The organism is Actinoplanes regularis (assembly GCF_900188005.1).
GTDB lineage: Bacteria > Actinomycetota > Actinomycetes > Mycobacteriales > Micromonosporaceae > Actinoplanes > Actinoplanes regularis.
In genome coordinates this window covers 1-115343 of record NZ_FZNR01000001.1, presented here as the reverse complement: position 1 = coordinate 115343, position 115343 = coordinate 1, and the positions used below count along the sequence as shown (strand labels likewise).

99 protein-coding genes and 2 riboswitches (1 of these 101 running past the window's edge) are annotated in these 115343 nt (G+C 70.9%); of the genes, 56 read left to right on the top strand and 43 right to left on the bottom strand.

All coding sequences use genetic code 11. From position 1 onward, the window contains the following. Both CHC09_RS00500 and CHC09_RS00495 read right to left on the bottom strand, forming a co-directional pair. On the bottom strand, nt 1-557 hold the 5' portion of the coding sequence (locus CHC09_RS00500; RefSeq protein WP_089290943.1) for a precorrin-8X methylmutase. It extends 61 nt beyond the left edge of the window; only the first 557 of its 618 coding nucleotides appear in the window; the start codon lies at nt 555-557; its stop codon lies beyond the left edge, outside the window. Next, nucleotides 557-1780, bottom strand: coding sequence for a precorrin-3B synthase (locus CHC09_RS00495; protein ID WP_089290942.1), 1224 nt, complete (start codon nt 1778-1780; stop codon nt 557-559). Before CHC09_RS00495 ends, CHC09_RS00500 begins: the two co-directional genes overlap by 1 nt. 96 nt (nt 1781-1876) lie before the next feature. Beyond that, nucleotides 1877-1999: riboswitch (cobalamin riboswitch) on the top strand. Nucleotides 2000-2032: 33 nt separating this feature from the next. Between CHC09_RS00495 and cobN the strand changes: the two genes are divergently transcribed. After that, complete coding sequence (gene cobN, locus CHC09_RS00490; protein WP_089290941.1) at nt 2033-5566, top strand: cobaltochelatase subunit CobN; 3534 nt, start codon at nt 2033-2035, stop codon at nt 5564-5566. Here the strand turns inward: cobN and CHC09_RS00485 are convergent. Further along, nucleotides 5560-6015: a carboxymuconolactone decarboxylase family protein gene (locus CHC09_RS00485; RefSeq protein WP_089290940.1), complete on the bottom strand. Its 456-nt coding sequence runs from the start codon at nt 6013-6015 to the stop codon at nt 5560-5562. The two genes, cobN and CHC09_RS00485, sit on opposite strands and share 7 nt — an antisense overlap. 102 nt (nt 6016-6117) lie before the next feature. Here CHC09_RS00485 and CHC09_RS00480 point away from each other — a divergent pair, with 102 nt between their 5' ends. After that, the gene (locus CHC09_RS00480) at nt 6118-6954 is read left to right on the top strand and encodes a sigma-70 family RNA polymerase sigma factor (RefSeq protein WP_089290939.1); all 837 of its coding nucleotides are present in this window, start codon (nt 6118-6120) and stop codon (nt 6952-6954) included. Here the strand turns inward: CHC09_RS00480 and cobF are convergent. The 8 genes from cobF to CHC09_RS00440 form a co-directional block, all read right to left on the bottom strand. Further along, nucleotides 6951-7706: a precorrin-6A synthase (deacetylating) gene (gene cobF / locus CHC09_RS00475; RefSeq protein WP_179276900.1), complete on the bottom strand. Its 756-nt coding sequence runs from the start codon at nt 7704-7706 to the stop codon at nt 6951-6953. The genes CHC09_RS00480 and cobF overlap by 4 nt on opposite strands. Before the next feature lie 79 nt (nt 7707-7785). Continuing rightward, a complete protein-coding gene (locus CHC09_RS00470) occupies nt 7786-9081 on the bottom strand; it encodes a sialidase family protein (protein WP_089290937.1) in 1296 nt (431 codons plus the stop codon). Then, nucleotides 9074-9622, bottom strand: a complete 549-nt coding sequence (locus CHC09_RS00465) for an RNA polymerase sigma factor (RefSeq protein WP_089290936.1) — start codon at nt 9620-9622, stop codon at nt 9074-9076. The genes CHC09_RS00470 and CHC09_RS00465 overlap by 8 nt, the downstream gene beginning before the upstream one ends. A 31-nt stretch (nt 9623-9653) precedes the next feature. Beyond that, the gene (gene dinB, locus CHC09_RS00460) at nt 9654-10829 is read right to left on the bottom strand and encodes a DNA polymerase IV (RefSeq protein ID WP_089290935.1); all 1176 of its coding nucleotides are present in this window, start codon (nt 10827-10829) and stop codon (nt 9654-9656) included. A 111-nt stretch (nt 10830-10940) separates the two neighbouring features. Further along, complete coding sequence (locus CHC09_RS00455) at nt 10941-12242, bottom strand: sialidase family protein (protein WP_089290934.1); 1302 nt, start codon at nt 12240-12242, stop codon at nt 10941-10943. Continuing rightward, nucleotides 12235-12738 (bottom strand): RNA polymerase sigma factor, encoded by a 504-nt coding sequence (locus CHC09_RS00450; protein ID WP_089290933.1) that lies wholly within the window; start codon nt 12736-12738, stop codon nt 12235-12237. The genes CHC09_RS00455 and CHC09_RS00450 overlap by 8 nt, the downstream gene beginning before the upstream one ends. A 134-nt stretch (nt 12739-12872) precedes the next feature. Further along, complete coding sequence (locus CHC09_RS00445) at nt 12873-13499, bottom strand: carbohydrate-binding protein (protein WP_089290932.1); 627 nt, start codon at nt 13497-13499, stop codon at nt 12873-12875. A gap of 50 nt (nt 13500-13549) precedes the next feature. Beyond that, nucleotides 13550-14452 carry a TIGR03619 family F420-dependent LLM class oxidoreductase gene (locus CHC09_RS00440; RefSeq protein ID WP_089290931.1) on the bottom strand — a complete coding sequence of 301 codons (903 nt, stop codon included), beginning with the start codon at nt 14450-14452 and terminating at the stop codon, nt 13550-13552. A 114-nt stretch (nt 14453-14566) separates the two neighbouring features. Between CHC09_RS00440 and CHC09_RS00435 the strand changes: the two genes are divergently transcribed. From CHC09_RS00435 to CHC09_RS00425, 3 genes are read left to right on the top strand one after another with little or no spacing between them, the layout of a single operon-like run. Then, complete coding sequence (locus tag CHC09_RS00435) at nt 14567-14914, top strand: hypothetical protein (RefSeq protein WP_244911585.1); 348 nt, start codon at nt 14567-14569, stop codon at nt 14912-14914. 9 nt (nt 14915-14923) lie between these two features. Continuing rightward, nucleotides 14924-15334, top strand: a complete 411-nt coding sequence (locus tag CHC09_RS00430; protein ID WP_143232164.1) for a hypothetical protein — start codon at nt 14924-14926, stop codon at nt 15332-15334. A gap of 8 nt (nt 15335-15342) precedes the next feature. After that, entirely contained in the window at nt 15343-16308 is a 966-nt protein-coding gene (locus CHC09_RS00425) for a DNA polymerase domain-containing protein (RefSeq protein WP_089291770.1), read from the top strand. Here CHC09_RS00425 and CHC09_RS00420 read toward each other — a convergent pair. Next, a complete protein-coding gene (locus CHC09_RS00420; protein ID WP_089290928.1) occupies nt 16297-16818 on the bottom strand; it encodes a hypothetical protein in 522 nt (173 codons plus the stop codon). The two genes, CHC09_RS00425 and CHC09_RS00420, sit on opposite strands and share 12 nt — an antisense overlap. 246 nt (nt 16819-17064) lie before the next feature. On the opposite strand from CHC09_RS00420, the gene CHC09_RS00415 reads away from it, so the two are divergent. Continuing rightward, nucleotides 17065-19800, top strand: coding sequence for a putative bifunctional diguanylate cyclase/phosphodiesterase (locus CHC09_RS00415; protein WP_089290927.1), 2736 nt, complete (start codon nt 17065-17067; stop codon nt 19798-19800). A 317-nt stretch (nt 19801-20117) separates the two neighbouring features. Here the strand turns inward: CHC09_RS00415 and CHC09_RS00405 are convergent, their stop codons facing one another. Next, nucleotides 20118-21365, bottom strand: a complete 1248-nt coding sequence (locus CHC09_RS00405; RefSeq protein ID WP_089290926.1) for an ABC transporter substrate-binding protein — start codon at nt 21363-21365, stop codon at nt 20118-20120. A 196-nt stretch (nt 21366-21561) separates the two neighbouring features. On the opposite strand from CHC09_RS00405, the gene CHC09_RS00400 reads away from it, so the two are divergent. Continuing rightward, entirely contained in the window at nt 21562-22578 is a 1017-nt protein-coding gene (locus CHC09_RS00400; RefSeq protein ID WP_239138120.1) for an intradiol ring-cleavage dioxygenase, read from the top strand. An 89-nt stretch (nt 22579-22667) separates the two neighbouring features. Here the strand turns inward: CHC09_RS00400 and CHC09_RS00395 are convergent, their stop codons facing one another. After that, complete coding sequence (locus CHC09_RS00395) at nt 22668-22916, bottom strand: SCO4226 family nickel-binding protein (RefSeq protein WP_089290925.1); 249 nt, start codon at nt 22914-22916, stop codon at nt 22668-22670. A gap of 233 nt (nt 22917-23149) precedes the next feature. On the opposite strand from CHC09_RS00395, the gene CHC09_RS00390 reads away from it, so the two are divergent. Both CHC09_RS00390 and CHC09_RS00385 read left to right on the top strand, forming a co-directional pair. Then, nucleotides 23150-23818 (top strand): hypothetical protein, encoded by a 669-nt coding sequence (locus tag CHC09_RS00390; protein ID WP_143232163.1) that lies wholly within the window; start codon nt 23150-23152, stop codon nt 23816-23818. A gap of 36 nt (nt 23819-23854) precedes the next feature. Beyond that, nucleotides 23855-24202, top strand: a complete 348-nt coding sequence (locus CHC09_RS00385) for an MmcQ/YjbR family DNA-binding protein (protein ID WP_089290923.1) — start codon at nt 23855-23857, stop codon at nt 24200-24202. Nucleotides 24203-24206: 4 nt separating this feature from the next. Here CHC09_RS00385 and CHC09_RS00380 read toward each other — a convergent pair whose 3' ends face one another. Next, the gene (locus CHC09_RS00380) at nt 24207-24794 is read right to left on the bottom strand and encodes a TIGR03086 family metal-binding protein (protein ID WP_089290922.1); all 588 of its coding nucleotides are present in this window, start codon (nt 24792-24794) and stop codon (nt 24207-24209) included. A 95-nt stretch (nt 24795-24889) separates the two neighbouring features. Between CHC09_RS00380 and CHC09_RS00375 the strand changes: the two genes are divergently transcribed. Next, entirely contained in the window at nt 24890-25306 is a 417-nt protein-coding gene (locus CHC09_RS00375; RefSeq protein ID WP_089290921.1) for a MarR family winged helix-turn-helix transcriptional regulator, read from the top strand. Between the two features lie 62 nt (nt 25307-25368). Here CHC09_RS00375 and rnhA read toward each other — a convergent pair whose 3' ends face one another. Continuing rightward, nucleotides 25369-25836, bottom strand: coding sequence for a ribonuclease HI (rnhA, locus tag CHC09_RS00370; RefSeq protein WP_089290920.1), 468 nt, complete (start codon nt 25834-25836; stop codon nt 25369-25371). 470 nt (nt 25837-26306) lie between these two features. Here rnhA and CHC09_RS00365 point away from each other — a divergent pair, with 470 nt between their 5' ends. From CHC09_RS00365 to CHC09_RS00340, 6 genes are all read left to right on the top strand, one after another. After that, entirely contained in the window at nt 26307-27227 is a 921-nt protein-coding gene (locus CHC09_RS00365) for an ABC transporter ATP-binding protein (RefSeq protein ID WP_239138121.1), read from the top strand. Continuing rightward, nucleotides 27224-27985: an ABC transporter permease gene (locus tag CHC09_RS00360; RefSeq protein ID WP_244911584.1), complete on the top strand. Its 762-nt coding sequence runs from the start codon at nt 27224-27226 to the stop codon at nt 27983-27985. Before CHC09_RS00365 ends, CHC09_RS00360 begins: the two co-directional genes overlap by 4 nt. A 246-nt stretch (nt 27986-28231) precedes the next feature. Beyond that, nucleotides 28232-29068, top strand: a complete 837-nt coding sequence (locus CHC09_RS00355; RefSeq protein ID WP_179276899.1) for an ABC transporter ATP-binding protein — start codon at nt 28232-28234, stop codon at nt 29066-29068. Next, complete coding sequence (locus CHC09_RS00350; RefSeq protein WP_089290917.1) at nt 29065-29850, top strand: ABC transporter permease; 786 nt, start codon at nt 29065-29067, stop codon at nt 29848-29850. Before CHC09_RS00355 ends, CHC09_RS00350 begins: the two co-directional genes overlap by 4 nt. Continuing rightward, nucleotides 29847-30986 (top strand): sensor histidine kinase, encoded by a 1140-nt coding sequence (locus CHC09_RS00345; RefSeq protein WP_089290916.1) that lies wholly within the window; start codon nt 29847-29849, stop codon nt 30984-30986. Before CHC09_RS00350 ends, CHC09_RS00345 begins: the two co-directional genes overlap by 4 nt. After that, complete coding sequence (locus CHC09_RS00340) at nt 30983-31600, top strand: response regulator (protein ID WP_089290915.1); 618 nt, start codon at nt 30983-30985, stop codon at nt 31598-31600. The genes CHC09_RS00345 and CHC09_RS00340 overlap by 4 nt, the downstream gene beginning before the upstream one ends. A gap of 113 nt (nt 31601-31713) precedes the next feature. On the opposite strand, the gene phoA is transcribed toward CHC09_RS00340, so the two are convergent. Then, nucleotides 31714-33060, bottom strand: a complete 1347-nt coding sequence (gene phoA / locus CHC09_RS00335) for an alkaline phosphatase (protein WP_089290914.1) — start codon at nt 33058-33060, stop codon at nt 31714-31716. Nucleotides 33061-33407: 347 nt separating this feature from the next. Beyond that, a riboswitch (cyclic di-GMP riboswitch) is annotated at nt 33408-33485 on the top strand. Nucleotides 33486-33499: 14 nt separating this feature from the next. On the opposite strand from phoA, the gene CHC09_RS00330 reads away from it, so the two are divergent. Beyond that, complete coding sequence (locus CHC09_RS00330; RefSeq protein ID WP_089290913.1) at nt 33500-36022, top strand: Calx-beta domain-containing protein; 2523 nt, start codon at nt 33500-33502, stop codon at nt 36020-36022. 53 nt (nt 36023-36075) lie between these two features. On the opposite strand, the gene CHC09_RS00325 is transcribed toward CHC09_RS00330, so the two are convergent. From CHC09_RS00325 to CHC09_RS00315, 3 genes are read right to left on the bottom strand one after another with little or no spacing between them, the layout of a single operon-like run. Continuing rightward, complete coding sequence (locus CHC09_RS00325; RefSeq protein WP_089290912.1) at nt 36076-38043, bottom strand: ABC transporter ATP-binding protein; 1968 nt, start codon at nt 38041-38043, stop codon at nt 36076-36078. Further along, nucleotides 38040-39776 carry an ABC transporter ATP-binding protein gene (locus CHC09_RS00320; protein WP_089290911.1) on the bottom strand — a complete coding sequence of 579 codons (1737 nt, stop codon included), beginning with the start codon at nt 39774-39776 and terminating at the stop codon, nt 38040-38042. Before CHC09_RS00320 ends, CHC09_RS00325 begins: the two co-directional genes overlap by 4 nt. Next, complete coding sequence (locus CHC09_RS00315) at nt 39770-40390, bottom strand: TetR/AcrR family transcriptional regulator (protein WP_089291767.1); 621 nt, start codon at nt 40388-40390, stop codon at nt 39770-39772. Before CHC09_RS00315 ends, CHC09_RS00320 begins: the two co-directional genes overlap by 7 nt. Before the next feature lie 97 nt (nt 40391-40487). Between CHC09_RS00315 and CHC09_RS00310 the strand changes: the two genes are divergently transcribed. After that, the gene (locus CHC09_RS00310) at nt 40488-42143 is read left to right on the top strand and encodes a sulfatase-like hydrolase/transferase (RefSeq protein ID WP_089290910.1); all 1656 of its coding nucleotides are present in this window, start codon (nt 40488-40490) and stop codon (nt 42141-42143) included. Between the two features lie 178 nt (nt 42144-42321). On the opposite strand, the gene CHC09_RS00305 is transcribed toward CHC09_RS00310, so the two are convergent. Beyond that, complete coding sequence (locus tag CHC09_RS00305; protein ID WP_089290909.1) at nt 42322-43287, bottom strand: Acg family FMN-binding oxidoreductase; 966 nt, start codon at nt 43285-43287, stop codon at nt 42322-42324. A gap of 77 nt (nt 43288-43364) precedes the next feature. Here CHC09_RS00305 and CHC09_RS00300 point away from each other — a divergent pair, with 77 nt between their 5' ends. After that, nucleotides 43365-44066, top strand: coding sequence for an adenosylcobinamide amidohydrolase (locus CHC09_RS00300; RefSeq protein ID WP_089290908.1), 702 nt, complete (start codon nt 43365-43367; stop codon nt 44064-44066). On the opposite strand, the gene CHC09_RS00295 is transcribed toward CHC09_RS00300, so the two are convergent. Next, a complete protein-coding gene (locus CHC09_RS00295) occupies nt 43990-44610 on the bottom strand; it encodes a DUF1684 domain-containing protein (protein ID WP_089290907.1) in 621 nt (206 codons plus the stop codon). The genes CHC09_RS00300 and CHC09_RS00295 overlap by 77 nt on opposite strands. A 207-nt stretch (nt 44611-44817) precedes the next feature. Between CHC09_RS00295 and CHC09_RS00290 the strand changes: the two genes are divergently transcribed. Then, the gene (locus tag CHC09_RS00290; RefSeq protein WP_239138127.1) at nt 44818-45801 is read left to right on the top strand and encodes a class I SAM-dependent methyltransferase; all 984 of its coding nucleotides are present in this window, start codon (nt 44818-44820) and stop codon (nt 45799-45801) included. A gap of 81 nt (nt 45802-45882) precedes the next feature. Here CHC09_RS00290 and CHC09_RS00285 read toward each other — a convergent pair whose 3' ends face one another. Further along, nucleotides 45883-46686: an HAD family hydrolase gene (locus tag CHC09_RS00285; RefSeq protein WP_179276898.1), complete on the bottom strand. Its 804-nt coding sequence runs from the start codon at nt 46684-46686 to the stop codon at nt 45883-45885. Between the two features lie 131 nt (nt 46687-46817). On the opposite strand from CHC09_RS00285, the gene CHC09_RS00280 reads away from it, so the two are divergent. From CHC09_RS00280 to CHC09_RS00260, 5 genes are all read left to right on the top strand, one after another. Next, nucleotides 46818-47972: an NAD(+)/NADH kinase gene (locus CHC09_RS00280; RefSeq protein ID WP_089290905.1), complete on the top strand. Its 1155-nt coding sequence runs from the start codon at nt 46818-46820 to the stop codon at nt 47970-47972. A 6-nt stretch (nt 47973-47978) separates the two neighbouring features. Next, nucleotides 47979-49637 carry an NAD(P)/FAD-dependent oxidoreductase gene (locus tag CHC09_RS00275; RefSeq protein ID WP_089290904.1) on the top strand — a complete coding sequence of 553 codons (1659 nt, stop codon included), beginning with the start codon at nt 47979-47981 and terminating at the stop codon, nt 49635-49637. Between the two features lie 2 nt (nt 49638-49639). Next, complete coding sequence (locus tag CHC09_RS00270) at nt 49640-51109, top strand: ATP-binding protein (RefSeq protein WP_089290903.1); 1470 nt, start codon at nt 49640-49642, stop codon at nt 51107-51109. Nucleotides 51110-51251: 142 nt separating this feature from the next. After that, nucleotides 51252-54029: an MXAN_6230/SCO0854 family RING domain-containing protein gene (locus tag CHC09_RS00265; protein ID WP_089290902.1), complete on the top strand. Its 2778-nt coding sequence runs from the start codon at nt 51252-51254 to the stop codon at nt 54027-54029. A gap of 12 nt (nt 54030-54041) precedes the next feature. After that, nucleotides 54042-54452 carry an SRPBCC family protein gene (locus tag CHC09_RS00260; RefSeq protein WP_239138123.1) on the top strand — a complete coding sequence of 137 codons (411 nt, stop codon included), beginning with the start codon at nt 54042-54044 and terminating at the stop codon, nt 54450-54452. Here CHC09_RS00260 and CHC09_RS00255 read toward each other — a convergent pair. The 4 genes from CHC09_RS00255 to CHC09_RS00240 form a co-directional block, all read right to left on the bottom strand. Continuing rightward, the gene (locus CHC09_RS00255; protein ID WP_089290900.1) at nt 54449-55321 is read right to left on the bottom strand and encodes a class I SAM-dependent methyltransferase; all 873 of its coding nucleotides are present in this window, start codon (nt 55319-55321) and stop codon (nt 54449-54451) included. The genes CHC09_RS00260 and CHC09_RS00255 overlap by 4 nt on opposite strands. A 100-nt stretch (nt 55322-55421) precedes the next feature. After that, complete coding sequence (locus CHC09_RS00250; protein ID WP_089290899.1) at nt 55422-55928, bottom strand: mycothiol transferase; 507 nt, start codon at nt 55926-55928, stop codon at nt 55422-55424. A 14-nt stretch (nt 55929-55942) separates the two neighbouring features. Further along, nucleotides 55943-56626, bottom strand: a complete 684-nt coding sequence (locus tag CHC09_RS00245; RefSeq protein ID WP_089290898.1) for a hypothetical protein — start codon at nt 56624-56626, stop codon at nt 55943-55945. Nucleotides 56627-56793: 167 nt separating this feature from the next. Further along, a complete protein-coding gene (locus CHC09_RS00240; RefSeq protein WP_089290897.1) occupies nt 56794-58119 on the bottom strand; it encodes an MFS transporter in 1326 nt (441 codons plus the stop codon). A 160-nt stretch (nt 58120-58279) separates the two neighbouring features. On the opposite strand from CHC09_RS00240, the gene CHC09_RS00235 reads away from it, so the two are divergent. Continuing rightward, entirely contained in the window at nt 58280-59116 is an 837-nt protein-coding gene (locus tag CHC09_RS00235; protein ID WP_089290896.1) for a Clp protease N-terminal domain-containing protein, read from the top strand. A gap of 97 nt (nt 59117-59213) precedes the next feature. Here CHC09_RS00235 and CHC09_RS00230 read toward each other — a convergent pair whose 3' ends face one another. From CHC09_RS00230 to CHC09_RS00220, 3 genes are read right to left on the bottom strand one after another with little or no spacing between them, the layout of a single operon-like run. After that, nucleotides 59214-61007, bottom strand: coding sequence for a S9 family peptidase (locus CHC09_RS00230; RefSeq protein ID WP_089290895.1), 1794 nt, complete (start codon nt 61005-61007; stop codon nt 59214-59216). Nucleotides 61008-61017: 10 nt separating this feature from the next. Next, entirely contained in the window at nt 61018-62787 is a 1770-nt protein-coding gene (locus CHC09_RS00225; RefSeq protein WP_089290894.1) for an N-acetylglutaminylglutamine amidotransferase, read from the bottom strand. Further along, nucleotides 62787-65375, bottom strand: a complete 2589-nt coding sequence (locus CHC09_RS00220; protein WP_089291765.1) for a carboxylate--amine ligase/circularly permuted type 2 ATP-grasp protein — start codon at nt 65373-65375, stop codon at nt 62787-62789. Before CHC09_RS00220 ends, CHC09_RS00225 begins: the two co-directional genes overlap by 1 nt. Before the next feature lie 195 nt (nt 65376-65570). Here CHC09_RS00220 and CHC09_RS00215 point away from each other — a divergent pair, with 195 nt between their 5' ends. From CHC09_RS00215 to CHC09_RS00150, 14 genes are all read left to right on the top strand, one after another. Further along, nucleotides 65571-66641, top strand: coding sequence for an NAD-dependent epimerase/dehydratase family protein (locus CHC09_RS00215; protein ID WP_089290893.1), 1071 nt, complete (start codon nt 65571-65573; stop codon nt 66639-66641). Nucleotides 66642-66824: 183 nt separating this feature from the next. Continuing rightward, nucleotides 66825-68996, top strand: coding sequence for a bifunctional SulP family inorganic anion transporter/carbonic anhydrase (locus CHC09_RS00210; protein ID WP_089290892.1), 2172 nt, complete (start codon nt 66825-66827; stop codon nt 68994-68996). 674 nt (nt 68997-69670) lie between these two features. After that, nucleotides 69671-70666, top strand: coding sequence for a LacI family DNA-binding transcriptional regulator (locus tag CHC09_RS00205; RefSeq protein WP_089290891.1), 996 nt, complete (start codon nt 69671-69673; stop codon nt 70664-70666). Nucleotides 70667-71035: 369 nt separating this feature from the next. Continuing rightward, nucleotides 71036-72415: an ABC transporter substrate-binding protein gene (locus CHC09_RS00200; protein ID WP_089290890.1), complete on the top strand. Its 1380-nt coding sequence runs from the start codon at nt 71036-71038 to the stop codon at nt 72413-72415. Between the two features lie 72 nt (nt 72416-72487). Next, entirely contained in the window at nt 72488-73435 is a 948-nt protein-coding gene (locus CHC09_RS00195) for a carbohydrate ABC transporter permease (protein WP_089290889.1), read from the top strand. A gap of 12 nt (nt 73436-73447) precedes the next feature. Next, the gene (locus tag CHC09_RS00190) at nt 73448-74335 is read left to right on the top strand and encodes a carbohydrate ABC transporter permease (RefSeq protein ID WP_089290888.1); all 888 of its coding nucleotides are present in this window, start codon (nt 73448-73450) and stop codon (nt 74333-74335) included. A gap of 75 nt (nt 74336-74410) precedes the next feature. Then, nucleotides 74411-75979, top strand: a complete 1569-nt coding sequence (locus CHC09_RS00185; RefSeq protein WP_089290887.1) for a glycoside hydrolase family 13 protein — start codon at nt 74411-74413, stop codon at nt 75977-75979. 82 nt (nt 75980-76061) lie between these two features. Then, nucleotides 76062-78344, top strand: coding sequence for a discoidin domain-containing protein (locus CHC09_RS00180; RefSeq protein WP_089290886.1), 2283 nt, complete (start codon nt 76062-76064; stop codon nt 78342-78344). Between the two features lie 82 nt (nt 78345-78426). Continuing rightward, nucleotides 78427-82245: a discoidin domain-containing protein gene (locus tag CHC09_RS00175; protein WP_239138124.1), complete on the top strand. Its 3819-nt coding sequence runs from the start codon at nt 78427-78429 to the stop codon at nt 82243-82245. Nucleotides 82246-82402: 157 nt separating this feature from the next. After that, nucleotides 82403-82909 (top strand): methyl-accepting chemotaxis protein, encoded by a 507-nt coding sequence (locus CHC09_RS48280; protein ID WP_089290885.1) that lies wholly within the window; start codon nt 82403-82405, stop codon nt 82907-82909. A gap of 90 nt (nt 82910-82999) precedes the next feature. Further along, a complete protein-coding gene (locus CHC09_RS00165; protein WP_425320677.1) occupies nt 83000-83314 on the top strand; it encodes a YchJ family protein in 315 nt (104 codons plus the stop codon). 30 nt (nt 83315-83344) lie between these two features. Beyond that, a complete protein-coding gene (gene kynA / locus CHC09_RS00160; protein ID WP_089290883.1) occupies nt 83345-84196 on the top strand; it encodes a tryptophan 2,3-dioxygenase in 852 nt (283 codons plus the stop codon). Beyond that, nucleotides 84193-85413 (top strand): kynureninase, encoded by a 1221-nt coding sequence (gene kynU, locus CHC09_RS00155; RefSeq protein WP_089290882.1) that lies wholly within the window; start codon nt 84193-84195, stop codon nt 85411-85413. Before kynA ends, kynU begins: the two co-directional genes overlap by 4 nt. Further along, a complete protein-coding gene (locus tag CHC09_RS00150) occupies nt 85410-86618 on the top strand; it encodes an amidohydrolase family protein (RefSeq protein ID WP_239138125.1) in 1209 nt (402 codons plus the stop codon). The genes kynU and CHC09_RS00150 overlap by 4 nt, the downstream gene beginning before the upstream one ends. A 206-nt stretch (nt 86619-86824) precedes the next feature. Here the strand turns inward: CHC09_RS00150 and CHC09_RS00145 are convergent, their stop codons facing one another. From CHC09_RS00145 to CHC09_RS00130, 4 genes are all read right to left on the bottom strand, one after another. Further along, nucleotides 86825-87805 carry a hypothetical protein gene (locus CHC09_RS00145; RefSeq protein WP_089290881.1) on the bottom strand — a complete coding sequence of 327 codons (981 nt, stop codon included), beginning with the start codon at nt 87803-87805 and terminating at the stop codon, nt 86825-86827. Next, nucleotides 87802-88158, bottom strand: a complete 357-nt coding sequence (locus tag CHC09_RS00140) for a GntR family transcriptional regulator (protein ID WP_089290880.1) — start codon at nt 88156-88158, stop codon at nt 87802-87804. The genes CHC09_RS00145 and CHC09_RS00140 overlap by 4 nt, the downstream gene beginning before the upstream one ends. A gap of 314 nt (nt 88159-88472) precedes the next feature. Then, nucleotides 88473-89495: a Gfo/Idh/MocA family protein gene (locus CHC09_RS00135; protein WP_089290879.1), complete on the bottom strand. Its 1023-nt coding sequence runs from the start codon at nt 89493-89495 to the stop codon at nt 88473-88475. Nucleotides 89496-89592: 97 nt separating this feature from the next. Then, nucleotides 89593-90696, bottom strand: a complete 1104-nt coding sequence (locus CHC09_RS00130; protein ID WP_143232161.1) for a hypothetical protein — start codon at nt 90694-90696, stop codon at nt 89593-89595. A 125-nt stretch (nt 90697-90821) separates the two neighbouring features. Between CHC09_RS00130 and CHC09_RS00125 the strand changes: the two genes are divergently transcribed. After that, the gene (locus CHC09_RS00125) at nt 90822-91643 is read left to right on the top strand and encodes a methyltransferase domain-containing protein (protein WP_089291762.1); all 822 of its coding nucleotides are present in this window, start codon (nt 90822-90824) and stop codon (nt 91641-91643) included. On the opposite strand, the gene CHC09_RS00120 is transcribed toward CHC09_RS00125, so the two are convergent. From CHC09_RS00120 to CHC09_RS00100, 5 genes are all read right to left on the bottom strand, one after another. Continuing rightward, nucleotides 91640-93124, bottom strand: coding sequence for a glycoside hydrolase family 130 protein (locus tag CHC09_RS00120; RefSeq protein WP_089290877.1), 1485 nt, complete (start codon nt 93122-93124; stop codon nt 91640-91642). The genes CHC09_RS00125 and CHC09_RS00120 overlap by 4 nt on opposite strands. Beyond that, nucleotides 93121-94203: a glycosyltransferase gene (locus CHC09_RS00115; RefSeq protein ID WP_089290876.1), complete on the bottom strand. Its 1083-nt coding sequence runs from the start codon at nt 94201-94203 to the stop codon at nt 93121-93123. Before CHC09_RS00115 ends, CHC09_RS00120 begins: the two co-directional genes overlap by 4 nt. Before the next feature lie 76 nt (nt 94204-94279). Then, nucleotides 94280-95440, bottom strand: coding sequence for a glycosyltransferase (locus tag CHC09_RS00110; protein ID WP_089290875.1), 1161 nt, complete (start codon nt 95438-95440; stop codon nt 94280-94282). A 157-nt stretch (nt 95441-95597) separates the two neighbouring features. Continuing rightward, nucleotides 95598-96599, bottom strand: a complete 1002-nt coding sequence (locus CHC09_RS00105) for a glycosyltransferase family 4 protein (protein WP_089290874.1) — start codon at nt 96597-96599, stop codon at nt 95598-95600. 94 nt (nt 96600-96693) lie between these two features. Further along, nucleotides 96694-98301: a CocE/NonD family hydrolase gene (locus tag CHC09_RS00100; RefSeq protein WP_203833038.1), complete on the bottom strand. Its 1608-nt coding sequence runs from the start codon at nt 98299-98301 to the stop codon at nt 96694-96696. A gap of 55 nt (nt 98302-98356) precedes the next feature. Here CHC09_RS00100 and CHC09_RS00095 point away from each other — a divergent pair, with 55 nt between their 5' ends. Together CHC09_RS00095 and CHC09_RS00090 are read left to right on the top strand one after the other, a co-directional pair. Continuing rightward, nucleotides 98357-98977 (top strand): TetR/AcrR family transcriptional regulator, encoded by a 621-nt coding sequence (locus CHC09_RS00095; protein ID WP_089290873.1) that lies wholly within the window; start codon nt 98357-98359, stop codon nt 98975-98977. A gap of 114 nt (nt 98978-99091) precedes the next feature. After that, complete coding sequence (locus CHC09_RS00090) at nt 99092-101137, top strand: N-acetylmuramoyl-L-alanine amidase (protein ID WP_089290872.1); 2046 nt, start codon at nt 99092-99094, stop codon at nt 101135-101137. Here the strand turns inward: CHC09_RS00090 and CHC09_RS00085 are convergent. Beyond that, complete coding sequence (locus CHC09_RS00085) at nt 101125-102330, bottom strand: FAD-dependent monooxygenase (protein ID WP_089290871.1); 1206 nt, start codon at nt 102328-102330, stop codon at nt 101125-101127. The two genes, CHC09_RS00090 and CHC09_RS00085, sit on opposite strands and share 13 nt — an antisense overlap. Nucleotides 102331-102434: 104 nt before the next feature. Between CHC09_RS00085 and CHC09_RS00080 the strand changes: the two genes are divergently transcribed. The 5 genes from CHC09_RS00080 to CHC09_RS00060 all read left to right on the top strand — a co-directional run bounded on the left by CHC09_RS00080 (nt 102435) and on the right by CHC09_RS00060 (nt 106121). Further along, nucleotides 102435-103325 carry a TetR/AcrR family transcriptional regulator C-terminal domain-containing protein gene (locus CHC09_RS00080; RefSeq protein WP_089290870.1) on the top strand — a complete coding sequence of 297 codons (891 nt, stop codon included), beginning with the start codon at nt 102435-102437 and terminating at the stop codon, nt 103323-103325. Between the two features lie 54 nt (nt 103326-103379). Next, nucleotides 103380-103958 (top strand): hypothetical protein, encoded by a 579-nt coding sequence (locus CHC09_RS00075; RefSeq protein WP_089290869.1) that lies wholly within the window; start codon nt 103380-103382, stop codon nt 103956-103958. Between the two features lie 87 nt (nt 103959-104045). After that, nucleotides 104046-104687 (top strand): bifunctional 4-hydroxy-2-oxoglutarate aldolase/2-dehydro-3-deoxy-phosphogluconate aldolase, encoded by a 642-nt coding sequence (locus CHC09_RS00070; RefSeq protein ID WP_089290868.1) that lies wholly within the window; start codon nt 104046-104048, stop codon nt 104685-104687. Continuing rightward, a complete protein-coding gene (locus tag CHC09_RS00065) occupies nt 104684-105613 on the top strand; it encodes a sugar kinase (protein ID WP_089290867.1) in 930 nt (309 codons plus the stop codon). The genes CHC09_RS00070 and CHC09_RS00065 overlap by 4 nt, the downstream gene beginning before the upstream one ends. Nucleotides 105614-105704: 91 nt before the next feature. Continuing rightward, entirely contained in the window at nt 105705-106121 is a 417-nt protein-coding gene (locus CHC09_RS00060; protein WP_089290866.1) for a PRC-barrel domain-containing protein, read from the top strand. Between the two features lie 54 nt (nt 106122-106175). On the opposite strand, the gene CHC09_RS00055 is transcribed toward CHC09_RS00060, so the two are convergent. Beyond that, nucleotides 106176-106904 (bottom strand): MerR family transcriptional regulator, encoded by a 729-nt coding sequence (locus CHC09_RS00055; protein ID WP_089290865.1) that lies wholly within the window; start codon nt 106902-106904, stop codon nt 106176-106178. A 61-nt stretch (nt 106905-106965) separates the two neighbouring features. Between CHC09_RS00055 and CHC09_RS00050 the strand changes: the two genes are divergently transcribed. The 4 genes from CHC09_RS00050 (at nt 106966) to CHC09_RS00035 (ending at nt 109744) form a co-directional block, all read left to right on the top strand. Continuing rightward, entirely contained in the window at nt 106966-107445 is a 480-nt protein-coding gene (locus tag CHC09_RS00050) for a DUF6194 family protein (protein ID WP_089290864.1), read from the top strand. A 142-nt stretch (nt 107446-107587) separates the two neighbouring features. After that, a complete protein-coding gene (locus tag CHC09_RS00045; RefSeq protein WP_089290863.1) occupies nt 107588-108172 on the top strand; it encodes an isochorismatase family protein in 585 nt (194 codons plus the stop codon). 7 nt (nt 108173-108179) lie between these two features. Beyond that, nucleotides 108180-109076 (top strand): GlxA family transcriptional regulator, encoded by an 897-nt coding sequence (locus tag CHC09_RS00040; RefSeq protein WP_089290862.1) that lies wholly within the window; start codon nt 108180-108182, stop codon nt 109074-109076. After that, nucleotides 109073-109744 carry an HAD family hydrolase gene (locus CHC09_RS00035; RefSeq protein WP_089290861.1) on the top strand — a complete coding sequence of 224 codons (672 nt, stop codon included), beginning with the start codon at nt 109073-109075 and terminating at the stop codon, nt 109742-109744. The genes CHC09_RS00040 and CHC09_RS00035 overlap by 4 nt, the downstream gene beginning before the upstream one ends. Nucleotides 109745-109781: 37 nt before the next feature. Here CHC09_RS00035 and CHC09_RS00030 read toward each other — a convergent pair whose 3' ends face one another. Together CHC09_RS00030 and CHC09_RS00025 are read right to left on the bottom strand one after the other, a co-directional pair. Continuing rightward, complete coding sequence (locus CHC09_RS00030; RefSeq protein ID WP_307833926.1) at nt 109782-110789, bottom strand: XdhC family protein; 1008 nt, start codon at nt 110787-110789, stop codon at nt 109782-109784. Continuing rightward, nucleotides 110737-111303, bottom strand: coding sequence for a nucleotidyltransferase family protein (locus CHC09_RS00025; protein ID WP_089290860.1), 567 nt, complete (start codon nt 111301-111303; stop codon nt 110737-110739). The genes CHC09_RS00030 and CHC09_RS00025 overlap by 53 nt, the downstream gene beginning before the upstream one ends. A gap of 154 nt (nt 111304-111457) precedes the next feature. Between CHC09_RS00025 and CHC09_RS00020 the strand changes: the two genes are divergently transcribed. Genes CHC09_RS00020 through CHC09_RS00005 form a run of 4 tightly spaced genes read left to right on the top strand, consistent with a single transcriptional unit; the run spans nt 111458 to nt 114805 of the window. Then, on the top strand, nt 111458-112381 hold the full coding sequence (locus tag CHC09_RS00020; protein WP_089290859.1) for a hypothetical protein: 924 nt from the start codon (nt 111458-111460) through the stop codon (nt 112379-112381). Then, nucleotides 112378-112803 carry an ABA4-like family protein gene (locus CHC09_RS00015; protein ID WP_089290858.1) on the top strand — a complete coding sequence of 142 codons (426 nt, stop codon included), beginning with the start codon at nt 112378-112380 and terminating at the stop codon, nt 112801-112803. Before CHC09_RS00020 ends, CHC09_RS00015 begins: the two co-directional genes overlap by 4 nt. Before the next feature lie 5 nt (nt 112804-112808). Then, a complete protein-coding gene (locus CHC09_RS00010) occupies nt 112809-114182 on the top strand; it encodes a sensor histidine kinase (RefSeq protein ID WP_239138126.1) in 1374 nt (457 codons plus the stop codon). Beyond that, nucleotides 114179-114805, top strand: a complete 627-nt coding sequence (locus CHC09_RS00005) for a response regulator transcription factor (RefSeq protein WP_089290857.1) — start codon at nt 114179-114181, stop codon at nt 114803-114805. The genes CHC09_RS00010 and CHC09_RS00005 overlap by 4 nt, the downstream gene beginning before the upstream one ends. Nucleotides 114806-115343 lie beyond the last annotated feature (538 nt).

Below are 115343 nucleotides of genomic sequence, written 5' to 3'. Positions count from 1 at the left end.
CGCCCGCGCACGATCAGATATTCCAGCCCGGATTCGGCCAGCGCCTCCTTGGACTCGGCCGCCCCGATGAATCCGACCGGGATGCCGAGCACCGCGGCGGGTCGCGGCGCACCCGCGGCGACCAGTTCCAGGAGGCGGAAGAGGGCGGTCGGCGCGTTGCCGATCGCGACGACCGCGCCATCGAGGCGATCACCCCACAACTGGATCGCCGCCGCGCTGCGGGTGTTCCCGAGCCGGGCGGCGAGCTCCGGTACGCCCGGGTCCCGCAGCGTGCAGACCACCTCGTTGCCGGCGGGCAGCCGCGAGCGGGTCACCCCGGAGGCCACCATCTGCGCGTCGCAGAGGATCGGGGCGCCGCCGAGCAGCGCCTTGCGAGCCGCGGTCGCCACTCCCGGGCTGAACCGCACGTCCCGCACCAGATCGACCATGCCGCAGGCGTGGATCATCCGCACCACCACGCGCGCGACGTCCTCGGGCAGCCCGTCCAGCTCGGCCTCGGCCCGGATGGTGGCGAACGACTGCCGGTAGATCTCCGCGCCGTCGCGTTCGTACTCCATCAGGTTCTCCTCGCCCCCACCACTACGTCACCCAGCGCCGGCACCGGAACCGGCTGTGCATTTTCGGTCACTGCCCCATCGCCCCGGCGAGTGACGGTGTAGCCCGACCCGGTCGCCTCGACCCGGATGTGCGTGCCGGCCGGACTCCCGCACGCCCGCTCGCAGCCCACCCAGTGCACCGGCAGGCCGTCGCTGAAGCGCGTCGCCGCGTCCGCGTCCGCGCGGACGTCGGCCAGCGACTTCGCGCAGCCCGGACGTCCCGCGCACGCGCTGACCCCGGTCCAGCGTGAGCCCGCGGCCACCACCAGGCCCACCGCGGCCATCCGGTCGGTCCAGGTCGCTGCGGCGGCCGCGGTGAGGCCGGCCACCAGGACGCCACGCCAGGGCGTGACGACCAGACGCTCCGCGTCCTCCAGAACTCTCGCCGGTACGCCCTCGAGCCGCCCCAACGGCACGAGCGCCCCCGCCGCGAACTGACCGTTTCCGGTCACCACGCCGATCAGGTCGGCCGGGTCCACGACCTCGACCGGCGTCGCCGCCGGTACCGCCGCCGGCGTGACGCCGAGCGCCCGCGCGACCCGGGCCGAGACGCGCGCCGGCCCGTCCGTCAACTCGCGCAGCCGCCACGCGGCCGCCCCGCCGGTCCGCTGCGCCTCCCGCTCGGCGAGGAAGGCGTGCGCGCTCGCCAGCAACGCGCCGATCACCGCCGTGGCGCCGACCCGCAGCCCCGTGTCCTGACCGCCGAACCGGAGCGCGAACGACCCGTCCCGGTCCTGGGGCAGCGCGGCGACATCCGCGGCGAGGGGCACGGGGCCGATCGCGAAAAGGAACTTTCCCGGCAACGCGGCCAGCCCGGGATCGGCGCAGATCGCGGTGTCCAGGGCGCCGACCAATCGACGTACCTCATCGTCGGCGAGCGGCGGGGCGGCGATGTTCCGTACCGGATCATGGGTCTCCGACGGCAGCAGCCCGGCGGCGCGCAAGCCGGCCGCCAAGGCCGCCGCGTGCTCCGCCTGGACCGCCCTCAGCTGCAGATTCGCTCGCGAGGTCAGCTCCAGGCGACCGTCCCCGAAGGACTCGGCGAGCTCGCGCAGCGACCGCAGCCCGGCACCGGTCAGCAGCCCGCCGGGCAGCCGGACCCGCGCCAGCAACCCGTCGGCGGCGGCGTGCAGCCGCAGCGCTCCAGGGCAGGCGTCGGTGTCGGACCGGCGGAGGGGGGTCACGGCCCGGATACTACGGGCGACCGACGACGGAACCGCATCCTCGGGTCAGCAGCGTCACAATCGGGAGCCCTCGACACGTCCAGTAGCGTGTGGCGCAACAAGTGAATTTTCGGCGGCGACGCCGTGGAGGAAGCCGGTGCGAATCCGGCGCGGTCCCGCCACTGTCACCGGGCAGCAAGCCCGGGAGCCAGGAACTCCGGTCGCCGTTCATCTCTACTACCCGGGGCGCGGACCCCGAGGGGGAGCGCGCGCGTGTTTCTGCTGCTGTCGACGTCCGACACGGACCTGCTCAGCGCCCGAGCCAGCGGCTCGGCGTGGCGGCTGGGCAACCCCGCCCGCACCGGGGTCGCCGACCTGCCGGCCCTGCTCGACGGGGTCGAGCTGGTCGTGGTCCGCATCCTCGGCGGCCGTCGGGCCTTCCAGGAGGGGCTGGACACGCTGCTCGCCGGGGACGTCCCGGTGGTGGTCCTGGGCGGCGAGATGGCGCCCGACGCCGACCTGATGAAGCTCTCCACGGTCCCGGCCGGCATCGCCGCGGACGCGCACACCTACCTCGCACAGGGCGGCGCGGAGAATCTCAGCGCGCTGCACGACTTCCTCTCCGACACCGTGCTGCTGACCGGCAACGGCTTCGCGCCGGCGGTCGAGAGCCCGCAGTGGGGCATCCTCCCGCGCCCGGCGGGCCCCGGGGGCGAGGCGACCGTCGCGGTTCTCTACTACCGCGCCCACCACATGGCCGGGAACACCGCGTTCGTCGAGGCGCTCTGCCGAGCGATCGAGGCCAAGGGCGCCCGCCCGCTGCCGATCTTCACGGCGTCGCTGCGGACCGCGCCGCCGGAGTTGCTCGCCGAGCTCCGCAAGGCGGACGCGCTGGTGGTGACCGTGCTCGCGGCCGGCGGCACCCGTCCGGCCACGGCGGGCGCGGGCGGCGACGACGAGGCCTGGGACGTCGGCGTGCTGGCCGACCTGGACGTGCCGATCCTGCAGGGCCTCTGCCTGACCAGCTCGCGGGCGGCCTGGGAGGCCAGCGACGACGGGCTGACGCCGCTGGACGCGGCGACGCAGGTGGCGATCCCGGAGTTCGACGGGCGGATCATCACGGTGCCGTTCTCGTTCAAGGAGATCGACCCCGATGGTCTCTCGGTGTACGTGGCGGACCCGGAGCGGGCCTCCCGGGTGGCCGGGATCGCGGTCGCGCACGCCCGGCTGCGGCACGTCCCGCCCGCGGATCGCCGGATCGCGCTGATGCTCTCCGCCTATCCGACCAAGCACTCCCGGATCGGCAACGCGGTCGGCCTGGACACGCCGGCCTCGACCGTCGCCCTGCTCGCGGCGCTCGCCGAGCGCGGCTACCGGATCGGGGACTTCGGCTCCTACGACGGGGACGGGCTGATCCACACGCTCATCGCGGCCGGCGGGCAGGACCCGGACTGGCTGACCGAGGAGCAGCTGGCCGGGAACCCGGTCCGGATCCCGGGCGCCCGCTACCGGCAGTGGTTCGCCACGCTTCCCGAGGACTTCCGGGAGAGCGTGGAGCGGCACTGGGGACCGCCGCCCGGCGAGCTCTACACCCACGACGGTGACATCGTGCTGGCCGCGCTCCGGGACGAGAACATCGTGGTGATGGTGCAGCCGCCGCGCGGTTTCGGGGCGAACCCGGTCGCCATCTACCACGACCCGGACCTGCCGCCGAGCCATCACTACCTGGCCGCGTACCGGTGGCTGGCCGACGAGTTCGGCGCGCACGCCGTGGTGCACGTGGGCAAGCACGGCAACCTGGAGTGGCTGCCCGGCAAGAACGTGGGCATGTCCGCGTCCGACGGGACCGACGCGGCGCTCGGTGACCTGCCGCTGATCTATCCGTTCCTGGTCAACGACCCGGGGGAGGGGACCCAGGCCAAGCGGCGGGCGCACGCCACCCTCGTCGACCACCTGATCCCGCCGATGGCGCGGGCCGAGTCCTATGGGGACATCGCCCGCCTGGAGCAGTTGCTCGACGAGCACGCCAACATCGCGGCCCTGGACCCGGCGAAGCTGCCGGCCATCCGGGCGCAGATCTGGACGCTGATCCAGGCCGCGAGGATGGACCACGATCTGGGGCAGGCCCACCGGCCGGACGACGAGCAGTTCGACGACTTCATCATGCACATCGACGGCTGGCTGTGCGAGGTCAAGGATGTGCAGATCCGGGACGGGCTGCACGTGCTCGGTTCGGCGCCGACCGGCGAGGCCCGGATCAATCTGGTCCTGGCGATGCTCCGGGCCCGGCAGATGTGGGCGGGCGAGGTGGCCGCGCTCCCGGGACTCAGGGAGGCGCTCGGACTCGAGGAGGACGCGCCGGCCGCCCGGGTCGATGAGATCGAGGCCGAGGCGCGCGCCCTGGTCACCGCGATGGAGGAAGCCGGCTGGCCGGCTTCCGTCCCGGAAGCCTTGTCAACCGATTCGGCGGTACGGCGGGTGCTCTCGTTCGCCGCGACCGAGGTGGTCCCGCGGCTGAGCCGGACCACCGACGAGCTGACGAACGTGCTGCACGCGCTCGACGGCGGCTACGTCCCGGCCGGGCCCAGCGGCTCCCCGCTGCGCGGCCTGATCAACGTGCTCCCCACCGGCCGTAACTTCTACTCGGTCGACCCGAAGGCGATCCCCAGCTCGCTGGCGTGGGAGACCGGCCAGGCGATGGCCGACTCGCTGCTGGCGCGCTACCGCCAGGACTACGGCGACTGGCCCAGGTCGGTCGGCCTCTCCGCCTGGGGGACCAGCGCGATGCGGACCGCCGGTGACGACATCGCCGAGGTGCTGGCGCTGATCGGGGTCCGCCCGATCTGGGACCCGGCGTCGCGCCGGGTCACCGGCCTGGAGCCGATCTCCCGCGCGGAGCTGGGCCGGCCCCGGATCGACGTGACGGTCCGCATCTCCGGCTTCTTCCGGGACGCTTTCCCGCACGTGGTCGCGATGCTCGACGACGCGTTCCGGATGATCGCCGAGCTGGACGAGCCGGACAACTACGTCCGCGAGCACGCGCGGCGGGACGCGGGCGGGCACGGCGACTGGCGGCGGGCCACGATGCGGATCTTCGGTTCCCGGCCGGGGGCGTACGGCGCCGGCATCCTGCCGCTGATCGACAGCCGGAACTGGCGGGACGACGCCGACCTGGCCGAGGTGTACGCGGTGTGGGGCGGCTTCGCCTACGGGCGCGACCTCGACGGGGTGCCGGCGCGCGGGGACATGGAGAACGCGTACCGGCGGATCGACGTCGCCGCCAAGAACATCGACACCCGCGAGCACGACATCGCGGACTCGGACGACTACTTCCAGTACCACGGCGGCATGATCGCCACGGTTCGCGCGCTCACCGGGAAGGCGCCCGCCGCGTACATCGGCGATTCCACCAACCCGGACGCGACGCGGACCCGCAGCCTGACCGAGGAGACCGCGCGGATCTTCCGTGCCCGGGTGGTCAACCCCCGCTGGATCGCCGCGATGCGGCGGCACGGCTACAAGGGCGCCTTCGAACTGGCCGCCACGGTCGACTACCTCTTCGGGTACGACGCGACCGCCGGCGTGGTCACCGACTGGATGTACGAGCAGCTCGCCGCGGTCTACGCGCTGGACGCGGAGAATCAGGAGTTCATGAAGCGCTCCAACCCCTGGGCGCTGCACGGCATCACCGAACGTCTGCTGGAGGCGGCCGAGCGCAAGCTCTGGGACTCCCCGGAGCCGGACACCCTGGCCGCCCTCCAACAGCTCTACCTGGAGACCGAGGGCGACCTCGAGGACGGTCAGTAGTTCGCGGGAGCCTGCTGCCGGGTGGTCACGTTGAGCCGGTTGAAGAAGTTGGTGGTGGCGATCCAGAGCACGATCGCCGCCAGCTCCTTCTCCGAGAAGTGCTTCGCGGCCTCGTCCCAGATCGCGTCCGGCACCGCGTCCGGCCGGTCGGCCAGCCGGGTCGCGTACTCGGCGAGCGCGAGGGCGGCCCGCTCCGGCTCGGTGAAGTACGGGGTCTCCCGCCAGACCGCAACGGCGAACAGCCGGTCGTCGGTCTCGCCGGCCTTGCGCATCGCACGGGCGCCGTGGTCGACGCACGGGCCACAGCCGTTGATCTGGCTGGCCCGCAGGTGGACGAGCTCCAGAACGCTGCCCGGGACGCCGGCCGTGTGGGCGGACTTGTAGAGGATGTTGACCGCCTGGCCGACGTCCGGCAGCAGCCCGGCGGGGTTGGTGAGGCGAGGTTCCATGATCTTCTCCTGTCACATCCGTTCGACTTGCTCCGTCGAAGGGGTGACGGGCCGCGCACGGCGAATGTGACAGAAGTGGCTTAGCTCACAATAGGGGCGAAAATGGGTGACGAACTGCTGGCCGCCGAGTTCGAGGCGAACCGGGGACGGCTGCGCGGGGTGGCCTACCGGATGCTCGGCTCCGCGGCGGAGGCGGACGACGCGGTGCAGGAGACCTGGCTGCGGCTGAACCGGACCGGGGGCGACACGGTCGACAACCTGCCCGCCTGGCTGACCACCGTGATCGGCCGGGTCTGCCTGGACATGCTGCGCTCCCGGGCCGCCCGCCGGGAGGAGCCGCCACCGGACTCGGATCTCCAGGCGCTCGACGATCCCGAGCGGGACGCGCTGCTGGCCGACTCGCTGGGCGCCGCGCTGCTGGTCGTACTGGAGACCCTGACGCCGGCCGAACGCCTCGCGTTCGTGCTGCACGACCTGTTCGCAGTGTCGTTCGAAGAGATCTCGGTGGTCGTCGGGCGCAGCCCGGCGGCCGCCCGGCAGCTCGCCAGCCGGGCCCGTCGCCGCGTCCAGGGCGGTTCGCCGCACGGCGCGGCCGACGCCGCCCGGCAGCGGGAGATCGTCGACGCCTTCCTCGGCGCGTCCCGCGGCGGCGACTTCGAGGGCCTGCTCACGCTCCTCGACCCGGACGTCGTCGTGCGGATGGACGACGTCGAGCCCCGCCCGAGAAGCGGTGGCGGGGCGGAATGGGTGGCGCGGTTCTTCACCGGGAAGGCCCAGGCCGCGATGCCGGCGACCATCGACGGCGTGGCCGGCGCCCTGGTCCAGAAGCCGCACGGGCAGCGGCTCGCGCTCTGCTTCACGGTGGCGGGCGACCGGATCATCGCGATCGACGTCATCCGGAACCCGGACGAGTCGATCGTCATCGAGCTGCTGAACTAATCCGCGGTACGGCGGCGCAGCAGGTAGGTGTCCATGATCCAGCCGTGCCGCTCGCGGGCCTCGGCACGGGTCGCGACGATGTCCTCGGCGACCTCCGCGACCCGGCCCGAGGCGAGCAACTCGTCCTCGGTGCCGACGTAGGCGCCCCAGTAGATCTCCGCGTCCGGGTGCCCGGTGAACGCCTGCTGGGCGTCGAGCATCACCACGACGTCGTCGACGCCCTCCGGCCAGCCCTCGGCCAGCCGCCGGCCGGTGGTCACCTGGAACGGCTGCCCGACCCGGTTCAGGCCGATCCGGTGCTTCGCGGCCAGGGCGGAGACGCTGCTGATGCCGGGGATCACCTCGTACTCGAAGGCGGTCGCGCCCCGCTCGAGGATCTCCTCGAGGATGGCGATCGTCGAGTCGTACAGCGACGGGTCGCCCCAGACCAGGATCGACCCGGTCTCCTCGTCCCTGAGATGCTCGGTGATCAGGTCCTCGATCACCTGCGAGCGCCGGGTCCGCCAGTCGGCGATCGTCCCGGTGTAGTCGTCCGGCGTGCGGTCCCGGTCCGGGTCGCGGCCCTCGACGATCCGCTTGTGCGGGTGCGAGTAAGCCCGGATGATCCGCTCCCGCAGGTCGATCAGGCTCTGCTTGGCCTCGCCCTTGTCCAGCAGGAAGAACACGTTGGTCCGGCCGATCGCCTTGGCCGCCTGCAGGGTCAGATGGTCCGGGTCGCCGGCGCCGATCCCGATCACATAGATCTTCCGCACGCCCTGAGTCTGCCGCACCCGGCCGGGGCCGCTGTGAGCGGCTCGCCCTCCCCGTGAAGGGCGAGCCGCTCCGCGGGGATCAGGGGACCCGCGGACGTTTGACGTACGTCCACTCGGCGCCGTCGGGGGAGACCCAGGCGCTGTACTCGTTGTTGTTGGTCGGAATGGTGAAGCCGCCGGGGATGGCGTGGCCCCGGCCGCCGAGCGACGGCCCGACCCGGGTGAACGTCCGGGCCTGGTCGGTGCTTCGGTAGGTGCCGTGCAGGCCCTCGACGAGCACGGTCTGGTCGTCGATCGGCAGCAGGGACAGCAACGGGCCGTCGAGGGCGAGATCCGGGCGGGGCTGCCAGGTCAGGCCGGCGTCGGCGCTGACGTGCAGGTGCAGAACGCCCTTGTCCATCTTCGTCACGTAGAACGTCCGGCCGTCCGAGGTGAGCAGCGTTTTCCGGTCCATTCCCACGCTCCCGTCCGGGTTGACCAGACCGGGCAGCGGCCGGGTCGCCCAGGTCCGGCCGCCGTCCTGGCTGACCTGGGCGGCGACGCCGTCGGCCGCGTAGGTCAGCTTCCAGATCCCGGCGCCGGTCGGGGTCCGGACCGTCATGGTGGAGATGTCACCGGTGCGCTTCAGCCGCGCGACGTCTCCGGTGGCCGGGTCGACGGCGGCCAGCCCGTTGCTCTCCTCGGTGACCAGCCAGCCGGTCGGCAGCGCGTCGACCGTCTTGGTCTCGGGCCGGCGCCAGGTGGTTCCGGCATCGAGGCTGACCCAATAGACCGGGTCGGGAAACCTTTCCAGGATGCTGTTCTTTCCCGGCACCCGCTTTTTCATCACTGCCGCCAGCACCAGCGTGTGGTCGACCGTTCGCAGACCGGTTTGACCCAGTTCAGGGTCGACCGGCAGCGGCAGCTTGTTCCAGGTCCGCCCGCGGTCGGCGGTGACGGCCAGCATCCGCCGGCAGGGTTTGACCGCGCAGTTCTGGTATTCCAGGTAGAGGTGGTCGATGTCGCCGGCCATCATCTCGGGGTACAACCCGGTCAGCGTCTTGTCCCGCTCGGCCACGTCGTAGGAGCCGGGCTGGACCTCGATGTAGCTCGGCTGTGGCTTCGGGCCCGCGCCGTCCAGCGGGGGTGTGGTGTGCCAGGCGCCCACGGTCGGGGTGGGTGTCGGGGTCGGCTTCGCGGAGTGGTCGGCGGTCAGCGCGACCGCTGTCCCGCTGCCCAGCGCCACGACGATAGCCACGAACATGAGGCCGAACCGGTTCCGGCGGCGCCGGTAGCGGGTGGAGCGGGTGAGCACGTCGGTGAAGTCCGGTTTGGCGGCGGCCGCGGCGGCGGTGGCGAAGCCACGGAAGTCGATCGTGCGGTCCGGGTCAGACATGGCTGTTCTCCATATCCGCGTCGCGGAGGAACTCGGCGAGCGCGCGGCGCCCCCGGTGCAGGCGGACTTTCACGTTTTCGACGCTGCAGCCGAGGACCGTGGCGACCTCGGCGACCGGCAGGTCGGCTATGTGGTGCAGCACCACGGTCTCCCGGACGGCACGCGACAGGCGCTGCAGCGCGGCGACCAGGGCGACGTGGTCGGGCGAGAGCGGGGGTGTGGTGTCGGTGCTGTCCAGCCGGCCGGAGCGGGCGATCCGGCTGAAGAGCGTCCGCCGGCGGTGCCGGGACCGGGCGATGTTCGACGCGACCTTGAACAGCCAGGCCTCCGGGTTGGTCGCGTTGCGCACGCCGTCGGGTTTGGCGACCACGCGGGCGAAGGCCTCCTGCACGGCGTCCTGTGCCTCGGCGAAGTCGCCGGTCATGCCGTACAGCTGCGCGACGAGCCGGCCCGCCGTGGCGGCGTACAGATCGCGAAGATCGATGTCGGGATCCACTGGTACTACTTCCTGCCAGGGGGTGTCGTCTTCGGTACGACGCATGACGGGCGGGTCAGGTTACAGACAAGATTTTCTAGTCAGGAAGAATCGGGACGGACGGGTGCATCTCGCGCCCCAGCATGTCGGCTCGGCGCAGCGACAGGGCGCCGAACCGGTCGCGGACCCGGTCGACGGCGGCGTCCAGGCCCTCCTGGCGGGGCGGCTCGAACGGAAGCTCCGGTTGGACGGCGCCCTCGCCGTCCAGATTGCTGACCGCGACACCGACCAGGGTCAGGCCGCGCCGGTCGATCAGCGGGCGGGCCTCACGCAGCAGGTCGACCGCGGTGCGCAGCACCATCCCGGTCTGCATGGTCGCCTTCAGCAGGCTGCGGGACCGGGTCACCCGCTGGAAGTCGTCGAACCGCAGCCGCAGCGTGATCGTCCGCCCGGCCCGGTGCGCCCCGCGCATCCGGTGCGTGACCCGGTCGACCAGGGCCGCCAGGACCGCCTCCACCTCGTCCGGCGACCGCTGCCCCCGCCCCAGCGCGCACTGCGCCCCGATCGAGCCGCGCCGCCCGCCGGTGGTCACCCGGCGCGGGTCACGGTTGTGCGCGAGGGCGTGCAGATGCCGCCCGGCGTGCGCGCCGAGCATCGCGATCAGCGCGGCCTCGCCGATCCGCGCGACGTGTCCGACCGTGTGGACCTGCCGCTCCCGCAGCCGGGCCGCGGTCTTCGGTCCGACGCCCCACAGCTTCTCCACCGGCAGCGGGTGCAGGAAGTCCAGCTCCGCGCCGGGTGGCACCACCAGCAGCCCGTCCGGCTTGCCGACCCCGCTGGCGACCTTGGCCAGGAACTTCGTCCGGGCCACACCGACCGTGATGGGCAGCCCGACCCGCGACCTCACCTCGGCTCGCAGCCGGCGGGCGATCTCCTCGGCTGTCCCGCTGATCCGCCGCAGCCCGGCCACCGCCAGGAACGCCTCGTCGATGGAGATCGCCTCGACGACCGGCGTGATGTCCCGGAAGACCTCGAACACCGCTTTGCTGGCCGCGGAGTAGGCCGCCATCCGGGGTGGGACCACCACGGCCCGTGGGCAGAGCATCCGGGCCTGGGACAGGCTCATCGGCGTCCGCACTCCGAAGGCCTTCGCCTCGTACGAAGCGGCCAGCACGACGCCGCCGCCGACGAGGACCGGGCGGTCGCGCAGCGCGGGGTCGTCGCGCTGCTCGACCGACGCGTAGAACGAGTCCAGATCAGCGTGCAGGATCACGCTGGCATATTAGTACGCATGTTCGAAACATGTCACCCGGCCCGCCCGGCCGGGGTTCGCACGCTCCGGAGGCTCGCCCTCCCCCGTTGAAGGGCGAGCCTCCCGGCGAGATCAGGGGACCTGTGGGCGTTTGACGTAGGTCCACTCGGCGCCATCGGGGGACACCCACGCGCTGAACTCGTTGTTGTTGGTGGGGATGGTGAAACCGCCGGGAATGGCGTGGCCGCCCTGTCCGAGCAGGGGCCCGACCCGGGTGAAGGTCCGGCCCTGGTCGGTGCTGCGGTAGGTGCCCTTCCCGCCCTCGATGATCAGGGTGTGGTCGTCGATCGGCAGGACGGTCAGCAGCGGGCCGTCGAGGTCGAAATCCGGGCGCGCGACCCAGGTCCGGCCATCGTCGACGCTGACGTGGAGCCGCAGCTCGCCCCGGTACTCCCTCGCCAGGTAGATCGTCTTGCCGTCGGCTGTGATCAGGTGCTCCTTCGGGCGGTCGACGAACGTGTCGGAATCGGGCCTCGGGGGCAGGTTGCGGGTCGCCCACGTCTGACCGCCGTCCCGGCTGACCTGGGCGTAAGCGAAGGTGCCGTCGATGATCACCCAGATGCCGGCGCTGGCTGGAATGTTGGGCTGGATCCGGCGGGGATCGATGGTGTGCGGCGGAGTCCTCTTCACCCGCACCACGTCCCCGGTGCCCGGGTCGATGGCCTCGAGAGTGGTGGCCTGCTGTTGGATCAGCCAGCCGGCCGGCACCGCGTCGACCTCTCGGATCTTCGGACGACGCCAGGTCATACCGGCGTCCATGCTGATCCAGTACACGGGATTCGGGAGATCCCAGAAAGCCGGTTGCGTCCCGAGGTCGTCGCCCAGCGCCGCGACCGCCACCAGGGAACCGTGGACCAGCGTCAACTTCGGCTGCCCCACCACCGGGTCCTTCGGGGGGAGCGGCAGCTTGCGCCAGGTGCGCCCGCGGTCGCTGGTGACGGCCAGCATCCACGTGCAGCCTTGGGCTGCCTTGCACTTCCGGTACTGCAGATAGAGGTGGTCGAGGTCGCCGGCCAGCATCGGGGTGGATTGCCCGGTGAGTTCCCCGTCCCGATGCAGGGGCACGTACCAGTCGATTTTGCCCTCGGTGTAGCTCTGCTGTTTCGGCTCCGCTCCGGCCCGTGGAGGCGTGGTGTGCCAGGGCTGCGTGGTAGGAGCCGGCGCGGGCTTCGACGGCGGGGGACTGGCGGTGAGCGCGACCGCCGTTCCGCCGCTCAGCGCCACAGTCAGGGCGACGAACGCGGAACCGAACCACCTCCGGCGGCGCCGGTGGCGGACCGAGCGGGTGAGCACGTCGGTGAAGTCGGGTTTGGTGGCCTCCGCGACCGCGGTGGCGAAGCCCCGGAAGTCGATCGTGCGGTCCGGGTCAGACATGGCTGTTCTCCATCTCCGCGTCACGGAGGAACTCGGCGAGCGCGCGGCGCCCCCGGTGAAGACGGACTTTCACGTTCTCGACGCTGCAGCCGAGGATCGAGGCGACCTCGGCGACCGGCAGGTCGGCGATGTGGTGCAGCACCACGGTCTCCCGGACGGCACGCGACAGGCGTTGCAGTGCGGTGACCAGGGCGACGTGGTCGGGGGAGAGTGGTGGTGCGGTGTCGGCGGCGTGCAGCCGGCCGGAGCGGGCGAGCCGGTTGAAGAGTGTCCAGCGGCGATGCCGGGACCGGGCGATGTTCGACGCGACCTTGAACAGCCAGGCCTCGGGGTTGGTCGCGTTGCGCACGCCGCCGGGCCGGGCCACCGCGCGGGCGAAGGCCTCCTGCACGGCGTCCTGCGCCTCGGCGAAGTCGCCGGTCATGCCGTACAGCTGCGCGACCAGTCGGCCGGCTGAGGCGGCGTACACCTCGCGGAGATCGATGTCGGGATCCACTGGGCACTCCCTGCCAGTTGTCGTCTCCCGTACGACTTACGAGGGCCGCGCAAGGTTACAGACAAGATTTCCGGCCAGGAACAATGTGGACATTCCCGGGCGGCGACCCCGCGAGATCGAGTCGCCGTCGCCGGTCAGTGGTCGAACTGGATCCAGTTCACGTTCACGAACTCACTGTCGTCCGGGGCGGTGAACGTGATGTAGACGGTGTGCGTGCCGGTCACCGGGGTCAGCGCCGCACCATCGGTGCGCCACTTCTGCCACCCACCGGTGTTGCTCACCGACAGCTCGCCGACGGGCTCGCTCTCCAGCGTGTCCAGGCGAACCTGCACCCGGCCGGAGACGCCGGCCTCGGAGGCGACGCGGAACTTCGCCTTCTTCGCCGGCACCTCGCCGAACACGAAGTCGTCGAACCGCAGATAGTCGCCGCGCTTGATCCACCCGACGTTCTGCCCGCCGCCCTGGTCCTGGGTGCCCTGCGTCTGGATGCCGGCCAGTTCGTTCGCCGACTCGGCCTGCAGCACGCCGTACTTCACCGGGGTCGGGGCCGGCGTGGTCGGCTCCGGTGACGGCGGCCCGGTGGTCGCGGCCGCGGACTCCAGGGCGGCCGGTGTCGCCGCCACGGCCGGTGCCGGTGTGTCCTGCCAGCGGCCGATCCCGTAACCGAGCAGCAGCAGGCCGAGGCCGCCCAGGCCGATCAAGGCCCGGTTACGGTTGGTCCAGGAACGGGTCCGGTAGACGGACGGGGTGCGCTGATCCACTCGGCAAGGGTAGACAAGGATCGCGGCGAGCGGCCGGGCCCCTTTCCGTCTTACTCCGGGGCCAGCGCCTCCAGCATCTCCAGGCCCAGGCCAGCCGCCTTGGCCGGGTCCGCGTCCGGGCCGCCGATCCGTGGATCCCAGTTCGGCTCGTAGAACAGCTCGGTCGCGCCGGCTTCCGCGTACCGCCGCGCCCCGGCCCGGATGTCGGCCCACGAGCCGGACAGGGGGACCGCCTCGTCGCGCTCACCCGGCTGTACCACGGCGCGGACCACCACCCGTACCGCCGCTGGGTCCTTCCCGGCCTCGGCCGCCGCCTCCCGGACCACCCGCGCCCCGGCCTCGATCTCCGCCAGGCTCGCGCGGCTGCTGCTCACCCACCCGGCGGCGAGCCGCCCGGCCCGCCGCAAGGCGACCTCGGCGGAACCGCCGAGCAGGATCGGCGGCCCACCGGCCTGCACCGGGCGGGGCAACATCCGGCTCGGCGGCACCCGGTAGAACTTTCCGGCGAACTCCGGCGCCTCGTCCACGAAGAGGGTGCGCAGCGCGGCGAGGTACTCCTCGGTGCGGCGGCCGCGCGGGTTCGGGTCGGCGTTGGTCGCCACGAACTCCGGCCCCGACCAGCCGGTGCCCAGCCCCAGGTCGAAGCGCCCGCCGGTGAGCCGGTCCAGCGTGCTCACCTGCTTCGCCAGCAGGGCCGGCGCCAGGTAGGGCAGGTTGATCACCGAGACCCCCAGCCGGATCCGGGAGGTCGCGGCTCCGGCCCAGGTCAGGGCGACGATCGGGTCCAGCACGCTCTGATAGATCGGCGCCAGGTCCTGCTCCCGGCCGACAAGCAGCCGCTGGAACGCCCAGAGCCCGTGGTAACCGAGCTCCTCGGCCCGCCGGGCGATCGACGTCAGTGTCTCCGGCTCCGCCCACGCGCCGGATACCGGACAACCGAAACTGATCAGCATGCAAGCAGGCTAATCCCCGCCGTGCGTCCGATCGGATTTCTCATCCCATCAGGGACGGACAGCGGCGCTGAACGGGGCACCGGTGTACCTATGGGCCGTGCGAAACTACAGATCGTGGGCGATGCCTGGGATCCGCATGTACATGTGGAGGTGAACCTCACGCGGGCGGGAGCCGACGTCCGCAACCTGCTGGCGTCCACGTTCGGGCTGGTGGCGGATCTGCCGGCGGAGGTGGAGACGGGCTGCGGGCGGCGGGTGGCGTACGCGAGGACCTCGCCGCACCCGGAGCGGGTGACCTGTCTGACCTGCCGGCGACACGCGAGCGAGCAGCACCGGCAGTTCGCGGAGGATCTGGCGAGCATGTTCCGGATGCCGGGAGTGCTGGACGTCCACGGCGCGGACGCCGCGAAGGCCGTCGCCCGGCATCGCGACCTCGCGCGGAGATTCGCGTCCGCCGATTAGGGTGTCGGCGTGACGACGACCAGAAGTGCGGGGAGGGTGCCGGCGCTGCTGGTGCTCTGGGGAGTCGGGTCGCCGCTGCTGCTCCTGCTCGGCCTGCGGGACCTGATCTCGTTCGGCGACGTCGAGCCGTCGAATCGGGTGCGCGGCGGCTGCTTCCTGCTGGCCTGCGCGTTCCTGCTGATCGTGGCGCCGCTGACGGCGGCCGTCCTCGCCGCCCGCGCCGGCCGGAACATTCACGCCGTGGTGTCCGCGGTGCTGGCCCTGGGCGGCCTGGTCGTCGGCGGAATCATCGGGGTCGTCGGGCTGCAGGAGGTCGGGCTGCTGCGCAGCAGTCCCGCCCCGGCGCCGCCCGTGAACCCGTCGCAACCCACCCAATGTGTGGAGCTCAGCGGCGGCGACACCCGCTGTCCCGGGGGATGATGGACGGCATGGCCCAGGCGAAGGACGAGCGCGACGGTGTGCCGCTGACCAATCTGGATCAGGAGCTGTTCCCGGGCGCGGGCGCCACCAAGCGGGACCTGGTCGACTATCTCGACGCGATGGCCGGCCGGCTGATCCCGGTGCTGCGGGACCGGCCGCTCTCGGTGATCCGGGTGCTCCGCGGTCAGGACCAGTTCATGCAGAAGAACCTGCCGAAGTACACGCCGGACTGGGTCGCGCGGACGGCGGTCTGGGCCGAGGCGTCGCACCGCGACGTGACGTACGCGCTCGGCAACGACCGGCGCACGCTGCTGTGGTTCGGCAACCAGCGGGCCGTCGAGTACCACCCGGCGCTGGCCCTCGCGGCGACTCCGCACCGGCAGACGCACCTGATCATGGATCTGGATCCGCCGGAGGGCGGCGGGTTCCGGTCCGCCGTGGCCGCCGCCCGGCTGGTCCGGCAGGCGCTCGCCGAGGCCGGGATGAGCGGGGCGGTGAAGACCAGCGGCTCCAAGGGCGTGCACGTCTTCGTCCCGCTCGACGGCGACCCGGAGCCTGCGGACGTGGCCGCCGCGCAGCGGGCCGTCGCGGCCCGCGCCGAGCGGATCGATCCGGAGCTGGCGACGACCGCCTTCATCCGGGAGGACCGGCACGGCCGGGTGTTCCTGGACGCGACCCGGGCGGGTGGGGCGACCGTGGCGGCCGCCTACAGCCCGCGGATCCGGCCGGGCGTGCCGGTGTCGTTCCCGGTCGCCTGGGACGATCTGGACGACGTGAGCCCGGGGGACTTCACCATCCACAGCGCACCGGGGATCGTCGGCGACGGCGATCCCTGGGCCGCGGCGATGCCGGCGCCGCAGCGGCTCGACGCCGGGCTGATCGAGGAGGGGCGGGGCATACCGGTGGCCCGCGTGCAGGCCATGCACGAGGGGAAGCGCCGGGCCAGGGCGCGGCGCGAGAGCTCAGGAGACTAGAGCGCTCCAGAACGGGACGGTCGGGCGCACGTGTCGGTTCGCCGGCTCGCCGAGGCCGAACTCGCGGTTCAGCCAGTCGCTGAGGTCCGCGCCGTAACACAGCACGTCGGTCTGGTAGATGGAGAGCACCGGGTGGCCGGGGATGGCCGCCGGCAGGTAGCGGTGCGCGTAGAGCGGGATCATCCGGGGCGCGATCAGCAGGCCGGCGCGGGCCGTGGCGACCCGGTTGCCGAAGGGGGCGCCCCACCCTTCGTACCAGAAATCGTTCTCGGCCACGTCGAAGAGAACGCCCTCGACCGGCGCGGTCAGCGCCGCCCGCAGCGCGGAGCGGTCGCGGCCGCGCCAGTCCGGCCATCCGATGCCGGTGGGCAGGCCACCCGCGAGGAACTCGCGATGGTCGGGTGCGAACGAGAAGCCGAATTCGGCCTCCAGGTCGGTGAGTTCACGATCGGTCAGGCCGGGGGCGATCTGGAAGCGGCCAGAAGCGGCGAGCAGTTCCGCGGCGGTCACCCGATTACCTTAACCAGCGCCGACCGTGTGCATCGAATGATGTAGCTCGTACGCGGGAGGTACCCGGTCCGGCCCCGACGTCCTGACCTCGAACTTCATCGATATTCGAGGATTGTGATGGTCGTCATATCGATGATGCCGCCGATGATCTCCGGTAACCGGTTTGCACCCTGACGCCTCCTAAGGTGGGCGGGCGAGAGCCCGATTGCGTCCACTGATCACCGAACCGAGGGCGGAGGCGTCGAGATGACTCTCAACAACGCGGCAGGGCCACCAGGCCTGCGCCGGTGGCTCCGGCTCTGTATCGCCGTCGCGTCGGTCCTCGCTGTGCTGACCGTGCTCATCGGCGCGGAGGTGGGCGGGGCGGCCAGCGCCGAGAACCTCTCCAGCTGGGCCCAGGCCGTCTTCTCGGCCGCGGCCGGCGGCGCCTGCCTGTGGCGGAGCCGGTTCTACACCGGCCGGGCCCGCTGGGGCTGGGTGGTCATCGGCGCCGGCGTGCTGAGCTGGAGCGCCGGGCAGGTCTACGCCCTGGTCGAGTACTTCCCGCACGCCGGTGACCTGCCGGTTCCGTCCTGGGCCGACGCCGGGTACGTGAGCATGCTGCCGCTGGTCGCGCTCGGCCTGCTGATGCTGCCCAGCGCGGCCCAGCCGCTGGCCGGCCGGGTCCGCAGCGTTCTCGACGGGCTGCTGGTCGCCGCGTCGGCGGTGCTGGTCGGCTGGGTGGTGGTGGTCGCCCCGCGGATCCAGCCGTCGGACCAGGGGGCGGGCCTCTACCTGACCCTGCTCTACCCGCTCGGCGACATCGTGATCGCCACCATGATCGGGTACATGCTGCCGCAGCGGCGGGCGCTGTACCGCTGCTCGGCGGACCTGATGTTCTTCGGGCTCGGGGTGGCCGGCTTCGCGGTGTCCGACATCGGGTACGCCTATCTCGGCATGATCCACGAATACCAGGCCGGATCGGCGATCGATCTGGGCTGGATCATCGGCTTCGGGCTGATCATCATCGGTGCCGCCCGGCCGCGGGACGCCAGGCCGCTGAAGAGCGAGATCAGCCCTCGGATGCGGGCCAGCGGTGTGCTGCTGCCATACGTGGCGGTCGTCGGTGCCCTGGCCACCAGCGTCATGTTCCACATCACGCACGGGCACGTCACCTCGTTCGTGATCTGGTCCCGCTCGGTGATGATCCTGCTGCTGATCGGGCGGCAGGTGCTCACCCTGCTGGAGAACCGGGAACTGACCCGCAACCTGGAGGCTCGGGTCGAGGATCGCACCGCCAAGCTGCACGCCCGCGAGCAGCGGTTCGACGCGCTGATCCGGCACAGCTCGGACGTGGTCACGGTGATCGACGCCGACGGCCGGGTGACGTTCCAGAGCGAGTCGATGCAGCGGGTGTTCGGTTACCCGGCCGAGGTGTTCGTCGGCCGGCGCTACACCGACCTGGTCGCCACCGAAGTGGCGATGCGGCTGGCCCAGGCGATGCGGCAGGTGGCGGTCCAGCCGTACGCCACGGCCACCCTCGAGGTCGTGCATACCCACCAGGACGGGCGGAAGTGCCCGTCCGAGGTGATCATCACGAACCTGGTGGACGACCCGCACGTGGCCGGCTTCGTGCTGAACACCCGGGACATCAGCGAGCGCAAGGAGCTGCAGGAGCAGCTGGTCCACGAGGCGTACCACGACCCGCTGACCCAGCTCGCCAACCGGCCCCTATTCCTCGACCGGACGGCCACCGCGCTGAAGCGGACCACCGACCTGACCGTGTTGCACCTCGACCTGGACGGCTTCAAGCGGGTCAACGACAGCCTCGGCCACCTGGCCGGCGACCAGCTGCTGGTCCAGATCGCGGACCGGATCAAGGGCTGCGTGCGGGCCGACGACATGGTGGCCCGGTTCGGCGCCGACGAGTTCGCGGTGCTGATCGAGGCGGCCTCCAACGACGAGGCGGAGACCGTCGCCCGCCGCATCCTGGACGACCTGGACAAGCCGGTCGAGCTGGGTGCCCGTCACATCCACGTCCGGGCCAGCATCGGTCTGGCCGTGGCGACCCTGCTCGACGAGTCCGAGCTCGCCGACGGCGCGGAGCAGCTGCTGCGCCACGCCGACCTGGCCATGCACCACGCCAAGGCGGCCGGCGGCGGGGTCTTCACGAGCTACCGCGGACAGATGCGCGAGGGCCTGGTCGAGCGCCTCGAGCTGGAGAACGATCTGCGTGCCGCGCTGGAGAACCGCGAACTGCGCCTGCACTACCAGCCCACCGTTGATCTGGACACCAACCAGGTCGTCGGCTTCGAGGCGCTGGTCCGCTGGCCGCACCCGACCCGCGGCATGATCAACCCGATGGACTTCATCCCGATCGCCGAGGCCACCGGCCTGATCGTGCCGCTCGGCCGCTGGGTGCTGGAGGAGGCGTGCCGCCAGTCGGTCGAGTGGACGGCGGCGGCCGGCGGCCGCCCGCTGAAGATGTCGGTCAACGTCTCGGTCCGCCAGTTCGACCAGCCCGACTTCGCCGAGACGGTCGCGGCCGTGCTGGTCGAGACCGGCATGCCGGCCGACCGTCTCTGCCTGGAGATGACCGAGTCGGTGCTGATGACCGACACCGAGGCCAACCTGGAGCAGTTGGTCCGGCTCAAGGCGCTCGGCCTGACGCTGGCGATCGACGACTTCGGCACCGGGTACTCGTCGCTCGCGTACCTGCGCCGCTTCCCGGTCGACACTCTCAAGATCGACCGGTCGTTCGTCGAGCGGCTCGGCGTCCTGGCCGGCGACACCGCCCTGACCGACACGATCGTCCGCCTCGGCAAGAGCCTGGGGATGGCGACCGTTGCCGAGGGTATCGAGGAGTTCGGGCAGCTCGCGGCGCTGCGGGAGATGGGCTGTGGGTTCGCCCAGGGCTACTACTTCTCCCGTCCGGTCCCGCCGGACGAGGCCGGACGCCTCTTCATCGAGGGCGCCGACACCCCGGTGCGGACGCCCGCCTGAGGCAGGCTTCGCCCCTAGACGGACCTTCGCCTAGGGGCGGACTTCGGGCTGGGGGCGGACTTCCGCCTTGGGGCGGACTTCGGGCTGGGGGCGGACTTCCGCCTTGGGGCGGACTTCGGGCTGGGGGCGGACTTCCGCCTTGGGGCGGACTTCGGGCTGGGGGCGGACTTCCGCCTTGGGGCGGACTTCGGGCTGGGGGCGGACTTCCGCCTTGGGGCGGACTTCGGGCTGGGGGCGGACTTCCGCCTTGGGGCGGACTTCGGGCTGGGGGCGGACTTCCGCCTTGGGGCGGACTTCGGGCTGGGGCGGACTTTCGCCTAGGGGCGAACGAATAGGTCGGCGGCTTGGGCCAGGTCGGACTGGAGGATCTTGCCGTCCTTGCCGGAGGAGTACGAGGTCAGGGCCGCGTTGACCGCGGTCTGCCAGGCCTGTGGACAGGCCGAACCGTGGGCGCAGGACGGGACCGGGATGCCGGACTTCCAGTCGGCCATGGCGGACTGCTGGTAGGGGGAGAAGCCGGTGGACGGGACGTCGGTGCGGGCCGGGATCGAGCCCTTGGCGGCGTTGAAGACCTGCTGACCGGTGGCCGATCCGACCGTCTTCAGCCAGCACTCGGTGCCGGTGACGTTGGCGGCGCCGGTGGAGAGGGTGAACGAGTCGGCGCTCCACTGGAACGCCTTGCCGTTGCCGGGGAACGTGAACCAGCCGTACCCCGGAAAGCCCTTGGCCGCGAGATCGGCGGCGGCCCAGTCGCCCATCAGCTGGTAACCGGCCTTGCCGTCGATCAGCAGGCGCTCCGCCTGCGGCCAGTCGAGGGCGTCGCGGTCCAGGTTGCCGTAGCTGAGCAGAGCGGTGAAGTGGGTGATCGCCTTCGCCACCAGGGCGCCGCGCCAATCCGTGTCGCCGGTGAACAGGCCGGAGAAACCGGTCGGGCCCAGGTCACTGATCAGCACCGCCTCCAGGAGCATCAGCTGGGTCCAGTCGCGGCCGAGGGCGAGCGGCGCTTCCACCCCGGCGGCCTTCAGCTTGGCCAGGTCGGCGATGAACGCGGTGAGATCCTTCGGCGGGACGGTGATCCCGGCGCGGGCCAGCACCGCCGGGTTGGTCCAGACCACATTGGCGCGGTGGATGTTCGCCGGCACCGAGTAGATCTTGCCGCGTACGGTCAGGTCCGCGACCAGGTCGGCGGGGAGGACGCCGCGCAGGCCCCAGGAGTCGTAGTAGGCGGTCAGATCCTCGATCTGGCCCGCGTCGATGTAGTCGATCAGCTCGGCGCCGGCGTGCGCCTGGAACGTGTCCGGCGGGTCGTGCCGAGCCATCCGCTGGGTCAGCTCCCGCTTGGCGTTGACCCCGGCACCGCCGGCCACCGCGCCGTTCTCGAAGCGCTGGCCGGGGCAGTCCGCGGTGAACTGCCGGACCAGCGCGTCCAGACCGGCCTTCTCCCCGCCCTCGACCCACCAGGTGAACACCTCGACGGTGCTGGGCGGGGGCGTGTCGTCGTCGCCGGAACCGCAGGCCGAGACGCCCAGCAGCGCGGCCACTGCCAGAACGGCCACCATGCGCATGCCGCCCAGACTATTACCGAACGGTGGATAGCGCCGTGCCGGATACAGGTGCTGAACGATCCCGGCGACCCGAATTGTCGACGATATTGTCCACGCGGGGCTTATCCGGGACATAGGGCGGTGACAGTACGCCCACAAACCTCGATGTTTCGCTCTGCCGGTCAGCAAGCTACTCACTTGGCGAAAGGCGGCAACCTTGACCGAGCAAGAGCTGGACAACGTGGCGTACGTCCGTGAGGTCCACGACAAGGGCCTCGCGTTCGACCTCGGCACCATGAGCCGGCGGCGGATGCTCACCCTGATCGGCGGCGCCGGCGCGGCCGTCATGGTCACCGGCACGCTGATCGGCACGGCGGGGCCGGCGGCCGCGGCGCTGGAGGAGATCGAGTCGGAGACGGCCGGGCCGTACCCGGCGGACGGCTCCAACGGCATCGACGTGCGCACCGAGTCCGGCATCGTCCGCAGCGACATCCGGTCGTCGTTCGGCACGTCGACGACCACCGCCGAGGGCATCCCCCTCACCTTCTCGATCACCGTCGTGGACCTGGCGGACGCGCCGATCGTCGGGGCGGCGGTCTACGCCTGGCACTGCGACCGGGACGGAAACTACTCGCTCTACTCGACCGGGATCACCGGCGAGAACTACCTCCGGGGCATCCAGGAGACCGACTCGACCGGCACGGTCACCTTCACCAGCATCTTCCCGGCCTGTTACTCGGGGCGGTGGCCGCACATCCACTTCGAGGTGTACTCGTCGCTGGCGAACGCGACCAGTGGCGCCGGGCCGATCGTCAAGACGTCGCAGATCGCCATCCCGGAGGAGGTGGCGGATCTGGTGTACGCCACGGACGGGTACAGCCGGAGCGTCACGAACCTCAGCCAGGTCTCGCTGGCCACGGACAACGTGTTCGGGGACGACTCGGCGGCCCGGGAACTGGCGACCGTCACCGGCAGCGTGGAGGCGGGCTTCGTGGCGAGACTCACCGCGGCCGTCGATCCGAGCGGGACCGAGGAGAGCGGCGGAACGCCCCCCTCCGGCGCTCCGCCGTCCGGTGCGCCCAGCGCGCCGCCGTCGGCCTCGGCGTCCACCTCCACGGCGGCGTCGACGTCACCGTCCGCCACCGCGAGCACGACGGCGGCCGCCCCCGGACCGCAGCCGCGTCAGCGGCCGAGGAAGAAGGAGCGGCACTGGTGGAACCCGTTCACCTGGTGACCGCTGACTCCGGGACGGCTCGATCCTGATCTCCAGATCGAGCCGGGACGCGGGCCGGCCCCCCAAGGAGCCCGCGTCCCGGCTCCCACTCAGACCTCGGCGGTCAGCTCGAAGACCTGGGTGGTGGGGTGGCCGGCGCGCTCGTGCACACGCATCACGGCCTCCTTGCTCGGCCCGGTGCTCAGGCAGAAGACCTTTCCGGCCTCGGGATCCAGCCAGGCGCGCTCGAAGTGCACGCCCTCCTCGCCCTCGATCTTGAGGTCGGCGTCGTGTGCCGCGTTCAGCTCCTCCGCGGTGACACCGACGAACCCGTCGTGTACATCCATGAACTTCGCCATCGAACGTCTCCTCGCTGTACGGCGGAAGCCTGACCAGTACAGCCTGCTTCGGTCGCCGCCGCCGGACATCGGTCATAACACCTACAAAGCCCGGGAGCGCGGTGAAGCCGGGATGACCCGGTGTGCGTGGCACACCGGGTGGCTCGCAACGGTTGAGCCTTTGAGCTAATTCCATCGTGGTCCGTCGAACGGGCCATAGCTCGCGATCTATCCGCGTCGGCAGAATCTCCGGCATGAGCGCACCGGGGAACTCTGTCATCCTGCTCGTCCTGTTGAGCGTGTTCGTGGGCTGTGCGGGATATGCGGTGGGGCGCTGGCACGAGCGGCGGGAAGGCGGGGCGGAGCGGGAAGAGGCTTACCGCGACGGGTACGACCACGCGGCCCGCAGCGTGTTCAGCCTCGCCGCGCGGGTGGCCGGACCGCGGCGGCGGGGAGCCGTGCGGGCCTCGGCGGCCGTTCGCAAGGAGGAGCGGGCGACTCGATCGGGTGACGCCGGAGTGGTGGAATCCCGCACTGGTGATCCGGCTCCGGTCGCGGCAACACCCACCGCTCCGGAGTCCCCGGACGTCGTGCCGCCCGTCGCGGACGCGGTTTCACCGGCTCCTCCGGCGGCCGGCTCCTCGTTCGGCTTTCCGGCGCCGGAGCCGCACACCGGGCCCGGTCTTCCCGCCCCGGCCGCGGCGGGCGGGGTCAACTATTCGTCGCTGCCGGATCCGCACTGGCCCGCGGAGCCGGAGAGTTCGGGGCGGCACACCGTGCCGGACGAGTTGGTGCGGGCGGCCACCTACAAACTCGCCGCCGACCGGGTGGCCCGGGCCAAGGTCCGGTCGGCGGAGGAGCCCACCGTGCCGTCGCTGGATCCCGGCAAGCGTCCGCCCGTGCCGCGTCCCCGGGGCCACTGAACGGTTTCTGTCGTACCCCGCGGTTAGGTTCTGGACATGGTCACCGTCGATGACGTACGGCGGGTCGCCCGGGATCTGCCGCGCAGCGAGGAACACCTGATCCGGGACAGAGTGAAGTTTCGCGTTGGCAAGATTGTCTACGTCGCCTTCTCCCGTGACGAGACCGTCATGGGGTTCGGCTATCCGAAGGAGGAGCGGGGCGCCCTGGTCGCCGCGAACCCGGGGACCTTCCATCTGCCACGCGAGTCCGACCTGCGTTTCAACTGGGTGCAGGCGTGTCTGGCCCGGCTGGACGAGGAGGAGATGACCGAGCTCGTGCTGGACGCCTGGCGCATGGTCGTCCCGAAGAAGGTCTGGTCCGCCTACCTTCCTCGACTGGCCTGACCGGTCAGGGGCGACGGCCCAGGAGCAGGAGGATCTCGGCGAGCGGGTCGGTGTCCGGCGGGACGGGGAGGGCCGGGGCGAAGGCGGCGTCCGGGGCCAGGCGGGCCGCGCCGCCGGGGACGGCCCGGGCGATCGGGAGGGTCGCGGCCAGGACTTCCGGGGCGGGGGTGAACTCCAGGGACAGGGTCTTCGCCACGTCCCAGCCGTGGACCACGTAATCGACCAGGTGGAAGCTCAGGGCCAGCCGGCCGGGAACGGTGCGGCCGAACTCCGGTAGCTCGAAGGGGCGATCGAGGGCGTCCGGCTCGGCGAAGGCTTCCAGGACGGCGGTGGCCGCTTCGGCGTACCGATCGGAGAAATCGGGGCCGACCGGCGCTGAGGTCCAGAAGGCGAGGTCGCCACCGTGACCCCGCGCGGCGGCGGCGAAACCGTGATGCTGCGCGGTCATGTGTCGGAGCAGGACGGCGAGGTCCCAGCCCGCGCACGGGCTCGGGCGGGTCAGGTCGGCCGGGGTGGCCCGTGCGACCAGGTCGACGGTGGCGTGGACGGCGACGGAGTGGATCTGCCGGAGGTCTTCGGAGATCGTATGCATTCGCCTACGATCTACTTGTGAGTATGATTAGTCAACCCTGAATTCGCCGGCGGGCGAGCCGGGACCGGTCGGGAGGGACGTGAAAAGCTGCGCGGATGGAGAGGGACGATCTCGGCGCGATGGCCGGCCGGCTGGTGCGGCGGCTGATCGCCATGGAGCAGCCGATCCTGGCGCGGCACGGAGTGTCGATGTGGGCCTACGTCGTGCTGGACGCGCTGGCCGGCGGAGCGGTGCGGACCCAGGCGGCACTGGCCGGGAGCATCGGTGCGGACAAGACCCGGCTGATCCCGGTTCTCGACGACCTCCAGGGCCGGGCGCTCATCGAACGCGAGCCCGACCCGGCCGACCGGCGGGTCCGCCTCCTCGGGCTGACCGACGCCGGTCGTGCCCTGCATCGCGCGGTGCAGGGCGAGATCCGCGCGGCCGAGGAGGACCTGCTCGGCGCATTTTCGCCGGGGGACCGGGAGGCCTTTCTGCGTACGTTGATCGCCCTCTCGCCCCGCGCGAACTGACTGAGGCCGGGCTGCGGTCTTCAGGCTCGCGCCCTTGACCCTCTCGCCCCGCGCGAACCGACTCAGACCCGCACGGCGGCCAGAGCCTCCTGGAGGCCGCGGGCGGCGAGCCGGTCGGCTCGTTCGTTCTCGGGGTGGCCGGCGTGTCCCTTCACCCAGTGCCAGCGCACCTCGTGCTTGCGGACGGCGGCGTCCAGGAGCTGCCAGAGATCGACATTCTTGACGGGCTGGCGGGCAGCGGTCTGCCAGCCGTTGGCGCGCCAGCGCGGCAGCCACTTGGTGATGCCGTCACGGACGTAGACGCTGTCGGTGTAGATGTCGACGACCAGCGGGGCGCGGTTCAGGATCTCCAAGGCACGGATCGGGGCCATCAGCTCCATCCGGTTGTTGGTGGTCGCAGTGGCCTCGCCGCCGCACAGGTCCTTCTCCGCCCGGCCCCAGCGCAGCACGGCACCCCAGCCGCCGGGTCCGGGGTTCGGCACGCACGCCCCGTCGGTGTAGATCTCCACGACGCGACTCTGCCCACTCATGCCGAGAACACTATCGAACCCGCACGCCGACCCCGGCCAAGGAAATCCCATCGGCAACGTCCGGGGCAATGCTGCCAGGGAGGGTGCCCGGGTGGGCGTGGGGCGAGAGAGTGAACGGGGGAAGAGCTGCTGGGGAGGAGACGACCCGGCCGAGGGAAGGGGGCGAACCGGCCTCTGGGAGGGTGCCCGGGCGGGCGCGGGGCGAGAGAGTGAACGGGGAAGAGCTGCTGGGGAGGAGACGACCCGGCCGAAGGAAGGGGGCGAACCGGCCTCTGGGAGGGTGCCCGGGCGGGCGCGGGACGAAAGAGTGAACAGGCGAAGAGAACGTCGACCGGGTGTGGGGGTGACCGAGGATGCTGGAGCGCAGTGAGCGAAACCATCCCCGGGCCGCCCCGGGCAGAGCCCGGCCCGGCCCGCCGTATGGTGGCCGGAGGCGGATCGGATGGGCGGAACTCATGGTGGGTGGCGACGTGGCCGCGGTCGAGGTGCGAGACGTCGTGGTGCGTTACGGCGACACGACGGCCGTCAAAGGGGTGTCGCTCAGCGCGCAGCGCGGGCGCGTGCTCGCCCTGCTGGGGCACAACGGCGCCGGCAAGACGAGCCTGCTCCAGGTCTGCGAGGGTTTCCGCAGGCCGGACGCCGGCACCGCCCGCATCCTCGGCCTGGACCCGGTCGCCGAGCACGACGCGCTGATGCCGCGCCTGGGCATCATGCTGCAGTCCGGAGGCGTCTACCCCTGGGCCGCGGCCGGTGAGATCCTCCGGCTGTTCGCGTCGTTCGCCGCCAACCCGTTGAGCGTCGACATGCTGCTCGACCGGCTCGGCCTCCGCAAGGTGGAGAAGACCCGGTTCCGCCGCCTCTCCGGCGGTGAGCAGCAGCGGCTGAGCCTCGCGGTGGCCCTGGTCGGCCGGCCCGAGCTGGTCTTCCTGGACGAGCCGACGGCCGGCATGGACACCGAGGCCCGGCACACCACCTGGCAGCTGATCGAGGAGCTCCGCGCCGACGGCGTCTCCGTCCTGCTCACCACGCACTTGCTCGACGAGGCCGAGCGCCTGGCCGACGACGTGGTGATCATGCGGTCCGGTGAGGTCGCCGCCACCGGCACCCCGGCCGAGCTGACCGCCGCGGCCGGCATCGACCTGCTGGAGGTCCGTGCCGACCCGGGCCTCGACCTGGTCGGTCTGCGGGCCCGCCACGAGGTGACCGAGAAGTCGCCCGGCGAGTATTCGATCACCGGCGCCCTGGACACCCGCGCCCTCGCCGACGTCCTGGCCTGGTTCGCCACCGCCGACGCCCACGTCACCGCGGTGAGCAGCCGTCGCCGCACCCTCGAGGACGTCTACCTCTCCCTGACCAGCCAGCACAGCAACACGGTAGGAGTAGCGATTTGAGCGCCGGAACCTTCGCCCCGGCGCCCGGCCGGGCCTCGATGCGCACCATCATCGGCAAGCAGATCCGCATGGAGCTGCTCCTCACGGCGCGGCGTGGCGAGGCCGTGGTGCTGGCCATGGGCGTGCCGCTGCTGGTTCTCCTCGGTGCCGGCCTGACCCATGCCACCAACCTCCCCACCGACGACCGCCTGGGCTTCGTCGTCCCCGGGGTCCTGGCGCTGACCGTGATGTCCACCGCCTTCACCGGCCAGGCGATCACCACCGGCTACGAGCGGAGCTACGGCGTGCTCAAGCGCCTGGGCGCCTCCCCGCTGACCCGTCCCGGCCTGCTGCTCGCCAAGACCGCCGCGGTGCTGGTCCAGATCGTCCTGCAGGTGCTCTTCCTCGGCCTGGTCGGTTTCCTGGTCGGCTGGCGCCCGCAGTTCGGCGAGCTGCTCCCCGCCGCCGGGGTGACCGTGCTGGCCGCGGCCGGCTACAGCGGCCTCGCGCTGCTGCTGGCCAGCGTGCTGAAGCCGGAGACGACGACCGGCGCGGCCACGCTGATCTACGTGCTGATGCTCTCGGCCGGCGGGATCATGTTCGCCGCTCCGGACCTGGGGACGGCCGGCTGGTTCCTGCTGCCGCTCGCCGCGCACGCCCAGGCGATGCGGGACACGCTGATGAACGGCGCGAGTGTTCCACTGCCGATCTGGCTCGCCCTGGCCACCTGGGCGGTGGTCTGGCTGACCGCGGCCGCCCGCAAGTTCCGCTGGGAGTAGCGCGGAGCGCTGGTCGCCCGTAGGTTCCGCTGGGAGTAGCGCGGAGCGCTGGTCGCCCGTAGGTTCCGCTGGGAGTAGCGCGGAGCGCTGGTCGTCCGCAGGTTCCGCTGGGAGTAGCGCGGAGCGCCGGTCGTCCGCAGGTTCCGCTGGGGAACAGCACCGAGCGCTGTCCATCGATCGGTGGACAGCCGGTGACGACCACGCGGTCGTCCCGCCGGGAGGGTCCGGAGCGGCACGATCCTTGGCATGGAAGCCATTGAGGTAACCGGACTTCGCAAGACCTACAAGGACAAGGAAGCCGTTCGCGGGATCGACCTGGTCGTGGCCCGCGGTGAGATCTTCGCCCTGCTCGGCCCGAACGGGGCCGGCAAGACCACGTCGGTCGAGATCCTGGAGGGACACCGGCGCCGGGACGGCGGTGACGTGCGGGTGCTCGGCGAGGACCCGGGCACGGCCGGGCCCTCGTGGCGCAGCCGGATCGGCATCGTGCTGCAGGACGCCTCCGACGCCGCCGACCTCACGGTGACCGAGATGGTGCGGCACGTCGCCGGCTTCTACCCCGAGCCGCGCGAGGCCGCCGAGGTGATCGAGCTGGTCGGCCTGACGCCGAAGCGGAACAGCAAGATCCGTAAGCTCTCCGGCGGCCAGCGCCGCCGCGTCGACGTGGCGCTCGGCATCATCGGCCGCCCCGAGCTGCTCTTCCTGGACGAGCCGACCACCGGCTTCGACCCGCAGGCGCGCCGCCAGTTCTGGGACCTGATCAGGACGCTGGCCGGGGACGGCACCACGATCCTGCTCACCACCCACTACCTGGACGAGGCCGAGGCGCTCGCGGACCGGCTCGCGGTGCTGGCCGACGGCGCGATCGTGGCCGAGGGCACCCCGGCGACGCTGGGCGGACGGGCCGCGGGCGGCGCCAAGGTCTCCTGGCAGGAGAACGGCCGCACGCGCACCGAGCAGCTCGCCGACCCGAGCGACCTGATCCGCAAGCTGGCCGCCGACGGCACCGACCTGCGGACGCTGACGATCACCCGGCCCACCCTCGAAGACACCTACCTCGACCTGATCGGAGCACGGCGATGACCTCGATGAGCCTGAGCCGGGGCCACGTGGAGATCTTGCAGTTTCTCCGGGACCGCACCTCGGTGATCTTCACCTTCCTCTTCCCGGCGCTGCTCCTGCTGCTGTTCGGGACCATCTTCGGCGACTCCTACGATCAGCCCGGGGTCAGTGCCAGCCAGGTCTACGCGGCCAGCATGCTCGCCTACGGCATCCTCACCACCGGGTTCGTGACCATGGGCGCGGGGCTGGCGCTGGACCGGGAGGACGGGACGCTCAAGCGCCTGCGCGGTACGCCGCTGCCGATCATGTCGTACCTCATCGGGAAGTTGCTCCTGGTCCTGGTCCTCGCGGTGGCCGAGGCGGCCCTGCTGATCCTGGTCGGGGTGCTGGTCTACGACATGCCGCTGCCGGACGCGAGCCACTGGCTCACCTTCTCCTGGCTCTTCGTGCTCTCGGTGGTCGCCTGCACGCTGCTCGGCATCGCGGTCAGCGGCATCGTCAAGCATGCCCGCAACGCCGGCGCGATCCTGAACGTGCCGGTGGTGGTGCTCCAGTTCATCTCGGGCGTCTTCATTCACCCGATCACCCAGCTGCCCAGCTGGCTGATCACGGTCGCCTCGTTCTTCCCGATCAAGTGGATGGCCCAGGGCTTCCGCTACGTCTTCCTCCCGGACGGCATGAAGTCCCTGGAAGCGGCCGGTTCCTGGGAGCTGGGCCGGACGGCGTTGGTGCTCGGCGCGTGGTGTGTGATCGGATTGGTGCTGTGCCTGACGACCTTCCGGTGGAGCGAAAGGGACCGATGAACGAGTCGGAGGCCGTCCACAGCGGTTACCCGCACTGGTGGGACGCCTTCTACGCGGTGATCGCGGCCGTCGTCGCGGTCGCGATCACCGTCGCGGACGGCCCGCCGGCCCGCCGGGTGGTCGCGCTCGCCGCGCTGGCCGGGATGACCGTCCTGCACGTCGCGGCCGGGCGACGGCTGATCCGGCGGCCCGGTGACAGCGTCGCGGCGGTCGTCGTCCTGTTCGTCCAGATCGTCATCTTCGCGGTGGCGATCGCCGCGATGCCGGTGGCGACCTGGCTGATGTTCGCGGTCACCCCGATGATCTTCCAGATGGCGCCGACCGGCCTCGCGGTCGGCGCCGTGTTGCTGGTCAATACGGTGCCGTTGGCGATCGACCTGGCCACGGACTCCGGCGACCTGCGGGCCGATCTGGTGATCGCCGCGGTGTCCGCGTCTTCCGGGATCTGGCTCGGCCTGTGGATCATCCGGGTGCTCGAGCAGAGCACCGAGCGCGCCAACCTGATCGCGCAGCTCGAGGCGAGCCGGGCCGAGGTGGCCCGGCTCTCCCACGAGGCCGGCGTGACCGCCGAGCGGACCCGGCTGGCCGGCGAGATCCACGACACCCTGGCACAGGGCTTCACCAGCATCATCACGCTGATCCAGGCGGCCGATCCGGAGCTCCGCGACGAGCGCCTCGCGCTCGCGGTCCGTACCGCGAAAGAGAATCTGGCGGAGTCCCGGGCCATCGTCGCCGCCCTCGCACCGTCCGCTCTGGACTCCGGACTGCTTGACTCGGTACGCCGTCAAGCGTCCCGCTTCACCGAGGAGACCGGTGTCCCGGCCGGGTTCCGGAGCACCGGTGAGCCCCGTGACCTGCCCACTGCCACCGAGGTGGTGCTGCTGCGGGCGACCCAGGAGGCGTTGACCAACGTGCGCCGGCATGCCGGGGCGAACGAGGTCGCGGTGCTGCTCGCCTACGCGCCGGAGTCGGTGCGGGTGGTGGTCCGCGACGACGGGTGTGGCTTCGACGCGGCGGTGACCGGCGGGTTCGGCCTGCCCGGGATGCGTAAGCGGGCCGAGCAGGTGGGCGGCACCCTGACGGTGCACAGCGACCCGGACACGGGTACGACGATCGAGCTGGAGGTCCCCGCGTGATCCGCATTCTTCTCGTCGACGATCACCCGGTCGTACGGATGGGTCTGCGCGGCATGCTCGACGCCGAACCGGACCTGACCGTCATCGGCGAGGCCTCGGACGGCGCCGAGGGGGCCGAGATCGCCCTCCGCGAGCGTCCCGACCTGGTGCTGATGGATCTGCGGATGCCCGGCGCCGACGGGGTGGAGGCGACCGGCCGGATCCTCGCCGGGAACCGGGACATCAAGGTGATGGTGCTGACCACTTATGAGTCGGACCGCGACATCCTGCGCGCGATCGAGGCCGGGGCCAGCGGATACCTGCTCAAGGACGCGTCACCGGCCGAGTTGGCGGACGCGGTACGCGCGGCCGCCCGGGGCGAGACGGTGCTCGCGCCGAGCGTCGCGTCCACCCTGGTCCGGCAGGTGCGCAGTCCTGCCCCACCCGCGTTGTCCGCGCGCGAGACCGAGGTGCTGAAGCTGGTCGCGGCCGGTCTGACGAACGCGGAGATCGGCAAGCGCCTGTTCATCTCCGAGGCGACTGTGAAGACGCATCTGCTGCGTGTCTTCAACAAGCTGGACGTCGCCGACCGGACCGCCGCGGTCACCACCGCGATGCGCCACGGCCTGCTGTAGACCGCGGGATCGGCACGGTACTCGGCTCGTAGCCCGCAAGCGGGACTCCATCGGTCGTAACAAGGAATGGGCCGGAGCCGATGAATCGGCCCCGGCCCGCGCGTGGTTCTCGATCAGCGGATGCCGAGGGCCCGCTTCATCGTGTGGAAGAGATCGGTCTGGTTGGTCACGCCGAGCACGTTGGCGGCCTGCGGGCCGCCGGCGGCGATCCGCACCTGGGTGCCGGTGTGCTGCTGCGAGCCGGTGATCTCGGCGGTCGCGTAGCTGATCGTCATGTTCGCGTTGTCGTGCGTGATCAGCGTGGCGGTGTAACCGAGCGTGGCCTCCTCGACGATCTGGCTGGTGTGGCCGTGGTCGGCGGTGACGACGACCAGAGTGTCGCGATGCGACTTCTGGTAGTCGAGCGCTTTCTTGATCGCGGCGTCGAAGGCGACCGTCTCACCGATCTGGCCGCACGGGTTCGCGGCGTGGTCCTGCTTGTCGATCGAGGCGCCCTCGATCTGCAGGAAGAAGCCCTTCCAGCTGTGCCGGGTCTGCCTGTCCAGCACGTCCAGCGCCTTGGTGGTCATGTCGGCCAGGTGCGGCTGGGTCGCGGTACGGGCGGTGTTGGTGGCGCACTTCGTCGGGGCGGTGCCGGTCCGGGTCGGGGTCGGGCCGACCCACTCGACGTCCAGGTTGTTCTTCGCGAAGGCGCCCAGGATCGGCGCGCCGGAGGACGCCTTGGCCAGCCCGTCGGCGTCGGTGACGACCTGGTAGCCGGCCGCCTTCGCCTGGTCGGTCACGGTCTTGCCCTTGTCCGGGCCGGCCTGCACGACCTGGTCGAAGTACTGCTTGCCGCCGCCCAGCAGAACGTCCGGCCGGGTCTGCACGAGCTGCTCGGCGATCGAGCCGGCGCCACCGTTGACCTTGTCGTTGACGGCGCACGCGGTCATCGACTGCGGGCCCTTGCAGCCGCGGTCCACCACGTGCGAGCCGAGCACGGCCGGGGTGGCGTCCTGCAGCTCCGCGGTGGTCACGTCACCGGTCCGGTAACCGGCCTTCTTCGCCAGCTCCAGAATGCTCGGGACCGGCTTGCCGTCGGGCAGCACCGAGATCGCGCCGTTGTAGGTCTTGTAGCCGGTCGCCCAGCCGGTCCCGGAAGCGGCCGAGTCGGTCACGTACTCCGGCAGCGACGGGTTCTCCTTCTGCACCGCGTAGGTGGTGTACGCACCGGTCAGCGGGAACGTGTCCATCGCCAGCCGGCCGTTCGCGCCGACCTGGTAGTTGCGGGCGATGGTGATCTCGCTGTCGCCCATACCGTCACCGATGAGCAGGATGACGTTGCGGGCGGTGCCGCCCTGGATGGCCCGCTCGGCGGCCCAGGTCCTGTCCTGGTGCGAATCGCCGGCCATCGCCATCGACGGGATGGCGACGACCGCGACGGCGGCGGCCGCGAAGGTCGCGCGTCCTCTGATATTCATCTTTGCGCACTCCCTGAAATGTGGTGATCGGACTCAGGGCATCAGTCGATGGCGACGGGGAGGTGTCCGGCCGGTGCAGTTTCGGCCAACAGGGAACTACGGATGCTCGATGTAGGAGTTTCGCGTTTTTCCTGTTCAACCCATTTATAGCCGGTACGATCACGCGCCTCCTGTGCGCCGGATGCCATCGGAATGTGAAGTTTCTTCGTCGGGAAAAGGCGTTCCGCCGAGATGGGTCCGATATGCCGGTTAGATTACGGATGGCTCCGCCTCACGCGGCTTGTCAGTCCGCGTTTGCGCTGCTGAGGGCCGGTTTCAACCGATGCCCCGACCGCCTCAAGGTGCGGTACCCGAACAGGCAACCTCGTCGAGTGGCGAGGACGCAAAGCCAGGGGCCTCCCGTCGGAGGTTGCCCAGCCGCCGAAGGAGAAAGAAACACATGCGCTATCGACAAGCCCATGCAGCCAAGAGCGGCTCGGTTCCGTTCATGCTGCGTGGCCCGAAGCCCTTGCGAACGGCCGTCTCAGCGGCCCTCGCCGGCGTCATCGGCCTGGTTCCGGTGACCTTTATCGCGTCGCCCGCCGCAGCGGTCACCGCCGCGTCGTACACACTGGCCGCAACGCCGAACCCGGTGGTGGAGAAGGCCGGTGCGAAGGTCACGATTACGGCCACCCTGAGCGAGACCTCCGCCACACCGACGACCATTGATCTCACCACTGGCGGCGGCACCGCGACCCCGGACGTCGACTACGTGTCGACGACTACCACCCCCGTCGCCATCACCATCCCGGCCAATACCCTCACGGGCAGCGCCGAGATCGGGATCATGAACGATGGCGTGAAGGACCAGTTGGACTCCGAGTCCTTCAACGTCACCGGCGCCCTGACCGGCGCCGCACCCGTGCTCACTGTCGTCAACATCGAGGATGCGCAGAAGACGCCCAAACTGACGCTCTCCGGCCCCGGCTCCACCGAGGAGGGCGACGACGCCACGTTCACGATCACCCCGGACGTCCTCTCGGAACTGCCGATCACCGTGCAGTGGAATTCCGTGGATCCGACCGTGGTGTCAGGCCACGGTACGGCCACGGCCGGCAAGGACTTCACCTACCCGGGCAGCCGGACAGTCACCATCCTGGCAGGGGGCCCCTCGGGGACGATCACCATCCCGACTGCCGACGATTCGACCTTCGAGGGCTTCGAGGACTACGCGATTGAGCTCGCCAGCCCGACGAACGCGGTGCTTGGGACGCCCAGCAAGGTGACCAGCACGATCGCTGATCCCGCGAGCCAAGTCGCTCCGACCGTGACGTTCGCCCCGACTGCCGTGGCAGAAGGCAATTCAGGCCAGAAGGCGCAGGAGTTCACCGCCTCACTGGACGTGGCCGCCGGTCTCCCTCTCAAGGTGGACTGGAGAACGGCGCCAGCGGGTGTCGGCCCCGGGTTCGCGATCGAGGGTAGGGACTATCTGGCGGCCCACGGCAGTCTGACCTTCCCGGCGGACAGCACGAAGCAGACTTTCACCGTCGACATCATCGGCGACACCATCGACGAGGGGCCGGACCCGCGGGTCGGACCCGCCGACGGTGAGGTCTTCAACATCGTGCCGTCGGGTGTCGTCGGCGCGATCACTCCGACGCTGGGCAGCCCGGAAACGGCGATCACGATCACCGACGACGACGCAGCGCCGACCGCGAGCTTCGGTGACCTGGCGGTGAAGGAGGGCGACGACGCGAACCCGGTCCTTCTGCCGATCAAACTCCAGGGCTCCAGCGACCAGCCCATCACGTTCGACATCGTCGACGCGGGCACCGGAACCGCTGCGTCGACCTCGGCCACGATCGCGGACCCGCTTCTTGTCATCGGCGGCTACGACTACAGCCTGCTCAACGCGACGGCCACAATCCTGCCGGAGCAGAGCAGCGGTTATGTCGCGGTCCTCGTCAACGGCGACACGATGTTCGAGACCAACGAGACCGTCAACCTGACCGCGACGCCGGCCAGCGGAGATGCCGGCTGGCTGACCGCGCCGGGTACCGACGCGGCCGTTCTGACGCTCGACAACGATGACAAGGCGCCGAATCTGCAGATCGACAGCGCCACCGGCAAGGAAGGCGACACGGTCGCCGTCACCGGCACCGTCACCGGCACCGCGCAGGCGGAGACGAGGCTGACCATCAGTTTCGCGGGCAAGGCCGCTGGTGGCAACCGCGCAGCCGACACCGGCGACTTCACCAACCCTGGCTCCAAAGAGGTCATCATCGCGCCGGGAACCCCGTCCGGAACGGTCATTCCGGTAGCGAGCATCAAGCTGACGGAGGACAGCGAGGCCGAGCCGTCCGAGTCGATCGTCGTGTCGGGCACCGGTTTCGGCAACACCGGCACGGTCACCGAGGGTGTCGTGACGATCGAGGGCACCGCCGTGCCGATCAAGCCCACTCTCACGGCGGTTCCCACCACGACGGTGGGTGTTGCCACGGTTAAGTTCGCCGGTAAGGCCACCGCGAGCTCCGCGGTCACGCTGTGGGGCAAGGCGATGGGCAGCACCAGCTTCAGCAAGCTCAGGGAGACCACGAGCGACGCCAACGGCAACTACTCGTTCTCCTTGGCCCTGAGCCGCGGCTTCGTCCTGCACACCTCGGTCGGCGAGACCTACTCGAAGGACGTGACGGTCAAGGTTCAGCAGAAGCCGACCCTGACGGCCACTTCGCCGAGCAAGGACAAGGTCTCGATCACGGTCACGGGTGACCCGAAGGCCGCCGGCTCCACGGTGGCGGTGCAGAGCCTCGTCGGCGGCGCCTGGAAGACCCTGTACACGGGGAAGCTGGGCACCAACGGCAGCTACGCGAAGTCCATCACGACCACGGCCAGCACGCTGACTCTGCGGGCCTCGGTCTACGGCAACAGCGCGAGGGGCATCCTGTTCGGCACCTCGGCCACGAAGAAGATCACCGTGAAGTAAGCAAGTTGCACCAATGAGACGGGGGCGGCCATCCGGCCGCCCCCGTTCCATGTTCAGTCCACTTCGGCGACGGCTTGGGCGAACTGGGCCGAGTACAAGCGGGCGTACGCCCCCTCGGCCGCGATCAGCTCGTCGTGCGTGCCCTGCTCCACGATCGTCCCGTTCTCCATCACCAGGATCAGGTCCGCGTCGCGGATGGTGGAGAGCCGGTGTGCGATCACGAAGCTGGTCCGGCCGGTCCGTAGCATGCTCATCGCCCGCTGGATCAGCACCTCGGTGCGGGTGTCGACCGAGCTGGTCGCCTCGTCCAGGATCAGGATGCTCGGCTCGGCCAGGAACGCCCGCGCGATCGTGATCAGCTGCTTCTGACCGGCGCTGACGTTCGAGCCCTCCTCGTCGATCGTCGTCTCGTAGCCCTCGGGGAGCATCCGGACGAACCCGTCGACGTGCGCGGCCTCGGAGGCCCGGGTGATCGCCGCGTGGTCGTGATGGTCGGCCCCGTACGCGAGGTTCTCCGCGATCGTCCCGCCGAACAGCCAGGTGTCCTGCAGGACCATCCCGATCTGCTCGCGCAACTGTTCGCGCGGCATCGTGGCGATGTCCACCCCGTCCAGGGTGATCCGCCCACCGGTCACGTCGTAGAACCGCATCAGCAGGTTGACCAGCGTGGTCTTGCCGGCACCGGTCGGCCCGACGATCGCCACGGTCTGTCCCGGCTCGACCGCGAGCGACAGGTTCTCGATCAACGGCTTGTCCGGGGTGTAGCGGAACGACACGTTTTCGAACGCGATCCGTCCCTGCACCGACGGCATCTCCAGCGGCGCCGGGTCCGGGGTCTGCTCCTCCGCGTCGAGCAGGGCGAACACCCGCTCGGCCGAGGCCACGCCGGACTGCACCAGGTTGGCCATGCTGGCGACCTGGGTGAGCGGCTGGCTGAACTGGCGGCTGTACTGGATGAACGCCTGCACGTCGCCGAGCGAGAGCGAGCCGGATGTCACCCGGAGGGCGCCGACGACCGCGACCAGCACGTAGTTGACGTTGCTGATGAACATCATGGCCGGCTGGATCAGTCCGGAGATGAACTGGGCGCGGAAGCTGGACGCGTACAGCTTGTCGTTGTGTTCGCGGAACGTCTCCCCGGCCTCGTGCTGCCGGCCGAAGACCTTGACCAGCGAGTGCCCGGTGAACATCTCCTCGATGTGGCCGTTGAGCTGGCCGGTGGTCTTCCACTGGGCGACGAACTGCGGCTGGGCCCGCTTGCCGATCGTCTTGGTCAGGTAGAACGAGACCGGGATGGTGACCAGCGCGATCAGCGCCAGCAGCGGCGAGATCCAGAACATCATCCCGAGTACGCCGACGACCATCAGCAGTGCCGTGACCAGCTGCGCGAACGTCTGCTGGAGGGTCTGCGCGATGTTGTCGGTGTCGTTGGTGGCACGGCTGAGCACCTCACCGCGCGGCTGCTTGTCGAAGTACGACAGCGGCAGCCGGGACAGCTTCGCCTCGACCTCGTTGCGCAGGTCGTAGACGGCGGTCTGCACCACCCGCGCGGTGATCCGGCCCTGGAACACGCCGAACACCCAGGCGAACAGGTAGACGATGACCACCCAGGCCAGCACCCGCATCAGCTTGTCGAAGTCGATGCCCTGACCGGGGATCACGTTGTTCATCCCGGCCAGCAGGTCGGCGAACTTGTTGTCGCCGTGCTGGCGCAGTGCCTCGACGGCCTGCTCCTTGGTCGTGCCGGGCGGGAATGATCCGCCCAGCTTCTTGCCGACCACACCGTTGAAGATCACGTCGGTGGCGTGGCCGAGCAGACGCGGGCCGAGCACCGACAGGAACACCGAGGCGACGCCGAAGAGCAGGACCAGGCCGACCAGCGTCCGCTGCGGCTTGAGCAGGCCGAGGAGGCGTTTGGTGGAGCCCTTGAAATCTTGGAGCTTCTCCGGCGGTCCGCCGGCTCCCATCATCATCCGGGCGGCCGGCGGGCCGCCCGCCGGTGGCCTGTTGGGCGCGGTCATGCGGCGGCCTCCTGCTCGGTGAGCTGCGAAAGAACGATTTCCCGGTACGTCGGATTGCCGTCCATGAGTTCGTTGTGCGTACCGGTGCCGACGACCTTGCCGTCGTCCAGCACGATGATCCGGTCGGCGTCCCGGATGGTGCTGACCCGCTGCGCCACGATCACCACGGTCGCGTCCGCGATGTGGTCGGTGAGCGCCGCCCGCAGCGCCGCGTCGGTGGCGTAGTCGAGCGCCGAGAACGAGTCGTCGAACAGGTAGATCTCCGGCCGGTGCACCAGGGCCCGGGCGATCGCCAGCCGCTGTCGCTGACCGCCGGAGACGTTGGTGCCGCCCTGTGCGATCGGGGCGTCCAGTTGCTTCTCCATCGCCTCGACGAAGTCCTTGGCCTGGGCGATCTCCAACGCCTCCCAGAGCTCCTCGTCGGTGGCGTCCGGGTTGCCGTACCGCAGGTTCGTCGCGATCGTGCCGGTGAACAGGTACGGCCGCTGCGGCACGATGCCGACCAGCCGGGCCAGCAGATCCGGGTCGAGCTCGCGGACGTCCACACCGTCCACCAGCACGGTGCCCTCGGTGACGTCGAACAGCCGGGGGATCAGGTTGAGCAGGGTGGTCTTGCCGCTGCCGGTGGACCCGATGATCGCGGTGACCTCCCGCGGGTGGGCGACCAGGCGTACCTCGGAGAGCACCGCGGCCTCGGCCCCCGGATAGCGGAAGCTGACCTCGCGCAGCTCCAGCTCGCCGTGCCGGGTCACCTCGGTGACCGGCGCCGTGGGCGGCGTCACCGAGGTCTCGGTCGAGATGACCTCCTGGATGCGTTCGGCGCAGACCTCAGCGCGCGGAATCATGATGAACATGAAGGTGGCCATCATGATCGACATCAGGATCTGCATCAGGTAGCTGAGGAACGCGGTGAGCGCGCCGACCTGCATCGCACCGTCGTCGATCCGGTGCCCGCCGAACCAGAGCACCGCGATGCTGGAGAGGTTCACGATCAGCATCACGGTCGGGAACATCAGCGCCATGATCTTGCCGGCCTTCAGCGAGACCTGGGTCAGGTCGTCGTTGGCCACGTCGTAACGAGCCTGCTCACGCTCGTCCCGGACGAACGCCCGGATCACCCGGATGCCGGTGATCTGCTCGCGCATCACCTGGTTCACCCGGTCGAGCTTGACCTGCAGGCTGCGGAAGAGCGGCCGCATCCGGACGATGATCAGGCCGACCACGCCGACCAGGATCGGGATGATCACCAGGAGCAGGGCGGAGAGCGGGACGTCCTGGCGCAGCGCCAGCACGATGCCGCCGACGCACATGATCGGTGCGGAGACCATCAGCGTGAACGTGAGCAGCACCAGCATCTGGATCTGCTGCACGTCGTTGGTGGTCCGGGTGATCAGCGACGGGGCGCCGAACTGGCCGACCTCGCGCGCCGAGAACGTCTGGACCTGGGCGAAGAGCGATTCCCGCAGGTCCCGGCCGACCGCCATGGCGACTTTCGCGCCGAAGTAGACCGCGACACCCTGCGCGAGGATCTGCAGGACGGTGATGCCGAGCATCCCGCCGCCGACCAGCATCACGTAGCCGGTGTCGCCCTTGATCACGCCGTTGTCGATGATGTCGGCGTTCAGAGTCGGTAGGTAGAGCGTCGCGAGCGTCTGCAGGAACTGGAAGAGCACGATCAGGCCGATCGTGTTCCGGTACGGTCGCAGATGCCCGCGAAGCAGTTTGATCAGCACTTCGCTGGCTCCCCATGGTTGGAAAGAAAAATGCCGTCGAGCAGCAGCGACGCCAGGTCGGCGCCGCTGAACCTGGTCTCGTTGTCGCCGAACGGGCCGAAGATGTCGCCGCCGCAGTAGAGCAGGAGCAGGCGGGCCGCCCGGGCCGGCGAGATGCGAAGTGAGTCCGCGTCCGGCTCGATCACGGCGGTCACCGCGTTGTGCAGCACGGTCCGGGAAGCGGCCATCTTCTCGCGGGCCTCCGGGTTCTCCTCGTTCATGAAGATCAGCCGGCGGGCGGTGTGGAAAAGCTGTGCGTGCTCGGACATTCGGGCATGTACGATCTCGGCTGCCTCGGCGAGCCTGGTCCGCAGGTCGGCGGAGCGGTCGATCGCGGCCAGCGCGTCCAGGCTGGGCTGCGGGTCGAGCGCTTTGATGATCGAGCAGACGACGAGCTGGGTCTTGTTGTCGAAGACACCGAAGATGGTGCCCTCGGCGCAGCCCGCGGCATCGGCGATCTGCCGGGTGCTGACCTCGGGGCCGTGGGTGTGCAACAGCGGGATGGTCGCCGCGATCAGCGCGGCCCGCCGATCGTCCGGCGCCAGGGCCGGTTGTCGCCTGCGTCGGGATTCCACGGCGTTCACCCTAATGAGCGAGCACTCACTCATCCACTGACTTTTGTCATAGGCCTGTCGTCGAACCCGGAGCGGCATACTGGCGTATCAAGGGAACGTGAGCCAACCAAGCAAGCCGTACCGCCGGGTCATCCGCCATGTGACCACGGGTTTCGCCGCAGTCCTCGTCTTCCTCGCGCTGATCCTGCCGGACCAGATCACCCGGCTCCCGCCCGGCAACCACTGGTACACCGCGCTGGTGCGGATCCCGATCGAGGGGCTGATTGCCGGGGTCGTGCTGCTTCTCACGCCGGTCCGATGGCGCCGGTGGCTGGCGGCCGGGCTGGGCCTGCTGCTCGGCGCGCTGACCGTGGTCAAGCTGGTGGACATCGGCTTCTTCGCGGTGCTGGCCCGCCGGTTCGACCCGGTCCTGGACTGGACGCTCTTCGACGACGGCTTCAACTTCCTGATCGACTCGATCGGCAAGGCGTCCGCGACCGGCGTGGCGGTCGGTGCGGTCCTGCTCACCGTCGCGCTGATCGCCGGGATGACCTGGGCGATGATGCGGCTGACCACGGTCGCCGCCGGGAACCGGAAGCTCGCCTGGCCGGGCCTCGGCGTGGCCTCGGTGGCCTGGGTCGCCCTGTTCACGATGAGCGTCCAGCTGATCGGCGGCATCCCCGTCGCCTCGAGCGCCGCCGCCAACCTGGCCCAGGACACCGCGCTGGCGCTGCCCAGGGACCTCGCGGACAAGCGGAAGTTCGTGGCGGAGACCCTGGACGACAAGTACCGGGACGTCCCGGGCGATCAGTTGCTCACCGCGCTGCGCGGCAAGGACGTGGTCATCTCGTTCATCGAGAGCTACGGCCGGGACGCGGTGGAGAACCCGGCGTTCAACAGCACGGTGCTGACCACGCTCGGTGACGGCGACAAGAAGCTGGCCGCCGCCGGGTTCGCCGCCCGCAGCGGATGGCTCACCTCACCCACGGCCGGTGGCGGCAGCTGGCTGGCCCACTCCACCTTCCTGTCCGGGATGTGGGTCAACAACGAGTCGCGGTACCGCAGCCTGATGGCGACCGACCGGCTCACCCTGACCAGGTCGTTCAAGACCGCCGGGTACCGCACGGTCGGTATCGAGCCGGGCGTGATCTTCGCCTGGCCCGAGGGCCAGTTCTACGGCTACGACCAGGTCTACGACAAGGCGGCGCTGAACTATCACGGCCCGCAGTTCAGCTGGTCACCGATGCCCGACCAGTACGCGCTGTCGCAGTTCCAGAAGATGGAGTACGGCAAGGCGAACCGCGGCCCGCTGCTCGCCGAGATCACCCTGACCTCCAGCCACACCCCGTGGGCGCCGGTGCCGAGCATGCTCGACTGGGACCAGTTGGGCGACGGCAGCGTCTTCGGCCCGATGGCGAAGAGCACCACACCGAAGGAGGTGTGGAAGGACGACGCCAAGATCCGCACCGAGTACGGCCGCGCGGCCGCCTACTCGGTCGAGAGCCTGGTCGACTGGGCCGCCAAGTACGGCGACGACAACCTGGTGATGGTCTTCCTCGGCGATCACCAGCCGGCCTCGGTCGTGGTCGGCCAGACCGCCGGCCACGACGTGCCGATCACGGTGATCGCGAAGGACCCCAAGGTCCTCGACCGGATCGCCTCCTGGGGCTGGACCAGCAGCATCAAACCGGCCGCGGACGCCCCGATCTGGACCATGAACACGTTCCGCAACCGCTTCCTCGCCGCCTACGGCCCGGAGGGCGACCCGCACTGAGTTTATGGCCTCGCTTCGCTCGGCGGGCATTTCGCCCCTTGGGGGTCGATGCCGAGAGCACCAAAAACGACCACGCTGCGCTAGCCGTTTTTGGTGCTCTCGGCATCGACGGGCGAAATGCGTGGTGGGTGTGGTCAAACCTTGAGTCTGGGTGCGGTCAGCTTGAGTTTGGGTGTGGTCAGTCCTTGAGTTCGATGACCTGGGGGGCGGGGAGGCGCGGGGTGTGTGGGGGAGCGGTGTGCGCCGGGTCCTGGAGGCCGAGCCGGAGGGCGAGGTAGGGCACGCCGGTGCCGCCCAGCATCCAGCGCAGCGACTCCCGGGTGAACGGGACCTCGATCGGCGCACTGAGCGGAAGCACGCTCACCGCGTGCTCGGTCGCCGACAGCCACAACGCGCTGAGCGCCTCGCCGGCCCGCAACCAGTCCGCCTCGGTGTCACCCGGGCCGTACAGAACGGCGTACGTCGCGAAACGATCGTGTCCCTCACCGGCCTGGACCGTCCCGGGGGTCTGGAAGTCACGCTCCGCGACCGTGGTCAACGGCAACTCGGCGGGCAGCGCCGAGGACGGGATGCCGGTGCCCTCCGGCCGCTCGCCACCCACCCAGGTGGCCAGCTCCGCGCTGAGCCGGTCACGCTCGTCGGAGGGCCCGGTCGCCTCCGCCCGCTCGACCGCGACCGCCAGCTGGAGAACCTGGTCCCGGCCCAGCACATGCAGCCGCGCGCCGGCCTGCTCGGCCGTCTTGACCAGCTCGGTCAGCACCGTCTCGGACACCGCCTCGTCGCGGACCGTGCGCCGGTCGGTGCGGCGCACCCGGAGCATCTGCAGGTGCCGGGTCGCCTCCGGCTCGACGGGCCGCCGGTCGGCGGGCGTGATCACCGCGAGCGGCTCGGTCCCGGGCCGGTCCACCCGGTAGGTCCAACCCTCCGCGTTCAGCGCCACCTGCGCGTGGTGCAGCGCCGTACCGCAGCTGAGCAGCAGCATCCGAGCCTGCGGGTCGTGCTCGGTCAGCTGCCGCTCGGTGACCGCGAACAGCTCCAGCCGATCGGCCCGGACCACCCACCGCCACGGCTGGGTGTTGTGGATCGAGGGGGCGAATCGAGCCGCGTCCGCTGCCTGGGCCAGTGCCTGCTTGACTTCGCTCATAGCTTGATTGTGCCGGTGCCGGGGACCTCCGATAAGGCCGAAAGCCCCGGAGCCGGCAGATCAAATAGGCTCGGGGCATGTTCGCTGAGCCGTCGCTGACCCACCGGAAGGAAGACGGGTACGAGGTGCCGCTGCTGTTGTGGCGGTTCCCGGAGCCCGTGCTCGCGGCCTCCAGCGCGGTTCTCGGCGGCGGCGTCGGGCCGCGCGAGTGGCTGATCAACGCGAGCGTCCCGATGTCCTATGCCCGCCCGGACCCGGAGGCGCACCTGGCCGAGCTGGCCGGGCAGCTGCACCTCACCGGGCCGGGGATCGGTCTGCTCACCGGCGTGGACGTGCACGATGTGGTGTCCGTGTGGGAGGACGGTGTGCAGGTCTACGCCACCGTCGGCCTGGGTGCACCGATCCAGGCCGCGGAGTCCGGGGTGACCGGTTTCGCCCACCGGCCCGGCACGATCAACATCGTCGTCTGGGTGCCGCAGCGGCTCGGAGACGGAGCGTTGGTCAACGCGGTCGCCACCGCGACCGAGGCGAAGGCGCAGGCGCTGGCCGAGCTGGGCCTCGCCGCCACCGGGACCGCGACCGACGCGATCTGCGTCCTCTGCCCGGTGGACGGCCCGCCCGCGGCCTACGGCGGCCCCAGGTCCCTGTGGGGTGCGCCGATGGCACGCGCGGTCTTCGAGGCCGTCCGCGACGGTGGCGCCGTCAACCTGTCCACCGGTCGCTCCTGGTCCGACCGGGCTGGTGATATGCCCGCTCACCCGCTTCGAGAGGATGCGTGATCCGGTTCTCCGGCGGGGCCAGGGGACAGGCCCAGCGTGGGTCGTACGCGCAGCTCGGGTTGTACAGGTAGTTGAAGTCGAGGCGGACCCGGTCGGCGCCGAGCCACCGCACGCCCCGGCCGTGCGTACCTTTGACGGTGTCGGTCAGGTAGCGGCCGCCGCCGTAGGTCTGGTCGCCGCAGGTCCCGTCGCGAACCGGGAGGAACAGTCCGCCGCCGTAGGCGGCGATCCACCAGAGCGTGAGTTCGCCGAACGGCGTCCGCAGAATCCCGGCCCGGGTGTAGCGGACCACCCCGTCCGGCCCGCCGGTGTCGATCGCCAGCTCGCCGTCGGCGCTCTCGATCGGGACGTCCACGATCGCGGCGTCGTTCGCCGGGTAGTACGGCAGGCCGGCGAACGACCCGCGCTCCTCGACCGGGATCGGCGACTGCGGATGGGTCGCGAACAGTTCGTCGCGCCGTTTGCGGAAATCCGACAGGTCGGTCGCATCGAGATAGTGGCGCGCGACCGCAGCCCGGAAATCGGCCAGCTCCAGTGACTCCATGCCGAAAAGCTAGCCGCTGTCCGTAGCCGGTTCGACACGGTCACACACGCATTTCGCCCGTCGATGTCGAGAGCGTCAAAAACGGCTAGCGCAGCGTGGTCGTTTTTGACGCTCTCGACATCGACCCCGAGGGGCGAAATGCCCGCCGAGCGGAGCGAGGCCATGAGCAGAGCGGCGTTGCACAGGTCACTCGGGGACTGCATTCTGATGGGCGTGCCGCAACGGATTACCGAAGTCACCGCCCTGCTTGCCGCAATGCTGGCGCCACGGGCTCCGCTGACGGTGATCGTCGATGGCGGGGATCCCGGCGCGGCGGCCGTCTTCGCCGCCAAGCTCGCCGCTGCCTTTCCGGCCAGTTCCCGCGCGTGGAACATCGACGCCGTGCTCGGGCTGACCGGGCCGGGTGCGGATGGGTTCGACTCGGCGCTCAACGTGCTCGAACCGGCCACCGATCAGATCCTGGTCTACCTGCGCGGCGGCCCGCGGAACAGGTTCGCGGCCGGGGACGGCGAGAACCGGGCCCAGGTGGTGATCGACCACCGCGACCCGGAGTGGCCGGTGATCCGGCACGTGCACCCGTCCCTGGCCGACCCGGACCGGTGGTACCTCTCGGAGAGCCGGGCGTTCTTCGCGGCCCGCGCGGCGAACTGGGACGTCAAGTTCGGGGACGACCTGCCGGCGTACGCGAAGGCGGTCCAGGACTCCGGGGTGCGCCCCGGCGACGTCGTCCTCGACGTCGGTTGCGGCACCGGCCGGGCGCTTCCGGCGCTGGCCGGCGCGGTCGGCCCGGCCGGGCGGGTGCTCGGGCTGGACTTCACCCCGGACATGCTGATCGAGGCCGGCCGGGTCGGCCGGGACAGCGCGGCCGCCCTGATCGTCGCGGACGCCCGCCGCCTCCCGGTGGCGGACGGCGTCGCCGACGTGATCTTCGCGGCCGGCCTGGTCAACCACCTGCCCGATCCGGCGGCCGGCCTGGCCGAGCTGGCCCGGGCCACCCGCGGCGGCGGGCGCCTCGCGCTCTTCCATCCGATCGGGCGCGCGGCGCTGGCCACCCGGCACGGCCGCATGCTGCGCCCGGACGAGCCGCTCGGCGAGGCGCGGCTGGGCCCGCTGCTGGCCGGCGCCGGCTGGGTGCTGACGTCGTACGAGGACGGCGACAATCGCTTCCTCGCGCTGGCTACCCGTCTCTGACGAGGACGCTGGCTACCCGTCTCTGACGAGGGGCCTGGCTACCGTCTCTGACGAGCGCCTGGCCGCCCGCCCCTGACTGGGTCACAAGGTGATCAGGCCGAGCGCGGCGAGGTGATGGGCGAACCCGTCGTCGGCGACGCCCGGAGCCCGCACGGTGGCGGCCGCCCGTACCGCCGGATGCGCCTCCCCGATCGCGACCGAGTGACCGACCAGCGCGAACATGCTCAAATCGTTCGGCATGTCACCGAAGGCGACGGTGTGCGCCGGTGCCACCCCGAGCCAGTCCAGCGCCCGCGACACCCCGGCCGCCTTGTCCACGCCGGGCGGAACGATCTCGACCATCCTCGGCGCCGAGTAGGTGAGGGTGGCCCGCTCGGCGAAACCGGCCTCGGCCAGGCGCGCGATCAGCTCGTCCGAGGTGAGCACGGCGTGTCGGATCGCCGCCCCGTAGGCCGGCTGGTCGGCGATGTCGTCGAGGCCGACCGGCCGCCACGGCTCGGCCGGTGTGCGGCCGCGCAGCTCCAGGTACTCCGGGGTGAGGTCCCAGGACGCCACCCCGAACACGGCCATCCCGGCGCCGGGCAGGGCGCGGACGAACCCGGCCAGGTCCCGCAGGTCGTCCCCGGGCAGGGTGCGCTGCCAGAGCGTACGGCCGGTCTCCGGGGACCAGCCGAGCGCGCCGCCGTGACAGACCGCGACCGCCAGGTGCCCGGCGAACGCGCCGAGCCGCAGCACGCCGTTGCGGGTCCGGGCGGTGGCGGCCAGCAGTGGCACCCCGCGGTGACGCAGTTGGGCGGCGGCGTTCAGGGTGGCCGGGCTGATCACGTCGTCCGAACCGACCACGGTGCCGTCCAGGTCGGTGACCACTGCCCGCCACTGCGTCATGCCGGCATTCAACATCACGGGTACGGCATCCCGCCGCCCCGCACATCTGGAGTGCTTCCCGCCACGGCGGCGAAGGTCACCGATCTTGCCCACGGCGTGCAAGGCTGGCACCGGGACGAAGGGGGACGCGGATGGGCATGATCAATGTGGTCGGTCTGGTGCTGCACCCGCGCCGTGACTGCGGGTCGGCGGTCGACACCATCGTGAAGTGGGCCGCCGCGCGTGGCGTGACCGTGCTGGGCCTGCCCGACGAGATCACCCGGATCGACTGCACCGCGGTCCCGGTCTCCGCGCGGGAGTTGGTGGAGCGCTCCGGCCTGCTGGTGAGCCTCGGTGGCGACGGCACCATGCTGCGCACCATGCGGCTCGTCGAGGGCGGCAAGACGCCGGTGCTGGGGGTGAACGTGGGGCGGCTCGGCTTCCTCGCCGAGGTCGACCTGCCGGATCTGCGGGGCGCGCTCTCGTCGATCGACGAACATTCGTACCGGATCGAGTCGCGCACCGCGGTGAAGACCACTCTGCCGGACGGGCGGACGGTGACCGCCTTCAACGACATCGCCCTGGTCCGGGTGCCCGGCCACGGGCTGGCCGCGGTCGGGATCCGGGTCGAGGGCAAGCGCTTCGTCAACTACGCGGCCGACGCGGTGCTGGTCGCCACCCCGACCGGTTCGACGGCGTACAGCTTCTCGGCCGGCGGCCCGATCGTCTCGCCGAACGTGGAGGGTCTGATCGTCAGCGCCGCCGCCGCGCACTCGTCGTTCAACCGCTCCCTGGTGCTGGACACCTCCGAGCAGCTCTGCCTGGACGTGCTGCCCACCAGCGGCCGCCTGGCCATCGAGGTCGACGGGATCATCGAGGGGTATGCGGAGGCGGGCGCCGCCATCGAGATCACGCCCGTCCCGGCCGCCGCCCAGGTGATCCGTTTCGGACGCACCTCGTTCTACGAGCGGGCCCGGCGCAAGCTGCGGGTCGAGGGCAGCGCCCAGGCCGGCGACTGGGACGTCGGCGACGCGGTCGTGGTGGACAGCTTCGAGCAGGCTCGCTACGAGGTGGTGGTCGGTGGCGAGGTCGCCGGGATGCTGCACTACCGCCGGCACGGCGACCGGATCGAGCTGCTGCACACCGAGGTCGACCAGGCGTTCTCCGGGCGGGGGCTGGCCGGTCGGCTGGCCGCCGCGGCGCTCGCCGACGCGCGCTCGCGGGCCGTCCCGGTCGAGGCCGGCTGCCCGTTCGTGGCCGGCTACCTGGAGCGCCACCCCGAGTTCAACGACGTGGAACTGAGGTAACGAGACATGGGACAACCCGCGATCCTCACCGTCGACGACGATCCCTCGGTCTCCCGCGCCATCGCCCGCGACCTGCGTCGCCGCTACGCCGACCGGTACCGGGTGATCCGGGCCGGCTCGGCGGCCGAGGCCCTCGACGTGCTGAAGGAGCTGAAGCTGCGCGGCGGCCGGGTCGCCGTGATGCTCGCCGACTACCGGATGCCGCAGATGAACGGCATCGAGTTCCTGGAGCAGGCGATGGACCTGTTCCCGCGCGCGCGGCGGGCGCTGCTCACCGCGTACGCCGACACCGACGCCGCGATCCAGGCGATCAACCTGGTCGACGTCGACCACTACCTGCTCAAGCCGTGGGATCCGCCGGAGGAGAAGCTCTACCCGGTGCTGGACGAGCTGATCGACGCGTGGCAGGCCGCCGGCGACCAGGAGCTGCCGGACGTCCGGGTGGTCGGGCACCGGTGGAGCGAGCCGTCCTTCCAGATCCGGGACTTCCTGGCCCGCAACCTGGTGCCGTACAAGTACTTCGGCGCCGACGAGCCGGAGGGCCGCCGCCTGATGGAGGCGGCGGACGCCGGGCCGGAGTCGATTCCGCTGGTGGTGACCGCCGACGGGCGGGCGCTGCCCCGGCCGAGCGTGCAGGAGGTCGCCGCGGCGGCCGGCCTCTCCACCAGCCCGGGCCGCGACTTCTACGACCTGATCATCGTGGGTGGCGGGCCGGCCGGGCTGGGCGCCGCGGTCTACGGCGGCTCGGAGGGCCTCAAGACGCTGCTGATCGAGCGCCAGGCGGTCGGCGGGCAGGCCGGGCAGAGCTCCCGGATCGAGAACTACCTCGGCTTCCCGGACGGGATCTCCGGCGCCCAGCTGACCGACCGGGCGCGGCGGCAGGCCGACAAGTTCGCCGCCGAGACGCTCAACACCCGGGAGGTCGTCGGGATCCGGACGGACGGCTCCGCCCGGACGCTGACGTTCGCCGACGGCGGCGAGGTCTCCGCGCACGCCGTCCTGCTCGCCACCGGGGTCTCCTACCGGCCGCTGGTGGCCGAGGGGGTCGCCGGCATGACCGGCTCGGGTGTCTTCTACGGCTCGGCGTCCACCGAGGGGCCGGCGTGCGCCGGGAGCGAGGTCTACATCGTCGGCGGCGCGAACTCGGCCGGGCAGGCGGCGCTCTTCTTCGCCAAGTACGCCCGGCGCGTCACCCTGCTGGTACGCGGTGACTCGCTGGAGAGCTCGATGTCGTACTACCTGATCCAGCAGCTCGCCCAGGTGGCGAACATCGAGGTGCGCACCCGGTGCCAGGTGGTCGGCGCGCACGGCGAGGGCCACCTGCAGGCGATCACCATCTGCGACGACAAGCAGGGGACGAGGGCCACCGTCGAGTGTGGCTACCTCTTCGTCTTCATCGGGGCGGAGCCGCGCACCGACTGGCTGGGGGACGTCGTGCTGCGGGACGAGAAGGGCTTCGTCCGTACCGGACCGGATCTCCTCGTCAACGGCGTGCGCCCGCGGGGATGGGATCGCGAGCGGGACCCGTTCTATCTGGAGAGCAGTGTTCCCGGCATCTTCGCCGCCGGCGACGTCCGGGCCAACTCGATCAAGCGGGTGGCCTCGGCGGTCGGTGAGGGCGCGATGGCCGTAGCGCTGGTCCATCGTTACCTGGAGGCGCAGTAGCCATGACCGTCGAACCCGAAGAGATCAGGCTCGAGCCCTGTGAGCCCGGCCGGCTCAGCGCGGACGAGCTGAAGACGTTGTTCCTCTTCGAGAAGCTCACCGACGATCAGCGGACCTGGATCGCCGGGCACGGCTGCACCATGCGGGTGCCCGGTGGTGGGCTGGTGCTGCGCGAGGGTGACCCGGCCGAACAGTTCTTCGTGCTGCTCAGCGGCACTGTCTCGCTGACCCGCCGGGTCGGCCGCGACGAGGTGCAGACCGTCCGGACCGAGCAGCGCGGCGTCTACATGGGCGCGACGAACGCGTACCTGCGCGACGACGGCCTGCCCCGCAGCTACCAGGCGTCCATGCGGGCGCTCTCCGACGCCGAGTTCTTCGTGCTCTCCGCCGCTGACTTCGGCTGGCTGATGCGGGAGTGGTTCCCGATGGCGATCCACCTGCTGGAGGGCCTGGCGCTGGGGATGCGAAGCTCGCAGGCGATGGTCGGGGAGCGGCAGCGGCTCCAGGCACTCGGCGCGCTCTCGGCCGGTCTGATGCACGAGCTGAACAACCCGGCCGCGGCCGCCGCCCGGGCCACCGGCGCGCTGCGCGAGCGGGTCGCCGCGATGCGGATGAAGCTCGGCAAGCTGGCCCAGGGCAAGGTCGCCCCGGACCGGCTGACCGCCCTGCTGAACCTTCAGGAGGAGGTCATCGAACGGGCCGCCAAGGCGCCGGTGCGGACCGCGATGCAGCTCGCCGACCTGGAGGACGAGCTCGGCGACTGGATGGACGAGCGCGGGGTCACCAACGGCTGGGACGTCGCTCCGGTCTTCGCCCAGGGAGGCATCGACGTCGACTGCCTCTCCGAGATCGAGTCCCGGCTGGACTCGCCGGAGCTGCTCGACCAGGCGATCCACTGGATCGGGTACGCCCTGGAGACCGAGCAGCTGATGAGCGACGTCGAGGACGCCACCGGCCGGGTGTCGTCGCTGGTCAACGCGGCCAAGCAGTACTCGCACCTGGACCGCGCGGCGCACCAGTGGATCGACGTCCACGCCGGGCTGGACAGCACCCTGGTCATGCTCGCCCACAAGATCGGCGAAGGGGTCCGGGTGGTCAAGGAGTACGACCGCACGCTGCCGCAGATCCCCGCCCACCCGGCCGAGCTGAACCAGGTGTGGACCAACCTGATCGACAACGCGGTGCAGGCGATGTCCGGGGCGGGCACGCTGACGATCCGGACGTACCGGGAGGACGAGCGGGTCGTGATCTCGGTCGGGGACACCGGTCCGGGCGTGCCGGAGGAGAACCGGAAGCGGGTCTTCGAGCCGTTCTTCACCACCAAGGCGGTGGGCGAGGGGACCGGGCTGGGGCTGGACATCTCGTATCGGATCGTGGTCAACGGCCACGGCGGCGACATCTCGCTGCGATCGGAGCCGGGGGACACCAGGTTCCTGGTCCGCCTGCCGCTGAGCGAACCCGCTTCGGCGTAAATCGGTTGGAGCCGCTCGTCGGTGATCTCTAGGATCGGGCTCGGCGATGGGCGGCTCCCCGCGGCGCTTCCTTCTACAACCTTTCTGACTGTGATAGCGCCGCTTCTCTCCGCCCATCGCCGCTTCTCACGGGGGTTGTTCGATGGATGCGGTCGCCACTGTTCTCTTGCGCCGGACGGCCCGGGTGCACCCACCGACCGGCGCGACGGAGTCGCCCGACAGCGCTGCCTGGGTCGCCACGATCGAGGCCGACCTCGCCGCCCGCGGCTGGGTTCTGCACCGCGACCTGCGTGCCGGTCTCCTCGGCGTCCTTCCGGGCGAACGGCGCCTCTGGGCCGGCTGGCTGTTGGCCGGCCTTGACGACCTGGTCGGCGCGGACCGTGACCTGACGCCGCTCTTCCGATCCTTTCCGGACACGCCGGACGTCGAGGCGCTGTTCGTCAACCGGCTGCTCACCCACCTGTTCGCCGCCGAGGGCGCGCCCTGCGTGCTCTGCGGTGAGGACGGGGTGGGCGCGCCGCTCGACCCCTGCGGCCACCTGGTCTGCCGCACCTGCTTCCCGCCCGCCGAGTTCAGCGGCTGCCCGATCTGCGGGCGCCGGATCTCCGCCGGCTCCGGCTACCTGCCGATGACCTCCGAGCGCGATCCGGCCGCGCCGGGGCCGGCGCTGCGGGTCCGCGTGCTGCGGCTCGATCCGGACCCGAAGATCAGCGCGGCCGAGGCGCGGGACCGGATCGTCGCGCGGCCGCACGGTCTGAGCCGGGCGGAACGGGACGACTTGCGTACGCTGGTGGCCGCCACCGAGCCGGACGACCTGACCTGGCTGCTCGCGCACTCCCCGGCTCGGGAGACGACAGCTGTCGTGATCGCGTGGGCGTTGCACGCCACCGCGCTGACCGCGAAGCACGCCGAGGTCATCGAGCAGGCGCGGAGTCTCTGGGGCACGGCGACCGACGTGGCGCGCACGCTGTGGGCGTACTCGGGTGGCGATCCCGGCCTGATCCTGCCGGCCGTCGAGGACCGGCCGCAGCGGCTGGTCGTGCCGGTGCCGCGGGTCCGGGCCTTCTCCCGGTCGCTACGCCGGGCGGCCCTCGCCCACCTCGACCGGTGTGGCGCCGCGACCGCCGCCGAGGACGTGCGGCGGCACCCGACGATCTGGAAGCGCCTGGCCGAGCGGCTGCATCCGTTCGAGCGGGTGACGGCCCACCCGGGGGCGGCCGTGGCGTTCGCGGCGCTGCGCGGCACCCGTACCGGCAAGGGCAGTCCGCTGGGCCAGGTGATCCAGACCGCCGTCGCCGATCAGCCGCGTCGGCTGGTCCTCGTCGAGGGCCCGGACGGGCGAATCGGCGTCCGGGTCCGGACGCACGCGGCCGAGGTGGAGGAGGCGCTGGCCCGGGAGGACGTCACCGGGGCGGTCCGCCTCCTCGCCGAACGACCGGGGCAGCTGTGGCGGCGGCTCGATCACCTGCTGCGGGCCGCCGGTGACGACACCTCGGTGGCGGCGGTCGTCGCCGCGGCCGAGGCGGCCGCCGGGCGGGTCGCGCCCGGGCTGATCGCGACCGCGAGCGCTGAGCTGGCCGGCCGGGACCGGACGGTGCCCAGCCCGGCACCCGAGCCGATCGGGGCCGTGGGCCAGGCGCTTCTCGCCGCCGATCCCCGGCGGGATTCCGTCATGGGCCGGTTGCGTGACGCGTTCTCGCGGATCGCGCCCGTCGCCACCCCGGTGGTGACCCGAGGGCGGCCCGCGGCGCCGGCACCCGGCACGCCGCGCCGGCTCTTCTTCCCGGCCAGTGACGTCGGGCGGACCTGGACCGCACCCGAGCGGCGCGACCCGCTCCCGCCCGAGGTCGTCGCCCGTACCGTGGGGATCGCCGACGCCGAACTGACCCGGCGCGCCGCCCGGCTCGACCGCTTCGACCTGGCCGTCATCGACGCCACCCTGGCCGACGTGCCCACCCCGCTGCGCGCCCGGGTCTCCTCCGGTGGGCTCGCCAACTGGCCGCGCGGCAGCCTGCGCGACCTCCCGCCGGGCGACCGCCTGCGCCTCTTCCTGCACTGGGAGGACACCGCCGAGCACCGGGTCGACCTCGACCTGTCCTGCGTGTTCTTCGACGAGAACTGGCGGAAGCTGGGCCACTGCGACTACACCCGCCTGCGCTACGGCGATGCCGCGGTCCACTCCGGCGATTTCACCTCGGCCCCGCCGCCCGCCGGCGCCACCGAGTACCTGGACCTGAACCTGCCTGAGCTGCGCCAGGCCGGAGCCCGGTACCTGGTGCCGGTCGTGCTCAGCTACAACAACGTGCCGTTCGAGCTGCTCAGCGAGGCGTTCGCGGGTCTCGCCGTGCACTGGAAGGGCAGCGGCCGTCAGTTCGACGCGTCCCGCGTCGCCCAGCGCTTCGACCTGCGCGGCAACGCGAAGGCCCTGATGCCGATGGTGATCGACGTGATCGGTGGCCGGCTCCTCTGGACCGATGTGAACCTCGCCGCCCGCGGCGCGAACCACAGCGTCGGCGGTCATGCCGGCCAGCTTGCCGGCACCGCGGCCGACCAGTGGGAGTACTTCGCGGCCGGCCCGCGCCCCACCCTGCTCGACCTGGCCGCCTGGCACGCCGCGGCCCGCGCCGACCGGGTGGTCCTGGCGTTCCCCGACGGCACCTACGCCACCCTGCCCTCCGGAGTCGCCGAGCCGACCGCGGGGGCGATCCGCGCGCTGGCCGGTGCGCCGCGCGACCCGGAGCCGCTCGACGCGACCGGATTGCGGGTGCTGGCCGCGGTGACCGACGCCGACACCCTGGGCGGGTACATTCCAGGGCAGCCCGCCGAGGGGTCGGTCGCGCTGACCGTGACCGGGTTCCCGGACGACCCCTGGCAGTCCGCCGACGCCGCCGAGTTGCTCGGCGCCCTCACCCCGGAGTGAATCTTGGCAACGGTGTCCGTGGAAACGATCGTCGACGTCCCGGCCGCATCGGTGTGGGATGCGATCGCCGACGTCGGCGCGGTCCATGAACGGCTCCTGCCCGGCCGGGTGTCCGCCACCGAGATCGACGGGGACCTCCGCATCCTCACCATGCCGAACGGTGCCCGGATCCGGGAGCGGATCGTCGCGATCGACCACGACCTGCGCCGCCTGGCCTACTCGGTGATCGAGGGGCAGGCGCTGCCGCTCACCTACCACCACGCCACGTTCCAGGTCGTCGAGGTGAACGGCCGTACCGGAGTCGTCTGGACGACCGACCTCCTCCCGCACGCGCTCGCGGGTGCGGTTCGGGCCCGCGTCGAGCGCGGCATCGTGGAGCTGAAAGCGGTCCTGGAAGCGGCCCGGAAGGCCGCTTCCCGCTAGATGTCCGCGACCGCGACCCGGCCGGAGCGGAACGAGGTCGTGTTCGTGTCCGTGTTCGCGTTCAGCATGCCGGCGGCCAGCGCGCGCAGGTGATCGTCACGGATCATGGTGAATCCGTGGCGCTCCAGCAGCCGGGCCATCTGCTTCGGCGTCCAGGCCGAGCGCCACGGCTCCGCGGCCCACGGGTTCGGCCGGTCGCTGAACTTGACCATCGTCTGGACCACGAAGCGGCCGAACCGCGCCGACGCCGACCGCGCCTGGTAGTTGACGATCAGCCGGCTCCCCGCCGCCGAGAGCGACGCCACCTGCTGAACCGTGCCGGCCGCCTGCTCCCGGGTCAGGTACGGCACCACGCCCTCCCACACCCAGGTGGTCGGCTCGGCGCCCCGGAACCCGCTCGCGGCGAGCGCGTCACCCAGCCGGTCCCGCCCGAAGTCCACCGGGACGAAGGTCGGCGGCTTGCCCTCCAGAGCCCCGGCCCGATCCCGCTTGTCCTGCTGGGAGGCGGACTGGTCGACCTCGTACACATCGCTGTCGGTCAGCTCCGGCATCCGCCAGGCCCGCCCGTCCAGCCCCGCGCCGAGGATCACCACCTGTGGCGTACGCCGTTCCCGCAACGCCTCGTCGATGGCGACCGTCCGCGGCACCATCATCTCGGCGCAGCGGGCCACCATCTCGTACCCGACCCGGCCGCTCCAGTCCGCGGGCCGGTGCCCCGCGCGGACCTGCTCGACCGTGACCCGCTCCTCGTCGCGGAGCAGCGCGAGCGCGGTCGGGTCGGCGAACCGTCCCGCGGCGAGCCGCTGATGTGCCGCGGCCCGGCCCTGACAGACGAGAACCGCGGTCTGACTCGCACGTTGCTCCGGCATGATCGCCTCCTCGGCGCGAGGGTATCCCGCCCGGTCCTCCGGGAAGCAGGCGCGCGCCGCCGTCCCCGGAAGGAGGCGTACGCGGCCCGCATCCCGCCGGTCACCGGGGCAGCACGCCCCGGAGGTAGGCGGCCTGCCCAGCGTGCTGGGCGTCGTCGTCGTACATGCTGACCAGCCGGGTGCCGAGGGTGACCGGGGGATCCCAGGCACGATCGACGATCCGGTCCAGGTCCGCGTCGGTCAGACCGGCCAGGAAGGCCAGAGTCTTTCCGTGTACGGCCTGGTAGTACTCGCTCAACGCCTGAGCGCTCGCCGGCACCACCGTGGCCACGTCGGCCGCGCTGTGGCCGTACCCGGTGTCGGACGGGTCCGGCTTGCGACCGAACCGGCCGGCCCATTCGCCGGTGATGTAGACCTGCTCGGCGTCGAGGAGCTCGGCCAGGTGGCTGTCCTGCACCCGGGTGAGGTGCCAGACCAGCCAGCCGATCGAGTTCGCGCCCGGCTGCGGGGTCCAGCGGAGCTGCTCCGGGGTCAGGCCACGGATCGCGGTGTCGACCAGGTCGGGCAGTCGGCCGTACGCGTCCTCGAGAACACCCTTCGCGTCCATCCTCGATCTCCCTCCTACCGCTGTGGTTGCTCCGCGGTGCCCTGCTGCTGATCCTGATCGGTGCCGCCGGTCGGCGTCGGCTCGGCCGGCGTCGGCTCGGCCGGCGCCCCGGTGGTCTGTTCCAGCGTCGGTTCAGCGGTCGTCGGCTCCGGTGCCTGCGTACCGTCATCGGTCGTATCAGAATCGGTCGGCGTGCCGGTCGGCGCCGGAGCCTGGTTCCTGTCGCCGTCCTCGGAGTGGGCGTCGCTCCAGTTGAACACGGTCGGCGCCCCGCTGTCCCGCCCGCCGGTGGCATCCGCGGCGGATCGCCCGGCCAGCAGTTCGGCCACGGTGAGCGTGCCGATCGCGAGGACGAAGAGCGCCCCGGCCACCAGCCCGATCCGCTTCCAGCGCAGCCGTCTCGGTGTCCCGGACGGCGGCGCCTCCTCCGGATCGGCCGCGGCCACCTCCGGCGTGCTGACGGCGGCCGGCGCGGTCACGAACGCGGCCTGCAGCCTTCTGGTGCCGCGGTCCAGGTAACGGTGGTAGATCTCGGTGCCGACCGAGCTGACCAGACTGGCCAGCGCGGCACCGGCGATCGTGCCGGCCATCCCGAGGAAGGAGCCGAGCACCGCGGCGGAGACCGCCGCGAGAGTGCCGGCGATGGTCTTGGGGATGTCGATTCCGGCGCGTGCCCGAGGTTGCGCGTGCTCAGACATGTGCCCCCTCTCAGTCGCGCCAGCTATCCGCCTTAACCGCTCGACTCGCCGCCAAACCCCGCCACCTCATCCGTTCAGCTCGCGGCCGCACCCCGCCGCCCTATCCGTCGGGTTCGCGCCCGGACCGTGCCGGCTTCTCTGCTCGGCTCGCCGCCGGACGTGCCGGCTCATCCGTTCGGCTCGCCGCCGCCGGACCGACGCTCGGCCAGGGCCACTCGGAGCGGGCGGATGACGATGCCTTCCTCCTCCTCGAGGCGCCGGCGGGCGAGCTTCCGGGTGCGCAGGATGCCCACCAGACCGACTGCGGCCACCAGGAACTGCACCGACATCGCGACCCGGAAGTCGGCGAGGTGATAGTCGGCGCTGCCGCCGGTGCGGGCGTCCAGGATCAGGCCGACGAGTTCGATCGTGAGCAGGGAGGCGACGAAACCGCCGACGTTGACGACGCCGGTCGCGGTGCCGAGGCGGTGCGGGGGATTGAACGTACGGGCGTAGTCGAAACCGATCATCGACCCCGGACCGCCGGAGCCGATCGCGACCACCAGCAGGATCAGCACCGGCAGCGGCGCCCGGCCGGGCCAGAGGATGACCAGCGCCCAGGCCCCGAGGTTGATCGCGACGATGCCGAGCACCAGCAGGGACCGGCGCAACGGATACCGCTGCACCAGGGCGCCGAGCACCGGCCCGGTCATCATCGCGACGATCACGAAGAGGGTGAGCAGCGAGCTCGCCGTGCCCCGGCTCACGCCCTCGCCGGCGATCAGGAACGGGATGCCCCACATCAGGGCGAAGACGGTGCCGGTGAACTGGGTGGTGAAATGCGTCCACAGCCCCAGCCGGGTCCCCGGGTGCTGCCACGCGCCCGCCACGTCGGCACCGAGCTTGCGCAGGTTGATCGGGCTGCCGATGGTGACCCGCCGCTCCGGGGTGTCGTGCAGCGCGGCGAGCGCCGCCAGGGCGACGAACACCCCGGCACCGGCGGCGCTGAGGAAGGCGGTGGTCCATCCCGGACCGGCGAGCAGAATCGCCAGCGGTACGGCGGAGACCACCTGCCCGAGCTGCCCGACGAGCCCGGTGAGCTGGGTCAGCACCGGCACGCGCTGAGCCGGGAACCAGTGCGGCACCAGCCGTAACACGCTGATGAAGGTCATCGCGTCACCGGCGCCCACCAGGACCCGGGCGGCCACCGCACCGGCGATCCCGTCGGCGAACGCCATCAGGACCTGACCGGCCGCCATCACCAGCGCCCCGCAGACCACCAGTCGCAGTGACCCGAATCGGTCAAGCAGCACCCCCACGGGGATCTGCAGGCCGGCGTAGACGAGCAGCTGCAGCACCGCGAAGCTCGCCAGCGCACTCGCACCGACGTCGAACCGGTGCTGCGCGTCCAGCCCGGCGACGCCGAGCGAGGTGCGGTTGAGGACGGCGATGACATACGCGGTGAGGCCGGCGGCCCACACCGCCCAGGCCCGGGCTCCGGGTCGCAGGGACATGTGGTGCCTTCCGCTTGCGCGCTTCATCCGTACGTTTCAAGCCTTCTCCGCAGGTCCTCGCGGTGCAACGTGCGTTTGCCCACTGCGCATCCCGCGCGGCGTTGCCTGTAACCCCAGTGGGGGTATAGCGTAATAACCCCAATGTCGACGGAGGTGTCCGATGCCGAAGATCAATGTGTATCTGCCCGATGAGCTGGCCGAGGTGGTCAAGGAGACCGGCCTCCCGGTCTCGGCGATCTGCCAGCGCGCCCTGGAGCAGGCGGTGCGCCGGGTCACCGCGATCCGGGAGACGTCACTGGCCGACCTGTCCAGCGCCGACCTGGAGGAGCGCTTCCCGCTGATGACCGGCCGGGCCCGCACGGTCCTCGGCCTCGCCGTCGAACGTGCGAGCTCCTCGACCGGCGCCGCGTCGCAGTCCGGCACGTCGGCGGATGCCGCGACGGGGCCGGGCTCGTCGGCTGGTGCCGCGACGGGGTCGGGCTCGTCGGTCGGCACCGGTCACCTGCTCGGCGCGATGATCCAGGAGGGCGGCAACCTGGCCCTGCATGTGCTGCGCGCGATCGAGATCGAGCCCGCGGCGCTGCTGCGCGAGCTGGAGCGGGAGAGCGCGGCCGAGACCGCCGGCCCGGGCGGCGGGGTGCACTTCAGCACGGCCGCCGCCGGTGCCTTGGAGCTTGCGGTGACCGAGGCGACCGGCCTCGGCCACAACTACGTGGGTTGCGAGCACCTGCTGCTCGGCCTGGTCGGCGAGCCCGACGGCGTCGCCGGCCAGGTCCTGCGTGCCGCCGGTGCCGAGCCACGCCTTACCCGCCGTGCGGTCGCGTCGGCCCTCGCCGGTTACGTCCACCTGCGGGCCAACACCGCCGCCGCGTCCGGCTACGCCCAGCTCCGCTCGACCGGGAACGCCGACCCGGCCCAGCTCCTGGCCGCGGCGCTGCAACCGCTCATCACCCGCATCGAGCGCCTGGAGCAGCGCCTGACCCCCGACGCCGAATGATCATCTGGGCGGCCTCCGTCCTCCTTCTGCTGTTCGCGCTGCTTCCGCTGCTCACCTGACTCGTGCGGCCGTGCGCCGGCCACCGTCGGTCTTCGGGTCAGGGGAGGAGGTGGGTGGTGAGCCAGGCGATCGTCTCGCGCAGGTACTCGGCCCGGGAGGAGCGGTGCAGCAGCTCGTGCCCCTCGCCGGCGAAGAGCAGGTAGCGGTGCGGTGCCCCGCGAGCGGCGAGCGCCGCCACCACCTGCTCCGTCTCGATCACCGGGACGTTGGTGTCGTTCTCGCCGTGCACCACCATCAGTGGCGCCCGCAGCCGATCGATGCGGTGGATCGGGGAAAGCTCGCGCAGCAACTCGCCGTCCACCTCCGGGTCGCCGTACTTGCTGATGGCCGCGGCGGCGATCCACGGCTCGGTGTGCTGATAGAAGGTGGCGAAGTCGGACATGCCACAGACGTCGATGCCGACGTCGAACAGTTCGGGGTACGCGCACAGCGCCGCCAGCGTGAGATAACCCCCGTAGGACCGGCCCATCACGCCCACCCGCCCGGCGATCCCGGTGTCCCGCAGGTGTCGCACGCACGACCGGACGTCCTCGACCGCGTTCCACCGCAGCCCGACGTTGTCCGCGTTCACGAAGGTGTGCCCGAAGCCGGACGATCCGCGTACGTTCGGTGCGAGGACCGCGATGCCACGCCGTACCAGTGACTGGAAGAGCGGTTCGTGACCGGGCCGTTCCTGGGCTTCCGGGCCGCCGTGCAGCCAGACGACCGTCGGGTGGGGACCGGCTCCCGGTGGGGAGAACAACCACCCGGTCAGCGTGAGCCCGTCGTGCGCGCTGAACTCCTCCAGCGTCGGGAATACCGCGTCGGCCGCGGCCGGCTCGGCGGAGATCGCCCGGAGGTTCGAGCCGTCCCGGTCGCAGGCCCAGACCCCGGGCGGCTGTCCGGGCCCCTCCGCGGTGAAGGCCAGCGTGGACCCGTCGAAACTCCAGGTCAGCCCGGCCACCACGCGTCCGGGCAGCGGCACGGTCGTGGTTCGGCCGGCGCCCGGCGAGGCGTTGTGGTCGAGGTCGAGCAGTTCGAGCAGGGATTCGCCGCCCCGCACGTTCCGGAGCACCGCCGCGGTCCGGCCGTCCGCGGTCACCGCGAACGACTCGATCTCGGTGTCGCCGCCCGCCAGCACCTCGGTGCTCGCCCCGGCGACCCGGATCAGGGCCGGGAACTCGCCGTCCTCGCCGCGCGCGTAGACGCAGCCACCGCCCGGGCTGAAGATCGCCTCCTCGCCCCGGGTCAGGGTCTCCTCCAGGCCGGACGAGAGGTCGCGCAGGACGATCCACCGGGCGCCGCGCGGCCCGTGCCGCAGCAGGGCGGACCGGCCGGCCGGATCCACATCGCAGAGCGAGGTCAGTTCGGCGGAGGCGACCACGGTTCGTGTCCCGGTCGCCACGTCGATCAGCACCGCCTCGGTCAGGTTCTCGGTCAGGGCGAGCACCGGCCGGCCCGGCAGCCATCGCACGTTGTCGGCGGTGTCCGTGCCGAACCCGGCGACCTGGTGCAGATCGGATCCATCCGGCCGGACCAGCCACACCTCGTGCCGGGGCGCGCCGCCCGGGGCGATCTGGCAGGCCAGCCAGCCGCCGCCGGACGACCAGGCCACCGAGGTGACCGGTTCGGCGAAGGCGATCTGGAAGGCCAGTTCGCTGCCGACCGGTTGCACCCAGACGGCCGGAGTGCCGCCGCGGTCGGAGACGTATGCCGCGTGCCGTCCGTCCGGCGACAGCGCAGGCGACCAGTTCCCGGCGACCTCCGAAGCTGGTGGGAGCGCGATCTCCAGGGCCGGCCGGAGAAAGAGCGGCAGCACGGTCACGTCGACGCGGTGGAGCTGACCTTCCAAGACGATCCCCCTAGATCTGCTTGTCCTGCAACCACATCTCGAGCAGCGCGAGCTGCCACAACTGGTTCGCCCCGAGCGTGGTGCGCGGGGTGTTCGGGTCGGCCAGCAGGGCGTCGACGTACTCCGGCCGGAACAGCCCGCGAGCCCGGGCCTCCGGTGCGTACAGCGCGTCGCGCACCTTGGCCAGCATCGGTCCCTCCAGATGCCGGATGCCAGGGACCGGGAAGTAGCCCTTGGTACGGTCGATCACCTCGTCGGGCACGAGTCCGCGGGCCGCGTCCTTGAGTACTCCCTTGCCGTCCGAGGCCAGCTTCGACGCGGGCGGGCAGGCCGCGGCCAGCTCCACCAACTCGTGATCGAGGAAGGGCACGCGCGCCTCCAGTCCCCATGCCATGGTCATGTTGTCGACCCGCTTGACCGGGTCGTCGACGAGCATCACCTGTGAATCGATCCGGAGGGCGGCATCGACCGCGTCGGTCGCACCGGGCCGTCCGAAACTTTCCGCGACGAATTCCGTCGCGTGATCACGGTCGAGGTGCCAGGCCGGGCTGAGCTGCCGGGCCAGGTCGGCGTGCGTCCGGTCGAAGAACTCCTTCGCGTACGCCTTGACGGCCTGTTGCCGGGGGATGCCGTCAAGGGGTGGGTACCAGCTGTAACCGGCGAAGATCTCGTCCGCGCCCTGCCCTGATTGTACGACCTTGACATGCTTTGCGACGTCTTCGCTGAGCAGGTAGAAGGCGATGCAGTCGTGACTTACCATCGGCTCGCTCATCGCCGCCACGGTCCGGTCCACGGCCGGCAGGAACCGGTCGCGTCCGATCCTGATCTGGTGGTGCTCGGTCCCGAACTGTTTGGCGACGAGGTCCGACCAGAAGAACTCGTCGCCGCTCTCCCCGCCGCCCGAATCGAACCCGATGCTGAACGTGGTCAGCCCTTGCTGGCCCTGCCCGGCCAGCAACGCCACGATGAGACTGGAGTCGAGACCGCCGGAGAGCAGCACGCCCACGGGCACGTCGGCGACCATTCGCCGTTTCACGGCGAGGTCGAGCTTCTCCCGCACGGCCGCCGCCCACTCGCCGGGGGCGATCTCCGCCGTACGCCGGAAATCGGCCTCCCAGTAGACGCGGTCCGTCGCCGTGCCGTCGGCCTTGACCACCCGCACCGTGGCCGGCGGCAGTTTCCGGACACCGGACAGGATGGTCCGCGGCGCCGGCACCACCGAGTGGAACGTCATGTAGTGCTGCAACGCCACCTTGTCGATCGTGGTGTCCACCCCGCCCGCCGCGAGCAGGGCCGGCAGCGTCGACGCGAAGCGCAGCCGCCCCGGCGTCTCGGCCAGGTACAGCGGTTTGATCCCGAGCCGGTCCCGGGCCAGGGTGACCGTCCCGGTGGCGTGCTCGGCCACCGCGAAGGCGAACATCCCGAACAGGTGGGTGACGCAGTCGGCGCCCCACCGGTGGTACGCCTTCAGGATCACCTCGGTGTCCGAGGTGGAGAAGAACTCGTAGCCGTAGCCGCGCAGTTCGTCGCGCAACTCCCGGTAGTTGTAGACGCAGCCGTTGAAGACCACGGTCAACCCGAGTCCCTCGTCGGTCATCGGCTGTCGGCCGGTCTCGCTCAGGTCGATGATCCTCAGGCGGCGGTGGCCGAAAACGATCCGCCCGTGGTCCCAGATCCCCTCGCCGTCCGGGCCGCGGGACTGCAAGCAGGGCAGCATCCGCCGGACCGCCTCGAGGTCCGCCCGTTGCCCGAACCGTATGTCGCCGGCGATGCCGCACATCACTTGCCTCCCGCGGAGAGTAGCCAGGTGTCCTTCGAACCGCCGCCTCGCGAGGAGTTGACGATCATGCTGCCGGCTGGGGCGACCCGGGTCAGCGCGGCCGGAGCGACCAAGGATTCGGCGCCGGTGAAGACGAACGCACGCAGGTCGACGTGCCGGGGCGCGAGTTGGTGACCGTCGAAGACCGGATGGGTGGAGAGCCGGACCAGTTCCTGCGCCACCCAGCGGTGCGGGGCGGTGCGGATCTGCCGGCGCAGCGCGTCCAACTCGTCGGCGGTGGCGTGCGGGCCGATCACGATCCGGTCGCCGCCGTACCCGTCGACCGGCTTGCAGACCAGTTCGTTCAGCCGGGACAGCACCTCGGCGCGCTGGTCCGGCAGTCCGCACAGGTAGGTCGGCACGTCCGCCAGCAGCGGTTTCTCGCCGAGGTAGTACTCGATCATCCGGGAGACGTACGCGTAGACCGCCTTGTCGTCGCCGATCCCGTTGCCCAGCGCGTTGGCCAGCGTGACGGATCCCGCGTGCAACGCCGCGACCAGGCTCGGGCCCAGCGGCATCCCGTCCGCGCCGGGCGAGTGCACCAGGCTGTCCTCGCCCATCCGCAGATAGATCACGTCCACCGGGTAGCGCTTGCCGTCGCGCAGCCGGTATGCCCGGCCTTCGTCGACGAACAGCTCAGTGCTGCGCACCACCGGCACACCCATCGCCTCGGCCAGCATCCGGTGCTCGAACCAGGCCGAGTCGTCCGGTCCCTGGCTGAGCACGACCAGCGCCGGATCGTCGCCGGCGGCCGGTCCCGCCGCCGCCAGCAGCGCCTCCTTGAGCAGGCGAGGGGTGTCCTCGACGGAGATCAGGTGCGCGGGCCGGGGCAGCTCGGGGAGGATGCTCTCGGTCAGCCGCCGGTTCTGCATGGCGTAGGCGATTCCGGACGGCACCCGCAAGTTGTCCTCCAGCACCCGCCACTCGCCGTCCGTGTTCCGGACCAGGTCGACGCCGGCCACTTGGGCGCGCACGCCGGGACGGGGGGCCAGCGCGCCGCTGGCCCGCAGCTCGGGGGAGCCGTCGATGACCCACTCCGGCACGATGCCGTCGGCCACGATCTGGCGGCCGTCGTAGACGTCGGTGAGGAACGCGTTCAGTGCGCGGACCCGCTGGATCAGCCCGTCCTGCAGCGCGGCCCAGTCCGTGGCCGGAACCATCCGGGGCACCAGATCGAACGGGAACAGCCGGGTGGCCGCCTCGCCGGCCACACTGAACGTGACCCCGTTGGCCCGCTGTTCCTCGTCCCGGGCGTCCTCCCGCTGCCGCAGGCCGGTGGCGCCGAGCGCGGTCAGCACCGGGACGATCGCGGTGTATTCACGGGTGACCCCGTCCGGGAACGCCTCGTCGCCCGTGGCCGAATAGGGGCTGAGCCGGTTCGGCGCCGCCAGGTCGTCCTGGAGCAGGCCGGCGGCCCCGCCCCGGGTCTCCGCCACCAGCAGATCCACCACGTCCGCGACCCGGCCACGCCGGGCCAGTGCGCGCCGCTGCCGGGACGCCGAACTGCCCCGGCTCAGGGCCCGCACCGACAGGTCGAAGACCTGCTCCCAGTCGCCGAGCGCCTCCAGGTGCGGACGCAGCTCACCGACGAGGTGCTCGACCGCGAGGGCGGCCGGGACCGCGACGGGGGAGCGGGGCAGGTCGAGCAGGTCGCCTTCCAGGCCGGAGCGGGCCGCCCGCCACATCGCGGCTCGGTGCAGCGGCGGCCGGGGCGGCGGCAGCGGCTTGCCCGCCCGGTGCTCCTGGAGGGACCTCCGGACCAGGGCCCGGAACAGACCCGCCAGCAGCACCACGGTGTCCACGTCCGGACAGGCGTCGGTGACCCTCAGCTCCACGGTGGGTACGTGCGCCGACGGCCGGACGTCGAAGTAGACCATTTTCGGGTCGCTGATCGTCCCCGACGCGATCAGGTCGTTGACCAGCATGTCGAACTCCTCGGCGGAGTGCAGCGCGCCGCCGTCGCCGGCGGTCGGCCAGCGAGTCCAGATCAGGGCGCGGGCGCTGGCGTAGCCGGAGTCCTCGCCCAGCCAGAACGGCGAACTCGCCGACAGGGCCAGCAGCAGCGGGAGCGCCGGGGCGACCCGCTGCGCCACCGAGACCGCCTCGTCCCGGTCCGGCACCCCGACGTGCACCTGGGCGCCGCAGATCAACTGCTCGCGGACCAGCATCTGATATTCGTTCAGCATCCGGCGGTAGCGGGTGGTCGGGGTGACCTGCAACGAGTCCAGGTCGACCAGCGGTACCGTGCCGGCCGCGACCAGACCGAGCCCGAGGGACTCGGCGACCGTGATCGCCGCCCGGCGGCGTGCCAGGATGCCCGCGCGCAGCCCGTCCAGGGTCGGGCTGACCGGGGTGTTCGTCTCCACCACGGAGCGGTGCAGCTCGGCCGAGAAGTGTTCCGGGTTCAGCCGGTCGAGCACCTCTGGGGCGCGGGGCACCAGTTCCCGGGTGGCGAGGTCCACGACGTGGAGCTCCTCCTCGGCACCGAGGGTGAGAGACTCCAGGTCGTCGGGCACGGGGGGATTGAGGGCCGGAAAGGTCTCCGTCATCGTGACCGCCTTCGCATCGAACTCCGGCAAATCGTTCACCAGAGCCTTTCCATCGGATGTGGCAGATCTGTGACGTGCCCATTTCGGGTTATGACCAAGCATGATGATCGCTGAACCGCGACCGGCGCGTCCCGGCCATCGTCGCTACCGGTAACCTCGGGCCTCGGTGTACCCACATCCAGCGGAGGTCCCCAGATGGGCAGCGTCGTCGTCATCACCGGCTCGGCCGGTCTGATCGGATCCGAGTCGGTCCGCCACTTCGCCGCGCTCGGCATGGACGTGGTCGGCATCGACAACGACATGCGCGGTTACTTCTTCGGCGCCGACGGCTCCACCAAGTGGAACCTGGAGCGGCTGACCAAGGAGATCGGCGACCGCTACACCCACCATTCGCTGGACATTCGTGACCGCGAGGGCCTGGACCGGGTCTTCGCCCAGCTCGGCAAGAACATCGGCCTGGTGATCCACGCCGCCGCGCAGCCGAGCCACGACTGGGCGGCCCGCGAGCCGTTCACCGACTTCGACGTGAACGCGGTCGGCACGATCAACATGCTGGAGGCGGCGCGCAAGCACGCGATCGACGCGCCGTTCATCTTCACCTCGACCAACAAGGTGTACGGCGACACGCCGAACTCGCTGCCGCTGGTCGAGAAGGAGACCCGGTTCGAGCTGCCGGAGGACCACAAGTGGTTCCAGGGCATCGACGAGACCATGTCGATCGACAGCAGCATGCACTCGATCTTCGGGGCCAGCAAGGTCGCCGCGGACGTCATGGTGCAGGAGTACGGCCGCTATTTCGACATGCCGACCGCGGTGTTCCGGGGCGGCACGCTGACCGGCCCGGGTCACTCGGCGGCGGAACTGCACGGCTTCCTGGCGTACGTGATGCGTTGCGTGATGGAGGGGCGGCTCTACAAGATCTACGGCTACAAGGGCAAGATGGTCCGCGACGCCATCCACTCGCACGACCTGGTCTCCTCGTTCGAGGCGTTCTTCCGCGCGCCGCGGGTCGCCGAGATCTACAACATGGGCGGCGGGCGTTTCTCGAACTGCAGCCACATCGAGGCGTTCAAGATCGCCGAGGAGATCACCGGCCTGGAGGCGCGGACCGAGTACGTCGACGAGAACCGGATGGGCGACCACCAGTGGTGGATCAGCAGCACCGCCCGGTTCGAGGAGCACTATCCGGACTGGAAGCTCACCTACGACGTGCCGGCCATCCTGCGCGAGATGTACGAGGCGAACCAGGACGTCTGGAAGGCATAACCGCCGGATTTTCCGTGAAGAAAAGGGCCGCCAGGCCCTTTTCCCATTTCCGAAGCCGGAACGGCGCACACCCTGTGCGACTTTTCTCCCGCCGGCTGAGAAAGTGGCGGCAAATTGCTGTGGTTTACCTGGAAGTGCGCGTCTGCTAATGCTTCTGTAATGAAATTTAGGTAGTTTTACCTAATGTCCGACTTGACGCAGTTGTTGCGCCGGGACTTGCCGGCGTCCATCGTCGTGTTTCTGATCGCCATCCCGCTGTCGCTCGGCATCGCCGCGGCATCCGGGGCTCCATTGCTGGCGGGGTTGGTCGCCGCGGTGGTCGGCGGCATAGTCGCGGGCGCTCTCGGCGGTGCCCCACTCCAGGTCAGCGGCCCGGCCGCCGGACTGACCGTGATCGTGGCCGGGGCCGTGGCGGAGTTCGGCTTCGCCGGCACCGCCGCGATCGTGGCCGTTGCCGGCGTCGTCCAGATCCTGCTCGGCGTGTCCCGCCTGGGTCGCGCCGCCCTGGCCCTCTCGCCCGCCGTCGTGCACGGCATGCTGGCCGGCATCGGCCTGGTCATCGCGCTGAGCCAGGTGCACGTGCTGCTCGGCGGGGCCCCGCAGAGCAACGCCTGGGACAACCTCCGGGAGCTCCCCGCCCAGATCGCCGACCACCACGGGCTCTCCGCCCTGCTCGGCCTGCTGACCGTGGGGATACTCGTGCTCTGGCCACGCTACGTGAAGGTCTCGGTGCTGCCGGCCGCCCTGGTCGCGGTCGCCGGGGTCACCGCGCTGGCCTGGGTCCTCGGCGCCGACGTGGCCCGCGTCGAGCTGCCCGATCGGCCCCTGGAGGAGCTGATCACGCCGGTCTGGCCGGACGCGCCGCTGCACCGGATCGCCGTCGCGGTGTTCACCATCGCCCTGGTCGCCAGTGTGGAGTCGCTGCTCTCCGCCGTGGCGGTGGACCGGATGCACGACGGGCCGCGGGCCCGGCTCGACCGGGAACTGGTCGGCCAGGGCGCCGCCAACACCGTCTCCGGCCTGCTCGGCGGCCTGCCGGTGACCGGCGTGATCGTCCGCAGCTCGACCAACGTGACGGCCGGCGCCCGCACCCGGGCCTCGGCGATCCTGCACGGCGTGTGGATCGCGGTGTTCGTGCTGCTCTGCGCGAGCCTGCTGGAGACCATCCCGATGGCGGTGCTCGCCGCGGTGCTGGTCGTGGTCGGTCTGCGCCTGGTCAGCCTCGCCCAGCTCAAGACCTACGCCCGGCACCGTGAACTGCCGACGTACCTGGTCACGGCGCTCGGTGTGGTGGCCATCGACCTGCTCACCGGCGTCGCGCTCGGCATGATCACCGCGGCGGTGATGATCCTGTGGCGGCTCACCCGCTGTGAGATCCACACCGTGCAGCGCGCGCCCGGCGAGTGGCTGGTCAGGATCAGCGGCACCCTGGCGTTCATCGAGTCGGTCCGGCTGACCAAGGAGTTCGGCGCGATCCCGGCCGGTGGTGAGGTGGACGTCGAGCTGCACCTCGACTACCTCGACCACGGGGCGTTCGAGACGATCAAGACTTGGGAGGAGATGTACCAGAAGTCCGGCGGGCAGGTGCGCATCCACGAGGTGCACGACTCGTGGTTCCACCGGGCCACCTCGGGCCGGCTGGGCGGCGGCCGGAGCACCCCGCGGCTGGTCGGCTCGTGGTCCCGCTGGCAGAGCATCGACCACCAGCGCCGCGACGCGATGGCGATCGGCATCGCCGAGTTCGAGCGCAACCTCGCCCCGATGGTCCGGCCGCACCTGGCCGAGCTGGCGCGCGACGGGCAGCGCCCGGAGCAGCTCTTCATCACCTGTGCGGACTCCCGGCTGGTGCCGAACCTGATCACCGCGAGTGGGCCCGGGGACCTGTTCTGCGTACGCAATGTCGGGAACCTGGTCCCGCCGCACACGTCCGCCGCCGCGCAGCGCCCGATCGGCTCGTCCCTGGCGCCGCCCGGCATGGGGGACGCCTCGGTCGGCGCCGCCATCGAGTACGCCGTGGACGTCCTCGGGGTCACGACCATCACGGTCTGCGGTCACTCCGGCTGCGGCGCGATCCGCGCCCTGCAGTCCGGCGCCGCCGTGGCCGGCTCGTCCCTGGGCGACTGGCTCGCCCTCTCCGGCGTGCGCTTCTCCGACGTGGCCGACGAGGAACGCTGCTGCACCGACAACGTCGTGCAACAGCTGGCCAACCTGCGCACCTATCCGGTGGTCCAGGCCGCGGAGGCGGCCGGCCGCCTCCGGCTCACCGGCATGTACTTCGACATCGCCGAAGCCCGCATGTACGAGGTCGACCCGATCCTCGCCATCCACCGCCCACTGAACACACCGGTGGCCTGACCCGCTCCCTCGGTGCCCGTCGTGGATTCCGGTCCGCGGCGGGCACTGCCGTTCCCCGGCACCGCACGGTCCGCGGTCCACTCCCGACCGGCGAGGACCCAAACCCCTTTCAAGATCCAAAACCCTTTTCCGGTACGCCCTACGCCGCCCGTCCGCAGGCAGAGCCAAGTCCCGTGCCCACCCGCGCGACGCCCGAGCCTCTCCAGACCGCAGCGCGCCCCCAGGCCGACGTCACCACCGAGCCCGGCTCGCTGCCAAGCCGCGACGTCGATGCCGGCGCCGGGCCGCAGCGTGCTTCCGGGCCGACGCCACCACCGGGGCAGCCGGACGGGGTGGTGACCGCCGCGGGCCGGGGCGCGCCGGGCGGTCTGGAGGGGCGCGGCGTCGCGCGGGTGGGGGCGGGACTTGGCTTCGAGCCTGCGGACGGGCGGCGTAGGTCGTACCGGAAAAGGATCTTGGTGTTATGGAACCGTGAGGTAAGGAGCGTCAGCACGAAGCGCGACGGCTTAACCGAGTAAGGCCGGGAGATCCCGTCACCCGGTGTGCAATACGGTCGAGACCTCGCGGGGTGCCGGAAGACGGGCCTGCAACGCCTGGCAAGGACTGTCATCGATTTCAGAAGATTCCGCAAGGAGCGGTTCAGTTTTTGCAATGACCTGACGTAGGATTCCGCCGTGACCAAACGTCTTGCCGAGGTGGCGAAGAAGGCCGGGGTCAGTGAGGCGACCGTCAGCCGGGTGCTCAACGGGCGTGACGGCGTCTCCGAGGCCACCCGGGCATCGGTGCTCACCGCCCTCGATGTCCTGGGCTACGAGCGCCCCACCAAGCTGCGTGGTGAGCGCGCCCGGCTGGTCGGCCTGGTGCTCCCCGAGCTGCAGAACCCGATCTTCCCGGCGCTCGCCGAGGTGGTGACCGCCTCGCTGGCCCAGCGGGGGTTCACCCCGGCGCTCTGCGCCCGGACCATCGGCGGCGTCCCCAAGTCGGATTACGTCGAGATGCTGCTCGACCACCAGGTCTCCGGCGTGATCTTCGCCGGTGGCTCCTACGCGCTGGCCGACGCCTCGCACGAGCACTACCGGCGGCTGACCGATCGTGGCCTGCCCGTGGTGCTGGTCAACGCCGGCGTCGACGAGTTGGGCTTCCCGCGGGTGTCGACGGATGACGCGGTGGCGGTCGAGCAGGCGTTCGGGCATCTGCGCTCGCTCGGGCACGAGCGGATCGGCATGGTGCTCGGCCCGGAGGGGCACATCCCGTCGCGCCGCAAGCTGGCCGCGATGGTCCAGGCCGCCGGCTGGGCCGGCGACGACTGGGTGGAGCGCTCCAGTTTCTCCATGGAGGGTGCCCGGGTCGCCGCGACCAAGCTGATCGAGCGGGGCGCGACCGGGATCATCTGCGCCAGCGACGTGCTGGCGCTGGGCGCGATCCGGGCCGCCCGGCGGCTGGGCCGCGCGGTGCCGGCCGATGTCTCCGTGGTCGGCTTCGATGACTCCGCGTTCATGACCTGCACCGATCCGCCGCTGACCACGGTCCGGCAGCCGATCGAGACGATGGGCCAGTCGGCGGTGGATCTGCTGGTCACCCAGATCGAGGAGGGTGGCGTGCTGCACGACGAACTGCTCTTCGAGCCGGAGTTGGTGGTCCGCGGCTCGACCGGGCCGGCGCCTCGCTGAGGCGGCGCGTCTGCTGCGGCCTGTCGCGTTGTTCGCCGCACGGCCTCGTGAGGTGAGCGCTGCAAAAATCAACAACTGAACGCAACCTTCGAACGGCCGGTACCCGCGTCTTGCGGGCGCCGGCCGTTTTTTCATGACAGTAGGGCGGGATGAACGCCAGCAAACCCGGGCATAAGCGCTCGCTGTCAACATCTGTCAGTGAGCAGTCGTGTCTTTGCAAAGCACGATCGAAACCTTGCGGAAATGAGTCCGTCTCGCTACGGTGACTCCACTCACAGAGCTGACCACGGCGAGTGCCGGCGGACGGCCCTGCGAAACCGAAGCAGATCAATGAACGTCCTGGATAACCGTTCCCGAAGGGATGGACAGATGTCCGCACCGCAGTACCGGAGGGTCGCGGCGTTTGCGCTCGCGGCCGGCCTGGGACTCAGCCTCGCGGCGTGCTCCACGAAGAGCGACGACGACGGCACCAGCGCTGACGGCAAGGTCACCATCACGGTCGACTGCATGCCGGTCGGCACCGAGAAGGAGCTGCTCGCGAACTGGAACGCGGACGTCGCCGCGTTCGAGAAGGCGAACCCCGACATCACGATCAAGAGCGTCAGCGTCGGTACGCAGTGCAACAACCCGCCGGACTTCACCGCCCGGCTCGCCGGTGGCACCACCACCGACGTCTTCTACGGCTACATGACCGACCTGCAGCAGGTGCTGGACTCCGGCCAGGCGATGGACATCACCCCATACCTGACCACGGACAACATCGCCACCTGGGATGACGTCGACCCGGCGCTCAAGGGCGTCTTCACCGACGGCGGCAAGGTCTACGGCGTGCCGGTGAAGAACTACTCGATGGGCCTGGTCTACAACAAGGTCCTGTTCTCCAAGGCCGGTCTCGACCCGGCGAACCCGCCGAAGACCTGGGCCGACGTCCGCACCGCGGCCAAGAAGATCGCCGGCGCGGACAAGAACGCCGCCGGCTACGCCGAGTACAGCGCGGGTAACACCGGTGGCTGGCACTTCACCGCCGAGATCTACTCGCAGGGCGGCCAGGTTTTGAGCGCGGACGGCAAGAAAGCCGACTTCAACAACGCCCAGGGCAAGCAGGTCCTGCAGAACCTCAAGGACATGCGCTACGGCGACAACAGCATGGGCTCCCGTCAGCTGCTGCAGTGGGGCGACCTGCTGACCAACGCGGCGGCCGGCAAGGTCGGCATGTTCGTCGGCGCGCCGGACACCACCCAGGCGATCGTCTCCCAGTTCAAGGGCAAGTACGACGACTGGGCCGTGGCCCCGCTGCCCGGCCAGGACGGTCCGGCGAAGGCCACCCTCGGTGGCGGTGAGGGCTACTTCTTCAAGAAGGGTCTCACCGACGCGCAGGTCAAGGCCGGTCTGAAGTGGATCGCCTACCAGAAGCTGACGGTCGGCAAGGGACAGTTCGACTACCCGCGCGCCAAGCCGCAGAACTACCCGGTCGGTGTGCCGCAGCCGCTGCTGTTCACCAAGGACAGCGCCACCGCCAAGGCCGAGTTCGAGCTGCGCAAGGCGAACGCGAACGTCGACCCCTCGATCTACTCGCTCTTCGAGGCGAACCAGCTGCCGATCAAGGGTGAGCCCGCCAACGCCCAGGCGATCTACGCGGTCCTCGACTCGGCGATGTCCGGGGTGCTGACCAACCCGAACGCGAACATCGACCAGCTCCTCAAGACCGCTGAGGACAAGGTCAACCAGCTGCTGACCGCCGGTAGCTGATCCCGCGAGGAGCGCGGGCCGGTCTTGGCGGACCGGCCCGCGCCTTCCGACTCACCTGGAGGAGTTTCTCCGTTGGCGACCATGACCGCCCCGGGCAAGACCGAACAGCCGGCCCGCCAGGTGCCGGCGCCCCGGTCCGGCGCACGACGCAGCCGCAAGATCCGTGACAACCTCACCGGGCACGCCTTCCTGATCGGCGCGGTTCTCTGCTTCGCCGTCTTCACCTGGTACCCGATGATCCGCGGGATCGTCATGAGCTTCCAGCGGACCCGGCGCGGTGTGACGACCTGGGTCGGCTGGGACAATTACACCCGGATCCTCGCCGACCCCAGCTTCTGGCCCGCCTGGCGGAACACCGCCTACTTCACGCTGCTCGCGCTGGTCATCGGTTACGCGGTGCCGTTCTTCGTGGCGATCCTGCTCAACGAGCTGCGCCACGCCAAGGGCTACCTGCGCATCCTGGTCTACATCCCGGTGATGCTGCCGCCGGCCTCCGCGCTCTTCCTCTTCAAGTTCTACGCGTACGACCCGAGCGACGCCGGCCTGTTCAACGCGATCCTGCGGGCGCTGCACCTGCCCACCTCGCAGTGGATGCAGTCGGCCGAGGCCACCATGCCGGCCATGGTGATCGCCTCGACCTGGATGAACATGGGCAGCGCCGTGCTGATCTACCTGGCCTCGCTGCAGAACATCCCGGGCGAGCTGTACGAGGCGGCCGAACTGGACGGTGCCGGGCTCTGGCGCCGGATCTGGAACGTGACCATCCCGCAGACCAGGCTGATCCTCGGCCTGCTGGCCATGATGCAGATCGTCGCCACCATGCAGGTCTTCATCGAGCCGCTGATCCTGGCGAACGGCGCCGGCACCGAGGACTCGGCGACCACCGTCGCCTACCTGATCTACCAGCACGGCTTCTTCCAGAACGACCTCAACGGTGCCGCGGCGCTCGGGGTGATCATGCTCGTGGCCCTGGCCGCGTTCTCCGCCGTGTACCTGCGGCTGACCACGAAGAACGACTGAGGACGGACCAGCATGTCTCAAGAATCCGGCGCCCGCACGCTCATCTCGCAGGCCCAGCTCCGGCGTGGCAAGGGCAGGTTCGTCTACTGGACGCTGCTGACGCTCGTCGTCCTCGGGTTCACCCTGGCCTTCGTCGGGCCGCTGTACTGGATGGTCACCGGCGCGCTCAAGACCGGTCAGGAGATCGCGCAGACCCCGCCGACGCTGTGGCCGAAGGATCCGGACTTCAGCAACTACACCGACGCGTGGAGCAATCTGAACCTCGCCAAGCTGCTGTTCAACACGTTCTACTACGCGGCCGGCGCGGTGCTCTTCCAACTGGTCCTGGACACCGCCGCGGCGTACGCCCTGTCGAAACTGCGCCCGATCCTGGGCAACGTGATCCTCGGCGCGATGCTGGCCACCCTGATGATCCCGGCGATCGTCCTGGTCGTCCCGCAGTACGTGACCGTGATCGATCTGCCGTTCGCGCACGTCAACATGCTTGACTCGCCGTTCGCGATCTGGCTGCCGCTGGTCGCCAACGCCTTCAACATCTTCCTGTTGAAGCGGTTCTTCGACTCGATCCCGGATGAGCTGATGGCGGCCGCGCAGGTGGACGGGGCGGGGCCGCTGCGCACGCTCTGGTCGATCATCCTGCCGATGTCACGGCCGATCCTCGGCGTCGTTTCGATCTTCGCGGTGACGTACGTCTGGAAGGATTTCCTCTGGCCGAAGCTGGTCATGCCGTCCCCGGAGACCCGGACGGTCAGCGTCGGCATCTACGCCTTCTCCGGCGGATCGTCGATGAACGAGATCGTCGCGGCCTCGGTCATCGCGGCCATCCCGACCGTCGTCATCTTCCTGATCTTCCAGCGGAACATCATGTCCGGCCTGACCGCAGGCAGCGTCAAGGGCTGAGCGTCTCCCGCGAGGGCGGCGCTCGCCCACTAATACGCAAAAAATGCTGCAATAAGACGCAGAAAGCGAGTTTTCGTGTCCGCAAAAGACAGTGCGTGGTGGCGCGACGCGGTCATCTACCAGGTGTATCCCCGGAGTTTCGCCGACTCCGACGGTGACGGCGTCGGTGACATCGACGGGATCCGCGCGCACCTGGGCCACCTCCGCGACCTCGGGGTGGACGCGATCTGGATGAGCCCGTGGTACCCGTCGCCGATGGCGGACGCCGGCTACGACGTGGCGGACTTCCGCGACATCGACCCGGCCTTCGGCACCCTGGCCGGTGCCGAGGCGCTGATCGCCGAGGCGCACGCGGTCGGCATCCGGATGATCGTCGACATCGTGCCGAACCACATCTCCTCCGAGCACCCGTGGTTCAAGGCCGCGATCGCCTCGCCGGACGCGCCCGAGCGGGACTACTTCTGGTTCCGCGAGGGGAAGGGCCCGGGCGGCGAGGAGATGCCGACCGGCTGGACCGGGGAGTTCGGCGGCACGACCTGGTCCAAGGCGCCCGACGGATCGTGGTACCTGCACCTGTTCACCCCGGAGCAGCCCGACCTCAACTGGGAGCACCCGGACGTCCGGGCGGAGTTCGAGGACATCCTGCGGTTCTGGTTCGATCGGGGCGCCGACGGCATCCGGATCGACTCGGCCGCCCTGCTCTTCAAGGACACCGCGCTGCCCGAGGTGGTCGACGGCGAGCCGCACCCGTTCCACGACCTCGACGCCGTGCACGACGTCTACCGCGCCTGGCGCCGGGTGGCCGACGAGTACGAGGGCCGGGCGCTGATCGGCGAGGTGTGGATGCCGGAGGTCGAGCGCTTCACGAACTACCTGCGCCCGGACGAACTGCACGCGGCGTTCAACTTCGACCTGCTCGGCTGCGCCTGGGATCCGTACCTGATGAGGGCCTGCATCGATCGGACCCTGGACGCGCACGCGAAGGTCGGCGCCCCGCCCACCTGGGTGCTCTCGAACCACGACGTGACCCGCCACGTCACCCGGTACGGCCGGAGCGACACCACGTTCAGCTTCGAGAACAACCTCGACGGTGTCCCGGTCGACCTGGAGCTTGGCACCCGCCGGGCCCGGGCGGCCGCGCTGCTCTCCCTCTCGCTGCCCGGGGCGACCTACGTCTACCAGGGCGAGGAGCTCGGTCTCTGGGAGAACGAGAACATCCCGGAAGACCGGATCCAGGATCCGATGTACGCCCGGCGCGGTCACACCCGCGACGGCTGCCGGGTGCCGCTGCCCTGGTCGGGCGACGAGCCGCCGTACGCCTTCAGCACCGCGACCCCGTGGCTGCCCCAGCCCGCGGAGTGGAAGGACCGGACGGTCCAGGCGCAGACCGGCGACCCGAACTCGATGCTCGAGCTGTACCGCACCGCGATCGGCCTGCGGCAGGCCCGGGGGGAGGACTTCAGCTGGCTCGACCTCGGGGCCGACGTGCTCGCGTACACCCGCGGTGCGGGCTTCGCCTGCGTGCTCAACCTCTCCGGCGCTCCCGTCCCCCTGCCGGAGCACCAGACCATCCTGCTCGCCAGCGGCCCGCTCGACGGTGACCTCCTCCCCCGGGACACCGCTGTCTGGCTGCGCCTGAAGTGAACGGGCGCCTCCGGTTCCACCGCCGGGGCGCCCACGAGCAGGAAAGGAATCCGGGGGCTGGCCACACCTAAGGAAGGGACACATGGCCAACCGCACCGCCCCGAAAATCACAGCGGCAGCCGTCCTCGCTGCCGCTGTCACCACGGTGATCTGGCAATCACCCGCGGCCCAGGCGGCCGGACTCTCCCCGTTCGACATCGCCGGGCGGGGCGCCACCGTGCCGTTCACCGAGATCGAGGCCGAGAAGGCCGCGACCAACGGCACCTCGACCGGCACCGACCGGACCTACGGCACGCTCTCCTCCGAGGCCTCCGGCCGGGAGGCGGTCACCCTCGACGCCGCGGGTGAGTACGTCGAGTTCACCCTGACCAAGCCCGCGAACGCGGTCACCTTCCGGTACAGCGTCCCGGACGGCAGGAACGCGTCCCTGGACCTGCGCACCGGCTCCACACTGATCAAGACCGTGCCGGTGACCTCGAAGTACGGCTGGTACTACGGGTACTACCCGTTCACCAACAACCCCGGTGACGGCCGCCCGCACCACTTCTACGACGAGGCCCGGGCGATGTTCGGGACCACGTACCAGGCCGGCACCAAGATCCGGATCCAGGTCTCCTCGACCGCGCAGTCGCCGAGCTTCACCATCGACCTGGCCGACTTCGAGAACGTGCCCGGCCCGATCGGCAAGCCCACCGGCGCCATCGACGTGGTCGCCGACTACGGCGCGGACCCGGCCGGTGCCACCGACTCCACCGCGAAGTTCCAGGCCGCGGTCGACGCCGGCGCCGCCTCCGGCCGGGTCGTCTACGTCCCGCAGGGCAACTTCACGCTGTACAGCCACGTGATCGTGGATCGGGTCACGCTCGCCGGGGCCGGCCCTTGGTACAGCGTGCTCGGCGGCCGGCACCCGAGCCAGCGCAACCTGGCCGCCGGCGTCTACGGCAAGTACGCCGGCCAGGGCGGCCCGAGCCAGAACGTCACCGTCAAGGACCTTGCGATCATCGGCGACGTCCAGGAGCGGGTCGACGAGGACCAGGTCAACGCGTTCGGCGGGGCGATGTCGAACTCGGCCATCGACAACGTCTGGATGCAGCACACCAAGGTCGGCGCCTGGATGGACGGCCCGATGGACCGGTTCACCATCAGGAACAGCCGCATCCTGGACCAGACCGCGGACGGCGTGAACTTCCACATCGGCGTCACGAACTCGACGGTCACCAACACGTTCGTCCGCAACACCGGTGACGACGGCCTGGCCATGTGGGCGGAGAGCACGCCGAACGTCGGCAACTCCTTCACCCGCAACACCGTGGTCGCGCCGATCCTGGCGAACAACATCGTCAGCTACGGCGGCCGGGACATCAACATCAGCGACAACGTGATGGCGGAGACGGTCACCAACGGTGGCGGCCTGCACGTCGGGAACCGGTATCCGGGGGTCACCGGGCCGACCGCGGTGGCCGGCACCTGGACGATGGCCCGGAACACGCTGATCCGGACCGGTAACTCCGACTACAACTGGAACTTCGGGATCGGCGCGCTCTGGTTTTGGCCGGACTCGGGCGCGATCACCGGGGCGACGCTCAACGTGACCGACACCGACATCCTGGACAGTTCGTACGCCGGGATCCAGTGGATCGGCAACGGGACCAGCGGGCTGAACCTGACCAACGTGAACATCGCCGGAGCCGGCACGTTCGCGCTGCAGGCGCAGGCCCCGGCGACCGCGACGTTCACCAACGTCAAGGCGACCGGGATCGCGCAGAACCCGCCGACCTACAGCTGCGTGGGATCCGGCCTGGCCATCACCGACGGTGGAGGCAACTCCGGATGGCAGACGTCGGCGCCGTACTGCGGACCGTGGCCGGCGCCGAGGTGGGGCAACAGCACCACGACGCCGTCCAACCCGCCGGCCTCACCCAGCACCCCGCCGACCACCACGCCGCCCACCGGCAACCTCGCGGCCGGGCGCACCGCCACCGCGACCGGCCAGGCCGACGTCTACGGCCCGGGGAACGTGACCGACGGCAACGCGAACACCTACTGGGAGAGCACCAACAATGCGTTCCCCCAGTCGATCACCGTCGACCTGGGCCAGAACCGGGCCCTGACCCGGCTCGTCCTGAAGCTCCCGCCGGCCACGGCGTGGGCGACCCGGACCCAGACGCTGTCCGTCCTCGGCAGCACCGACGGCTCGAACTACAGCACGGTCAAGAGCAGCGCCGGATACGTGTTCAACCCGGCGAGCGGCAACACCGTCACCATCCCGGTCACGACGACGCAGCGCTACCTGCGACTCACCTTCACGGGGAACACCGGCTGGCCAGCGGGCCAGCTCTCCGAATTCGAGGCCTACGCCTCCTGAGAAACCCCGGCGGGCGGCTCTCCACCGATGTCGCCCGCCGGTCCCCGGTAACACCTCTTTCGAAAGAAAGGTGCGCTCCCGCATGTCCAGATTCAGGCTCATAGCCGCCGCGGCGGCCGCGAGTGTGGTCGCCGCCCTCGTCCACGCCCCGGCGGCACTCGCCGCCGGACCCAACCTCGCCGCCGGCAAGACCTTCAGCGCGTCCAGCTACACCGACGTCTATCCGGCCGGCAACGCCGGTGACGGCAACGCCAACACCTACTGGGAGAGCAACAACAACGCGTTCCCGCAGTGGCTCCAGGTCGATCTCGGCACCGCCACCCAGGTCAACCAGGCTGTCCTCAAGCTGCCACCGGCCACCGCCTGGAGCACTCGGACCGAGACCCTGACGATCCAGGGCAGCACCGACGGCAGTTCGTTCAGCACGCTGAAGGCGAGCGCCGGATACACGTTCAATCCGGCGAGCGGCAACGCGGTGACCGTCGACTTCACCACGGCCAGCGCCCGGTTCGTCCGGTTGAACTTCACCGCCAACACCGGCTGGCCCGCCGGGCAGCTCTCCGAACTGGAGGTCTACGGGCCGGTCGCCGGGGACAGCCAGGCGCCGAGCGCGCCCGGCAACCTCTCCTACACCGAGCCGGCCAGTGGGCAGATCCGGCTCAACTGGAACGCCTCGACCGACAACGTGGGCGTGACCGGTTATGACATCTACGCGAACGGCGTTCTGCGCACCTCGGTCGCGGGCAACGTCCTCACCTACACCGACAGCCAGCCGGACTCGGCGACCGTCGCCTACTACGTGCGGGCCAAGGACGCGGCCGGCAACGTGTCGGGCGCCAGCAACACGGTGACCCGGACCGGCGCGACCGGGGACACCCAGGCGCCGACCACGCCGGGCACGCTCTCCTACACCCAGCCGGCCAGCGGGCAGATCCGGCTCAGCTGGGGCGCGTCCACCGACAACGTGGGCGTGACCGGCTACAACGTGTACGCCAACGGGACGCTCCGGACGACCGTCGCCGGGACCACGTACACCGACAGCCAGGCCGACACCGCGACCGTGTCGTACTACGTGAAGGCGCGCGACGCGGCCGGCAACGAGTCGGCGGCCAGTAATACGGTGACCCGCACCGGCAACCCCGGCACCGGCACGAACCTCGCGGTGGGCAAGCCGATCGAGGCGTCGTCGACGATTTACACGTTCGTGGCGACGAACGCGAACGACAACGACACCGCCACCTACTGGGAGGGCTCCGCGTACCCGGCGAACCTGACCGTCAAGCTGGGCGCGAACGCGACCGTCACCTCGGTGGTCGTGAAGCTGAACCCGGCGACCGAATGGGGGACCCGGCAGCAGACGTTCTCGGTCCTCGGCCGTGAGCAGTCGTCGTCCGCGTACACCACGATCGTGGGCTCCGCGACGTACACCTTCAATCCCGCGAGCGGGAACACGGTGACCATCCCGGTCTCCGCGACCACCGCGGACGTCCGGCTCTCCTTCACCGCGAACACCGGTGCGCCGAGCGGCCAGGTCGCCGAGTTCCAGGTGATCGGCACCCCGGCGCCGAACCCGGACCTGACGGTCAGCGGCATGTCCTTCTCGCCGGCGTCGCCGGTCGAGACCGACGCGATCACGCTGTCGGCCACCGTCCGCAACGCGGGCACGGCCGCCTCGCCGGCCTCCTCGGTCAACCTCTATCTGGGTACGACCAAGGTCGGCACCGCCGCGGTCGGCGCGCTCGCCGCCGGCGCCACCTCGACCGTCTCGGCGTCGATCGGCGCCCGGGACGCCGGCACGTACGCCGTCAGCGCGGTCGTCGACGAGGCGAACACGGTCATCGAGACCAACGACGCCAACAACTCCTACAACAACCCGGCCACCCTGGTCGTCGCGCCGGTCAGCAGCTCCGACCTGGTCGCCTCGGCGGTCTCCTGGTCGCCGGGCAACCCGTCGGCCGGTAACACGGTCAGCTTCTCGGCGACCCTGAAGAACCAGGGCACCGCGGCCTCCGGCAGCGGCGCGCACGACGTCACGGTGACGATCCTGAACGGCTCGACCACGGTCAAGACGTTCACCGGGTCGTACACCGGCACGCTGGCCGCCGGCGCCTCGTCGCCGTCGATCAGCCTCGGCACGTGGACCGCGGTGAACGGCAAGTACACGGTCCGCACGGTGGTCGCGAACGACACCAACGAGCTGCCGGTCAAGCAGGGCAACAACACCAGCGAGAAGCCGTTCTTCGTCGGGCGCGGCGCGAACATGCCGTACGACATGTACGAGGCCGAGGACGGCACGACCGGTGGCGGCGCGGCGGTCGTCGGGCCCAACCGTACGGTCGGTGACCTGGCCGGCGAGGCGTCCGGGCGCAAGGCGGTGACGCTGAACCAGACCGGGTCGTACGTCCAGTGGACCACCCGCAACGCGACCAACACGGTCGTCGCGCGCTTCTCCATCCCGGACGGCACCACCAGTTCGATCAACGTGTACGTCAACGGGTCGCTGAACAAGACCCTGCCGCTCACCTCGAAGTACGCGTGGCTGTACGGCAACGAGACGGCGCCGCAGAACTCCGGCACCGGCCCGCGTCACATCTACGACGAGGCGAACATCCTGCTGACCGGCTCGTTCCCGGCCGGCAGCACGATCAAGCTGCAGAAGGACTCGGCGAACAGCGGCAACATCGCGATTGACTTCATCAACCTGGAGCAGGTCGCCCAGATCGCCAACCCGGACCCCACCAAGTACGTGGTGCCGACCGGATTCGACCAGCAGTCGGTGCAGAACGCCCTGGACACCGCGCGCCAGGACAGCACCAAGGTCGGCGTCTACCTGCCGGCCGGCGACTACCAGACGTCGAACAAGTTCCAGGTGTACGGCAAGGCGCTCAAGGTCGTCGGCGCCGGTCCCTGGTTCACCCGGTTCCGCACCCCGGACACCCAGACCGAGACGGACGCCGGCTTCCGGGCCGACGCCACCGCCAACGGCTCGACGTTCGCGAACTTCTCGTACTGGGGCAACTACACGATCCGGATCGACGGCCCGGGCAAGGTGTTCGACTTCGCAAACGTCTCCGGCATCACCATCGACAACATCTGGGCCGAGCACGTGGTCTGCCTGTACTGGGGCGCGAACACCGACAACATGGTGATCAAGAACTCGCGGATCCGGGACACCTTCGCCGACGGCGTCAACATGACCAACGGCAGCACCGGCAACCTGGTCGACAACAACGACGCCCGGGCCACCGGTGACGACTCGTTCGCGCTCTTCTCCGCGATCGACGCGGGCGGCTCCGACGAGATCAACAACACCTACTCGAACCTGTCCACCACGCTGACCTGGCGGGCCGCCGGCATCGCGGTCTACGGCGGGTACGCCAACACCTTCAAGAACATCTACATCGCCGACACGCTGGTCTACTCCGGCATCACGGTCAGCTCGCTGGACTTCGGGTACCCGATGAACGGCTTCGGCGCCAACCCGCCGACGGTGCTCGACAACATCTCGATCGTCCGGGCCGGCGGCCACTTCTGGGGCGCCCAGGTCTTCCCGGCGATCTGGATGTTCAGCGCGTCGAAGGTGTTCCAGGGGATCCGGGTCAGCAACGTCGACATCGTCGACCCGACCTACTCCGGGATCATGTTCCAGACGCAGTACATCGGCGGCCAGCCGGTGAACCCGATCAAGGACACCGTGTTCACGAACGTCAGCATCACCGGCGCGCAGCGCAGCGGTGACGCCTACGACGCGAAGAGCGGTTACGGCATCTGGGCCAACCCGCTGCCGGAGGCGGGCCAGGGGCCGGCGGTCGGCTCGGCGACCTTCACCAACCTGACCCTGAGCAACAACTACCGCGACATCGAGAACCCCACCACCACGTTCACCATCGTCCGCAACTGACCCGCTGTTGAAGGAGCGTGCCCGCGTCCGCCGTCCGGACGCGGGCACGCCCCTTTCCGCGAGGCCGCTCGACCGGGTCGGGATCGAGGAAAACGCTCCGCGACTGGTGGGTTCGGTGGGATGTTTCTACGTACCGGTAGAAGGGGATTATCACGACATGACCGACTGGGAGCAGAACGACAACTGGTCGTCCGGGGGCGGTCAGGGGGATCGGTCCGCGCAGGACCGACAGCGCGACTCGGTCCACCGGTTGGCCAACGTGAGCAACGACATGGCCACCGCCACCCAGGCGGCGGTACACGCGGCGGAGACCGCGGTGCAGGTGATCCAGCGGCTCGAGGCGAGCAGCACCGAGATCGGCAAGGTCGTCCAGTTGATCGCGACGATCGCCAAGCAGACGAACCTGCTGGCGCTGAACGCCACCATCGAGGCGGCCCGGGCCGGCGAGGCGGGGCGGGGCTTCGCCGTGGTGGCGAGCGAGGTCAAGGACCTGGCGAACGAGACCGCGACCGCGACCAACGAGATCGGCACCCAGGTCGGCGGGATCCGCACCGACACCCAGAACGCGGTCGAGGCGATCGAGGAGATGCAGGGCCTGATCGAGGAGCTGGATCGCTGCCAGAAGGTGATCAGCGGGATCGTGGTGGAGCAGCAGGCCGGCTGAGGAAGACTGTCCGGCATGCCTGGAAAGCGAGCGAACCGCGCGAAACCGTGTCCGTGCGGCGGATCGTCGTACGAGAGCTGCTGTGGCCCGCTGCACGCGGGTAGTGCGGCGCCGGACCCGGAATCCCTGATGCGATCGCGGTTCAGCGCGTTCGCCCTCGACCACCTCGGCTACGTGCTGGACACCTGGCATCCGGACACCCGCCCGGCCGACGTCGAAAGCGACCCTGACCTGCGGTGGGTACGTTTGGAGGTGCTGGAGAGCAGCGGCGGCGGCCTCTTCGACGCGGAGGGCTTCGTCGAATTCCGCGCACACTACCGGGAGGGTGGGCGGCCCGGCGTGCTGGACGAGCGCAGCCGATTCGTCCGCCACGAGGGCCGATGGGTCTACCACGGGCCGGTGTGATCTCCTTCAAGCCAAGAAAAGGGAGGCACCATGTCGGCAAAGAGGCCGCTGGAGGACGGGATCGTCCGAGATTTCAAGGTCAATCTCTCGTACGGTGAGTACCTGCACCTGGACGAGGTCCTCGGCGCCCAGCATCCGGTCAGTGTCCCCGAGCACCACGACGAGCTGCTCTTCATCTTGCAGCATCAGACGTCCGAGCTGTGGCTGAAACTGATCATTCACGAGCTCCGCGCGGTGCTGCGCCACCTGGCCAAGGACGATCTCAAGCCGGCGCTCAAGGGGCTGGCCCGGGTCAAGCACATCCAGCGGACGCTGACCGAGCAGTGGTCGGTGCTGGCCACCCTCACCCCGACCGAGTACGCCCAGTTCCGCAGCTTCCTCGGCACCTCGTCCGGTTTCCAGTCGTACCAGTACCGCGCCGTCGAGTTCCTGCTCGGCAACAAGGACCGCGCGATGCTGCGGATCTTCGACGACCAGCCGGCCGCCCGGGAACTGCTCGAGGAACTGCTCGGCACGCCCAGCGTCTACGACGAGTTCCTGCACTACCTCGCCCGGCAGGGGCACCCGGTGCCCGAGGAGATCCTGCGGCGCGACGTCACCGAGCCGTACGAGTACAACGCCGCGCTTGTGGGCGTCTTCCAGACCATCTACGAGAAGGCCGAGCAGAACTGGGAGGCGTACGAGGCCTGCGAGGAACTGGTCGACCTGGAGGAGAACTTCCAGCTCTGGCGCTTCCGGCACCTCAAGACGGTGGAACGGACCATCGGGTTCAAGAGGGGGACCGGGGGCTCCAGCGGGGTCTCGTTCCTGCGGGCGGCGCTCGACCTGACGTTCTTCCCGGAGCTCTACGCCGTACGCACCGAGATCGGAGTCCCCCGTTGACCGACGAGTTGCTGGCCCGCGCGGTCGCGCTGGACGAGGCCGACCCGCTGGCGCCGTTCCGGGAGCGGTTCCTGCCCGCGCCGATCGTCTCGTACCTGGACGGCAACTCGCTGGGCCGGCCGTTGAAGGCGACCGCCGAGTTGATGGACGACTTCGTCCGCGATCAGTGGGGCGGCCGGCTGATCCGCGGCTGGACCGACGGCTGGCTCGAATGGCCGCTCACCCTCGGCGACCGGCTCGGCGAGCTCGCGCTCGGCGCGGCGGCCGGTCAGATCGTGGTCGCCGACTCCACCACGGTGCTGCTGTACAAGCTGGCCCGGGCCGCCGTCGACGCCCGGCCGGGCCGGCGCAAGGTGGTCCTGGACACCGACAACTTCCCCACCGACCGGTACGTCCTGGAGGGCATCGCCGCCGAGCGCGGCCTCACCCTCACCTGGATCACCGCCGACCCGGACACCGGCATCCATCCCGAGCAGGTCGCGGACGCGGTCGACGAGGACACCGCGCTGGTGCTCTTCTCCCACGTGGCGTACCGCTCCGGCTGGCTCGCCGACGTCCCGGAGATCAACCGGATCGCGCACGAGGCCGGCGCGCTGACCCTGTGGGACCTGTGCCACTCGGCCGGGTCGGTGCCGGTGCGGCTCGACGACTGGGGGGTGGATCTCGCGGTCGGCTGCTCGTACAAGTACCTCAACGGTGGCCCCGGCGCGCCCGCGTTCGCCTACCTGCGCCATGAGCTGCAGGATTCCCTGCGCCAGCCGATCCAGGGCTGGATGGGGCACCGGGCGGCGTTCGAGATGGGCCACGGCCACGAACCCGCCCCCGGGATCCGGGCGCTGCTCAGCGGCACCCCGCCGATCCTGGCGATGGTCCCCATGCACGCCAACCTGGACATGCTCGCCGAAGCCGGCATCGAAGCGGTCCGGACCAAGTCCCTGCTGCTCACCGGCTTCGTCCTGGATCTGGCCGACGAGTGGCTGGCCCCCCTCGACGTCGAGGTCGCCAGCCCCCGCGACCCGGCCCGGCGCGGCGGGCACGTCACGCTGCGCCGCCCCGGCTTCGAGCAGCTCCTGGAGCCGCTCTGGGAGAGCGGCGTGATCCCGGACTACCGCCGCCCCGACGGCCTGCGCATCGGCCCGGCGCCGCTCTCCACCAGCTTCGCCGAGGTCTATCAGGGCCTCGAGCTCCTTCGTGACCATGCCGGGAAACATCGATGACGACCACACCCGCCGAGTCGACCTCGGCCGCCGACTGCGCTTCGGCCCCGGCCGCACCCTCGCCCTGCGGCGGCTCGGGCTGCGGCGGCGACACGTGCTTCTCCCGTACGGCGAGAGCCCCGCGTGCGGGCGAGCCCCGGCCGACCGTGACCGAGGTTCCGGACCCGCGCGAGGACGAGCGCATCCACTGGCTGGTGGCCGACTCGATCTGGTGGGGCGGCCGGCTCCGCAAGGGCGCCGCCCTCCGGATCGGCGTGGACGGCCTGGCCAAGCCGGTTCCGGCGGACCTGGCCCCGGCCGAGGGCTGCCGCCGCCTCCCGGGCACCCTGCTGCCGGGCCTGGTCGACGCGCACGTGCATTCGGCGCTGGTCGACCTCGCGACGGTGCGCGCCGGCGGCATCGCCGGCGTCTGGGACCTCGGCGGCGTGCCCCGCGATCTCCAAGAGCTCGCGGCACAGGCCGGACGGAGCGGGCAGCCGACCGCCAAGCTGCCACGGATCCGCTATGCCGGTCCGTTTCTGATCGCACCCGGCGGTTATCCGAGCGACCGGGCCTGGGCGGCCGCCGGCAGCTGGCGGGAGATCACCTCGGCGGCCGACGCGGGCGTCGCGGTGGCCGAGGCCTGGTCCGCCGGGGCCACCCTGATCAAGGTGACCGCGCACGCCGGCGGCCCCCTGCTCCCGCAGCCGACGCTGCGCGCGCTGGTCCAGGCCGCCCACGCGTCCGCCCTCGAGGTCGTGGTGCACGCGGAGGGCCCCGGCACCGTGACCGCCGCCTTCGAAGCGGGCGCCGACCTGCTCGCGCACACCCCGTGGACGGAGCCGCTCCCGGACAACCTGGTGCGCGCCTGCGCCGCCCGGATGACCTGGATCAGCACCCTGGACATCCACGGCTGGGGCGACCCGGACCCGGCCCTGGCGGTCGCCCTGGACAACCTGCGGCGGTTCGTCGGGCACGGCGGCAAGGTCCGCTACGGCACGGACCTCGGCAACGGCCCCCTGCCGCCGGGCATCAACGTCCGGGAGCTGAGGGGGCTGCGTTCGGCGGGGCTCACCCCGGACGAGATCCTGCTGTCGATGACCGAGACCGACAGCCCCGCCATCAGCTGGATCCCGGGCGGCGTAGACCTCTCGCCGGACGGATTCGCCGACGTGCTCGCCACCGCCCGCGTCCTCGACGACCCGGCCCAGCCCTGCCTGTCCTGACCGGCGGGCAGGGGATCGGTCGTTGGTGGGTTGGGTCCGCCTGGCTGATGCCGGCGTCCTCGCCGACCCCTCCAGCGCTGCCCGTCTTGACCGGCGGGCAGGGGATCGGTCGTTGGTGGGTTGGGTCCGCCTGGCTGATGCCCGCGTCCTCGGCGACCCCCGCCCAGCGCTGCCTGTCCTGACCGGTGGGCAGGGCTGGGGATCGGTCATCGGTGGGTTCGGTCCGCCAGAGTGTTCAGCAGGGCGGCGCCGGTTGCGGCGTCGTCGACCGTGACGACCAGCGAACGGCCACCGCTCTGCTCGACGAGCAGCCCGTCGCCGGAGCGCAGCACGACACCGACCCGGCCGCCGCGGCCCACCCGCCAGCCGAAGCCGCCGAACTGGCGCAGCGGGTGGACCTCGGTGACCGAGGCCCGCTCGACCTCGTCCGCCGCGACGTGGGTGCCGGGCCAGCCGATCAGCGAGCGCACGGTCAGGCCGGTCGCGTCGACCCGCACCGTGTAGGCGAACGTGGCCACGAACACCGCCGCCAGCAGGACCGGGACGGCCAGCAGGGCCCACTGGCGCAACCAGACGACCAGCAGGGTGATGGCGATCATCACGATGGCGCCCACGATCAGGCCGGGACCGCCGTCCGCACGCCGGATCCAGACGGCACGCTCGCCGTCGGCCAGGGCGATGCGTGGGGCGTCGGCGGCGACCGGCGCCGTCGACGGGCTCGGCGGGTCGCGTCGCACCAGCAGCGCGGCGACGACCGCGGGCACCAGCGGCAGCAGGATCGCGGCGGCGACGGCCCAGCCCGGCAGCGTGGCCTGTGTCGCGTCCGGCAGACCCCGCTGAGGGCCGACCATGAACAACAGCAGGCTCGCGCTGAACCCGCCGGCCCAGACGTTCGACGCCGCGACCATGCGGCGGGAGATCGCGGAGACGCCCCAGAACCAGGCGATCGCGCTGAACAGGGCGCAGAGCAGAACCACCAGCACCGTGTCGCCCAGGATCAGGCTGCTCAGTGAGCCGAAGCCGTCCGGTGCGCCGGCCTTGGTGCCCCAGTGCGAGGCGATCGGATCCGGCAGGTCGTCGCGCCAGGACCAGGCGATCGCGGCCGCGGCGGCGAACAGGGCGAACGAGGTCAGCGACGACCACAGCACCAGGGTGCGGGCCTGTGCCCGCCAGGAACGATCTGTCATCGGCTCATCGCCTCCTTGACGAGGACGGTCAGGGTCTCGGTGGAGAGATTCGCCTCGCGCGCCACTCGGACCAGGACCGCGAGGGCCTGCTCGACCGGCGACAGGTCAGCGGCCGCGCGAGCCGTGACCACCGCTCCGCGCCCTCGGCGCAGCTCGATCAGGCCCTCGTCGCGCAGCTGCTGGTAGGCCTTGAGCACGGTGTGGACGTTGAGGTCGAGCGAGTCCGCCAGCTCACGCGCGGTCGGCAACCGGTCACCGGGCGCGAGCTGGCCGCGGGCCGCGGCGAGGTGTGCCTGAGCGACGAGTTGAGCGTAGAGCGGCTCGTCGCTGGCCGCGTCGATTCTCCAAAGCACATCGCTAGCCTACTTGTTCTATGTCAACTAGAACAAGTAGGTGCGACCGCCGCCACGAATCAGAAATGCCTGGTTCGAAGGTCGGCCCTGCTGGCTAGCTCAGAAACCTGCCTACCTGCTGAAACGCACCGCCTGCCGTCGGCTGGCGTCCGCGGTCCGGGACCATCCGACCACCTCCCGAGACGACCGCGCCCACCGGACCGGGTCCGGTGGTGGTGAGACGGGCTCGGTCACCACTGCGGCCGGTGGCAGCTGTGGTGACCGAGGTTGTGCGGGGTGTCCGGAGGGGCTGTGGGTGTTGTCCGGGGGAGCCTTCAGAGGGTGACGGAACGGCCGGTGCTGGCGCTGAGGCGGGCCGCGTCGAGGACCTCCATGGCGCGGACGGTGTCCCAAGGGTCGACCGGGAGCGGGCCGTTGCCCAGGATCGCGTCGGCGAACGCCGGGTAGAACGAGTCCCAGCGCCCGCGGCAGCTCTCCACCGGGGCGCCCGTCGCGCCGCGCCACAGGTGGCCCCAGCGGTGCTCGTGCTCGACGCCCCAGCGGTCGCCCAGCTTGGCCGGGTTCTTGCCGGCCTTGAGCAGCTCCTCCTGGCCGTCCAGCTCGACGGAGATGAACGTGCCGGCGGTGCCGGAGACGCGGAAGCGCGGGCCCGGGCCGGCCTGGCGCCAGCTGCCCCACAGGTGCGACTCGACGCCGCTCAGGTGGTGCATGGCCAGGAAGAAGTCGTCGTCCAGTTCGGATTCGCCGCGCATCTCGGCGTAGACACGCTGGGCCGGGCCGTGCAGCTTGAGGGCCTGGTCGACCAGGTGCGAACCGAAGTCGAGCAGGGTGCCGCCGCCGGCCGGGGAGGGGAGGCGGTCCGGCGCCCAGCGCTCCATGCGGGACTCGAAGCGGCGGATCGTGCCGAGCGAACCCTTCTGGATCAGCTTTTGGATGGTCAGGTAGTCGGAGTCCCAGCGGCGGTTCTGGTAGACCGTCAGCGGGACCTCGGCGGCCTCGGCGGTCTTGACCAGGTCACGGGCGGTCTGCGCGTCCAGCGTGAACGGCTTGTCGACCACAACGGCCAGGCCCAGCGCGATGGCCTGGCGGGCCAGGTCGGCGTGAGTGGCGGCCGGGGTGGAGACGGTCACCGCCTTGACGCCGTCGGCGGCGGCCGCCGCGATGGAGTCGTAGGTCTTGGCGTCCGGGAGCTGCTCGGCGACCTGTTTGCGGCGCTCCTCGGAGGTGGTGACCACGCCGGCGAAGTCGATGTTCTCCGCCGAGGCGATCAGCGGGGCATGGAAGATCCGCCCGCCGCTGCCGTACCCCACCAGCGCAACCCGCAACCGCTCGATCATGACGGAAGTTTTTCACACGGATTGCTGGTCTGTTGCGTGCACGCCCGGCCATTACTTGTGATAACGGCCGCATGACGCGGTGTCACGGCGTGTGATATCAGCGGCGCAGGCCGAGCGCGGCGCGCACCGCGGTCCGGGTCGGTCGCAGCACCTCGTCACGCAGCCAGCGCCCGCTCGCGGCGATCCCGCGGAACAGCGCGCCGAACGTGTAACGCCAGGTGAAGCGGATCGCGAGCCCGATCGGTCGCAGCAGCCAGCGGTAGATGATCCGCGAGGCCCAGACGATCGCGAGCCCGATCGGCCGCAGCACCCACCGGTAGATCATCCGAGCGGCCCATGTGATCGCCGCGCCGATCATCCGGGCGGTCCAGCCGATGGCCGAGCCGACCGTCCGCGCGGTCCAGGCGATCGCGAGCCCGATCGGCCGGAGCAGCCACCGGTAGATCATCCGGGCGGCCCATGTGATCGCCGCGCCGATCATCCGGGCGGTCCAGCCGATGGCCGAGCCGATCGTCGCCGCGGTCCATGCGATCGCGAGCCCGACCGGCCGCAGGACCAACCGGTACGCCGCCCGCACGGTCCAGACGATCGCCTGGCCGATCGGGGCGAGAATCCAGCGGTACGCGGCCCGCACGGTCCAGACGATCGCCCGGCCGATCGGGGCGAGGATCCAGCGGTACGACGCGTCCAGCGCCCAGACGATCGCCCGTCCGATCGGCGTCAGCACCCAGCGGTAGACCGCCAGCAGCGTCCACGCGAAACCCCGCCCGATCGGCGCCAGCACCCAGTTGTAGAGCGTCCGCCCGATCGGCAGCAGCACCCACCGCCCGACGAAGACCAGCACCGCCACGATCGCCAGCCCGATCGGCCGGATGACGAACCGCAGCAGCATCCGCAACACCCAGGCGACCCCGGTGACCAGGGCGGCGACGGCCCAGCGCAGCGCGTGCCAGATCGGCAGCAGCACCCATTGCAGGAACTGGCGGAGCAGCCAGAGCAACGGCGCCAGCAGGAACGTCCGGAGCAGCCAGCCGAGCGCGCGGCCGACCGGCACCAGGACGAACCGGTTGGCGAGGACGGCCAGTTCCCAGAGCAGACGCAACGGCAGCACGACGATCAGGGCGACCGCCCGGATCGGCCAGGTGATCCAGGCCGGTGCCTCCGGGCCGGCCGGCGGCTCGCCCCGCAGCGGTGTGGTCATCGTGCGCTCCTCGTTCACAGGCGCCTCACGGTACTGGAACGGATCAAAAGAAGAGCAGGTGGAGTGCCCTGTCGGATGGATGACGGGACCGATGAATCGGTGTGCGCCAGGAGAACAATCGCGGCATGGAACCCGCGCAGAAGGAACGTACGCCGTTTTCTGACATCGACGGACTGACCGCGCAGATGTCGGAGATGGTGCTCGCCGCGCTGACCGAGATGGGGCAGCACCCGGAGATCCGGCGGGTGCGCCGGGCCGGGTTCGACGCGCTTCGGCCGGCGCTCGGGGCGCGGCTGCTGGACGCGGGGTCCGGGAGCGGGGAGGTGGCCCGTCGGCTGGCCGCCGAGGTGGGGCCGCGCGGCGAGGTGACCGCGCTGGACTACTCGGCGGCGATCACCGCGGCGGCGATCGCCCGGCACGACAAGAGCAACGTGCGGTACGTGACCGGTGACGTCGGTGCCCTGGACCTGGCCGACGACTGCGTCGACGGGGTGTGGTGCGAGCGGGTGCTGCAGCATGTGGACGACGCGGACCGGGCGATCGGCGAGCTGTGCCGGGTGACCCGGCCGGGTGGGCGGATCTGCCTGATCGACACCGACTGGGAGTCGCTGGCCTTCGACGGGGTGCCGCCGCGGCTGTGGGACGAGGTGTGGTCGTACGTCGGTGGGCATTTCACGCCGAAGCAGCGCGACATGGGGCGGACGCTGCGCCGCCGCCTGGTCGCGGCCGGCCTGACCGGCCTGACCGCGACCCCGGTGACGTGCCTGTTCGGCAGCCCGGACTCGGCCGCCGTGGTGCTCCCGATGGTCAACCCGCGGGTTCCGGAGGACGCCTGGCAGACCCCGCCGGGTCTGCGCGACGAGTGGCTGGCGTGTGTCGAGGCGGCCGGTGCCCGCGGTGATTTCCTCGCCGTCCTGACCATCTGGGTGGTCGCCGGCACGGTCTAGCGCACCGGGACCATGCGATCCAGGAGGAGGTCCAGCGGCATCGACGCGAAGCTGATGCGCACGTCGCTGGAGGCGTAGGGGAGCCAGAAGAGGCCGTCGTGGACCATGCCGCCGCAGGAGTAGAGGACGTTCGGGACGTAGCCCTCGCGCTCGATCTCGTCCGGCTCGATCAGGCCCTGCGGGAGGTCCGCGATGACCCGTTCCGGGTTGTCCAGGTCGAGCAGCATGGCGCCGATCACGTAGCGCCGCATCGGGCCGACGCCGTGGGTGAGGACCAGCCAGCCGGCCTCGGTCTCGATCGGGGAGCCGCAGTTGCCCACCTGGATCAGGTCCCAGCCGCGGTTCGGCACCAGCAGCGGGCCGGCCGGCTGCCAGCGGTGCTGGTCGTCGCGGATGGTCAGGCCGAGCGTCTCGCCGTCGGAGCGGCAGAGCGCCATCTTCTTCCCCTGGACGTAGCGGGGGAAGAGCGCCATGCCCTTGTTCCGGGCGGACGGGCCGTGCAGCGCGGTCACCTCGAAATGCCGCAGGTCACGGCTGTAGATGACCCGTCCGGAGATGTTGAATCCGTCGTACGCGGTGTAGGTCGCCTGGTACGCCGGCCGCTCGTCCGGGTCGATCACCTGCACGAACCGGGCGTCCTCGATGCCCCGGCTCTCGCTCGGGGTGGTCGGCCAGAGCACCCGCTGGTGCAGCGGCATGGTGGCGGGGAAGGTGACCGCGTAGTCGTCCATGACGATCCGCCGGATCAGGTCCAGCGTCATCGGGGTGGTCGGCCGGGCCAGCAGTTCGGGCGGCAGGTGGCTGAGGGTGTCCTCGAACTCGGCGTCGTCGTACCTCGCCGGCAGGGCGTTGAGGATGTACGAGGACGCCTCGTTGTCGACGTCCTCGTCCCCGAGCGCCGCGAACAGCTGGTGCTTCATGTGCTTGGCGCCGACCCGCTGGCCGATCGCGAGTGGACCGTCCCGGTTCTCGAGCCGGATCGCCGTGCCGGGCCCGAGGACCACGCTGCAGAAGCCGATCGACGAGATGTGTCCCTCGCCGATCTGCCGCAGGCTGAGCGCCGCCCGCAGCTCGCCCGGCGCCAGGTTGCCCTGGTCCGGGTGCGGGATGATCGACGGGTTGCAGAGCGCCGCCGCCTCGACCGAGAACTCGTGGCTGAAGTACGCCCCGATCAGGGTCCGCGCCTGCGGCGACAGGTCGATCTCCGGCGGCACGCGGTGCTGCACCACCTCGTAGTGGTGCTGGAAGACCGACAGGATGTTGTGGTGCCGCCCGGAGAAGCGGTTGAGCACGTCGTCGAGCATCATGCCGATCTCGTGCTCGTCGAGCCGCAGGACCCGCTCGATCATGCAGGCCGTGCGGTTGTGGGTGGAGTGGGCGTCCTCGCCGGGTACGAACAGCTTGATCACCACGCGGCGCCCGTCCGGCTCCATGGTGATGCTGTGACGGGTGATGTCGATGGTGTTCACGGTTGCGGTCACGCCAAGCCGCCTGACGGTCGGGTCGCGCTTCGGCTCGCAAGCGTGCGGGCATGCTGCAACGTGGAGACGAGCGCGAGGGTGGATTCGGCTCCTTGGTTCAGATTAGGACCATCAGCCGTCAATCCGTCATAACAACCGCCAGTCTCGCTGTCGTACATCACCGTTCCGATGTCGTTGTCGCCCAGAAACCACGCGATCGCCTGGAACAGCGGGGCGTCCCAGCGTTCGTCGCCGGTCACCGCGGCGGCCGTGGCGCAGGCGTCCGCGGTGGCCGCGGCCTCGATCGGCTGCTGGTCGTGCCGGTGCTTGGGGATCTCGGGACGCCAGCCGCCGACCGGGACGGTGGAGAGGTGACCCTGGTGTTCCTGCATGTCGCAGAGCCAGGAGAGCATCCGCAGGCCGTCGCTGAGCAGTGCCTCGTCACCGAGCAGGTCGCCGGCCGCGATCACCACCTCGGCCAGGACCGGGTTCGCGTAGGTCAGCTCGCGCTCGGGCCACACCCACTCCGGGTCCGAACCGGGCAGTCCGATCACGGTCGCCGCGTCGCCGAGCAGTTCGGCGGCGACCTGGTCGCGCGGGTCGGCCCGCAGCACCTCGGCCGCGCCCAGCCCGGCGAAGGCCATCGCCCGGGGCCAGGCGGAGCGGCGGCGGGCGCCGAGGCGGAAGGCGTAGTACGCCTCCCGCCGGATCCAGGATGCCCTGCTCCGGGCCGCGGCGGTGCCCAGGCCCCACAGCGCCCGGCCCCACCAGTCGCCGAGGGACGGCTCGTCCTGCCAGCGCCGGTCGTAGCTCATCCGGTTGCGGAACGCCCCGTCGGCGTCCTGGGCGTGGGTGAGGAAGGCCAGGTAGCGCTCGGCGGCCCGGACCAGTTCGGGCGCCGGTCGCGGCTCCCGGGCGGCGACGAGCAGGCCCCGGGAGACGTCGTCGACGCAGTAACCGTGCTCGCGCCGGGCGATCGCGGTGCGGGCGTGTTCCAGCATCCCGGTGCTGTCGGAGAGCCGGAGCACGTGGTCGAAGCGGGGTTCGGGTACGTCGGTGAGTTGGATCGGCGGCGGGATCAGCCGCAGCGGAAAGCTCATGCCTCCGTTCCGTTTCGCTTCACGACGGGTCGAGCCTGTCGAGAGTCGTGCGCCATGCTGGGTTTCCTTCCGTCGCTCATACGGGGATCGCCGTCCTGGCCAGGGCGCGGTCGGCGATCAGCCGGGTGGCCAGGGCCTGGTACCGGGCGGCCACCGCGGGCCAGCGCAGGGTGGGCCCACCGGCGATCCCGGCCAGCCGCGGCTTGCCGAGCTCGCCCACGGTGCGCCGGATCGCGATCGCCATCGCCTCCGGGTCCTGGTGCGGCACGACCAGACCCGGCCCGTCCGCGAGCAGCTCGACGGCGTGCGGGAACTCGGTCGCGACCACCGGGATCCCGGCGCCCACCGCCTCGATCAGCACCCCGGAGGTGACCTGCTCGGTCGAGTCGTACGGCAGCACAACCACATCCGCGGACCGGATCAACCGTGATAAATCGGTCGGTACCAGGTACGCGTCGATCCAGCGCACCGAGTCCGTCACGCCCAGCTCCGCGGCCAGTTCCACCAGGGAGGATCGGTAGACGTCGCCCTGCTGTTCGATGACCTTCGGATGGGTCCGGCCGGCGACCGTGTAGAGCGGGGCCGGCCGCAGGTCGCCGACCAGGGCCAGGGCCCGCAGCGCCCATTCGATGCCCTTGCCCGGCCCGAGCAGGCCCCAGGTGAGCAGGTTCGGCCGGTCGTGCTCCTCGCGGGGCACCTCGGCGTGGCTGGCGGTGCCGTGCGGGATCACCTGGACCTTGCGAGGGTTCACCGCGTAGTTCGAGGTCAGCAGTCGGCGGGCGGTGTCGGTCATGGTCACGACGGCGTCCGCGGTCTCGGCGATCTGCTCCAGCACCGCGCGCTGGAGGTGGTCGGGCTGGGGGCGCACGGTGTGCAGCACCACGATGGCGGGCACCTTCAGGGCCTTCAGCAGCGGCAGCACCTCGGCACCGGCGTCGCCCGGGTAGATCCCGTACTCGTGCTGGAGGATCGCCACATCGAACTGGTTGAGCGCGGCGGCGGCACCGGGCCAGCCGCCGGGAAAGTCGGTGTGCCAGGTGTGCACGACCCGCGGCGCGGCCTGATCGAGCGCGATTCCCCCGCTGGTGTTGTCCCGAGCGAGAAGGCGTACCACGCCGGACTGCGCGGCGGCCCCGGGCGTTCCGGCGCTCAGGTGGGTGGCGAGTGCGGCATTGAATGTCGCCAAACCACATTGTGTGGGGGGATACGTGCTCAAAAACCCGTATGTCGTGGGCATGACTGGCCTTTCTCTCTGGCCGGCTGCCTCCCCGCAGCGCGGACACTGCGCGCGGGCATGACTACGGGCTCCGCGCCGTGAACGGCGTCAAGGCGTTGCGGGAAAATGCCCGCCTTAACGTGCAATTCACGTTGGGACCGTAACAAGACCTAGCTATTCAACTTACGATTTTTCGGTAAATCGCCAGGTACTCGTCGACCATGCGATCTGCTGAGAAGCGTTGCCGTGCACGTGCCGCGCACGCACCCCGATCGAGGGTCCCGATCTTCTCGACCGCGGCCACCGCCTCGTCCACCGAGGAGACCAGCCGGCCGGTCACGCCCTCGTCCACCACCTCCGGCATCGAGCCCTTCCGGTACGCGATCACCGGCGTCCCGCACGCCATCGACTCCACCACGGAGAGCCCGAACGGCTCGGCGAACCGGATCGGGTGCAGCAGCGCGGCGCCGGAGCCGAGGATCGCCCCGCGCTCGTCCGGTCCGACCGATCCCAGGTAGACCACCCGATCGCCGTCGATCAGCGGTTCCACCTTCTCCTCGAAGAACCGCCGGTCCTGCACGATCCCGCAGATGATCAGCCGGCGTCCGGCCCGGCGGGCGATCTCGATCGCCAGGTCGGTGCCCTTGTCCGGGTGGATCCGGCCGAAGAGGATCAGGTCCTCCCCACCGTCCGGATGGAAGGGCAGCCCGCTCAGGTCCACCCCGTGGTAGATGGTGGCCAGGTAGTCCAGGTCGAGCGACCGGTCGCTGTCGGAGATGGACACGAACGCCGACTTCGCCCGCCGGTACGCCGGCAGGATGTGCCGCCCGGAGAAGCCGTGCACGGTGGTCAGCATCGGCGCCCGCGCGTGTGCCGAGAACGCCAGCGGCAGCCAGTCGAGGTGGTTGTGGATCAGGTCGAAATCGCCGGACCGCTGCAGCGCGTAGCTGACGTGGATCGCCTCCCAGACCCGCCCGTCGATCTCGTCGCTCTCCTCGTAACCGGTCGGGACCACTCCGTCCAGGGTGGCCTTGGTGATCGAGTCCAGGGTCGCGAAGAGCGTGACGTCGACCCCGCGCTCGGTCAGACCTTCGGCGAGCAGACCGGTGATCAGTTCCCAAGGGCCGTAGTGGAGCGGAGGAGTGCGCCAGGCGATCGGTCCCAGCAACGCCACCTTCATGACAAAAGCCATTTTTCGGTAATAATCACAAGGCCAGTATGCCCGCCCTTTCCCCACCGCGTTCTCGGGTTTCAGAAGAAGCAAAAGGGGGGGTTCAGTGGCCCTTCGGCTCCGTGGAGCCGTTCTCGGAGATCACCAGTACCGAGTCGTGCTGGATGGTGGTCTCGGTGGCCACCATCCGGGTCGCGGTGGCCACCGGTTCGCCGGTGCCGTAATTGCGCAGCCAGCGGGGGTACGCCCCGCCGGCGACGAGCAGCCGCATCCGGTGCCCGGGCCGGAACCGGTGTGCCGTGGAGCCCATCGACACCACGGTCCGCCCGTCGGGTGCGATCCGGGCCAGCCCGTCACACACGTTGATCGACTTGCCGGCGGGGTCGACGTCGCAGAGCCGGGCGAACAGGTCGCCACTGGCCGCGCTGGTCGCGGCGGTGAACTCGGCGTGCACCGGGCCGAGGACCTCCACCGCCTCGGTCAGCGGTTCCGAGGTGAACAGCAGCACGTCCGCGCGCCGCTCCAGCTTCGCCATGTCCCGGGTGCCCTGCGTCGGCGACTGCAGGGCGCCGCCGATCGAGGGCGTCGGGTCCGCCGGGTCGTACCGGAAACTGCTGGTGCCCTGACCCGGGGTCTCCGTGAGGGTGCCGGGACCCAGGCTCAGCCGGCGCCGGCGGACGCCGGCCGGCGGCCAGTCGGGCAGGTCGCGCCACTCGTCGGCGCCGCCGACGTGGACCCGGACCGGCAGTTCCGGCGCCTCGCCCCGCAGTCGGCGCAGGGCCTGGCCGAACACCTCCGCCCAGCCGCGTTCCAGCGAGTTGGTGTGGGTCCACGGCCCGATCAGCAGATCCGTCTCCAGGCCCGCGTCCCGGCGCCGCTGGTACAGCTCGATCACCTGGTCGGCGGCGAGGTCGTGCCAGCCGGTGCAGAGGCTGACCGGCACCGGCAGGGCCGCGGCGGCCGGGCCGACGTCCGCGTCCGCCCAGTAGGGATCGTCCGGGGACGGGCTGGTCAGCCAGTTCTCGAACTCGGGGCGGGGGCCGCCGAAGAGCGTGGGATAGGTCTCGATCACCGGGACCCGGCGGAGCATGCCGCTGAGTCGCATCTGCATCCGCACGACCGCGCCGAGGTTGGCCCGGAACGTCCGGGCCTGGCTGAACAGGCCGAGCCCGCCGACCAGGGAGCGTTCCAGGGCGAACTGGCCACCGGGCCAGAAGAACCGGTACGGATCGGTCAGCCCGACCTGGGCGACCGCCCCGCGCCACTCCGGCGGCGGTGCGGCGGCGAGCGCGAGCTGGGAATAGGTCATGTAGCTCGGGCCGAGGGTGTACAGGTCGCCGGTGAAGAAGTCCTGCTTGCGGATCCAGTCGACCGCGGCCTGGCCGTCACGCGCCTCGTTGCTCCAGGCGGCGAACTCGCCGTCCGACCCGCCGGTGCCGCGGCTGCTCTGCAGCAGGACGTGGAAACCCTGCTCGGCGACGAGCGCGCCGTACAAGTAGTTCCACGGGAAGCCGCCGCGGATGTACGGAGCGCGGAGCAGGACTGTGGGGCAGGGCTCGGTGGTGAGCGGGGCGTAGTGATCGGTGAGCAGGGTGCTGCCGTCGGCGCCGGGCACCGGGACGGCCGGTTCCCATTGGACGTCGTACCGTGCGGCGGGACCCTTGCGGGTCCGGCGGCGCATCATCCGGAGGAGCCAAGGCAGGTCGCGCATCGGTCGGACCCCTTTCCCGTACGTTGTACTAAAAAGACTAGCAGGAGGAACGTCGATGCCGCGAGGGCGCCCACCGGCCTACACCCGGGAGCAGGTGCTGGCCGCCGCGATTACCGTCGCGGACACCGAAGGGCTCGAGGCGGTGACCATGCGCCGGATCGCCACGGAGATCGGCGCCGGGGCGATGTCGCTCTACACCTACGTACCTGACCGTGAGCACCTGATCGACCTGATGGTCGACCGGGTGGCCGGCGAGCCGGTCCCGCCGGCGGTCACCGGGGACTGGCGGGCCGACTCGCTCGCCCTCGTCGCCATGCAGCGCGACCTGATGCTGGCCCACCCGTGGCTGCCCCGGGTCCTCGCCGGCCGCCGGATCACCGGCCGCAACCTGCTCGGCTTCCTGGAGCACGGGCTGCGCGCCCTGGAACCGGCCGGGCTGCCCGGGATCACCAAGATGACCCTGCTCGGTCTGTTCACCGGGTTCGTCGCGTCCTACGTGACGGGTGAGCTGGCCGGCGCCGCGTCCTCGGTGGAGGAGATCGGTGCGGCCGTGGCCAGCGGTGACTTTCCACAGCTCGCGCGGGTGCTGTCGGAGGGTGGCGGGGCTCCGCCGGACTTCCGAATGATCGCGGACTGGATGATCGCCGGCCTGGTCGAGCAGGCCCGGGGCAGGTGATCGGAACCCTTTTCGCAGAAACGCCCACGAGCCACTCGAGTCCCAGGCAAGGTGTTGAATGGTCGCCGGTTTAAGCCTGAATTGACCCTTTCCTCCGGTGGCCGGGGAGTTCGCATGCGCCGGAACCGGTTCGTCGCCGCCATCGCCGCCGCCACCCCAGCCGTGGCGCTGGCCATCGTCGCTCTCAGCTCGTCCACGCCGGACCCGCTGCTGCAGACCTTCCCGCTGGCCCCGGCCGGTGCCGGCCTGCGGCTGGTCGCCGAGACCCGCGGCGAGGTCGCCGAGCTGCCCGAACGCGCCACCAAGCGGTTCAGCCTGGTCGGTGTGACCTGGGACGACCCGAAAGCGGCGGCGGACGGGACGATCCAGGTCCGCACCCGCCCGGCCGGTGACCGGAACTGGACACCCTGGCGGGCGCTGGAGACGGACGCGCCCGACGCGTCCGGCGGCGTGGACGGGGCCCGGGTCCGGGGAGCGAGCGATCCGCTCTGGGTCGGTCCCTCGGACGGCGTGCAGGCCCGGGTGGTCGACGCGGACGGGGCCCGGGAGCTGCCGGCCGGTCTCCGGGTCGACCTGATCAACCCGGAGGCCGCGACTTCCGCACGGCAGGAGATGGTGCCGGTGGCGGACCGGCAGCCCCGCCGGATCAACGGCGTCGAGATCCCGGCGCGGGCGACGCCGAGGATGCTGACCAGGACCGGTTGGGGTGCGGACGAGAAGATCGTCACCGAGGCGCCCACCTACACCGGCCCGGTCGAGGTGTTCTTCGTGCACCACACCGCGACCGGCAACGATTACAGCTGCGCCTCCTCGACCAGCATCGTCCGAGGCATCGAGGCCTACCAGGTGAAGAGCAAGGGCTGGAACGACATCGGCTACAACTTCCTGGTCGACAAGTGCGGCACGATCTTCGAGGGGCGGCGCGGCGGCGTGGACCGCAACGTGCTCGGCGCGCACACCCTGGGCTTCAACACCAACGCGAGCGCGGTCGCGGTGATCGGTGACTACCGGTCGGCGCCGATCTCCGCGGCGGCGCGGCTGTCGGTGGCGCAACTGGCGGCGTACAAGCTGGGCGCCGCCGGGAACGCGCCGGCCGAACAGGTAGCGGTGACCTCCGGTGGGGGCGCCAAGTTCGCCGTCGGCAAGCGGGTGATCCTGAACCGGATCTCCGGCCACCGCGACGCCGGCGTCACCGAGTGCCCGGGCGACGCGCTCTACGCCCAGCTGCCGGCGATCCGCGAACTGGCCGGTGGGGCCCCGACCGGCCTGCGCGTCGCCAAGGTCACCGGTGCGGTGCCGTGGGGCGCCACGTACTTCACCCGCGGCGCGGTCACGCCGCTCTGGGTCCTGACCACCCCGACCCAGCTGCTCAACCGGTTCGACGTCTACGTGGACGGTGCTCTCGCGCTGTCCCGGGCGGGCGGGACGCGGGTCGGCTCGCTCCAGCTGAGGCCCGGCCTGCACCACGTCGCGGTGCAGGCGGTGCACCTCTCCGGCCGGACCACGACCGTCACGGCGAAGGTCTACGCGGACGTCGCGCCGCCGGCGTTCACCACGCTGCCGGCGGTCTCCCTGACCGCGGGCACGGTCGGGAGCACCGCGCCGATCCGGCTGGACTGGTCGGCCACCGATCCGAGCGGGGTGGGCTCGGTCGTGGTCAGCGGGACCAGCGAGGCGAGCCTGGACGGTGACGCCCGCAGCCTGACCGGCACGGCGCGGGTCGGTGCGCGGGACGAGTGGACGGTGGCCGCGACCGATCACGCGGGGAACCGGCGGACGGCGTCGTTCAGTCGTACCCCCGTGGTCCTGCAGGAGAGCGCGGCGACGCCGACCGGAAGCTGGCGGGCGGTCTCCGGCAGTGGTCACCTCGGCGGTGCGGCGGCTCTCGCCGCCTCCGCCGCCTCCGCTCTGAGCTGGACCTTCACCGGGCAGTCGGTGGGCCTGGTGGCTGCCATGTCCCGGACCGCGGGCCGGGTCAAGGTCTACATCGACAACGAGTTCCAGGGGTACGCCGACCTGCGCTCCACGTCCGCGCAGTACCGTCGCGTGGTGTTCACCAAGTCGTGGCCGGACACGGCCGTGCACACCGTCAAGGTGCTGCCGGAGGGCACCGCCGCCCGGCCGGCCGTGACCGTCGACGGCCTGGTCTATCTCCGCTGAGCCGCCCGCGCTCCCAGCTCCGGGTAGTCCGGCAGGGTGATCGCCTCCGCCTTGCCGAACTGCTTGGCCACGAGCTTCCGCATCGGCCACGCGGTCATCATCGACAGGGAGAGCCCCCGGACGCGGATCAGCAGCCTGCTATTCGGGGCGAAGCCCCGCGCCCCGCCGGGCGGCAGCTCCAGCCCGGCGGCGACGTAGTCGGCCATGGTGTCCTGGTAGGCGGCGAAGGCCCGCTCCGGGTCGGCGCCGCCGGCCAGCTCACCGGCGAGGACGTACGCACCGACCAGGCTCATGCTGGTGCCCAGTCCGGCCAGCGGCGATCCGCAGTAGCCCGCGTCGCCCACCAGCGCCACCCGGCCCCGCCACCAGCGCTTCACGTGCACCTGGTTGATCGAGTCGAAGAAGAAGTCCGGCGCGTCCGGCATCTGTGCCAGCATCTCCGGGATCCTCCAGCCGCCGCCGGCCATCCGCTCGGCGACCACCCGGCACTCCTCGTCCCGGGTCAGCCGCTCGTAGCGGGCGCGCGGCTCGCGGAAGGCGAGGTGGGCCTTGGCGGTGCCGCCACGCTCCGGGCGCAGGCCGGCGACCCGGCCCGGCTCGTTGTACATCAGGTACCAGTTGTCCAGGTCGCCCGGATCGGTCACGGTGAAGTACGCCGAGTAGACGCCCAGGTAGCGGACGTAGTCCGAGTCCGGGCCGAAGGCCAGCGAGCGGACGCCGGAGTGCACCCCGTCGGCGCCGATCACCAGGTCGTAGCGCTCCTTCGTACCGCTCGCGAACGTCACGTCGACGCCGTGCGCGTCCTGCTGGAGCTCGGTGATCCGATCGCCGTACCGGTAATCGGTGAAGTCCGCCGTCGCGTCCCGCAGCACCTCGGCGAGATCACCCCGGGCGATCTCGATCTCGGCGACGATGCCCTCGCCGCCGAACGCGTCCGCGGGCATCCGGCCCATCGGCCGGTTCCGGCGGTCGACCAGCAGCCAGCCGCGCTCGTCGACCTGCCGCGCGCGGATCGCCTCCCGGATCCCCATCCATTCGACGATCTGCCGCGCCACGCCACGGATGTCCACCGCGTGCCCGCCCGGCCGCGGCCTCCGGCTCTTCTCCACGACCGTGACCTCGGCGCCGGCCCGGTGCAGCCAGAACGCGCAAGCCGGCCCGGCGATGCTGCTCCCGGAAATCAGTACCCGCATCTCCCCGCTCCTCTGCGTACTCTGTATATCGATGTACTAGGAACGGTAAGAGCGGTTCCCTGAGCAGGGCAAACCGCACTAGTACGGAGGGGTGGGTGTACTAGGTGGAGGCGGCGTACACGCGGATCGTGGCGGAACTCCGGCGCCGGATCGAGGCCGGTGAGCTACGGCCGGGCGACCGGGTCCCGTCGGCGCGGGCGATCACCCGGGAGTGGGGGGTGGCGATCGCGACCGCGACCAAGGCCCACGCGGCGCTCCGCGACGAGGGCCTGACCGTGGCCCGCCCCGGGGTCGGCACCGTGGTCGCCGGTCCCGCCCCGCGCCGGGACACCGACCTGGGGCTGGAGCGCATCGTCGCGGCCGCGATCGTGATCGCCGACCGGGACGGCATGGCCGAGCTCTCGATGCGCCGGATCGCCACCGATCTCGGCGTCGCCACCATGTCGCTCTACCGGCACGTGCCCAGCCGCGACGAGCTGGAGGTCGCCATGATCGACGCGGCGCTCGGCGAGCTGCGGGTGCCGCCGCGGTACTCCGGTGACTGGCGGGCCGATCTGGAGCGTTGCGGCCGGGCCATGTGGGAGCTGTTCCAGCGGCATCCGTGGCTGGGCGTGACGATGTCGCTGACCAGGCCGCAGCTCTCGGTGAACGGGATGCGGCTCGGCGAGTGGGTCATGGGGACGCTGGCGCCGACCCGGCTCGGCGTGACCGACCGGATGCTGGTCCAGATCCTGCTGTTCAGCTTCATCCGCGGGGTCGCGGGCGCGTTGCAACCGGAGGCCGAGGCGATGCGGGACACCGGGTTGACCGGCGACGAGTGGATGGAGACCCAGGAGGCGACGTTCCACCGGTTCGTCGAGCGGCATCCGATGCCGTCCTATGAGGAGCTGTTCCTGCGCACCCCGGACTTCGACTTCGACCTGAACGTGCTCTTCGAGTTCGGCCTGGCCCGGCTCCTGGACGGCATCGGTGCCTGGATCGAACGGGCGGCGTGATCCGGCGCCGGGCGGGCGTGGTTGACAGACCGCCCAGGGCGGGCTCGATACGGTATGCGGGTGTCTCAGATCCCTTGGTGGGGGCTGCCCCTGGTCGCCGCCGTATTCGCCCTGGCGGGTGCCGCCGCGGTGCGATACGTCGCCGCTCGTGACAACGCCCTGCTGAGCCGGCGACGGCGTACCCGTCGCTGGTACGAGGAGCGCAAGGTCGCCTACGTCGAGTTGCTGACCGCCTTCGAGCGGGCCACCGTGCGGCTGCGGTCGGCGTTCGAGGCGGACGAGAAGCCGCCGAGCCTGCTGGCCTATGTGGATGAGATCGGCCCCGCGCTGATGCCGGTGCGGCTGCTCGCCTCCGGGCCGGTCCGCAGCGCGGCTCTCGCCGTCCACCTGCAACTGGAGCGCCTGCACGGGCCGATGAACCCGGCCGGCGTCTCCGGGGTCCGCCCGCAGACCCACTTCCGCGAGCTGCTCGCCCAGGTGCCGCTGGTGATGCAGCAGTTCGAGGCCGCGGTCCGCGAGGAGCTGGGGATCGAGCACACGCCGCCGGCGCCGCCGCCGCACACCCTGAACGGCAAGGCGCGCTGGGCGCCGCGGCGGGAGACGCTCGGCGAGCCGGGCCGGGAGAAGCTGTGACGCCCTGCGGGAATGCGCTTCCCTGCTGCTCGGGAAAGCTGAACTGACCCCTGGCCCGGACGGCGGCACATCGGGCAGGATCGAACCGTGACCGATCATCGTGATCCGCTCGACCCTGTCTCCGCCGCGATCGTCGAGGGTGGCCTGGTCGCCATCCTGCGCGCCCCGCACGCGGGCGCTTTCGCCGCGATCGCCGACGTCCTGGTGGCCGCCGGCATCACCGCGCTCGAGGTCACGCTGACCTCGGACGGCGCCCTCGAGGCGATCGCCGGCCTGCGCCGGCAACTCCCCGCCGGGACGCTCATCGGCGCCGGCACCGTGCTCACCGTGGACGAGGCGAAGGCGGCCGTGGACGCGGGCGCGTCGTTCCTGGTCTCGCCGGTGCTCGACACGCTGGCCGGGCAGAGCGTGCCGTGCTATCCGGGGGCGTACACGCCGACCGAGGTGTACTCGGCGTACCGGGCCGGGGCGCCGATCGTCAAGCTCTTCCCGGCCGGGGGGCTGAAACCGGCGTACCTCAAGGATCTGCGCGGCCCGCTGCCGCGGATGCGGGTGATGCCGACCGGTGGCATCGCTCTGGACGACATCGTCGACTGGCTGGGTGCCGGGGCCGCCGCGGTCGGGCTGGGCGGGCCGCTGATCGGGGACGCCGCGACCGGCGGGAGCCTCGTCGCGCTGGCGGCGCGCGCCAAGCACGCGGTCGACGCCGTCGCCTTCGCCCGATCATGACCGGCGGGCTCTTCACCCTCGGTGAGGCGATGGGGATCTTCGTCGCCGACGGGATCGGCCCGATCGAGCAGGCCCGGGGATTCACGCTGGCGGTCGGCGGGGCGGAGAGCAACGTCGCGGTCGGGGTCGCTCGCCTCGGCGGCCTCGCCACCTGGCTCGGCCGCCTCGGGCCGGACTCCGCCGGGTCCCTGATCGCGGGACGACTGCGTTCCTCCGGGGTACGGGTGCTGGCCGTACCGGATCCGGCGCCGACCGGCCTGATGGTCCGCTACCGGCGGTCCGCGCAGTTCATCCACGCCGACTACCACCGGGCCGGCAGCGCGGGCTCCCGGCTGACCCCCGCCGACCTGCCACTCCCCGAACTGGAGTCGGCCGGGGTCGTGCACGTCACCGGGATCACCCCGGCGCTCGGTGACACCGCCCGGGCCACCGTCTTCGCCGCGGTGGAGGCCGCCCGGGCCGCCGGGGTGCCGGTCTCGTTCGACGTGAACTACCGCGGCAAGCTGTGGTCCCGCTTCGACGCCGCCCCGGTCCTGCGTGACCTGGCCGCCCGCGCCGACGTGATCTTCGCCGGACCGGACGAGGCGGCCGTCCTGCTCGACGACGCCGACCCGCTGGACGGCCTCGCCAAGCTCGGCCCGGCCGAAGTGATCATCAAAGACGGCGGCCGGGGCTGTACGGCCCTGATCGACGGTGTCCGGCACGTCGTCCCGGCCCTCCCGGTCACGGCGATCGACCCGGTCGGTGCGGGCGACGCGTTCGTGGCGGGCTACCTCGCCGACCGGCTGGCCGGAGCCGCTCCCGAGCAGCGGTTGCGTACGGCCATCGCGGCGGGTGCCTTCGCCGTGACCGTCCCCGGCGACTGCGAGGGCGCACCCACCCGCGCGGAGTTGGTCGCCCTCACCGGTAGCGACATCAACCGCTGATCGAGGATGGGATGTGCCAGTTCTGATTGGACCGTGGGTGAGCGGGTAGGCAGAGAGCAGCGGCAATTTCATCGATTTCGAGGAGGCCGTCATGCAACCAGCGCCGTTCACCCCGTGGTCCTGGAGGGACCCGGCGAGCCTGTCCGGCAGCTACGAGCCGGCCGGCGCCGATGTGGTCGACGAGACCGGACGGATCGGCGAGGACCTGGTCGGATACCGGGTCGAGGCGACCGATGGGCACATCGGCTCGATCGACCAGGCCAGCTACGACGTCGGAAGCGCGTACCTGGTGGTGGACACCGGGCCGTGGATCTTCGGCAGCAAGGTGCTGCTGCCGGCCGGCACCGTGCAGAACGTCGACTACCAGGGCCGCAAGGTCTATGTGGACCGGACGAAGGACCAGATCAAGTCGTCTCCGGAGTACGACAAGGAGACGTTCGAGACGGCCGAGTACCGGGAGCGGGTCGGCGACTACTACACCGGCAGTTATCGGGATTACCCGCGCTGATCGCGGTTGATCCCGCCGCCCCGCCCGAATCCCTCGGGCGGGGCGGTTCTTCGTTCAGGGCGCCGATCGGGCCGGGTCGGCGGGGAGGGCGAGGAGATCCGCGAGCCGGGCGGCGGCGGTGAGCATCGCGCGGCCACGGGCGGTGAGCCGGGCGCGCCACTCGGTCAGTGAGGCGGCCAGGGACTCGGCACCACCGGCGGCGCGGACCTGCTGGAGGACGGTGGCGATGTGCGGGAGCCCGTAGCCGCCGCGGCGGAGCAGGTGGGCCAGGTCGGCGTCGCGGATGTCGTCGGGGGAGTAGAGGCGCTGCTGGGTGGCGCGGTCACGGGCCGGGACCAGGATGCCGGCCTCCTCCCACTTGCGCAGCGTCGCGGGGGTGACGCCGAGGCGGTGGGCGAGCGCACCGACCGGAAGCGGGCGCTCGGCGCGGGCCGGCGGGCGTGGCGCTTCGAGCAGCCCCGCGGTGGCCTCGACGGCTTCGAGGGTCTCGCGGTCACGGGACAGGCCGACATGGCCGGTGTCGATGGCGGCGAAGGCGGTGTCCGGGTCGCCGCGGAGCACGGCGCGCATGATCACGGCGGCGGGGCCGTGGCCGTACGCGGAGACGAGCGCGAGAAAGGCGTCCACCGCGGCCAGATGCCGTTCGCCGTAGGCGCGGTAGCCGCTCGCGGTGCGCCGCGCCGGCGGGATGACGCCGTCGTTCTCGTAGTTGCGGATCGCCTGGGCGGAGAGACCGTGCCGGCGGGCCAGATCGACCGGGCGATAGCTTTGAGACTTCGGCATGTCTCTCCTGGGGAATCGTGGCTGAACCTTCACAGGGTCACTCGACGATACGGTAGAGGTCATGACTGCTTTCCCAGCGCCTGACGCCCACCCGGACCACGATCCGGTCGACGAGCTCGCCGAGCGGATCTGCCGCCTGCCCGACGTGTTCCAGCTCGTCGCCGGGCCCGGGACCGGTGCGCCCGAGCTGAGCTGGGGTGACCGGTTCTTCTTCGTGGGGAGCGAGCGGATGCGGCCGTTCGCCACGATCGTCGTGCGGAACGTGCCCGGCTTCGACGAGCGTTCCGACCTGGACCGCCCGGGCGTCTTCCGGCTCAACGTCGAGCTGGGCCGCGCCGAGTTCCGCGACCTGTTCGGCTACGGTCCCGAGGAGTTCGCCGCGCACCAGTCGGAGATCGACTTCGCGGCGCCGGGCCGCTGGTTCCCGCATCCGGTGTACGCGGTTCAGGGCTGGGGGAGCATCGTCAATCCCGGTGCGGAGGTGGACGGGCTTCTCACGCATGCCCATCGGCGCTCGGCCGCTCGAGCCCGGCGCGGCTAGGCACGGAGCGTGGTCGCTCGGCGGGGGTGTGATTGTTCGTACCGGGAAATGCTTCGAAGAGCGACCACCGCTGACCGGATCGTTCCGGCGGCGGTCTGGTTGATGCCTGTCGCCCAGCGGCGGCCGCGAGTGAGATGGGGGTATGACCGAAGCACTGATCGTCATCGACATGCAGGAATCGTTCCGGGCGCGCCCGCTCTGGGAGACCACCGACAACCCGGACGTGATCCAGAACGTCCGGCGGCTGGTGGACGCCGCCCGCAATGCCGGAAAAATCGTCATCTGGTTCCTGCACTCGGAACCCGGCACCGGTGGCGTCTTCGACCCCGCCAGTGGTTTCGTCCGCCTGATGGAGGAGCTCGTGCCGGCCGACGGCGAGCCGGTGCTGACCAAGGTCGTGCACAACGCGTTCACCGGCACCGACCTGCAGCATCGCCTGACCGTCGCAGGGGTGCGCGGAGTGACCGTCTGCGGCCTGCGCACCGAGCAGTGCGTCGAGACGACCGCCCGGGTCGCCTCGGACCTCGGCTACGACGTCACCTTCGTCACCGACGCGACCGCGACGCATCCGATCCCGCACCGCGACGCCCCCGAGGACCAGACCGTCGCCGAACTGCTCGCCGATCCGCGTACGCTGTCCGCAGCGGACGTGGTGGCCCGCACGGAGTACGCCCTGGCCGGCCGCTTCGCCACGATCAAGACGGTGGCCGAGGTCGAGAAGGAGTGACCGGATCGTGAGCCAGGTGGTCTTCGTGCTGACCCCGCAGGTCCACCTGCTCGACCTGGCCGGGCCGGCTCAGGTCTTCTCCACCGCACCCGGCTACTCGCTGCACTACGTCGCGGAGACCGAGAGCGTGCCCACCTGGCAGGGCGTCGTCCTGCAGGCGACTGTGGAGTGGCCCGCGCTGACCCCGGAGGACCTGGTGCTGGTCCCGGGCTGGCGCAGCGGTCATGGATACTTCGGCCGCGCGACGCTGGACCGGATCGCCGCGCACCACGCCGCCGGCGGCACCGTCGCCAGCGTCTGCTCCGGCGCCGACGCGCTCGGCCGGGCCGGACTGCTGAGCGGCCGCCGCTGCACCACCCACCACGACCTGCAGGAGACGCTCGCCCGCGGCTATCCGCGGGCGAGCGTGGTCCGTGACGTCCTCTACGTCTCCGACGACCGGGTCGTCACCTCGGCCGGCATCGCCAGCGGCATCGACCTGGCGCTGCACCTGGTCGCGCTCCGGCACGGCCCGGCGGTGGCCGGCCGGGTCGCCCGGGAGATGGTCGTCTACGCCCGGCGCAACGGTGACGAGCAGCAGGCCAGCGCGATGCTGCGGCACCGCGCGCACCTCAGCGACGTGGTGCACCGGGTTCAGGACCGGATCGACGCGTCGTTCGCCGAGCCGCTGCGACTGGCCGGCCTGGCCGCCGGCACCGGCGTCAGCGAACGCACCCTGACCCGGCAGTTCACCGCCGCGACCGGCCAAACGCCGCTGCGCTACCAGCAGTTGCTGCGGGTCGAGCGCGCGGAACATCTGATCGGTCACGGATCGACGGTCGAGGCCGCGGCCCGCGCGGTGGGGTTCGGCGACGCGAGAATGCTGCGGAGACTGCGCTCCCGGTCGGCTAGCCTGCCGTCGTGATCCTGCGCGGGGTTCTCTTCGATCTGGACGGCACGCTCGGCGACCACGACGGCTCGGTCACCACGGCACTGACGGCCTGGCTGCCGACCGTCGGACTGGTCGCCGACCCGGAAACGATCATGCGATGGCACGACGTGGCGGAGACGCACCTGGCCGCCTGGCGCCGGCGCGAGATCGGCTATCAGGAGCAGCGTCGCCGCCGGCTCCGAGATCTGGGTTTCGAGTACGGGCCGGAGGCGCTCGACGAGATCTTCGCCGGGTACCTCGTCGAATACGAGAACGCCTACCGTGCCTATGCCGACGTTCCCGAAGCGCTGGCCGCGGTGGCGGAAGCGGGCCTGCGAACGGCTGTCCTGACCAATGGCTCCGCACCGCAGCAGAGTGGAAAACTCGCCCGGATGGGCCTGGCCGATCTGGGGCCCGTGTGGACTCCCGACGATCTGGGGATGGCCAAGCCCGATCCGGGCGCGTTCCGCGGGGCGATCACCCGCTGGGGGCTGAGGCCCGGGGAGGTCCTCAGCGTTGGGGACAGGCACGATCTCGACGTGCTGGCGGCCCGCGCAGCCGGGCTGCGGGCGGTCCACCTGGACCGGCTCGGGACCGGGCCGGAGGATGAACCGCACCGCATCGGGTCACTACGGGAACTGGTCGATCACTTGCACACTTAGGAGTGGCGGGTACGGGCCGGAAAGGTTGCTCGCCCGGTCAGAATTTTTTGTGGACCGGCCCGTCGCGGCGCGCGAGTCGTTCGCCGGACCCGCCGTGGCGCAACGCGACGATCTCCGCGGCGATGCTCACCGCGGTCTCCTCCGGGCTGCGTGCGCCCAGGTCCAGCCCGATCGGTGAGCTGAGCCGGCCCAGTTCCGGTTCGGTCAGCCCGGCCTCGCGCAGCCGCCCGAGCCGGTCGTCGTGGGTGCGCCGCGAGCCCATGGCGCCGACGTAACCGACGTCCAGGCGCAGCGCCACCTCGAGCGTCGGGACGTCGAACTTCGGATCGTGGGTGAGCACGCAGAGCACGGTCCGGTCGTCGATCCGGCCCGCGGCGGCCTCGGCCGCCAGGTAGCGGTGCGGCCAGTCGACGACCACCTCGTCCGCGCCCGGGAAGCGACGGGCGGTCGCGAAGACCGGCCGGGCGTCGCAGACCGTGACCCGGTAACCGAGGAACCCGCCGATCCGGGCGACCGCGGCGGCGTGGTCGGTGGCACCGAAAATGATCATCCGCGGGGCCGGGTGGAACGCGACCGCCGCCGCGCCGGCAACGCCTCTGGCCAGCACATACCCGTCCGAGATGCGCACCGAGACGGGTTCGCCCGACGCCACCGCCTCGACCAGTTCCGGCAGCTCCGGGAAGGTCGACCGGTCCACCCGCCCGATCGCCAGCTCGACCGTCCCACCGCAGGTCAGCCCGACGCCCATGGCCAGGTCGTCGGCGACCCCGAACCGGGCGGTGCGGAACTCGCCGGTCTCCGCGGCAACCAGGCACAGGTCGTAGACGGCCGCCTCCACGCACCCGCCGGAGACGCTGCCGACCACCTCCCCACCGGGACCCACCGCCATCGCCGCACCGGGCTGCCGGGGCGCGCTCGACCAGGTCGCGGTCACCACCGCCAGACCGGCCGGCTCATCGGCGGACCACCAGCGCAGCAGGTCGGCGAGCACGTCACGCATCGAGATCCCCCGGATGGTCCAGATCGGCGCCGTCGGCCACGTCACCGACGTCGACCACCAGCACCTCGTGCGCCCGCAGGTAGTCGCGGGCACCGCGATCACCCGTCGCGCTCGCGGCGACCCCGGCCCAATGGTCGCGACCGAGCAGGACCGGATGACCCCGCCGCCCCTGATAACCGCCCATCACCAGGGCGTCCGCGCCGGCGTGCGCGGTGATCCGGCGGACCGCCTCCGGCGACACGCCGGGCATGTCGACCAGCAGCACGACCGCCGCGTCCAGCGAGTTGTCGGGAGTCAGGGCGGCCAGGCCGGCGCGCAGGGAGGAGCCCATGCCGGTCGGCCAGTCCGGGTTGAGCACGGTCTCCGGAAGGTCCGGCGCCTGCGCCAGGACCTCCTCGGCGCGGGCGCCGAGGACCACCACGGTCCGTGCGCAACCGGCCCGGTGGAGCGTTCCGGCCACGTGTTGCACCAGAATCCCGCTCCGGTACGGGACCAGCGCCTTCGCCATTCCGTACCGGCGGCCCGCACCGGCGGCGAGCACCAGACCCGCGGTCTTCATCCCTCCGAGGTTAGTCGCGCCGTGTTACAGCCGACCGCGCGTCGTGATCAACTTTCCGCCCTCCTACCAGGGGAGGAGGCGGCCTCGGACGAGCGGCCGCGAGTGCGGCCCACGGGCGGGCGATTCCGGGCTCACGAGGCCCGACTCTGTTGCCATGACGACCGTCGAAGTCTCCGAAGCGCGCCGGTGGAGCCGGCCGCTGATCGCGTTGACCTGGGCGTCCGCCGCGCTCGCGGTGATCGCCGGGATCGGCCTGCTCGCCGACGCCCGAATCCTGACCGGGGTGCCGATCTGGCTCAAGCCGTTCAAGTTCGCCATCTCCTTCGCCCTCTACGGCTGGACCCTCGCCTGGCTGCTCTCCGTGCTGCCGCGCCGCAGCCGGCTCGCCGAGCGGGCCGGCGCCGTCATCGTCGGCGTCTCCGTGATCGAACTGGCGATCATCGTGACCCAGGTGATCCGGGGCACCACCAGCCACTACAACCAGACCACGCCGCTCAACTCCACGCTCTGGTCGGCGATGGGCATCTCGATCATGGTGCTGTTCCTGGCCCACCTGGCCATCGCCGTCACGGCGCTGCGCCAGCGCATCCCGGACCGGGCATCCGCGTACGCGATCCGGCTCGGCCTGCTCATCTCGCTGCTCGGGATGCTGGCCGCGTTCACCATGACGAACCGGCAGACCGGCATCGAGAGCCTCGGCGGGGCACACAGCGTCGGCGTGCCGGACGGCGGCCCCGGGATGCCGCTCACCGGCTGGAGCACCGTCGGCGGTGACCTGCGGATCGGGCACTTCGTCGGGCTGCACGCGCTGCAGGTGCTGCCGTTCCTGGCGTACGCCCTGGCCCGCTGGGCGGGAACCCGGCTCGATCAGGTGGCGCGGGCGCGGCTCGTCCTGGTGGTGGGAGTGGCGTACGGCGTACTGGTGCCCCTGCTGACCTGGCAGGCGCTGCGGGCGCAACCGCTGCTGCGACCGGATGGACTCAGCCTCGTCGCGTTCGCGGCCCTGGCCGCGGCAACCGCGATCGGAATCGGTCTGGTCTTGTCCCGCAGCCGCGAGTCCAGGATGGTGTCCGCGTGACCGGGTTCCTGTTCAGCCTGACGTTTCTGCTGGCCGCGCCGTTCTGGGCGTTGATGATCCTGCTCCCGGGCTGGTCCTGGACCCGGCGGATCGTCGCCTCGCCGCTGATCGCGCTCCCGGTGGTGCTGATCTACGCGGTGCTGGTGATCCCGGCCTTCGGCGAGGTGCTGCCCGCGGTCACCAGCCCCAGCCTGGGCGGGGTACGCGAACTCCTCGGCACCGCGAACGGCGCGGCCGCCGGCTGGGCCCACATGATCGCCTTCGACCTGTTCGTCGGCCGCTGGGCCTGGCTGGACGCCCGCGCCCGGGGTATCCCGCACCCGGTGCTCGCCCCGATCCTGGTGCTGACCATCCTGCTCGGCCCGCTCGGGCTCGCCGTCTATCTGGCGGTACGCCCCCGATGGCCGGAAGCCCTACGCTGAGCGCCATGGCCAGGTTTCTCGATGCGCGGGACACCCTCACGCGTTCGGTGCTGCTCGACTGCAGCGGACTGGCCTACCTGCTCGTGATCGACCACACCGGACACCCGCCCACCCCGCTGCAATGGGCACTCGCCGTGCCCGCCTTCCTCTCCGCCCTGCTGCTGCACCGGCGCCCGCCGATCAACCTGCTGGTGCAGACCGTGCTCTTCGCGGTCGCGATGGTGACGCTCGACGACGCGACGATCAACCAGGTGGGGACCGCCTGGGCGGTCGGCGAACTGGCCCTGTGGGCGCCGCGGCGGCGGCACCTGGTGGGTGGGACCGGCGTGGTCGCCGCCGTCTATCTGATCTGCGAATGGCCGTCCGACCCCTCGCTGATCACCGAAACCGTGGTCGGATTGGCGATCAATCTCGGACTGCCGATCCTGCTCGGCCTGGTCGTGCGAACCACCCGGGAACTGGGGGTGCAGGCCGAGCAGCGAGCCCTCGCCGAGCAGCGGCGGCGAGAATCGGAGCATCGCGCGGCGCGGGCCGACGAACGCGGCGCGATCGCCCGTGAACTGCACGACGTGGTGGCGCACCACGTCGCCTCGATGGTGCTGCGGGTCGGGGTCGCGCGGCACGTACTGCCCGAGACCGACCCGCGGGTCGCGGACGTCTTCGACGACGTCCACCGGACCGGGACGGCCGCTCTGGCGGACCTGCGGCGGCTGGTCGCGGTGCTGAGAGACCCGGATGCGGTACGGGGGGACGCCGCCCTGACCGCGATCGACCCGTCGGCGTTGCCGGCGGCGCTGGACGGGGCCGTGGAGACGGCGCGGCGGGCCGGGGTGGTCGTGGAGGCGGAGATCGATCCCTCGATCGGGGCGTTGGACGCGGTTCGGGGGCTGGCGCTGCTCCGGTTGACGCAGGAGGCGCTGACCAATGTGGCGAAGCATGCGGGGCAGGGGGCGCGGGCCTTTCTGCAAGTCACGATGACCGGTTCCGACCTGTGCTGGTCCGTCGAAGATGACGGTGGCTCCGTCGCCGCGGCACCCACTTCTTCCGCGTCTTCCGCTGCTCCCACCTCTGGCGCTTCCTTCTCTGCTGCTCCCACCTCTGGCGCTTCCTTCTCTGCCGCTCCCACCTCTGGCGCCTCCTCCTCCGCCGCTCCCACCCCTGCCTCCTTCTCCGCCGCCCTCCCCGCTTCCCCTGCCGGGGGATCGGGTCGGGTGCCGGGTGGTGGGCATGGGTTGACCGGGATGCGGGAGCGGGTCGAGGTCCTCGGTGGCTCACTCACCGTTGGCGCCCACGGGTCGGGCTGGCGGGTGGCGACGGTTCTGCCCGGCACCCTTCCCTCCTCCGCGGCGGGCCTGATCCGCACCGGGGAGGAATCGTGATCCGGGTTCTGCTCGTGGACGACCAGCAGCTGATCCGTGCGGGACTGCGCATGCTGCTGGATGCCGAGGCCGGCATGGAGGTGATCGGCGAGGCCGGTGACGGCCGTACCGCCGTCACCATGGCCGCCCAGTTGGTTCCGGACGTGGTGGTGATGGACCTCCGGATGCCAGGTGTGGACGGGATCACCGCCACCAGCCGCATCATGGCCGAACGACCCGCCACGCGGGTCCTGGTTCTGACCACCTTCGGTGACGACGACCACCTCTATCCGGCGCTCCAGGCCGGCGCCTGCGGGTTCCTCCTCAAGGACGCGCCGCCCACGGAGCTGGTCAACGGGATCCGTCAGGCCGCTGCCGGCGAGAGTCCGTTCAGCCAGGAGGTGTTGCGACGACTGGTGAGCCGTGCGGTTCACGCTCGTCCGGAGACCCCGCCGCGCGTCGAGGGACTGACCACCCGTGAGCAGGACGTCCTCGGGCTGGTCGCCGAAGGGCTCACAAACACGGAGATCGCGGATCGTCTGCATATCGGCGTCACGACGGTGAAGACACACATCACGGCGTTGATGGCCAAGACCAACAGTCCGAACCGGGTGCGGCTGGCCCTCGTGGCCCACCGCTCCTGACCCGTCCCTCGGCCCTCCTCTCGCGCGCTCCGCTCCTCTCTCGCGCGCTCCGCTCCTCTCTCGCGCGCTCCGCTCCTCTCTCGCGCCCTTCTCTCCGGCGTTCTCCTGACTCTCGCCGCCGTCCTGACTCGCCCGCTGTCACCGCTGGCTTGGTGCTGCCGAGGGGTGGCTCGCCGGGGGTGACCCCGATTTTGCGTTGCGAGGTTGGGGGAGTAATGTTTTCCAAGCCGCCAGGGAGACGGGCGAGCGAACGAGACCTGTGAGGGGCTCGGAGCGGCCGTCCTGACGGAAATCCTTCCAAGATCTCGCGGTCTAGTGTCGTGGGCTTTCTCGGTGTCGGTGAATTCGGTTGCGAAACGCGGATTTGACGATCTGGGAATGGCGGGTAAAGTAGAGCGAGTGCCCCGGAGGGCGGGCCGCGAATATCGCGGTTTGTTTGATGGTGTGCGGTTGTTCTTTGAGAACTCAACAGGGTGCTTGATAAGCCAGTGCCAATTATGGCAATACCCCGGCCTATCTCTTTCGGGAGTGGGTTGGA

Bases quoted from the DNA above. Each gene is read 5' to 3' on its own strand.
- CHC09_RS00485 (WP_089290940.1), bottom strand. From the start codon at position 6,015: ATGGAACCTCGCCTCACCAACCCCGCCGGGCTGCTGCCGGACGTCGGC.
- CHC09_RS00480 (WP_089290939.1), top strand. From the start codon at position 6,118: ATGGGTGACGAACTGCTGGCCGCCGAGTTCGAGGCGAACCGGGGACGG.
- CHC09_RS00470 (WP_089290937.1), bottom strand. From the start codon at position 9,081: ATGTCTGACCCGGACCGCACGATCGACTTCCGTGGCTTCGCCACCGCC.
- CHC09_RS00465 (WP_089290936.1), bottom strand. From the start codon at position 9,622: ATGCGTCGTACCGAAGACGACACCCCCTGGCAGGAAGTAGTACCAGTG.
- CHC09_RS00455 (WP_089290934.1), bottom strand. From the start codon at position 12,242: ATGTCTGACCCGGACCGCACGATCGACTTCCGGGGCTTCGCCACCGCG.
- CHC09_RS00440 (WP_089290931.1), bottom strand. From the start codon at position 14,452: ATGCTGATCAGTTTCGGTTGTCCGGTATCCGGCGCGTGGGCGGAGCCG.
- CHC09_RS00425 (WP_089291770.1), top strand. From the start codon at position 15,343: ATGGCCCAGGCGAAGGACGAGCGCGACGGTGTGCCGCTGACCAATCTG.
- CHC09_RS00415 (WP_089290927.1), top strand. From the start codon at position 17,065: ATGACTCTCAACAACGCGGCAGGGCCACCAGGCCTGCGCCGGTGGCTC.
- CHC09_RS00405 (WP_089290926.1), bottom strand. From the start codon at position 21,365: ATGCGCATGGTGGCCGTTCTGGCAGTGGCCGCGCTGCTGGGCGTCTCG.
- CHC09_RS00395 (WP_089290925.1), bottom strand. From the start codon at position 22,916: ATGGCGAAGTTCATGGATGTACACGACGGGTTCGTCGGTGTCACCGCG.
- CHC09_RS00390 (WP_143232163.1), top strand. From the start codon at position 23,150: ATGAGCGCACCGGGGAACTCTGTCATCCTGCTCGTCCTGTTGAGCGTG.
- CHC09_RS00385 (WP_089290923.1), top strand. From the start codon at position 23,855: ATGGTCACCGTCGATGACGTACGGCGGGTCGCCCGGGATCTGCCGCGC.
- CHC09_RS00380 (WP_089290922.1), bottom strand. From the start codon at position 24,794: ATGCATACGATCTCCGAAGACCTCCGGCAGATCCACTCCGTCGCCGTC.
- CHC09_RS00375 (WP_089290921.1), top strand. From the start codon at position 24,890: ATGGAGAGGGACGATCTCGGCGCGATGGCCGGCCGGCTGGTGCGGCGG.
- rnhA (WP_089290920.1), bottom strand. From the start codon at position 25,836: ATGAGTGGGCAGAGTCGCGTCGTGGAGATCTACACCGACGGGGCGTGC.
- CHC09_RS00355 (WP_179276899.1), top strand. From the start codon at position 28,232: ATGGAAGCCATTGAGGTAACCGGACTTCGCAAGACCTACAAGGACAAG.
- CHC09_RS00350 (WP_089290917.1), top strand. From the start codon at position 29,065: ATGACCTCGATGAGCCTGAGCCGGGGCCACGTGGAGATCTTGCAGTTT.
- CHC09_RS00345 (WP_089290916.1), top strand. From the start codon at position 29,847: ATGAACGAGTCGGAGGCCGTCCACAGCGGTTACCCGCACTGGTGGGAC.
- phoA (WP_089290914.1), bottom strand. From the start codon at position 33,060: ATGAATATCAGAGGACGCGCGACCTTCGCGGCCGCCGCCGTCGCGGTC.
- CHC09_RS00330 (WP_089290913.1), top strand. From the start codon at position 33,500: ATGCGCTATCGACAAGCCCATGCAGCCAAGAGCGGCTCGGTTCCGTTC.
- CHC09_RS00325 (WP_089290912.1), bottom strand. From the start codon at position 38,043: ATGACCGCGCCCAACAGGCCACCGGCGGGCGGCCCGCCGGCCGCCCGG.
- CHC09_RS00305 (WP_089290909.1), bottom strand. From the start codon at position 43,287: ATGAGCGAAGTCAAGCAGGCACTGGCCCAGGCAGCGGACGCGGCTCGA.
- CHC09_RS00300 (WP_089290908.1), top strand. From the start codon at position 43,365: ATGTTCGCTGAGCCGTCGCTGACCCACCGGAAGGAAGACGGGTACGAG.
- CHC09_RS00295 (WP_089290907.1), bottom strand. From the start codon at position 44,610: ATGGAGTCACTGGAGCTGGCCGATTTCCGGGCTGCGGTCGCGCGCCAC.
- CHC09_RS00290 (WP_239138127.1), top strand. From the start codon at position 44,818: ATGGGCGTGCCGCAACGGATTACCGAAGTCACCGCCCTGCTTGCCGCA.
- CHC09_RS00285 (WP_179276898.1), bottom strand. From the start codon at position 46,686: ATGACGCAGTGGCGGGCAGTGGTCACCGACCTGGACGGCACCGTGGTC.
- CHC09_RS00280 (WP_089290905.1), top strand. From the start codon at position 46,818: ATGGGCATGATCAATGTGGTCGGTCTGGTGCTGCACCCGCGCCGTGAC.
- CHC09_RS00275 (WP_089290904.1), top strand. From the start codon at position 47,979: ATGGGACAACCCGCGATCCTCACCGTCGACGACGATCCCTCGGTCTCC.
- CHC09_RS00270 (WP_089290903.1), top strand. From the start codon at position 49,640: ATGACCGTCGAACCCGAAGAGATCAGGCTCGAGCCCTGTGAGCCCGGC.
- CHC09_RS00265 (WP_089290902.1), top strand. From the start codon at position 51,252: ATGGATGCGGTCGCCACTGTTCTCTTGCGCCGGACGGCCCGGGTGCAC.
- CHC09_RS00255 (WP_089290900.1), bottom strand. From the start codon at position 55,321: ATGCCGGAGCAACGTGCGAGTCAGACCGCGGTTCTCGTCTGTCAGGGC.
- CHC09_RS00250 (WP_089290899.1), bottom strand. From the start codon at position 55,928: ATGGACGCGAAGGGTGTTCTCGAGGACGCGTACGGCCGACTGCCCGAC.
- CHC09_RS00245 (WP_089290898.1), bottom strand. From the start codon at position 56,626: ATGTCTGAGCACGCGCAACCTCGGGCACGCGCCGGAATCGACATCCCC.
- CHC09_RS00240 (WP_089290897.1), bottom strand. From the start codon at position 58,119: ATGTCCCTGCGACCCGGAGCCCGGGCCTGGGCGGTGTGGGCCGCCGGC.
- CHC09_RS00235 (WP_089290896.1), top strand. From the start codon at position 58,280: ATGCCGAAGATCAATGTGTATCTGCCCGATGAGCTGGCCGAGGTGGTC.
- CHC09_RS00225 (WP_089290894.1), bottom strand. From the start codon at position 62,787: ATGTGCGGCATCGCCGGCGACATACGGTTCGGGCAACGGGCGGACCTC.
- CHC09_RS00220 (WP_089291765.1), bottom strand. From the start codon at position 65,375: ATGACGGAGACCTTTCCGGCCCTCAATCCCCCCGTGCCCGACGACCTG.
- CHC09_RS00215 (WP_089290893.1), top strand. From the start codon at position 65,571: ATGGGCAGCGTCGTCGTCATCACCGGCTCGGCCGGTCTGATCGGATCC.
- CHC09_RS00210 (WP_089290892.1), top strand. From the start codon at position 66,825: ATGTCCGACTTGACGCAGTTGTTGCGCCGGGACTTGCCGGCGTCCATC.
- CHC09_RS00200 (WP_089290890.1), top strand. From the start codon at position 71,036: ATGTCCGCACCGCAGTACCGGAGGGTCGCGGCGTTTGCGCTCGCGGCC.
- CHC09_RS00190 (WP_089290888.1), top strand. From the start codon at position 73,448: ATGTCTCAAGAATCCGGCGCCCGCACGCTCATCTCGCAGGCCCAGCTC.
- CHC09_RS00180 (WP_089290886.1), top strand. From the start codon at position 76,062: ATGGCCAACCGCACCGCCCCGAAAATCACAGCGGCAGCCGTCCTCGCT.
- CHC09_RS00175 (WP_239138124.1), top strand. From the start codon at position 78,427: ATGTCCAGATTCAGGCTCATAGCCGCCGCGGCGGCCGCGAGTGTGGTC.
- CHC09_RS48280 (WP_089290885.1), top strand. From the start codon at position 82,403: ATGACCGACTGGGAGCAGAACGACAACTGGTCGTCCGGGGGCGGTCAG.
- kynA (WP_089290883.1), top strand. From the start codon at position 83,345: ATGTCGGCAAAGAGGCCGCTGGAGGACGGGATCGTCCGAGATTTCAAG.
- CHC09_RS00150 (WP_239138125.1), top strand. From the start codon at position 85,410: ATGACGACCACACCCGCCGAGTCGACCTCGGCCGCCGACTGCGCTTCG.
- CHC09_RS00145 (WP_089290881.1), bottom strand. From the start codon at position 87,805: ATGACAGATCGTTCCTGGCGGGCACAGGCCCGCACCCTGGTGCTGTGG.
- CHC09_RS00135 (WP_089290879.1), bottom strand. From the start codon at position 89,495: ATGATCGAGCGGTTGCGGGTTGCGCTGGTGGGGTACGGCAGCGGCGGG.
- CHC09_RS00130 (WP_143232161.1), bottom strand. From the start codon at position 90,696: ATGACCACACCGCTGCGGGGCGAGCCGCCGGCCGGCCCGGAGGCACCG.
- CHC09_RS00125 (WP_089291762.1), top strand. From the start codon at position 90,822: ATGGAACCCGCGCAGAAGGAACGTACGCCGTTTTCTGACATCGACGGA.
- CHC09_RS00115 (WP_089290876.1), bottom strand. From the start codon at position 94,203: ATGAGCTTTCCGCTGCGGCTGATCCCGCCGCCGATCCAACTCACCGAC.
- CHC09_RS00110 (WP_089290875.1), bottom strand. From the start codon at position 95,440: ATGCCCACGACATACGGGTTTTTGAGCACGTATCCCCCCACACAATGT.
- CHC09_RS00105 (WP_089290874.1), bottom strand. From the start codon at position 96,599: ATGAAGGTGGCGTTGCTGGGACCGATCGCCTGGCGCACTCCTCCGCTC.
- CHC09_RS00100 (WP_203833038.1), bottom strand. From the start codon at position 98,301: ATGCGCGACCTGCCTTGGCTCCTCCGGATGATGCGCCGCCGGACCCGC.
- CHC09_RS00095 (WP_089290873.1), top strand. From the start codon at position 98,357: ATGCCGCGAGGGCGCCCACCGGCCTACACCCGGGAGCAGGTGCTGGCC.
- CHC09_RS00090 (WP_089290872.1), top strand. From the start codon at position 99,092: ATGCGCCGGAACCGGTTCGTCGCCGCCATCGCCGCCGCCACCCCAGCC.
- CHC09_RS00085 (WP_089290871.1), bottom strand. From the start codon at position 102,330: ATGCGGGTACTGATTTCCGGGAGCAGCATCGCCGGGCCGGCTTGCGCG.
- CHC09_RS00075 (WP_089290869.1), top strand. From the start codon at position 103,380: ATGCGGGTGTCTCAGATCCCTTGGTGGGGGCTGCCCCTGGTCGCCGCC.
- CHC09_RS00065 (WP_089290867.1), top strand. From the start codon at position 104,684: ATGACCGGCGGGCTCTTCACCCTCGGTGAGGCGATGGGGATCTTCGTC.
- CHC09_RS00060 (WP_089290866.1), top strand. From the start codon at position 105,705: ATGCAACCAGCGCCGTTCACCCCGTGGTCCTGGAGGGACCCGGCGAGC.
- CHC09_RS00055 (WP_089290865.1), bottom strand. From the start codon at position 106,904: ATGCCGAAGTCTCAAAGCTATCGCCCGGTCGATCTGGCCCGCCGGCAC.
- CHC09_RS00050 (WP_089290864.1), top strand. From the start codon at position 106,966: ATGACTGCTTTCCCAGCGCCTGACGCCCACCCGGACCACGATCCGGTC.
- CHC09_RS00045 (WP_089290863.1), top strand. From the start codon at position 107,588: ATGACCGAAGCACTGATCGTCATCGACATGCAGGAATCGTTCCGGGCG.
- CHC09_RS00025 (WP_089290860.1), bottom strand. From the start codon at position 111,303: ATGAAGACCGCGGGTCTGGTGCTCGCCGCCGGTGCGGGCCGCCGGTAC.
- CHC09_RS00020 (WP_089290859.1), top strand. From the start codon at position 111,458: ATGACGACCGTCGAAGTCTCCGAAGCGCGCCGGTGGAGCCGGCCGCTG.
- CHC09_RS00010 (WP_239138126.1), top strand. From the start codon at position 112,809: ATGGCCAGGTTTCTCGATGCGCGGGACACCCTCACGCGTTCGGTGCTG.